General features: G+C 70.5%; 40 protein-coding genes and 6 pseudogenes. 23 read left to right on the top strand and 23 right to left on the bottom strand.

The window, feature by feature from the left end; translation table 11 throughout:
- Nucleotides 1-183, top strand: a pseudogene (locus GWK61_RS56045) (hypothetical protein); the annotation flags it as partial.
- A gap of 101 nt (nucleotides 184-284) precedes the next feature.
- Here the strand turns inward: GWK61_RS56045 and GWK61_RS05720 are convergent.
- From GWK61_RS05720 to GWK61_RS05710, 3 genes are read right to left on the bottom strand one after another with little or no spacing between them, the layout of a single operon-like run.
- Nucleotides 285-11225, bottom strand: a complete 10941-nt coding sequence (locus GWK61_RS05720; RefSeq protein ID WP_194905705.1) for a non-ribosomal peptide synthetase — start codon at nucleotides 11223-11225, stop codon at nucleotides 285-287.
- A 4-nt stretch (nucleotides 11226-11229) separates the two neighbouring features.
- Complete coding sequence (locus GWK61_RS05715) at nucleotides 11230-25737, bottom strand: non-ribosomal peptide synthetase (protein WP_194905703.1); 14508 nt, start codon at nucleotides 25735-25737, stop codon at nucleotides 11230-11232.
- Nucleotides 25722-37052: a non-ribosomal peptide synthetase gene (locus GWK61_RS05710; RefSeq protein WP_194905700.1), complete on the bottom strand. Its 11331-nt coding sequence runs from the start codon at nucleotides 37050-37052 to the stop codon at nucleotides 25722-25724. Before GWK61_RS05710 ends, GWK61_RS05715 begins: the two co-directional genes overlap by 16 nt.
- 538 nt (nucleotides 37053-37590) lie before the next feature.
- Here GWK61_RS05710 and hppD point away from each other — a divergent pair.
- Nucleotides 37591-38658, top strand: coding sequence for a 4-hydroxyphenylpyruvate dioxygenase (gene hppD / locus GWK61_RS05705; protein WP_194905699.1), 1068 nt, complete (start codon nucleotides 37591-37593; stop codon nucleotides 38656-38658).
- 111 nt (nucleotides 38659-38769) lie between these two features.
- Here hppD and GWK61_RS05700 read toward each other — a convergent pair whose 3' ends face one another.
- The 3 genes from GWK61_RS05700 to GWK61_RS05690 all read right to left on the bottom strand — a co-directional run bounded on the left by GWK61_RS05700 (nucleotide 38770) and on the right by GWK61_RS05690 (nucleotide 42581).
- The gene (locus GWK61_RS05700) at nucleotides 38770-40269 is read right to left on the bottom strand and encodes a tryptophan 7-halogenase (protein WP_194905697.1); all 1500 of its coding nucleotides are present in this window, start codon (nucleotides 40267-40269) and stop codon (nucleotides 38770-38772) included.
- Nucleotides 40270-40650: 381 nt separating this feature from the next.
- Nucleotides 40651-41922 carry a sensor histidine kinase gene (locus tag GWK61_RS05695; RefSeq protein ID WP_194905695.1) on the bottom strand — a complete coding sequence of 424 codons (1272 nt, stop codon included), beginning with the start codon at nucleotides 41920-41922 and terminating at the stop codon, nucleotides 40651-40653.
- Nucleotides 41919-42581, bottom strand: a complete 663-nt coding sequence (locus GWK61_RS05690) for a response regulator transcription factor (RefSeq protein ID WP_194905694.1) — start codon at nucleotides 42579-42581, stop codon at nucleotides 41919-41921. The genes GWK61_RS05695 and GWK61_RS05690 overlap by 4 nt, the downstream gene beginning before the upstream one ends.
- 384 nt (nucleotides 42582-42965) lie before the next feature.
- Here GWK61_RS05690 and GWK61_RS05685 point away from each other — a divergent pair, with 384 nt between their 5' ends.
- A complete protein-coding gene (locus GWK61_RS05685) occupies nucleotides 42966-44237 on the top strand; it encodes a cation:proton antiporter domain-containing protein (RefSeq protein ID WP_194905692.1) in 1272 nt (423 codons plus the stop codon).
- Between the two features lie 10 nt (nucleotides 44238-44247).
- The gene (locus tag GWK61_RS05680) at nucleotides 44248-44910 is read left to right on the top strand and encodes a hypothetical protein (protein WP_194905682.1); all 663 of its coding nucleotides are present in this window, start codon (nucleotides 44248-44250) and stop codon (nucleotides 44908-44910) included.
- On the opposite strand, the gene GWK61_RS05675 is transcribed toward GWK61_RS05680, so the two are convergent.
- From GWK61_RS05675 to GWK61_RS05665, 3 genes are all read right to left on the bottom strand, one after another.
- Nucleotides 44907-45464: a GNAT family N-acetyltransferase gene (locus GWK61_RS05675; RefSeq protein WP_194905679.1), complete on the bottom strand. Its 558-nt coding sequence runs from the start codon at nucleotides 45462-45464 to the stop codon at nucleotides 44907-44909. The genes GWK61_RS05680 and GWK61_RS05675 overlap by 4 nt on opposite strands.
- An 81-nt stretch (nucleotides 45465-45545) precedes the next feature.
- Nucleotides 45546-46265: a response regulator transcription factor gene (locus GWK61_RS59310; protein ID WP_194905677.1), complete on the bottom strand. Its 720-nt coding sequence runs from the start codon at nucleotides 46263-46265 to the stop codon at nucleotides 45546-45548.
- A gap of 148 nt (nucleotides 46266-46413) precedes the next feature.
- Nucleotides 46414-46773 (bottom strand): ester cyclase, encoded by a 360-nt coding sequence (locus GWK61_RS05665; RefSeq protein WP_194905715.1) that lies wholly within the window; start codon nucleotides 46771-46773, stop codon nucleotides 46414-46416.
- 418 nt (nucleotides 46774-47191) lie between these two features.
- Here GWK61_RS05665 and GWK61_RS05660 point away from each other — a divergent pair, with 418 nt between their 5' ends.
- Complete coding sequence (locus GWK61_RS05660; RefSeq protein WP_194905675.1) at nucleotides 47192-47608, top strand: YybH family protein; 417 nt, start codon at nucleotides 47192-47194, stop codon at nucleotides 47606-47608.
- A gap of 107 nt (nucleotides 47609-47715) precedes the next feature.
- Nucleotides 47716-49515, top strand: a complete 1800-nt coding sequence (locus GWK61_RS05655) for a cytochrome c biogenesis protein/redoxin (protein WP_323747418.1) — start codon at nucleotides 47716-47718, stop codon at nucleotides 49513-49515.
- Nucleotides 49516-50538: 1023 nt separating this feature from the next.
- On the opposite strand, the gene GWK61_RS05650 is transcribed toward GWK61_RS05655, so the two are convergent.
- On the bottom strand, nucleotides 50539-51522 hold the full coding sequence (locus GWK61_RS05650) for an Lrp/AsnC family transcriptional regulator (RefSeq protein ID WP_194905673.1): 984 nt from the start codon (nucleotides 51520-51522) through the stop codon (nucleotides 50539-50541).
- A gap of 132 nt (nucleotides 51523-51654) precedes the next feature.
- Between GWK61_RS05650 and GWK61_RS05645 the strand changes: the two genes are divergently transcribed.
- The 9 genes and pseudogenes from GWK61_RS05645 (at nucleotide 51655) to GWK61_RS05610 (ending at nucleotide 59721) form a co-directional block, all read left to right on the top strand.
- On the top strand, nucleotides 51655-53118 hold the full coding sequence (locus GWK61_RS05645) for a carboxylesterase/lipase family protein (protein WP_228561794.1): 1464 nt from the start codon (nucleotides 51655-51657) through the stop codon (nucleotides 53116-53118).
- Between the two features lie 262 nt (nucleotides 53119-53380).
- Nucleotides 53381-53866: an AMIN-like domain-containing (lipo)protein gene (locus GWK61_RS05640; RefSeq protein ID WP_194905672.1), complete on the top strand. Its 486-nt coding sequence runs from the start codon at nucleotides 53381-53383 to the stop codon at nucleotides 53864-53866.
- A gap of 132 nt (nucleotides 53867-53998) precedes the next feature.
- A pseudogene (locus tag GWK61_RS61505) lies at nucleotides 53999-54388 on the top strand (D-alanyl-D-alanine carboxypeptidase); the annotation flags it as partial.
- Between the two features lie 15 nt (nucleotides 54389-54403).
- Nucleotides 54404-54739, top strand: a pseudogene (locus GWK61_RS61500) (D-alanyl-D-alanine carboxypeptidase); the annotation flags it as partial.
- A 95-nt stretch (nucleotides 54740-54834) separates the two neighbouring features.
- Nucleotides 54835-55599 carry an NYN domain-containing protein gene (locus GWK61_RS05630; protein WP_194905668.1) on the top strand — a complete coding sequence of 255 codons (765 nt, stop codon included), beginning with the start codon at nucleotides 54835-54837 and terminating at the stop codon, nucleotides 55597-55599.
- A 101-nt stretch (nucleotides 55600-55700) separates the two neighbouring features.
- Entirely contained in the window at nucleotides 55701-56519 is an 819-nt protein-coding gene (locus GWK61_RS05625; protein ID WP_194905665.1) for a carboxymuconolactone decarboxylase family protein, read from the top strand.
- 174 nt (nucleotides 56520-56693) lie between these two features.
- The gene (locus tag GWK61_RS05620) at nucleotides 56694-57425 is read left to right on the top strand and encodes a TetR/AcrR family transcriptional regulator (protein ID WP_194905663.1); all 732 of its coding nucleotides are present in this window, start codon (nucleotides 56694-56696) and stop codon (nucleotides 57423-57425) included.
- Nucleotides 57422-59022: pseudogene (locus GWK61_RS05615) on the top strand (MFS transporter). The gene GWK61_RS05620 and the pseudogene GWK61_RS05615 overlap by 4 nt, the downstream one beginning before the upstream one ends.
- Nucleotides 59023-59091: 69 nt before the next feature.
- Complete coding sequence (locus GWK61_RS05610) at nucleotides 59092-59721, top strand: hypothetical protein (protein ID WP_194905662.1); 630 nt, start codon at nucleotides 59092-59094, stop codon at nucleotides 59719-59721.
- 121 nt (nucleotides 59722-59842) lie between these two features.
- Here GWK61_RS05610 and GWK61_RS05605 read toward each other — a convergent pair whose 3' ends face one another.
- Entirely contained in the window at nucleotides 59843-60178 is a 336-nt protein-coding gene (locus tag GWK61_RS05605) for an RNA polymerase-binding protein RbpA (RefSeq protein ID WP_194905660.1), read from the bottom strand.
- A 632-nt stretch (nucleotides 60179-60810) separates the two neighbouring features.
- Here GWK61_RS05605 and GWK61_RS05600 point away from each other — a divergent pair.
- Nucleotides 60811-63582 carry a pectate lyase-like domain-containing protein gene (locus tag GWK61_RS05600; protein WP_194905659.1) on the top strand — a complete coding sequence of 924 codons (2772 nt, stop codon included), beginning with the start codon at nucleotides 60811-60813 and terminating at the stop codon, nucleotides 63580-63582.
- Nucleotides 63583-63695: 113 nt separating this feature from the next.
- Here the strand turns inward: GWK61_RS05600 and GWK61_RS05595 are convergent, their stop codons facing one another.
- Together GWK61_RS05595 and GWK61_RS60590 are read right to left on the bottom strand one after the other, a co-directional pair.
- A complete protein-coding gene (locus GWK61_RS05595) occupies nucleotides 63696-64415 on the bottom strand; it encodes an ABC transporter permease (RefSeq protein WP_194905657.1) in 720 nt (239 codons plus the stop codon).
- Between the two features lie 48 nt (nucleotides 64416-64463).
- Nucleotides 64464-64757, bottom strand: a pseudogene (locus tag GWK61_RS60590) (ABC transporter ATP-binding protein); the annotation flags it as partial.
- A 41-nt stretch (nucleotides 64758-64798) separates the two neighbouring features.
- On the opposite strand from GWK61_RS60590, the pseudogene GWK61_RS05590 reads away from it, so the two are divergent.
- From GWK61_RS05590 to GWK61_RS05580, 3 genes and pseudogenes are all read left to right on the top strand, one after another.
- Nucleotides 64799-65458: pseudogene (locus tag GWK61_RS05590) on the top strand (sensor histidine kinase); the annotation flags it as partial.
- 31 nt (nucleotides 65459-65489) lie between these two features.
- Entirely contained in the window at nucleotides 65490-66092 is a 603-nt protein-coding gene (locus tag GWK61_RS05585; RefSeq protein ID WP_194905709.1) for a response regulator transcription factor, read from the top strand.
- Nucleotides 66093-66112: 20 nt separating this feature from the next.
- Nucleotides 66113-66901 carry a thioesterase family protein gene (locus GWK61_RS05580; protein WP_194905655.1) on the top strand — a complete coding sequence of 263 codons (789 nt, stop codon included), beginning with the start codon at nucleotides 66113-66115 and terminating at the stop codon, nucleotides 66899-66901.
- Between the two features lie 138 nt (nucleotides 66902-67039).
- Here the strand turns inward: GWK61_RS05580 and GWK61_RS05575 are convergent, their stop codons facing one another.
- Nucleotides 67040-67861 carry a class I SAM-dependent methyltransferase gene (locus tag GWK61_RS05575; protein ID WP_194905653.1) on the bottom strand — a complete coding sequence of 274 codons (822 nt, stop codon included), beginning with the start codon at nucleotides 67859-67861 and terminating at the stop codon, nucleotides 67040-67042.
- A 70-nt stretch (nucleotides 67862-67931) separates the two neighbouring features.
- Here GWK61_RS05575 and GWK61_RS05570 point away from each other — a divergent pair, with 70 nt between their 5' ends.
- Nucleotides 67932-68237 (top strand): GNAT family N-acetyltransferase, encoded by a 306-nt coding sequence (locus GWK61_RS05570; RefSeq protein WP_499699644.1) that lies wholly within the window; start codon nucleotides 67932-67934, stop codon nucleotides 68235-68237.
- A 31-nt stretch (nucleotides 68238-68268) separates the two neighbouring features.
- Here the strand turns inward: GWK61_RS05570 and GWK61_RS05565 are convergent, their stop codons facing one another.
- On the bottom strand, nucleotides 68269-69960 hold the full coding sequence (locus GWK61_RS05565) for a DEAD/DEAH box helicase (protein WP_194905651.1): 1692 nt from the start codon (nucleotides 69958-69960) through the stop codon (nucleotides 68269-68271).
- Nucleotides 69961-70329: 369 nt separating this feature from the next.
- Here GWK61_RS05565 and GWK61_RS05560 point away from each other — a divergent pair, with 369 nt between their 5' ends.
- Entirely contained in the window at nucleotides 70330-71454 is a 1125-nt protein-coding gene (locus GWK61_RS05560) for a GntR family transcriptional regulator (protein WP_194905649.1), read from the top strand.
- Between the two features lie 284 nt (nucleotides 71455-71738).
- Here the strand turns inward: GWK61_RS05560 and GWK61_RS05555 are convergent, their stop codons facing one another.
- From GWK61_RS05555 to GWK61_RS05530, 6 genes are all read right to left on the bottom strand, one after another.
- Nucleotides 71739-72791 carry a glycoside hydrolase family 76 protein gene (locus GWK61_RS05555; protein ID WP_194905647.1) on the bottom strand — a complete coding sequence of 351 codons (1053 nt, stop codon included), beginning with the start codon at nucleotides 72789-72791 and terminating at the stop codon, nucleotides 71739-71741.
- Between the two features lie 16 nt (nucleotides 72792-72807).
- The gene (locus GWK61_RS05550) at nucleotides 72808-74055 is read right to left on the bottom strand and encodes an ABC transporter substrate-binding protein (protein WP_438939752.1); all 1248 of its coding nucleotides are present in this window, start codon (nucleotides 74053-74055) and stop codon (nucleotides 72808-72810) included.
- Nucleotides 74056-74195: 140 nt separating this feature from the next.
- Entirely contained in the window at nucleotides 74196-75071 is an 876-nt protein-coding gene (locus GWK61_RS05545; protein WP_194905643.1) for a carbohydrate ABC transporter permease, read from the bottom strand.
- Nucleotides 75068-75898 carry a carbohydrate ABC transporter permease gene (locus tag GWK61_RS05540; RefSeq protein ID WP_369125553.1) on the bottom strand — a complete coding sequence of 277 codons (831 nt, stop codon included), beginning with the start codon at nucleotides 75896-75898 and terminating at the stop codon, nucleotides 75068-75070. Before GWK61_RS05540 ends, GWK61_RS05545 begins: the two co-directional genes overlap by 4 nt.
- Before the next feature lie 100 nt (nucleotides 75899-75998).
- Nucleotides 75999-77435, bottom strand: coding sequence for a glycoside hydrolase family 125 protein (locus GWK61_RS05535; protein WP_323747416.1), 1437 nt, complete (start codon nucleotides 77433-77435; stop codon nucleotides 75999-76001).
- Between the two features lie 350 nt (nucleotides 77436-77785).
- Nucleotides 77786-78988, bottom strand: coding sequence for a GntR family transcriptional regulator (locus GWK61_RS05530; RefSeq protein ID WP_194905638.1), 1203 nt, complete (start codon nucleotides 78986-78988; stop codon nucleotides 77786-77788).
- A gap of 205 nt (nucleotides 78989-79193) precedes the next feature.
- Here GWK61_RS05530 and GWK61_RS05525 point away from each other — a divergent pair, with 205 nt between their 5' ends.
- The gene (locus GWK61_RS05525) at nucleotides 79194-81083 is read left to right on the top strand and encodes a glycoside hydrolase family 76 protein (RefSeq protein WP_194905636.1); all 1890 of its coding nucleotides are present in this window, start codon (nucleotides 79194-79196) and stop codon (nucleotides 81081-81083) included.
- A 122-nt stretch (nucleotides 81084-81205) separates the two neighbouring features.
- Here GWK61_RS05525 and GWK61_RS05520 read toward each other — a convergent pair whose 3' ends face one another.
- On the bottom strand, nucleotides 81206-81772 hold the full coding sequence (locus GWK61_RS05520; RefSeq protein WP_194905635.1) for a TetR/AcrR family transcriptional regulator: 567 nt from the start codon (nucleotides 81770-81772) through the stop codon (nucleotides 81206-81208).
- A gap of 88 nt (nucleotides 81773-81860) precedes the next feature.
- Here GWK61_RS05520 and GWK61_RS05515 point away from each other — a divergent pair, with 88 nt between their 5' ends.
- Nucleotides 81861-82760 carry an SDR family oxidoreductase gene (locus tag GWK61_RS05515; RefSeq protein WP_194905633.1) on the top strand — a complete coding sequence of 300 codons (900 nt, stop codon included), beginning with the start codon at nucleotides 81861-81863 and terminating at the stop codon, nucleotides 82758-82760.
- A 127-nt stretch (nucleotides 82761-82887) separates the two neighbouring features.
- Here GWK61_RS05515 and GWK61_RS05510 read toward each other — a convergent pair whose 3' ends face one another.
- Entirely contained in the window at nucleotides 82888-84960 is a 2073-nt protein-coding gene (locus GWK61_RS05510; RefSeq protein ID WP_194905631.1) for a glycosyl hydrolase family 8, read from the bottom strand.
- Nucleotides 84961-84998 lie beyond the last annotated feature (38 nt).

The raw sequence follows: 84998 nt of genomic DNA, 5'->3' as shown, positions 1-84998 counted from the left end.
CTCCACGCGAGAAGCGGAACGGCCGCAGCCCCGGACCCGACACCCCCCGACGGTCCCGGCAGCACAGCCCCCGACAGCCCTCCGCTCAGCAGCGCTCTGGAGCTCGGTACGGCCCATTGCTGTCCGAACTGCGGACACGCCATCACCATCGTCAGTGTGCTCATCGCCCTCGACGACGAGTGATCCCACCGGGCCGGGCAGGCCGACGACGTCCTGCTCAGCGCCCTGATTCCATCGTCGGATCCTGAAGCGCGTCGACCGGCGGTGCGGACGCGTCGATGTCCTCATGCCCGAGGGACGTCGCCCGACCGCACCGCCGGTTCTCTCGTCGCCCTGCGGAGCAGCTCCACCAGCGTGGACGTCAGACGCCGCACCAGCGGCCGGTCGAAGACGTCCGGTGCGAACTGGGCCAGGGCTTCGATCCCGCCGGGGCCGCCGTCAACGGTCTGCTGTTCGTGCAGAACCAGTGACAGGCCGGGGGTCCGGCCGCCGGCCGCCGCACGGCCGAGCCGCTGCGCACGAACGGCTTGGAGGCCGGGCAGATCCCAGGGCAAGTCGAGGAAGCCCTCCAGGCTCAGCATCACCTGGAACGGCGGATTGCGGGTCGGGGTGAGCTCGTCCACCAGGAGGTGGAACGGCAGATCCTGGTTGAGGTTCGCGGCCAGGTTCGTGTCACGTACCCGGCGCATCAGTTCCGCGAAGGTCGGGTCGCCGTCCACCTTGGTGCGCAGCACCAGCATGTTGGCGAAGAGCCCGATGACATCGTGCACCGCCTCGTCGGAGCGGCCCGCCGACGCGGAGCCGATGGGGATGTCCCGCCCGGCTCCGACCTGTGCCAAAGCGGCCACCAAGGCCGTCTGGAGGACCACGAACAGCGTGCAGTGCGCGCTTCGGGCCAGGGAGAGCACGCCCTGATGGACCTGCGGGTCCACGGTGAACGTGAGCACCGAGTCCGGCCGGTCGGGATCGGGCCCCGCTTCGGCGCCGCGCAGGGCCAACGGCTCGGGAAGGTCGGCCAGCGCCCGGCTCCAGTAAGCCCACTGATGATGGAACAGAGTGCCGGGCTCGTCCCGCCGGTCGAGCAGATCGCGTTGCCAGAGCACGAAGTCGGCGTACTGCACCGGCAGCGGGGACCAGTCGGGAGCCTTCCCGCCGGACGAACGCGCCGCGTAGGCGGTGGACAGGTCGCGGCTCAACACTCCGACCGACCAGCCGTCCGAGACGATGTGGTGCACCGTGATCGCCAGGACCTGGTCGGCCGGTGCCAGCTGGAGCACGGCGACCCGCCAGGGCACCTCGGCGGACAGATCGAAGCCCCGGGCGAGCTCGTCGGCCAGGGCTTCGGCCAACTCCGGCTCGGTCACCGCCCGCACCGTCGGGACCGGGACCGCCCCGGCGGCGGCGGCGTCCAGCACCACCTGGTAGGCGCTCGTCCCGGCGCCGGCGAAAACGGTGCGCAGGGACTCGTGCCGCCCGGCCACATCGGCCACGGCCGACCGCAGGGCGGCCAGATCCAGGTCGCCGGTCAGTCGCACGGTCACGGGCACGCTGTCGCCCGCCCGCGACCCAGGCTGCTGATTCACCGTCCAGAGACGCCGCTGATCAGGCGTCAACGCGATCCGGTCCGGACGGTCCAGCGGCAGCAGTGCCGGCCGCGCCGCGCCGGACCCGTCCAGATGCCCGGCCAGGCCTGCCACCGTCGGGGAGAGGAACACGTCCCGGACCGCGACCTCCACGCCGAGCGCCGCGCGGATCCGCGCGACCAGCCGCATCGCCAGCAGCGATTCGCCGCCGAGGTGGAAGAAGTCGTCGTCGATCCCGACCCGGTCCAGGCCGAGCACGTCCGCGAACAGGCCGCACAGAACCTCCTCGCGCACGGAGCGCGGGTCACGGCTGACGGCGAGCGCGGCGAAGTCCGGGGCGGGCAGCGCTGCCCGATCCACCTTCCCATTCACCGTCAACGGCAACGCGGCCACCGGGACGAAGGCGGCCGGGACCAGATGATCGGGCACCTTGGCCGCGACGAACTCGCGCACCGCGGCGACATCGAGCACCGTGTCGTCGGCGGGGACGAGGTACGCGACGAGACGATTGTCCGACCCACCGTCCCGACGGGCCAGGACGAAGGCCTTGGCCACCCCCGGATGAGCGGCCAGGGCCGCTTCGATCTCGCCGGGCTCCACCCGGAACCCGCGGATCTTGACCTGATCGTCGCTGCGGCCGAGGAACACCAACTGCCCATCGACGTCCCAGCGCACCAGGTCTCCGGTCCGGTACATCCGGGCGCCCGGCTCGAAGGGGCACGCCACGAACCGCGACGCCGTCAGCGCGGGACGATGCCCATAGCCGCGCGCCAACTGCACTCCAGCCAGATACAACTCACCCGGCACCCCCGCCGGCACCAACCGCAACCGCTCATCGAGCACGAACACGCCCATGTTCGGGCTCGGCTGCCCGATCGGCATGCCGGACCCACGCACCGGTCGCTCGTCGAGCCGGTACACCACGCACCCGACCGTCGCCTCCGTGGGACCGTACTCGTTGACCACCGCCGCTGACCAGCGCTCGTGCGCACGCCGGGCCAGGTCGATCGGCAGCGCCTCGCCGCCGACCACCACGACCTCGGCTCCGGTCCCGACTTCGGCCTCGGCGAGGCCGTCGAGCATGGCTTCGAGCGCCGCCGGGGTGGTCTTCAGGATCCCGATCCGGGACGTGGACAGCCGGCCGGCGGACGCGGCCACGGCTTCGGCCCCCGACTCCGCCACCACCGTCACGCACCCGCCGCACACCAGCGGCACGAACAGCGCGGTGATCGTCAGATCGAACGCCGGCGAGGAGTACAGCAGCGAACCGCGTCCGGATCCCGGACCGTACTGCGCACCCGCCCACCGCAGATACTCCGCGAGAGCGCGGTGTTCGACCATGACGGCCTTGGGGACGCCGGTCGAGCCGGAGGTGTAAATCAGATACGCCAGATCCCCCGCATCCGCGGACGCTCGGGGGTCCCCGGTCGGCTGCGCGGCCAGGGCCTCGGCCACCGCCGCGTCGTCCAGGCTCATCACCCGCGCGCTGATCCCGGGCATCCGAGCGGCTCCCGCCGCGTCCGTGAGGACCAGCGACGCATCCGAGTCGTCGAGCATGAACCCGATCCGCTCAGCCGGATACTCCGGATTCACGGGCAGATACGCCCCGCCGGCCTTCAACACCCCCAACAGGGACACGACCAGCTCGGCGGAGCGCCCCAGCACCACCCCGACCACCGATTCCGCGCCCACCCCGTGTCCGCGCAGGAAGCCCGCCAGCTGATTCACCCGGGCGTTCAGCTCCGCGTAGGTGAGCTCAATGCCCTCACATACCACCGCCACCGCCTGCGGCGTCCGCGCGACCTGGGCCTCGAACAGGCCGACCACCGTCGAGGCACCGAGGTCCGCCGCACCCTGACCGACCTCGGTCAGCAGCCAGTCCCGCTCCCCCGGCAGCAGCAGGTTGACATTCGCGACGCGGAGGGAGGCGTCCGCGGCCACCTGTTCCAGTACCCTGATCAACCGCGCCACCAGGTTCTGCGCGGTCGACGGGTCGAAGAGGTCGGTGCTGAATTCCAGCAGACCATTGAGACCGCTGTCCGCACCGTCCTCGCTGTCCTCGCCATCGTCGCCGTCCGAGCGTTCCCACAGGTGGACGAACAGGTCGAACTTGGCGATCTTCAGCGCCAGCGGCTCGACGCTCAGATCCACCCCGGGCAGGCTCAGGCCCGCCTTCGGAGCGTTCTGGAGCACGAGACCCGCCTGGAACAGGGGGTGCCGGGACAGGGAGCGGGCCGGTTGCAGGACGTCCACGAGGTGTTCGAAGGGCAGGTCCTGGTTGGCGTAGGCGGCCAGGTCGGTCTCCCGCACGCGGGCGACGAGCTCGGCGAAGGTGGGATCACCGCTCAGATCGGTGCGCAGTACCAGGGTGTTGAGGAAGTAGCCGACCAAATCGTCCAGCGCGGAATCGGTGCGCCCGGCGATCGGTGTGCCCAGCGGGATGTCCTCGCCACCGCCCAGCCTCGACAACAGCAGCGCCAAGGCGGCCTGGACCACCATGAACAGCGTCGCGCCACACCCCCGCGCCACCTGCACCAGGTCCTGATGAAGCCGGGCACCGACCTCGAAGTGGACCATCGAGCCCTGATGCGTGACCTCCACCGGTCGTGGCCGGTCCACCGGTAGCTCCAACTGCTCCGGCAGATCCGCCAACGCTTCCTTCCAGTAGGCCAGCTGACGCTCGAACAGGCTCTCCCGGTCCGCGTGACGGTCGAGAAGACCACGCTGCCACAGCGTGAAGTCGGCATACTGCACCGGCAACGGCGGCCACTCCGGCGCCCGGCCGTCCAGCCGTGCGGTGTAGGCCGCGGACAGGTCCCGGGCCAGCACACCGACCGACCAGCCGTCGGCCGCGATGTGGTGCACCACGATCGCGAGCACGTGCTCCGTCGGCGACACACCCAGCAACGCCACCCGCCACGGCACCTCACGAGTCAGATCAAAGCCCTGATCGGTGATCCTCGACAGTTCCTCGGACAGCTGCGCCTGGCTCACCTCGCGTGCTGTCAGCCGCGGTACGGCACCCGGCATGTCGCAGTCCAGGACCGTCTGACATCCGATCCCGTCCAGGTCCGCGAAGACCGTGCGCAGCGCTTCGTGCCGCGCGGCGACGTCCCCGAGCGCCGCGTCCAGCGCGGCGGCGTTCACGTCGCCGTGCAACCGAAGGACACTGGAGATGTTGTAGGCCCCGCTCGGGCCCTCAAGCCGGTGCAGGAACCACATCCGCTGCTGGCCGAACGACAACGGCACGGTGCCGGGCCGCGCGGCCGGCAGCAGCCGCGGGCGGAGGACCCCGGTCGCGTCCTCGTCGAGCCGGGCGGCCAAGCCCGCCACGGTCGGGGCCTGGAACACGGTGCGGATCGGCACCTCCGTGCCGAGTACCGTGCGGATCCGTGCCACCAGCCGCATCGCGGTCAGCGAGTCCCCGCCGAGGGTGAAGAACCCGTCATCGATACCGACCCGCTCCAGACCGAGCACGTCCGCGAACAGGCCGCACAGGATCTCCTCGCGCGCCGTCCGCGGAGCACGGTCGGTCGCGAGCGCCCCGAAGTCCGGAGCAGGCAACGCGGCCCGATCCAGCTTGCCGTTCACCGTCAACGGCAAGGCGTCGAGAACCACCGCCGCAGCGGGCACCATGTAGTCCGGCAGCTTGTCGGCCGCGGACTTCAACACTGCCGCACCGTCCAGCACGGAATCGTCGGCGGGGACCAGATAGGCGACCAGACGCTTGTCCGATCCCTCGTCCTGGCGAGCCAGCACCACAGCTTGCGCCACACCAGGCTGATCGGCGATGACGGCCTCGATCTCGCCGGGCTCCACCCGGAAGCCACGGATCTTGACCTGATCGTCGCTACGGCCGAGAAAGTCCAGCTGGCCATTGGCGCCCCAGCGCACCAGGTCTCCGGTCCGATACATCCGGGCCCCGGGCTCGAACGGGCACGCCACAAACCGCGACGCCGTCAACCCGGCACGCCCGGCATACCCACGCGCCAACTGCACCCCGGCCAGATACAACTCACCCGGCACCCCCGCCGGCACCAACCGCAACCGCTCATCGAGCACGAACACCCGCACTCCAGGCAGCGGACCGCCGATCGACACGACCGGACCGTCCTGAACCGTGCAGCGCACGCCGGTCACGTCCACCGACGCCTCAGTCGGCCCGTACAAGTTGAACAGTTCCGTCCCCGGCAGCTGAGTAAGGAATCTGTCACGCACGCCCGCGCCCAATGCCTCACCACTGGCGAAGACCGCCCGCAATCCCGTACAGCGGCCCGCCGATGGAACGAACGCTTCCAGCATCGACGGCACGAAGTGCGCCACCGTCACCCGCGCGTCAACCACCAGCCCCGCCAGATACTCGGGGTCGCGATGACCGCCGGGCCGCGCCACCACCAACGCCGCACCCCGCGTCAACGGCCAGAAGAACTCCCACACCGACACGTCGAACCCGAACGGCGTCTTCTGCACCACCCGATCCACATCAGACAACGGATACAACCCCTGCATCCACGCCAACCGGTTCACCACACCGCCATGCGCCACCGCCACACCCTTCGGCACACCCGTCGAACCCGACGTATAGATCACATACATCGGATGCGACGGCAATAGGCGGCCGGACAGTTCGCCGGACAGCGGTACGCCGTTCGCCAACTCCTCGATCACCGCCGGGTCATCGACCACCACGCGCGCCAGCGGGCTGTCCGGCAGCAATGACGTGAACGCGCTCGTCGTCACCACACACACCGCGGCCGCATCCGTCAGCAGGAACCCGACCCGCTCCGGCGGATACTCCGGATCCACCGGCAAATACGCCCCACCCGCCTTCACCACAGCCAGCAACACCACCACCAGATCCAGCGAGCGCTCCATCACGACGCCGACGACCGACTCAAGCCCCACACCACGACCCCGCAGGAGAGCCGCCAACCGGTTCACCCGCGCGTCCAACTCCGTGTACGAGAGCTCAACACCCTCACACACCAACGCCACCGCGTCCGGCGTCCGCGCCACCTGCGCCTCGAACAGATCCACCACCGTCGCGAAGCCGGCCTCCGCAACCTCGGCACCACCCACGCCGGCCTCGGTCAGCAACCACTCCCGTTCCCCGGCCGACAGCACGTCGACATCGGCCACGCGGACAGAGGCATCCGCAGCCACCTGTTCCAGCACCCTGATCAACCGCGCGGCCAGACTCTGCGCGGTGGACCGGTCGAACAGGTCTGTACTGAACTCCAGCAGACCGTTGAGACCGCCGCCGTCCTCCTCCGATCGCTCCCACAGGTGCACGAACAGATCGAACTTGGCGACGTCCGACTCCAGGGGTTGCACGCTCAGCTCCAGCCCCGGCAGGCTCAGGCCCGCCTTCGGCGCGTTCTGGAGCACGAAACCCACCTGGAACAGCGGATGCCGGGACAGCGAGCGCACCGGCTGCAGGACGTCCACCAGGTATTCGAACGGCAGGTCCTGGTTGGCGTACGCGGCGAGGTCGGCTTCCCGGACCCGCTTCACGACCTCGGTGAACGTCGGATTCCCGCTCAGGTCGGAACGCAGTACCAGGGTATTGAGAAAACACCCGACCAGATCGTCCAGCGCGGCATCCGTACGCCCCGCGATCGGCGAGCCCAACGGAATGTCTTCACCGGCACCCAACCGCGACAACCACACCGCCAACCCGGCCTGGACCACCATGAACAACGTCGCCCCGGACGAGCGGGCGATCCCCGCCAACCCGCGCCGTGCCCGTCCGTCGACCTCGAAGTGCACCGTCGAGCCCTGATGCGTGACCTCCGCGGGCCGCGGACGGTCCGCGGGTAGCGCCAGCTGCTCCGGCAGGCCGGCCAAGGCGTGCTGCCAATGCGCCAGCTGACGGCCGAACACGCTCTCCGGATCCTGCCGGCCCGCCAAGAGCTCGTGCTGCCACTGGGAGAAGTCGGCGTACTGCACCGGCAGCGGCGACCAGTCGGGCGCGCGGTCGTGCAGGCGTGCGGCGTAGGCGGCGGAGAGGTCGCGGGCCAGGATGTTCATCGACCAGCCGTCCGACGCGATGTGATGCACCACGATCACCAGCACGTGCTCCGTCGGCGCCGTCCGCAGCAGCCCCACCCGCCACGGCACCTCGTGAGCCAGATCGAATGGCAGGCCCAGCTGTTCGGCGACCGTCCCGGGCAGGTCCGCCGCGCTCACCTCACGCGTCGTCGCCTGCGGCACGGCGCCTGGCGTGCCAGGGTCGAGAACCAGCTGCCTGGCGGCCCCGTCGGTCTCGGCGATGACGGTGCGCAGCGTCTCGTGGCGGACGGCCACATCGGTCACGGCCGCTTGCAGGGCGACGGTGTCCAGCTCCCCGGACAGCCGTACCGCCCAGGGGATGTTGTTGACCGCGCTGGGTCCCTCCAACCGGTGCAGGAACCACATGCGCTGCTGGCCGAAGGACAACGGCAGCGCCTCCGGGCGCCGGACGGCCGTCACGGCGGTGCGCGGTATCCCGGCCTCGTCCAGGCGACCGGCCAGCGCGACGACCGTCGGGGACTGGAACACGGTGCGGATCGGCACTTCCGTGCCGAGCACCGTGCGGATCCGAGCCACCAGCCGCATCGCGGTGAGGGAGTCCCCGCCGAGGGTGAAGAACCCGTCGTCGATGCCGACCCGCTCCAGACCGAGCACGTCCGCGAACAGCCCGCACAGGATCTCCTCGCGCGCAGTACGCGGAGCACGGTCGGTCGCGAGTGCGGCGAAGTCCGGAGCGGGCAACGCGGCCCGATCCAGCTTGCCGTTCACCGTCAACGGCAACGCGTCCAGCACGACGAACGCGGCCGGGACCATGTACTCCGGCAACCTGCCGACCGCGAACTCGCGCACTGCGGCGACATCGACGGCGGCATCGGTGTCGACGGCGACCGCAGTGTCGTCAGCAGAGACCAGATAGGCGACCAGGCGCTTGTCCGATCCCTCGTCCTGGCGGGCCAGCACCACGGCCTGGGCCACGCCCGGGTGAGCGGCCAGGACCGCCTCGATCTCGCCGGGCTCGACGCGGAACCCGCGGATCTTGACCTGATCGTCGCTGCGGCCGAGGAAGTCCAGCCGTCCTTCGGCGTCCCAGCGCACGACGTCCCCGGTCCGGTACATGCGCGTCCCCGGCTCGAACGGGCACGCCACGAACCGCGACGCCGTCAGCCCAGGCCGACGCCCATAGCCCCGCGCCAACTGCACCCCGGCCAGGTACAGCTCGCCCGGTATTCCCGGCGGCACCAACCGCAAGCGGTCGTCGAGCACGAACACCCGGACCCCGGGGAGCGGACCGCCGATCGAGACGACCGGGCCGTCCTGCAGGGTGCAGCGCGTCCCGGTCACGTCCACCGACGCCTCGGTCGGCCCGTACAGGTTGAACAACTGAGTATCAGGAAGCTGAGTGAGGAACCTGTCGCGCACCCCGGCGCCCAGCGCCTCGCCACTGGTGAACACCACCCGCAGCCCGCCGCATACCCCCGCCGACGGCACGAAGGCCTCCAGCATCGAGGGCACGAAGTGCGCCACCGTGATGCCCGCGTCAACCACCAGCCCCGCCAGATACTCAGGATCGCGATGACCGCCCGGCCGCGCCACCACCAACCCCGCGCCGCGCGTCAACGGCCAGAAGAACTCCCACACCGACACGTCAAAACCGAACGGAGTCTTCTGCACCACCCGATCCGCATCAGACAACGGATACAACCCCTGCATCCACGCCAGACGGTTCACCACACCGCCATGCGCCACCACCACACCCTTCGGCACACCCGTCGAACCCGACGTATAGATCACATACATCGGATGCGACGGCGACAGCCCCGCGTCGGGCACCGACGAGGGGTCCAAGCCCGCCAGCTCCTCGACCACCGCCGGATCGTCGACCACCACACACTCCACCGACTCCTCCGGCACCGACCCCACGAACTCGCTGGTCGTCACCACACACACCGGAGCCGCATCCGCCAGCAGGAACCCGACGCGCTCCGGCGGATACTCCGGATCCACCGGCAGATACGCCCCACCCGCCTTCAATACGGCCAGCAACACCACCACCAGATCCAGCGAGCGCTCCATCAGCACGCCGACGACCGACTCCAACCCCACACCACGGCTCCGCAACAAAACCGCCAGCCGGTTCACCCGCGCCGCCAGCTCCGCGTACGTGATCGCAGTACCCTCATAGACCAGTGCCACCGCATCCGGCGTCCGCGCCGCCTGCGCCTCGAACAGACCCACCACCGTCTCGGAGCCGGCCCCCGCGGCCTCAGCCCCGCCCACGCCGGCGTCGGCCAGCAACCACTCCCGCTCCCCCGGCAGCAAGACGTCCACGTCTCCCACCGACACCGAGGCGTCCCGCACGATTTGTGCCAGCACCCTGATCAGCCGCGCCGTCAGACCCTCCGCCGTGGCCCGGTCGAACAGATCAGGCTGGTACGTCAGCCGCAGCGCGCGCAGCGTGGCGAGGAGCGCCAGCGGGTAGTGCGTGGCGTCGCGGCCGGCCGTCCGGGTCAGGCGGAGGCCGCCTCCCAGCTCCGGCCCGGCGGACGCGGCGGAGCCGGGGGTTTCGGCCGGGAAGTTCTCGAAGACCATCAGGGTGTCGAACAGGTCGCGCGCGCCGACGAGGTGCTGGATCTCGGCCAGGCTCAGGTATTCGTGCGCCATCAGCGTCGTCTGTTCGTCCTGGAGGCGGACGAGCAGGTCCGACAGCGGCTCGGCGGGACTCCAGCGGGCCCGCACCGGAAGGGTGTTGATGAACAGGCCGACCATCGTCTCGATGCCCGGGATCTCCGGCGGCCGGCCGGCGGTCGTGCTGCCGAACACCACGTCGGTGCGGCCGGTCAGCGTGCCGACCAGGATCGCCCACGCCCCGCGCAGCAGGGTGCTGGCAGTCAGGCCGTGCTCGCGGCCGAAGGCCTGGAGCCCGGCGGTGAGCTCGGCGGGCAGCTCCACCCGGACCTCGTCCGGATCGACCGGAACGCGGTGGACGTCGGCCGGGGCGACCAACGTCGGCTCCACGCCCCGCAGCTGCTCCCGCCACACCGCCTTGGCGACGCCGTTGTCCTGGCGGGCCAGCCAGGCCAGGTAGTCGCGGTACGGCGGGGGCGGCGGCAGTCCGGCGTCGTCGCCGCCGCGCCGGTAGAGGTCGAGCAGCTCCTTGGCGAGGATCGAGGTGGACCAGCCGTCGGAGAGGATGTGGTGGAAGGTGAGGATCACCCGGGCCTGCCCGCCGCCGAGCCGGATCGCGGCCAGCCGCAGCAGCGGCGGGACGGCCAGATCGAACCGCCGCGACCATTCCTCGTGCTGCGCTTCCGACGCCAACCGGTCCCGCTCCGCCTCGGGTTCGGAGCTGAGATCGACCTCGCGCACCGGCAGCTCGACCTCGCGCGGGATCACCTGCACCGACTCGCCGGACTTGACGGTCCGGAAGCCGGCGCGCAGGTTCGGGTGCCGGCGCAGCAGCGTCCGGGCCGTGGCGCGCAGCGCGCCGAGGTCCACCTCCCCGGTGAGTTCGAAGACCAGCTGGGCCCGGTAGACGTCGATCGCCGACGCGTCGTCGAACAAGGCGTGGAACAGCATGCCGCGCTGCATCGGCGACAGCGGCCAGACATCGGACAGTCCAGGTCGGTTCACGGCCTTACGCTCCCCACTCGTCCTCAAGGTCGTCGATGTCCTCCTGGGTCAGCGCGACCAGGTCCGGGTCGGCCGACAAGCGGCTGGTCGGGCCGGGCGTGCCAGATGTGCCGGGCGTGCCGGCCGGGCCGGCCTGCCGGGCGCTGTCCGCGAGCATCCCGAGGAGGCGGAACCAGATGTCGGCCAGCCGCCGGGCGGCGGGCTCGGGGAGCAGCGCGGTGTCCCAGGCCCAGTAGGCGACCATCCAGGCGCGGTCCGGGGCGTCGTGCACGACGGCGTCGATCTGCAGGGGGTGCATCAGCATCGCGTCACCGCCCAGGTCGGTGTCATCGACATCGCCAGTGCCGCCTGTGCCGCCGGTGCTGCCACTGCTGTCGGCGTCGTCGGCCCCTTCCCGCGCGACCGCGGTCCAGGCCCGAGCCGCCGAGCCGCCCGCCGTGGTGGCGAACCGGCCCAGATAGTTGAAGCCGATCGGCGGTTCGGCCAGGTCGGCCAATGCCGCTCCGGTCTGCTCGTTGAGGTGGCGCAGCATGCCGTAGCCGATCCCCCGGTCCGGCACGTCCCGCAGTTGGGCCTGAACACGTCTCAGCGCCACTCCCAGACCCGGTCCGCCGGCCCAGATATCGGTCCAGTCGACCCGGCCGGGATCGAGGCGGATCGGATGGACGCTGGTGAACCAGCCGACCGTCCGGGACAGCTCGACGCCCGGCAGTGCCTCGGCCTCGCGGCCGTGCCGCTCCAGGTCGATGAGCACGGCTTCGCCGGTGGGTGCCGCGGTCCGGGGTCCGGCCTGGTCCGGTCGGCGCTCGTCCTGGACGGCGAGGACAGCCAGGACCAGGGTGGTCAACAACGCGTCGTTCATGTCGACGTGGAAGGCCGCCGGCACGCTCGTCAGCAGCGCGGCGGTGACCTCGCTGTCGAGGGTTGTGCGCAGTCCGCCCGCAGGGCCCTTCGGCGCCGTGCCCGGGACGCCGTGCAGCGGTGACACGCTTGGCGGCGCCAGGACGTCGAGCCAGGCCGGCAGCTGTGCGACGCGGGCCGGGTCGTGTGCGGCCTCGGACAACGCCACGGACCAACTGCGGAACGAGGTACCGACCGGTTCGAGGGCCGGCGGCCGCCCGGCCTCGGCGGCGGACCAGGCCGAGGCCAGGTCGTCGGCCAGGATCCGCCAGGACACCCCGTCCACCGCCAGGTGGTGGCCGACCAGCACCAGCCGCCCGAGCCGGTCCGGCCCGGTATCGAACCACACGGCCTGGACCATGATCCCGGCCTCGGGGGACAGCCGGTCGGCGGCCGCCTCGGACGTCTCGCGGAGCAGTGCGCTGATGGACTGCTCGTCCAGCCCCGCGGCGTCGATCCGAAGCAGCAGGTCCGCGGCGGACACCGCGCCGGGCGGCGGGACGCGGAGCGACCAGGCCGCGCCGCCGGTTCCGACGGACTCCATCCGCAGCGCGCCGTGCTGGTTCAGCAGCGTGTCGAGGATCAGCACCAGAACATCCGCGGTCAGCCCGGCGGGCGTCCACAGCACCGTCATCTGGTGCAGCGGCTCGATCGGGAGCCCGCGCTGCCGGAACATCCGCATGATCGGGGTCAGTGGGAGCGGGCCGTCGTCGGGGTCGTGGGAGCGGTTGGGCAGTGCGGGTACCCGGCCTGTGCCGGTCGGTGAATCAGTACCGGTCGGCGAATCCGTCTCGGTCAGGGCGGCCAGGGCGGCGACGGTCTTGTGCACGAACACGTCGCGTGCGGTGATCGCGATCCCGGCACTGTGCGCCCGGGCGACGAGTTGGAGGGACATGATGCTGTCGCCGCCGAGGTGGAAGAACCCGTCGTCGACGCCGACGTGCTCCAGGCCGAGCACGTCGGCGAACAGCCCGGACAGGATCTCCTCGCTCGCAGTGCGCGGGGCACGGTCGGTGGCGAGCGCCGAGAAGTCCGGAGCAGGCAGCGCGGCGCGATCCACCTTGCCGTTGGCCGTCACCGGCAACGCGTCCAGGACGATCACCGCAGCCGGCACCAGGTAGTCCGGCAACTTCCCGGCCAGATGTTCGCGCACCGCCGCACCGTCGAGCGCGCTGTCCTCGCTCGGCACGACGTAGGCGACGAGGCGTTTGTCCGTCGCGCCGTCCTGACGGGCCACGACCACGGCCTGCGCCACGCCGGGATGGCCGGACACCACGACCTCGACCTCGCCGGGCTCGACCCGGAAGCCGCGGATCTTCACCTGGTCGTCGACCCGGCCGACGAACATCAACCGGCCGTCCGCGTCCCACCGCACCACGTCGCCGGTCCGGTACATCCGCGCACCCGGCTCGAACGGACACGCCACGAACCGCGACGCCGTCAGCCCCGCCCGCTCCAGATAGCCGCGGGCCAGGCCGGTGCCGGCCACGTACAGTTCGCCCGGAACGTTCGGGGCGACCAGGCGCAACGCCTCGTCGAGCACGAACAGCCTTGCTCCGTTCCGCGGCCTGCCGACCGGCAGGACCGTGCCGAACCGCTCGTCCGGCCGCACGGTGAACGTGGTGGGGCATACGGTGACCTCGGTCGGTCCGTAGATGTTCCAGAACGTAGCGTCCGGGCAGGCGGCCCGGATCTGTGCCAGCGCCTCGACCGGCACCACGTCCCCGCCGCTGAGCACGTGGGACAGACCGCTGAAACACCCCGGGTCCTCCTCGGCCAGCACCCGCAGCAGACCGGCCGCGACGAACGCGGCGGTCAGTCCGGCTCCGGCGACCAGCGCGCGCATCCGGGCCGCGTCCGGCGTCCCGGGCGGCGCGATCACCAGCGTGCCGCCGACCAGCAGCGTGCCCCACAGCTCGAAGGTCGAGACGTCGAAGCCGAACGGTGTCTGGAACAGCATCCGCCCGGTCCCGACGGCGCCCCAGGAGGCGTCCCGGCCGACCCCGGCGACCGAGCTCTGGGTGATCACCACCCCCTTGGGCGTGCCGGTGGACCCGGAGGTGTACATCATGTACGCGGCGCATTCGGGCAGGAGCCGTCCGGACCGCTCACCGTCGGACAGCGGGCCGTCCGGGTGTGCCGCGAGGAGCGCGGCGGTGGCCGGATCGTCGAGCACGATGATCCCCGGTGCCCCCGCGGGCAGCTTCCCCACCGACTCGGAAGCCGTGATCGTCAGCACCGGGGCCGCGTCCCGCATCATGAACTCGACGCGCTCGGCGGGATAGCCGGTATCCACGGGCACGTACACGCCGCCCGCCTTGGCCACCGCCAGCAGGGTCACCACCAGATCCAGCGACCGCTCCAACGCCACCACGACGCGGTCCTCGACCCGCACACCCCGCTCAATCAGCAGCCGCGCCAACCGGTTCGCCCGCGCGTCGAACTCGGCATATGAGAGCTCGGCGCCCTCGAACACGAGCGCCACGGCATCCGGCGTCCGGGCGGCCTGGGCTTCGAAGGCCGCCGCGATCGTCGCCGGCTCAGGCGGCGCGTCTCCCGTACCGACCTCGGCGACCAGCCGTTCCCGCTCCTGCGGCGACAGCACGTCCACGTCCCGCACCCGCACCGACGCATCGGCGACGACCTGTTCCAGAACCCTGACGAACCGCGAGACCAGGCTCTGCACCGTCGAGGCGTCGAACAGGTCGGTGCTGAACACGAGCAGGCCGTCGAGCCCGGCGGCGCCCTCGGCGTCGTGGCGCTCCCACAGATGGATGGAGAGGTCGAACTTCGCGACGTCCAGTTCGAGCGGCTCGATACCGACGTCCAGGCCCGGCAGGTGGAGATCGGCGTCGGGGGCGTTCTGCAGCGCGAACGACACCTGGAACAGGGGATGGTGGGACAGCGAGCGGACCGGCTGCAGGACGTCCACGAGGTGTTCGAACGGCAGATCCTGGTTGGCGTACGCAGCGAGGTCGGTCTCCCGCACGCGGGCGACGAGTTCGGCGAAAGTGGGATCACCGCTCAGATCGGTCCGCAATACCAGGGTATTGAGGAAGTAACCGACCAGATCATCCAACGCGGCATCCGTACGCCCCGCGATCGGCGAACCCAACGGAATGTCCTCACCGGCACCCAGCCGCGACAACCACACCGCCAACCCGGCCTGGACCACCATGAACAGCGTCGCCCCACAGGAGCGGGCGATCTCGACCAGTCCTTGGTGCACCTGCTCGTCGATCCGGAACGTCAACAGCGAGCCCTGATGCGACTCCTCCGCCGGCCGCGGCCGATCGACCGGCAGCTCCAACTGCTCCGGCAGCCCTGCCAACGCCTCGGTCCAGTACGCCAGCTGACGGCCGAACAGACTCTCGGGATCGTCGCGGCGGTCGAGGAGACCGCGCTGCCACAGCGTGAAGTCCGCGTACTGCACCGGCAGCGGCGACCAGTCCGGAGCCCGGCCGGCTCCGCGTGCGGTGTACGCGGCGGACAGGTCCCGGGTCAGCACGCCGGCCGACCAGCCGTCGGAGGCGATGTGATGCATCACGATCGCCAACACGTGCTCCGTCGGCGACACCCGCAGCAACGCCACCCGCCAGGGCACCTCACGAGCCAGATCGAAGCCGCGGCCGGCGACCTCGGTCAGCGCCTCGGACAGCTGCTCTTCCGTCACCTCGTGCAGCGTCAACCCGGGCACGGCACCCGGCGCGCCGGGATCCAGGACGATCTGGCGGGCGATGCCGACGTCCTCGGCGAACACCGTGCGCAGCGACTCGTGCCGCCCGGCCACATCGCCCACCGCGGCACGGAAAGCGTCGATGTCCAACGCGCCGCGCAGCCGGACGACGAAGGGGATGTTGTTGACCGCGCTCAGGCCCTCCAACCGGTGCAGGAACCACATCCGCTGCTGGCCGAAGGACAACGGCAGCGCCCCGGGCCGGTGCTCGGCGGCCACGGGGATCACGGGGGTCCGCGGTGTCACAGAGTCCTGTGACCACGCGGCCAGCCCGGCCACGGTCGGGGTGTCGAACACCGCCGAGATCGGCACCTCGGTGCCGAGCACCGTGCGGATCCGAGCCACCAACCGCATCGCGGTCAGCGAGTCGCCGCCGAGGCGGAAGAACCCGTCGTCGACGCCGACCCGTTCCAGGCCGAGCACCTCGGCGAACAGACCGGACAGGATCTCCTCGCGCGCGGTACGCGGGGCCCGGTCGGTGGCGAGCGCGGCGAAGTCCGGGGCGGGCAGTGCGGCCCGGTCCACCTTTCCGTTGGTCGTCACCGGCAACACGTCCAGGACGATCACCGCGGTCGGCACCAGGTAATCCGGCAGCATTCCCGCCAGATGCACACGGACCTCCGCGCCGTCGAGCACGGTGTCCTGGCTCGGTACGACGTAGCCGATCAGGTGTTGGTCCGCCGCACCGTCCCGGCGGGCCGTGACCACCGCCTGCGCCACGCCGGGATGGCTCGACAAGGCGGCTTCGACCTCGCCGGGCTCGACGCGGAACCCACGGATCTTGACCTGGTCGTCGCTGCGGCCCAGGAACGCCAGTCGGCCGTCCACGCTCCAGCGCACCACGTCACCGGTCCGATACATGCGGGTCCCGGGCTCGAACGGGCACGCCACGAAGCGCTCCGCCGTCAGCCCCGGACGGTCCAGGTAGCCGCGGGCCAGGCCGGTGCCGGCCACGTACAGTTCTCCGGACACGTTCGGGGCCACCGGACGCAGAGCATCGTCGAGCACGAACACCCGGACGCCGTCACGCGGACCGCCGATCGGCATCACCCCGCCGCCCCACGATCCCGGGCCCGCCGTGAACGTCGTCGCGCACAAGGTCACTTCAGTCGGGCCGTACAGATTCCACAGCGCGACGTCGGGACACGCCGCCACCAACTGAGCGACCGTCTGCCCAGGCAGCACATCCCCGCCGGTCAGCACATGCGACAACCCCGAGAAACACCCCGCATCGGATTCCACGAGCACGCGCAACAACCCCGCCGCGGCATTAACAGTGTCCAGGCCCGCCTCGGCGATCAACTGCCGCAGCCGCACCGCGTCCAGCTCCCCCGGCGCAACGACGACCGCACCGCCGTTCAGCAGCGGACCCCACAGCTCGAACGTCGAGGGGTCGAAGCCGAACGGCGTATGGAACAACACCCGGCCCGACCCCATCGCGCCCCAGCACCCGTCCAGCGCCAGACCCACCACAGCGCCCTGCGACACCACCACGCCCTTCGGCGCACCGGTGGACCCGGACGTGTACATCACGTACGCGCCGCTTTCCGACGCGAGGGGTCCGGACCGCTCGGCGTCGGATACCGGACGATGCGGGCGCTCCGCGAGGTCGGCGACCGTCACCGGATCGTCGAGCAGAACGATCGACGTGGTTCCGACCGGCAGCTTCTCCACCAGATCGGACGACGTCACCGTCAACACCGGAGCCGCGTCCCGCATCATGAACCCGACCCGCTCAGCGGGATAGCCGGTGTCCACGGGCACGTATACGCCACCGGCCTTCGCCACCGCCAGCAGAGTCACCACCAGATCCAGCGACCGCTCCAACGCGACAACGACACGGTCCTCGACCCGCACACCCCGCTCGATCAGAAGCCGCGTCAACCGATTCGCCCGGGCGTCCAGCTCGGAGTAGGAGAGCTCATGGCCCTCGCACACGGCAGCGACCGCATCGGGCGTCCGGGCGGCCTGAGCCTCGAAGGCCCCTGCGATCGTCGTCGCCTCAACCGCCGCGCCACCGGCGCCGACCTCGGCGAACAACCACTCCCGCTCCCCCGGCAACAACACATCGACATCCCGCACGCGCACCGACGTATCACCGGCGACCTGCTCGAAGACCCCGACCAGACGCGTCGCCAAACCCTGCGCCGTCGCGCGGTCGAACAGGTCGTGGCTGAACTCCAGGAAGCCGTCGAGCCCGGCGGCACCCTCCGCGTCCGAGTGCTCCCAGAGCAGGACCGACAGGTCGAACTTCGCGACGTCCAGTTCGACGAGCTCGGCCCGGACGTCGAGGCCGGCGAACCGGACCGCGAAGTCGGGTGCCGCCTGGAGCGCGAATCCGACCTGGAACAGGGGGTGCCGGGACAGCGAGCGGGCCGGTTGCAGGATGTCTACGAGGTGCTCGAAGGGAAGGTCCTGGTGCGCGTAGGCAGCCAGGTCGGCCTCCCGCACGCGGGCGACGAGCTCGGCGAAGGTGGGATCACCGCTCAGGTCGGTACGCAGTACCAGGGTATTGAGGAAGTAGCCGACCAGATCATCCAACGCGGCATCCGTACGCCCCGCGATCGGCGAACCCAACGGAATGTCCTCACCGGCACCCAACTGCGACAACCACACCGCCACCGCCGACTGCACCACCATGAACAACGTCGCCCCACACCCGCGCGCGACGTCCACCAACCTCCGGTGCGCATCCGGGTCGATCTTGAACGGGATCAACGAACCCCGCCGGCTCGGCTTCGCCGGGCGCGGCCGGTCGGTCGGCAGCGCCAGCTCCTCCGGCACACCGGCCAGCGCGTTCTTCCAGTAGGCGGCTTGCCGACCGAACAGGCTTGCGGGATCATCCTGCCGTCCGAGCAGATCGTGCTGCCACAGCGTGAAGTCCGCGTACTGCACCGGCAGCGGCGACCAGTCCGGAGCCCGGCCGTGCAGGCGCGCGGCGTAGGCGGCCGACAGGTCCCGGATCAGCACATCGACCGACCAGCCGTCGGAGGCGATGTGATGCATCACGATCGCCAGCACGTGCTCCGTCGGCGACAACCGCAGCAGCCCCACCCGCCACGGCACCTCGCGGTCCAGATCAAAGCCCTGACCCGCCACGGCCCTGAGGGCCTCGGGCCGTTCGGCGTCGGTCACCTCACGCACCGTCAGGACCGGGACGGCGCCGGGCGCCCCGACGTCCAGGATCTCCTGCCGGGCGGTGCCGTCCACCTCGACGAACACCGTGCGCAGCGGCTCGTGGCGGCGTGCCACATCCGTCACCGCCGCCTGCAACGCGGCCACGTCCAAGGCGCCGCGCACCCGCAGGACCGAGGAGATGTTGTCGACCGCGCTCGAACCGATCAGCTGCCGCACGAACCACATCCGCTGCTGGCCGAACGACAGCGGCAGCACCTCCGGTCGCACCGCGGGCAGCAGCCGCGGGCGCGGCACCGCCGCCTCGTCCAGCCGCCCGGCCAGGCCCGCGACCGTCGGGAACTGGAACACCGCCCGGATCGGCAGCTCCACGCCCAGCGCGGCCCTGATCCGCGCGACCAGGCGCATCGCCCTGAGCGAATCCCCGCCCAGGGTGAAGAACCCGTCGTCGATCCCGACCCGCTCCAGGCAGAGCAGATCCGCGAACAGGCCGCACAGGATCTCCTCGGCCACGGTACGCGGGGCGCGGACGGCGGGGCCCGCGGCGAACTCCGGAGCGGGGAGCGCGGCGCGGTCCACCTTCCCGTTCACCGTCAGCGGCAGCGCGTCGAGCGTCAGCAGCACGGCCGGCACCATGTGGTCGGGCAGCCGCGCGGCGACGAAGTCGTGGACCGCGACCGGATCCAGCGCCGCGCCGGCGGCCGGGACGAGGTAGCCGACCAGGCGCTTGCTGTCGCCGCCCGGTTCGTCCGCGCGCGCCAGGACCACGGCCTGCGCGACGCCGGGGCAGGCCGCCAACACCGCCTCGATCTCCCCCGGCTCCACCCGGAAGCCGCGGATCTTCACCTGGTCGTCGACCCGGCCGACGAACACCAACCGACCGCCGGCGTCCCACCGCACCACATCGCCGGTCCGATACATGCGCGCACCCGGCATGAACGGACACGCCACGAACCGCGCCGACGTGAGGCCCGCCCGCTTCAGATAACCGCGCGCCAGACCGGCACCGGACACGTACAGTTCCCCGGGCACGTTCGCAGCGACCGGACGCAGCGCGTCGTCGAGCACGAACACCCGCACCCCGTCACGCGGGGAGCCGATGGGCACCGACGTCGAGGACTGGTGGTCGCGCCCGGCGCGCAGGGTGAAGGTCGTGGCGCACAGCGTCGTCTCGGTCGGACCGTACAGGTTCCACACGGCGACCTCGGGGCACGCCCGCTGAATCCGGGCCACCGCCTCGGGCAGCGCCGCCTCCCCGCCCATCAGCACATGGGAGAGCCCGGCGAAACAGCCCGGATCCTCCTCTGCCCACACCCGCAGCAGGCCCGTGGTCATATGCACGACGTCCACCCCGGCGCGCGCCACCAGCTCCCGCAGCCGGACCGGGTCCGGTTCGCCCGGCGGCGCCACCACGATGGTCCCGCCGGCCAGCAGTGTCCCCCACACCTCGAACGTCGAGGGATCGAACCCGAACGCCGTGTGCAGCAGCACCCGGCCCGAACCGATGCCGCCCCAGCAGGAGTCCAGCGCCAGGGCCGTCACAGCGCCCTGCGTCACCAGCACGCCCTTGGGCGTCCCGGTCGAGCCCGACGTGTACATCGCGTAGGCGCCGGACTCGGGGGCGAGCAGGCCGGCACGCTCGGCGTCGGCGATCGGCTGGTCGTCGAGGTCTGCCACCGCGCGGACGACCGCCGGATCGTCCATCGCCACGACAGCGCCGACACCGCCTACACCACCGACACCGGTCGGCAGCAGATCCGTGAGCGCGCTCGTCGTGAGCACGCCCACGGGCGCCGAGTCCTCCAGGGTGAAGGCGATCCGCTCGGCGGGATAGGCGACGTCCACCGGCACGTACACGCCGCCGGCCTTCGCCACCGCGAGCAGCGCCACCACCAGGTCGACCGACCGGGTCAGCGCCACCGCCACCCGATCGTCGACCCGCACGCCCCGCGCGATCAGGTACCGGGCCCAGCGATTCGCCGCCGCGTCCAGCTCGTCGTAGGTCAGTATTCTGTCTTCGTGTCCTGAGACGACGGCCTGCGCACCGGGCTGCTCGGCGGCCCGCGCCGCGAAAGCCTCCGGGATCGTCGCCGGCGCGACCGCCGCACCCCCGGTGCCGATCTGCGCGAGCAGCCGCTCCCGCTCGCCGGGCAGCAGCACGTCCACGTCGCCGACCCGCACTGCGGCATCGGCGGCGATCTGCGCCAGGACCCCGGTCAGCCGGGCGGTCAGATCCTCGACTGTGTGCCGGTCGAACAGATCGAGGCGGTACGCCACCAGCCCGTCCAGGCCAGAGGCGCCGTGGCCGTCGTCGGGACGCTCCTGCACCAGGACGGACATGTCGAACTTGGAGATCCCCAGATCGAAGTGTTCGAGCTCGGCGTGCACACCCGGCAGTTCGAAACCCGACTCGACCGCGTTCTGGAGGGCGAACGCCACCTGGAACAGGGGGTGCCGGGACAGGGAGCGGGCCGGTTGCAGGACGTCCACGAGGTGCTCGAAGGGCAGGTCCTGGTGCGCGTAGGCGGCCAGGTCGGCCTCCCGCACCCGCCCGACGAGCTCGGCGAAGGTGGGATCACCACTCAGGTCGGTACGCAGTACCAGGGTGTTGAGAAAGTAGCCGACCAGATCGTCCAACGCGGCATCCGTACGCCCCGCGATCGGCGTGCCCAGCGGGATGTCCTCGCCACCGCCCAGCCTCGACAGCACGAGCGCCAAGGCAGCCTGCACCACCATGAACAGCGTCGCGCCGCACCCGCGGGCGACGCTCACCAGGTCCTGATGGAGTCGCGCGTCGATCTCGAAGTGCACCGTCGAGCCCTGATGCGTGACTTCCGCGGGCCGCGGCCGGTCCACCGGAAGCTCCAGTTGCTCCGGCAACCCGGCCAGGGCGTTCTTCCAGAACGCCAGCTGGCGGCCGGCCACGCTCTCCGGATCCTGCTGACGGTCTGCCAACAGCTCGTGCTGCCAGAGCGTGAAGTCGGCGTACTGCACCGGCAGCGGCGACCAGTCGGGAGTGCGGCCATGGAGGCGTGCGGCGTACGCGACGGAAAGGTCCCGGGCCAGGACGTTCATCGACCAGCCGTCCGCCGCGATGTGGTGCACCACGATCGCCAGCACGTGCTCCGTCGGCGACACACCCAGCAACGCCACCCGCCACGGCACCTCGCGGGCCAGATCAAAGCCCTGACCCGTTGCTTCCGCCAGCGCCGTGGGCAATCCCGCCTCGTCGGTCCGGCGGACCGTCAGCCGCGGAACAGCGGCCGGCGCCTCGACGTTCCAGATCTCCTGGCGGGACGTGCCGTCGGCGGCGACGGTCTCCGCACTGTCCGCGATGACCGTGCGCAGGGCCTCATGCCGGCCGGCGACATCGGCCATCGCCGACTGCAGCACCGCCGCGTCCACCGGACCCCCGGTCAGCCGCGCCACCAACGGGATGTTGTCGACCGCAGTGGGACCGTCCAACCGGTGCATGAACCACATCCGCTGCTGACCGAACGACAGCGGCACCGCCGCCGGCCGGACGGCCGCCACCACCGAGGCACGCGTGTCGGCCGACTCGTCCAACCGTGCGGCCAGACCTGCGACCGTCGGAAACTGGAACACCGCCCGGATCGGCAGCTCCGTCCCCAGCACCGACCTGATGCGCGCGACCAGGCGGGTCGCGGTGAGCGAGTCCCCGCCGAGGGTGAAGAACCCGTCGTCGATGCCGACCTGCTCCAGGCCGAGCAGGTCCGCGAACAGACCGCACAGGATCTCCTCCCGCGCCGTACGCGGAGCCCGGCCCATGGCGAGCGCCGCAAAATCCGGGGCGGGCAGCGCGGCCCGGTCGACCTTCCCGTTCGACGTCAGCGGCAGGGCGTCGAGAACCACGACCGCGGCGGGCACCATGTAGTCCGGCAGCTTGTCGGCCACGGCTTTCAGCACCGCCGCGCCGTCCAGCACGGAGTCGTCGGCAGGGACCAGATATGCGACCAGACGCTTGTCCGACCCCTCGCCCCGCCGAGCCAGCACCACGGCTTGGGCCACCTCGGGTTGAGCGGCCAACACGGCCTCGATCTCCCCCGGCTCCACCCGGAAGCCGCGGATCTTCACCTGGTCGTCGACCCGGCCGACGAACACCAACCGTCCGTGCGCGTCCCACCGCACCACATCACCGGTCCGGTACATCCGCGCACCGGGGAGGAACGGACAGGCCACGAACCGCTCCGAGGTGAGCCCGGCACGATCCAGATAGCCGCGGGCCAGGCCGGACCCGGCGACGTACAACTCCCCCGGCACGTCCGGAGCCACCGGACGCAACGTCTCGTCAAGCACGAACACCCGCACCCCGTCGCGCGGCCCACCCAACGGCAGCACCGGCGGCAGCTCCGAACCCGGCTCCAGAACATGCGCCGTCGCGCACAGCGTCACCTCGGTCGGACCGTACAGATGACGCACCTCCACCGCGGGACACACCGCCCGCACCCGGGCCACCGCGTCCGAGGACACCACGTCGCCACCGGTCAGCACGTCGGACAACCCCGAGAAGCACCCGGGGTCCTCCTCTGCCAACACCCGCAACAAGCCCGCGGTCACATGGACCGCGTCCAGATCCGCCTCGGCGATCAAGGTCCGCAACCGCGCCGCGTCCACGTCGCCCGCAGGCGCCACGACCACCGTGCCGCCGTTCAACAACGGCACCCACAATTCGAACGACGAGGCGTCGAATCCGAACGGGGCGTGGAACAACACCCGGCGCGCGCCGATCTCACCCCAACATCCGTCACGTCCCAGGGCCGTCACAGCACCCTGCGACGCCAGCACACCCTTCGGCGTACCGGTGGACCCGGAGGTGTACATCACGTACGCACCGCAGTCGGGCGCGAGACGCCCACGGCGCTCGCCGTCGGTAACCGGGTCCGACCCGCCCCGACCAATCAGAGCGGCCGTCGCGGGATCGTCGAGCAGAACGATCCCCGTGGTTCCCACCGGCAGCTTCTCCGCGAGATCAACCGACGTCACCACCAGGATCGGGGCCGCGTCGCCGAGGATGAAAGCGATCCGCTCAGCCGGATAGCCGGTATCCACCGGCACAAACACCCCACCGGCCTTCGCCACCGCCAGCAGAGCCACCACCAGATCAAGCGACCGCGACAACGCCACCCCGACGCGGTCCTCAACCCGCACACCCTGCCCGAGCAGATACCGCGCCAACCGATTCGCGCGGGCGTCCAACTCCGCGAAACTGATCTCAACACCCTCATACACTGCCGCCACGCCGTCCGGCGTCCGCGCGACCTGAGCCTCGAACGCCGCCGCGATCGTCGCCGGCTCAGCGGCCGCACCCCCCACGCCGACCTCGCCGAGCAGCCACTCCCGCTCCCCCGGCAGGAACACGTCGAGATCCCGCACCGGCACCGACGCATCGGCGGCGATCTGCTCGAAGACCCGCACCAGACGCGCCGCCAAGCCCTGTGCCGTGGCGGGGGCGAACGCGTCGGGCCGGTAGGTCATGACCAGCAACAGTTCGTCCCCGGGGACGACGGCCAGGCTCAGCGGGTAGTGGCTGACGTTGTGCCCGCCCGCGATGGACACCGTCACCTCACCCATCCGGTGCGCGCCGTCCGGGTCGTCCGGGTAGTTCTCGAAGATCACCAGTGTGTCGAACTCGGCCCCCGGACCGCCGGCCCGCTTGATCTCGGGCAGGCCCAGGTGCTGATGGGAGATCAGCGCGGCCTGGCGGGCCTGCAACTCGGCGAGTACGTCGACGACCGGCCGCGCGGGCGAGAGGCGCACCCGGACCGGAACCGTGACGATGAACAGGCCGACCATGCGCTCGACGCCGGGCAGCTCCGCCGGACGCCCGGCCGCCGTCGCTCCGAACACCACGTCGTCGCGGGCCGCGAGCCGGCCCAGGAGCATCGCCCAGGCCCCCTGGACCACCGTGTTCACCGTGAGGCCGCAGGCCCGCGCCGTGTCCGTCAGCGCCGCGGTGACCTCGCGGCTCACGGCGACGCGGAGTTCGCGCGGCTCGGCCGACGGTGTCGGCCCGTCGGCCGCGGTGGCGTCGAGGCCGCTGCCCGGCCCGGCACCGGACGGTTCCCCGACCCCGGTGGCCGTGCGCGCGAAGAGGCTCGGCTCGTCCACCCCGGCCAGTTCCGCCCGCCACGCCGCGCGGGCCGCCTCCGTGTCCTGCTCACCGAGCCAGGCCACGTAGTCCCGGTACGGCACCACCGGCGGCAGCACCGCGGCGTCGCCGCCGGCCGCGTAGACCGCCGAGACCTCCTTGTGCAGCAAGGGCAGCGACCAGCCGTCCATCAGGAGGTGGTGGTTGGTCACCACCAGCCGGTGCTCGTCCGGGCCGAAACGCAGCAACAGCAACCGCAACAGCGGGGGAACCGCCAGGTCGAACCGGCGTTCTCGTTCCTCCGACGCCAGCCGTTCCGCCTTCGCCAGCGCTTCGGACTCAGAGAGCTGCGACAGGTCTACCTGTCGCCACGGTAGTGCGACCCGAGCGGCGACGACCTGCACCGGTTCGTCCCGCCCGGCCGGGCGACGGAAGCACGCGCGCAGGGCCGAGTGCCGGGCGACCACCGCTTCCCAGGCCGTTTTGAGTACCGCCGCGTCCAGTGGGCCCCGCATGGTCAGGCGCATCTGGACCACGTAGACGTCCGAGCCCTGGTCGTCGAGCCGGGAGTGGAACCACAGCCCCTGCTGCAACGGGGTCAGCGGCCAGACGTCCTCTACTCGCTGAGCCACTGCACCGCTCCGTCCTCGGGGTCCGCGTCGTCGAACATGTCCTCGATCTCGTCGATCTGCGCCTGGTCGAGCCGGACCAGCGACAGGTCCGACGGGATGTGGCCGCCGGCCCCCGGCCGAGCCGCGCGGGCGGCCAGGCCTCGCAGCATCTCCGCCCAGTCCTGGACCAGTTCCCGGACGTCCGCCTCGTCGAAGAGCTCTGACACCCAGGCCACCTGGAGGACCAGCTCCGGCCGGCCGTGGTCGGCGGCGTCCCGGACCACCCCGCCGGTCTCCAGCGCGTGGACGGCCCGCATCTCGGGGGGTGCGTCGCCACCCATCGCCCGCGGCCCGGCGAGCCGCCAGTCCGGCGGCGAGCCGTCGCCCGGGGAGCCGTTGCCTGGCGAGCCGCCGCCTGGCGCGTCGTCAGCCGACGCGTCGGCGAAGCGGCCCAGGTAGTTGAAGCCGATCTGCGCCGTCGGCAGCTCCGCCAGGACGGCGGCCGCCTGTTCGTCGAGGTACCGCAGCCGGCCGTAGTCCAGCTCGGCTCCCGGTATCGCACGCAGCTGTTCCTTGACCCGCATGACCAGCTGTCCGGCATCCTCATCGCCGGATCGCACCCGCGCCGGATCGGCGGACCCCGGGTCGAGGAGCACCGGGTGCATGCTGGTGAACCAGCCCACGGTCCGCGACAGGTCCATCCCGTCGGCGAACTCCCGCCGACCGTGGCCCTCGACGTCCACCAGGACGGGGCCGGGCCGCTCGCCGCGCCGGATCCGCCGCCGCGCCAGAGCCGCCGTCAGCCCGGCGAGCAGCACGTCGTCCACGCCGGCGTGGAACGCCGCGGGCACCGTCGTCAGCACCGCGGAGATCAGGTCCGGATCCACGGTCACGCTGATCCGGCGCAGGCCGGCATGGGTGTCCAGGTCGGTCGCGCGCCGCCGCCCGAGCGGCGGTTCGCCGGCGGCCGGCCGGAGCACGCGGCGCCAGGCGTCCAGCGCGGCGCGCCGGGCCGGCTCGTCCGGCTGCGCGGCCAACGCGAGCGCGTAGCGGCGGAACGACGTCGGCGCGGGGGCCAGGACCGGCGGCTCGGACGATTGGATCGCCTGCCAGGCCGTCACCAGATCCGCGAGCAGGATCCGCCAGGAGACCCCGTCGGTCACCAGGTGGTGGGCGACCAGGAGCAGCCGGCCGGGACGCCCCGTCCCCCGGTCGAACCACAGGGCCTGGAGCATGACTCCCGCCTGCGGATCGAGGCGGCCCGACGCCACCCGGGCCTGACGCTCGATGAGCTCGTCGAGCTCGTCCCCGGCCGATGCGGCCGCATCGACGCGGCGTACCCGGGTCTGCGCGGCCTTCGACGCGGGCTCGAGGATGTCGAGGCGCGGTGATCCGTCCTCTACCGCCCCCACCAGGCGCATCCGCAGTGCGCCGTGGTGGGCGACCAGTGCCTGGACCGCCCGGGTGAGCCGGTTAAGCTCCAGGTCGGCGGGCGCGGTCACGACCACCCACTGGGAGAAGCCTCCGCCGAGGACGCTCGGGCCGCCTCGCTCCCGGAGCGCGTGCATGATGGGAGTGAGCGGGAGCGGTCCGTGGTCGGCGTCGTGGACGCGAGCCGGTTGTGAGGCTGTCTGGTCGACCAAGACGGCGAGAGCGGCGACGGTCTTGTGGACGAACACGTCGAGCGCGGTGATCGCGATCCCGGCGCGGTGCGCCCGGGCGACCAGCTGGAGCGACATGATGCTGTCGCCACCCAGATGGAAGAACCCGTCGTCGACACCGACCTGCTCCAGGCCGAGCACCCGCGCGAACAGCTGCGAGAGGAGCTCTTCGGTCGTGGTGCGCGGGGCGCGGTCGGTGACGAGTGCGGCGAAGTCCGGGGCGGGCAGCGCGGCCCGGTCCACCTTCCCGTTCGCCGTCAACGGCAACGCGTCCAGGACCACGATCGCGGTCGGCACCAGGTAGTCCGGCAGCATTCCGGCCAGACGCTCGCGCACCGCCTCACCGTCGAGCGCAGTGTCCTGACCGTCGAGCGCAGTGTCCTGATCCGCGACGATGTAGCCGATCAGGCGCTTGTCCACGCCGCCGTCCTGGCGAGCCGTGACCACCGCCTGCGCCACGCCGGGATGACTCGACAAGGCCGCCTCGACCTCGCCGGGCTCGACGCGGAACCCACGGATCTTGAGCTGATCATCGCCGCGGCCGACAAAGACCAGCCTGCCGTCCGAATCCCAACGGACCAGGTCCCCGGTCCGGTACATCCGCTCGCCGGGAAGGAAAGGACACGCCACGAAGCGCTCAGCGGTGAGCCCTGAACGGTCCAGATATCCGCGGGCCAGACCGGTACCGGCGACATACAGCTCCCCAGACACGTTCGGAGCCACCGGACGCAGAGCATCGTCGAGCACGAACACCCGCACCCCGTCGCGCGGCCCGCCGATCGGCATCACAGCGTCGCCCCACGCCCCCGGGCCCGCCGTGAACGTCGTCGCACACAAGGTCACCTCCGTCGGGCCGTACAGATTCCAGAGCGCGACCTCGGGACACGCCGCCAGCAGCTGAGCCACCGTCTGCCCCGGCACCACATCCCCGCCGGTCAGCACATGCGACAACCCCGAGAAGCACCCCGCATCGGCCTCCACCAACACCCGCAGCAGTCCGGCCGCCGCGTTCACCACACTCAACCCCGACCCGCTGATCAACTCCCGCAGCCGCACCGCGTCCAGTTCCCCCGGCCCGGCCACCACCACCGCACCGCCGTTCAACAGCGGGCCCCACAGCTCAAAGGTCGAGGGATCGAAACCGAACGGCGTATGGAACAACACCCCGCCCGACGCCATCCCGCGCCAACAGCCGTCCAGCGCCAGACCCACCACAGCACCCTGCGACACCACCACGCCCTTCGGCACGCCGGTGGACCCCGAGGTGTACATCACGTAGGCGCCGGCTTCGGGCGCAAGGCGACCGTTGCGCTCGCTGTCCGCGATCGGACCCGCCGCGGCCGTCCCGAGATCATCGAGCACGACGACCCTCGTCGTTCCCACCGGCAGCTTCTCCGCGAGCTCGGCCGACGTCACCACAAGCGCCGGAGCCGCATCACCGAGAATGAAAGCGATTCGCTCGGCGGGATATCCGGTGTCCACCGGCACGTACACGCCACCGGCCTTCGCCACCGCCAGCAACGCCACCACCAGGTCGAGCGACCGCGCCAACGCCACGACCACGCGGTCCTCGACCCGCACACCCCGCTCGATCAGAAGCCGTCCGAGCCGATTCGCCCGGGCGTCCAGCTCGGCGTAGGAAAGCTCGACACCCTCGAACACCGCCGCGACCGCATCCGGCGTCCGGGCGACCTGCGCCTCGAAAGCGCCCGCGATCGTCGCCGCCTCAACCGCCGCGCCTCCGACCCCGGCCTCGGAGAGCAACCGCTCCCGCTCCGCAGGCAAGAACACATCGACGTCGCGCACCCGCAGCGACGTGTCACCGGCGACCTGCTCCAGAACCCTGACGAACCGCTCCGTCAGGCTCCGCACCGTCGACTCGTCGAACAGGTCGTGGCTGTACTCGAGGAAGCCGTCGAGTCCGGCGGCACCCTCCGCGCCGGGGCGCTGCCACAGGAAGAACGACAGGTCGAGTTTCGAGATCCCCAGGTCGAAGTGCTCCAGTTCGGCCCGCACACCCGGCAGGTCGACCTCGGTCTTGGCGGCGTTCTGCACCGCGAAACAGACCTGGAACAGAGCGTGGTAGGACCGCGAGCGGGTCGGTTGCAGGACGTCCACGAGGTGTTCGAAGGGCATGTCCTGGTGCTCGTAGGCGGCCAGAGCACCGGTGCGCACGCGCCGGAGGAGTTGGGCGAAGGTCGGGTTGCCGCTCAGGTCGGTCCGCAGTACCAGGGCGTTGAGGAACAAGCCGACCATGTCGTCCAGGGCTGAATCGGTACGCCCGGCGACCGGCGTACCCAGCGGGATGTCATCGCCGGCGCCGAGCCCCGACAACAGGATCGTCAGCGCGGCCTGCACCACCATGGACAACGTCGCACCGGATCCTCGCGCGACGTTCAGCAGTCCCTGATGGAGCCGCGCGTCGATCTCGAAGCGCACCATCGAACCCTGATGCGTGACCTCGGCGGGCCGCGGACGGTCCGTCGGCAGCTCCACCTGCTCCGGCAACCCGGCCAGAGTGCTCGTCCAGAACGCCAACTGACGGCCGGCCAGGCTCTCCGAATCCTGCTGATCGTCCGCCAACAGTCCGCGCTGCCATAGCGTGAAGTCGGTGTAGCGCACCGGCAGCGGCGACCAGCCCGGCTCGCTGCCGCGAAGACGCGCGGCATAGGCGACCGACAAGTCGCGGGCCAGCACGTCCGCCGACCATCCGTCGGTGGCGATGTGGTGCATGGCGATCGCCAGCACGTGCTCCGTCGGCGACAGGCCCAGCAACGCCACCCGCCACGGCACCTCGCCGGCCAGGTCGAAGCTCTGACACATCAGCTCGCTCAAGGCGTCCGACAGCTCCGGTTCGCGCACAGCACGCTCCACCAGGCGAGGCACCGCTCCCGGCGCGTCCTGGTCCAGGACCACTTGATGGGCGACCCCGGCGTCGTCGGCGATGATCGTGCGCAGGGCTTCGTGCCGACCGGCGACATCGGCTACCGCCGACTGCAACACCGTGGCGTCCACCGGTCCCCCGGTCAGCCGCACCACCAACGGAACGTTGTCGACGGCGCTGGGACCGTCCAGCCGGTGCAGGAACCACATCCGCTGCTGCCCGAACGACAACGGCACCGCCGCCGACCGGACGACCGGCAGCACCGGGGGACGCGTCTGCGCGGACTCGTCGAGCCATTCGGCCAGGCCGGCCACGGTCGGGGCTTCGAACACCGCGAAGATCGGCACCTCCGCGCCCAACGCGGCCCTGATGCGCGCGACCAGCCGGGTCGCCGACAGTGAGTCCCCACCGAGGGCGAAGAAGCCGTCGTCGATGCCGACCCGCTCCAAACCGAGCAGGTCCGCGAACAGGCCGCACAGGATCTCCTCCCGCGCCGTACGCGGCTCCCGTGTACCGGCCAGGCTCGCGAAGTCCGGGGCGGGCAGCGCGGCCCGGTCCACCTTCCCGTTCACCGTCAACGGCAACGCGTCGAGCACCAGCACCACCGCGGGCACCAGATAGTCCGGAAGCCGGCCGGCCGCGAACTCGCGCACCGCCACCGGATCGACCGATCCGTCTCCGGCCGGAACGACATACGCCACCAGGCGCTTGTCCGACGCCTCATCGCGATGCGCGACCACCACCGCCTGCGCGACGCCGGGGCACGTCGCCAACACCGCCTCGATCTCGCCGGGCTCGACCCGGAACCCCCGGATCTTCACCTGGTCGTCGACCCGGCCGAGGAAGGTCAACTGCCCGCCGGTACCCCAGCGCACCACGTCGCCGGTCCGATACATCCGCGCACCCGGGAGGAACGGACAGGCCACGAACCGCTCCGACGTGAGACCGGCACGATCCAGATAGCCGCGCCCGAGACCGCCGCCGGCCACATACAGCTCTCCCGGCACGTTCGGGGCCACCGGACGCAACGTTTCGTCGAGCACGAACACCCGCGCCCCGTCGCGCGGTCCGCCCAGCGGCAGCACCTGCGGTGTCTCCGACCCCGGCTCCAACGCGAGGGTCGTCGCGCACAACGTCACCTCGGTGGGGCCGTACAGATGACGCACCTCTGCCCCTGGGCATACGGCACGTACTCGGGCCACCGCCTCCGATGACACCACGTCGCCGCCGGTCAGCACATGCGACAGCCCCGCGAAGCAGTCCGGATCCTCTTGCGCCAGCACCCGCAGGAGGCCCGCGGTCACATGCACCGCGTCCAGGCGGGACCCGGGTATCAGGGTCCGCAATCGCGCCGCGTCCACGTCGCCGAGAGGCGCCACCACCACCGTGCCGCCGTTCAGCAGCGGCACCCACAACTCGAACGACGAGGCGTCAAAGGCAAAGGGCGCATGGAACAACACGCGGCCCGACCCGATCCCGCCCCAGCACCCGTCCAGGCCCAGGCCCGATACAGCACCCTGCGACGCCAACACGCCCTTCGGCGTACCGGTGGACCCGGAGGTGTACATCACGTACGCGCCGCATTCGGGCGTGAGAAGTCCGGACCGCTCAGTGTCGGACATCCGACGGTCGGGGCGCTCCGCGATGACGACAGCCGTTTCCGGGTCATCGAGCACGACGATTCCCGCCGTCCCCACCGGCAGCTTCTCCGCGAGCTCAGCCGTCGTCACCACCAGGACCGGAGCCGCGTCGCCGAGGATGAAAGCGATCCGCTCGGCCGGATAACCCGTGTCCACCGGCACGAACACCGCACCGGCCTTGGCCACCGCCAGCAACACCACCACCAGATCCAGCGACCGCGACAACGCCACCCCGACCCGGTCCTCGACCCGCACACGCCGCCCGAGCAGATACCGCGCCAACCGATTCGCCCGCGCGTCCAACTCCGCGAAGGTCAACTCAATACCCTCAAACGCCACTGCCACAGCGTCCGGGGTCCGCGCGACCTGGGCCTCGAATGCCGCCGCGATCGTCGCCGGCTCGGCTGTCTCGGCCGACTCGGCCGACTCGGCCGTCTCAGCCATCTCTGCCGTAGCGTCTCCGGTGCCGACCTCGGTGAGCAGCCAATCCCGCTCCCCCGGCAGCAAGACGTCGACGTCCCGCACGCGAACCGCCGCGTCCTCCGCCACCTGCTCGAAGACCCGCACCAGACGCGCCACCAAGTCCTGCGCCGTCTCAGGATCGAAGAGGTCTGCGCTGTAGATGAGGAATCCTGCCAGTCCCGCGGCGTCCTGGGCGGTGGGGTTCTCCCACAGGTCGAACACCAAGTCGAACTGTGCGGTACTCGCCGCGACGTGCAGGGGCGTCGTGCGGAGCCCGGGCAGCTTCCAGACCGTTCCATCAAGGCTCTCCTTCACGAGGAGGACCTGGAACAGCGGGTGGTAGGCCAGCGTCCGGGTCGGATTGAGCTCGTCGACCAGGTGCTCGAAGGGCAGATCCTGGTGTGCGAAGCCCGCCAGGTCGGTGTCACGCACCCGCCGCACCAACTCGGCGAACGTCGGGTTGCCGCTGACGTCGGTGCGCAGCACCAGGGTGTTCAGGAAGTGCCCCACCAGGTCGTCCAGCGCCGCGTCGGTGCGGCCGGCGACCGGCGAGCCCACGGGGATGTCCTCGCCGGCGCCGAGCCTGGACAGCATCAGCGCGAGCCCGGCCTGCAACACCATGAACAAGGTCGCGTGGCACTTGCGCGCCACCCTCAACAAGCCCTCGTGCACACCCGCGTCCACGCCGACACCGACCGATCCCACCCGATGGCTGGCCACGGCGGGACGTGAGCGGTCCGCCGGCAACACCAACTGGTCCGGCAAACCCGCCAACGCCTCGGACCAGAACCCCAACTGCCGGCCCCACACGCTCTCGGGATCCTCGCGGTCCCCCAGAACTTCCTGCTGCCACAACGCGAAATCCGCATACTGCACCGGCAACGGCACCCACCCGGGTTCAGTGCCTGCGCATCGCGCCGCGTACGCCGAGGACACATCGCGCGCCAACACATCCATCGACCAACCGTCGGTCGCGATGTGATGCACGACGATCGCCAGCACGCAGTCCTTCGGCGACAACCGCAGCACCACCACCCGCCACGGAACCACCAGTGTGATATCAAAAGCCTGACCCGCGACCTCGGCCAGGACCGACTCCAGGTCCGCCTCGGTCACCGGACGGACGATCAGCTGAGGGATCGCGGCCGGTGCCTCCGGGGCCAGAACGACCTGGCGGACGGCCCCGGCGTCGTCCGCGATGATGGTGCGCAGCGCTTCGTGCCGGCAGGACACGTCGGCGAGCGCCGCCTGCAGCGCGGCGAGGTCCAGGCTCCCCTCCAGCCGCACGACCGTGGACATGTTGTGCGACACCTCGGGCCGCTCCAGGCGGTTCCCGAACCACATCCGCCACTGGCCGAAGGACAACGGCAGCACCTCGGGCCGCGGCACGGCCGTCACGGCGGGGCGCGACCTGCCGGACTGGTCGAGCCATTCGGCCAGACCCGCGACGGTCGGGGCTTCGAACACCGCGTAGATCGGCACCTCCACGCCCAACACGGACCTGATGCGCGCGACCAGGCGGGTCGCGGTGAGCGAGTCTCCGCCGAGGGTGAAGAACCCGTCGTCGATGCCGACCCGTTCCAGGCCGAGCAGGTCCGCGAACAGGCCGCACAGGATCTCCTCCCGCGCCGTACGCGGGGCCCGGTCGGTGGCGAGCGCCGCGAAGTCCGGGGCCGGCAGCGCGGCCCGGTCGACCTTCCCGTTCGACGTCAGCGGCAGGGCGTCCAGGACCACGGCCGCGGCGGGGACCATGTAGTCCGGCAGCTTGGCGGCCGCGAACTCGAGCACCGCCGCGCCGTCCAGTCCGAGGCCGTCGATGCCCTCGGCGGGCACCAGATAGGCGATCAGGCGCTTGTCGTTGTCTCCGTCGGCGCGCGCCACGACGACGGCCTGCCCAACGCCGGGGCAGTCGGCCAGGACCGCCTCGATCTCGCCGGGCTCGACCCGGAACCCGCGGATCTTCACCTGGTCGTCGGCCCGGCCGACGAACACCAACCGACCGTCGGCGTCCCACCGGACCACATCGCCGGTCCGATACATCCGCGTGCCCGGGAGGAACGGGCACGCCACGAACCGCTGCGACGTCAGTCCCGGACGATCCGCATACCCGCGCGCCAGACCGGCACCGGCCACATACAGTTCCCCGGGCACGTTCGGAGCGACCGGACGCAGCGTGTCATCGAGCACGAACACCCGGGCGCCGTCACGCGGCCCGCCCAACGGCAGCACCTGCGGCGTCTCCGACCCCGACTCAAGCGCGAGGGTCGTCGCACACAACGTCACCTCGGTAGGCCCGTACAGATGACGCACCTCTGCGCCCGGACACGCGACACGTACTCGCGCCAACGCGTCCGGCGACACCACGTCGCCACCGGTGAGCACATGCGACAACCCCGCGAAGCAGTCCGGATCCTCCTGCGCCAGCACCCGCAACAAGCCGGCCGTCACGTGCACCGTGTCCAGGCGGGACCCGGGTATCAGGGTCCGCAATCGCGCCGCGTCCACGTCGCCGGCAGGCGCCACGACCACCGTGCCGCCGTTCAGCAGCGGTACCCACAGCTCGAACGACGAGGCGTCGAACCCGAACGGGGCGTGGAACAACACCCGGCCCGACCCGATCCCGCCCCAACACCCGTCACGACCCAGGGCCGCCACAGCACCCTGCGACGCCAGCACACCCTTCGGCGTGCCGGTAGAACCCGACGTGTACATCATGTACGCGCCGGATTCGGGCAGCACTCGCCCGCCCCGCTCGCCGTCCGCGACCGGGCCAGACCCGCCCCGACCGATCAGAGCGGCCGTCGCGGGATCGTCGAGCACGATGATCCCGGTGGTCCCCACCGGCAGGTTCTCCACCAGTTCGGAGGTGGTGACCGTCAGCACCGGAGCCGCGTCACCGAGGATGAAGGCGATCCGCTCGGCCGGATAGCCGGTATCGACCGGCACAAACACCCCACCGGCCTTAGCCACCGCCAGCAGAGCCACCACCAGATCCAACGACCGCGACAACGCAACGCCGACCCGGTCCTCAATCCGCACACCCCGCCCGGCCAGGAACCGTGCCAGCCGGTTCGCCCGCGCGTCCAGTTCCGAATACGTGACCTCGACACCCTCGCTCAGGAGCGCGACCGCATCGGGCGTGCGGGCCACCTGCGCCTCGAAAGCCGCAGCGATCGTGGTCGGCTCAGCCGCCGCGTCTCCCGTCCCGACTTCGGCGAGCAACCACTTCCGCTCGCCCGGCAGCAGCACGTCGACGTCCCGCGCCCGCACCGACGTGTCGGCGGCCACCTGCTCCAGGACCCTGACATACCTCGACACCAGGCTCTGCACCGTCGACTCGTCGAACAGGTCGCGGCTGTACAAGAGCTCGCCGTGTATGCCCGCCGCTTCGCCTTCAGCGGTCAGCCGCTCCTGGAGCTTGGTGTAGAGATCGAAGAGACCGAACAGGTGATCGCCCGCCCCGGATTCGGCGGTGACCGCCTCCGGCGTGTTGCGCAGCCCGGGCAGGTCCCAGGTCGAGGCCGTGGGCTCCGTCATCAGCAGCAGGACCTGGAAGAGCGGGTGATACGCCAATGTCCGGGCCGGACGGAGCTCATCGACCAGATGGTCGAAGGGCAGGTCCTGGTGCGCGAAGGCGGCGGCGTCGGCGTCCCGCACCCGCTCCACCAACTCGGCGAAGCCCGGGTCGCCGCTCACATCGGTGCGCAGCACCAGGGTGTTGCCGAAGTAGCCGACCAGGTCATCCAGGGCCTTGTCCCGGCGGCCCATAACCCGCGAGCCGAGCGGGACGTCCTCGCCGGCACCGAGTCTGGACAACGTCAGCGCAAACGCTGCCTGCAACACCGTGAACAAGGTCGCGTGGCACTTGCGCGCCACCCTCAGCAAACCATCGTGAAGACCGGCGCCCACGTCCACACCGACCGAGCCGACCCGGTAGCCGGCCACGGCGGGACGTGACCGGTCCACCGGCAACACCAACTGTTCCGGCAAACCCGCCAACGCCTCAGACCAGAAGCCCAGCTGCCGGCGCCACACGCTCTCGGCATCACCCCGGTCGCCCAGCACGTCCCGCTGCCACATCGCGAAATCCGCATACTGCACCGGCAACGGCCCCCACCCGGGCCCGGTCCCCGCGCACCGCGCGCCGTACGCCGACGACACATCGCGCGCCAACACATCCATCGACCAACCGTCAGCCGCGATGTGATGCACCACGATCGCCAGCACGTGCTCGGTCTGCGACAAACGCAGCACGACCACCCGCCATGGAACCACCAATGAGATATCAAAGGCCTGACCTGTGACCTCGGCCAGGACTCCGCTCAGCTCCGCCTCGCTCACGGCACGCACCGTGAGCTCCGGAACGGCGCCCGGCTCGCCGACGTCCAGGATCCGCTGGCGCGGAGTCCCGCCGGCCTCGGCAACGACGAGGGTGCGCAGCACCTCGTGCCGCGCCGCGACGTCGGCGACGGCCGCGCGCAGGGCGTCGAGCTCCAGCTCGCCGCCCGTCAACCGCACCGCCGAGGACATGGTGTAGGCCTCGTCCTGGCGCTCCAGGCGGTTCACGAACCACATCCGCTGCTGGCCGAACGAAAGCGGCACGGCCTCGGGCCGTGCCGTCGGCTGGATCGTGGGCACCGGAAGTTCCCGGTCCCGGGTCTGGGCGTCACGGTTGTCGCGATCAAGCATAAGAAGGCCTCACTGAATTCCGGGGACCACGGAACAGGACCATGTCCTCCCCGCCAGTCATGGCGAGTCGGCCGGCCCGCGGCACATCAGCCGACGGCCCGGCCGCGAGAAATCTCCACAGCGGTGTCAGCACAAAGTAGATTCCGATTCCGAGGACCGTCAAGAAATCGAGCCGAAAAGCCCTCCACAGGGTTTTCACTCACCGCTGACGAGCACCGATAACGCGAATGCACCCGGCTTCGGCCGGCACGCACAACCGTTCGGCAGGCACCCTGTCCCGCCGGCGAGACAGCCCGCCGCAGCTGGGTGTCGATCCTTTCCGTCCGGTCCAGCCCGGGTCCGGCCGGGGCTCGGCCGGCTTCCGCCCGGTCCGCGCGGGCCGCACCCCCACCGGAAATTCCGGGTACCGAGACAACATTTCGCGGGCATCGACAAGTGACAATGCCGACGCGTTCGCCGTACCCTTGCCCCGATCATTTACTTTCGCACTCGCGACCCGAAATCAAAGCGATTTCCAATCAGTCGGGGAGGGCTCTTTGTGAATACCTCAGAAACGTCGAGGGCAGCGCGGGAATCCATCGAGTACATCGAGATCTACGTCGAGAGCCTCGACGCCGCGGTCCAGTCCTGGACGGGGGGCTACGGCTTCTCCGTCGTGGGGACCCGCGGCTCGGCGGAGCTCGGCTTCCGCAGTGCCGCCCTGCGGCACGGCTCCATCACGCTGGTCCTGACCGAAGGACTGGCCCCGGAGCATCCGGCGTCGGCGTACGTCCTGGTCCACGGGGACGGCATCGCGGACATCGCCCTGGGCATGCCGCCCGGTTCGTTCGGCCCGCCTGGCTCGTTCGCACAGATTCCGGCGACCGCCGACGACGCGACGTGCATCCCGGCCTTCGGCGACGTCGTCCACACCCTGATCCGGCGCGACCCCGACCAGGCCCCCGGCCTGCCGCCGGGGTTCTCCCCCGCAGCCCCGCAGACCGACGCGGACGCGGCCGACGTCGAGCTCCTGGAACTCGACCACATCGCGGTCTGCCTGAACACCGACGAACTGGAGCCCGTGGTCGAGTACTACCAGCGGGCGCTGGGCTTCCGGGAGATCTTCGAGGAGCGCATCGTCATCGGCGCCCAGGTCATGGAGTCGAAGGTGGTGCAGAGCCGGAGCGGGGCGGTGACGCTGACGCTCCTGGCGCCGGGGCGGACCTCGCACCCCGGGCAGATCGACGACTTCCTCAAGGGCCACCAGGGCGCCGGGGTGCAGCACCTCGCCTTCTCCACCGCCGACGCGGTCCGCGCGGTCAAGGCCCTGACCGCGCGCGGCGTCACCTTCCTCACCTCGCCCGGCGCCTACTACGACCTGCTGGGCAACCGGATGCAGGTGTTCGGCCACACCGTGGACGACCTGCGGGCCACCAACCTGCTGGCCGACCAGGACCACGACGGCCAGCTGTTCCAGGTCTTCACCCGGTCCCGGCACCCGCGGCGCACCCTGTTCTTCGAGATCATCGAACGGCAGGGGGCGCGCACCTTCGGCAGTTCCAACATCAAGGCGCTCTACGAGGCGGTCGAGATGGAGCAGTCGCACGGGGAGACCCCTCGGCGCTGACCGACCTGCACAGCGACTGCACAGAAAGACCAGCGAGACAGACCGGCACAATCAGCCGACACAGACAGACCGCGTCGCGCCCGAGCTCGGGCGCGACGCGGTCCGCGTTTCTCAGACCTGCTCGGGGAACTCCCAGGACATGCCGTCCGCGGAAGGTACGAGACCGCCGGGGAACAGCGGGGTGTCCAGCTCGTGGACGTCCTCGCCCAGCTCTCCGAGGATCACCTGGTTCTGGACCTGTGTGCCCTCCTGCATCGCCTGCCGCACCACCGAGGACTTGAACAGCGGCACCATGCTCTCGTCCGGCTCGCCGGCGAGCTCCTCGACCGCGCCGGCGAACTCCGCGGACCGGGCCCGCAGCCGATCCGCGACCGCCTCCGCGTCGGTCAGCGCACTCTCCCCGGAGGCGACGCCGCCGACCAGCTCGACGAAGGCCTCCAGCTCGGAGTGGTTCTTCTTGGTGATCTTGCGGGCCTGCCAGAAGTACGAGTCCTCACTCACGTGCATGTCGTAGAACGAGGTCAGGAACTCGTAGAAGACCCCGTACTCGCGCCGGTACCGCGCCTCGAACTCGGTGAAGGCGGCTTCCTCCTTCACCGTCCCGGACAGCACGCTGTTGATGGAGCGCGCCGCCAGCAGGCCGCTGTAGGTGGCCAGGTGCACGCCCGAGGAGAAGACCGGGTCGACGAAGCACGCCGCGTCGCCGATGAGCACCATGCCGGGACGCCAGAAGACCGTGTTGTGGTACGAGTAGTCCTTGCGCACCCGGGTCCGGCTGTACTCACCGGTGGTGACCTGCGTGGCGTCGGCCAGGTGCTCCTTGATCAGCGGGCACTCCCCGATCAGGCCGGCCAGCGTGCTGGCCGGGTCGCCCTGGACCTTGGCGGCCAGTTCCTGCCGGACGACGGCGCCGACGCTGGTGAGCGTCGGGCTCAGCGGGATGTACCAGAACCACCCGCTGTCGAAGGCGACGCACAGGATGTTGCCCGAGTTGGGCTCGGGCATCCGCTTGCCGCCCTCGAAGTACCCGAACAGGGCGATGTTGCGGAAGAACTCCGAGTAGTTCCGGGTGCCGCCGACCGCGCGGTAGATCCGGCTGGTGTTGCCCGAGGCGTCCACCACGTACTTCGCGAGCACTTCGTGCTCGACACCGTCGGCGTCGGTGTAGCGGACGCCGCGCACGGCCTCGTCGTCCTCGATGACCGCCGAGACCGCGGACTGCTCCCGCACCACCGCACCGGCCCGGCGGGCGTTGTCGAGCAGGATCTGGTCGAACTTCATCCGCTCGACCTGGTAGGCGTAGGACGTCGGACCCGCCATCTTCGGCGAGACCGCGAACGCGAAAGTCCAGGGGTCCGGACTGGCCCCCCACTGGAACGTGCCACCCCGCTTGAGGGTGAATCCGGCTTTCGCCAACTCCTCGCTCGCGCCGATCAGCCGGCACACGCCGTGAATCGTCGACGGCAACAGCGATTCGCCGATCTGATAGCGCGGAAATGATTCTTTTTCCAGGATGAGAACCCGGTGCCCCCGCATCGCCACCACCGCGGCCAGGGTCGAACCGCCAGGTCCGCCACCCACGACGACCACGTCGAATTCCTCGGTGCCCATACATCACCTTCTCGCGACCTGAGCCATTGAAGTCATAGTGCTGGGATCTGTCCGCCGTGCTGGGATCTGTAGCGTTGAGCTGAGATCTATACCGCCGACTTGTCGCCGCACCATACTTCGCGGCCGCGGCGAAAAGCCATGAAAGGCCCTATCGGCGCGGCCCTCAGCGGACACTGTTCAGCGCGGTGGATTCCATCGTTCGCGCAGACAGCAGCGGGCGCGGACCTGTTTCGGGGGGCGGTGCGGCGGTGTCCCGCCGGCGAGACAGGGGTCTGATTCGCGCGGGCTGGATGCGGTTGCCGCCGCTGCCGACGCCACTGCCATCGCCACTGCCGGCACGGCACCGCACCGCACTGCGCTGCCGGCCAGTCGGCTACTCGGCTACTCGGCCGCCACGATCACCGGCGGAGGTTCCGAACCGGCGCGCGCCGCGGCCCGGGCCGGGACCGGGCGGAACCCGATCCGGACGTCGAGTCCGCCGTCCGGGCCGGGGCCGGCGCGGAGTTCGGCGCCGTGGGCGAGCGCGATCGCGGCGACGATGGACAGGCCCACGCCCAGGCCGTCCTGCTCGGAGTGGCCCCGGGTGGTGTCGAGCCGGTGGAAGGGCTCGAAGAGCGCGTCGATCTGGGTGGGTGCGATCTCCGGGCCGCTGTTCACCACCCGCAGCGCCGGCCGGCCGGCGTCCAGGCCGGTCCAGACCGTGATCCGGCCGTCGGGCACGTTGTAGCGGACGGCGTTGTCGACCAGGTTGCCGATCAGCCGCTCGATCAGCCCCGCGTCGCCCTCGGTGCGCGCCACGCCGAAGGAGGCCTCGATCCGGCAGCGCCGGGCGGCGGCCTCGTCCTCGAACGCGTCCACGCACTGCGCGGCGGCCTCGGCCAGGTCCAGCTCGACGCGGACGTCGAGGCCGCGCTGGCTGCGGGCCAGGGTCAGCAGCGCTTCGATGAGCCGTTCCAGGTGCTGGTTGCTCACCAACACGCGCTGACAGGTCCGGCGCAGGTCCGGGGTGGTCGCGTCGGGATCGGCCAGCGCGATCTCCAGCAGGCTGCGGCTGAGGGTCAGCGGGGTGCGCAGCTCGTGCGAGGCGTTGGCCACGAACCGGCGCTGGGCCTGGAAGGCGTCCTCCAGCCGTTCGAGCAGTCCGTCGAAGGTGTCGGCCAGGCCTTTGATCTCGTCCTGCGGGCCCTGCACGGCGAGCCGTCGATGCAGGCTGCGTTCCGAGATCGCCCGCGCGGTCAGCGCCATCGTCCGCAGCGGACGCAGTGCCCGCCGGGCCATCAGCCAGCCCAGGCCGACGGAGATGACCGTCATGCCGGCCAGCACCGCGCCCGAGGCCACCAGCAGCTTCCGCATGTCCACCGACTGCCGGGACGCCACGCCGATCGGGCCGGGCGCCGGTACCGACGTCGGCACCAGCAGTGGCGTCGGCAGTGGCAGCGACCCGGGAACGCCCGACGGCATGGTCGGCATGCCCAGCGGCAACGCGGACGGAACCGACGGCGCGGGCGGCGCGACGGTGAGCAGGTTCAACGGCCGCGCCACCAGGTAGAGGATGAAGAGCAGCAGCGTGCCGCTCACCACGAACAGCGAGCCGTAGAGCAGCGCCAGCCGCAGCTGGAGCGTCCACCGCGGCCGCCCGCGGAAGCCGGTCATTCCCCGACCAGCCGATAGCCCGCCTGGGGAACCGTCTCGATGAGCGGTGGATCGCCGAGCTTGCGGCGCAGCCGGCTGATGGTGACCTTGACCGTGTTCGTGAACGGGTCGGCCGCCGCGTCCCAGGCGCGTTCCAGCAGTTCCTCCCCGGACACGGCCCGGCCCTGCGCCGACAGCAGCAGTTCGAGCACCGCGAGCTCCTTGGGGCTCAGCGGCAGCCGCTGCCCGGCCCGGAACACGACCTGCCGCCCGGGATCCAGGGTGAGGTTCCCGTGCGCCAGCGTCGGCGGCAGCGCGGGCTGGTTGCGCCGCAGCAGCGCCCGGATGCGGGCCACCAGCTCGGCGAACGCGAAGGGCTTGGGCAGGTAGTCGTCCGCACCGCAGGCCAGCCCGTCGACCCGGTCCTCGACCGTCGCGGCGGCGGTCAGCATCAGCACCCGGGCCGGATGCCCCTGCGCCACCAGGGCCCGGCACACGTCGTCCCCGTGCAGGCCCGGCAGGTTGCGATCGAGCACGATGACGTCGTACCGGGCGCTCGCGGCGATCTCCAGGGCGCTGGGACCGTCCAGGGCCACGTCGACGGCCAGCCCTTCCCGGCGCAGGCCGGCCGCCACGGTCTCGGCAAGCTCGCGGTGGTCTTCGACCACCAGGATCCTCATGGCTCTGCGATCCCCTTCCGCGTCGGCGGGCGGTTCCCCGACGACCCGGCCGACCGCTGGGATACCCCGCCGGTTTTATCAGTGTAATGTCTTACCACCGCCCGCGCAGTGCTGGGAATCCCGGACACGCCGGGGCCGGCGTTCCGCCGAATCGATCAGTCGGTCGTTTTCCGCGACCGGTCCGCGGACGTGCGCATTCCCCCCGACCTCGGCGTCTGCCTGGGGAATTTCTTATCGCGAATCCCGCCACCGGGCCGCCCGCCGACCACGTCGGCTGTCGCCTCTCGCAGAACCCTGATGCAACAATGAGCCGCCTTTCTTCCGTCCTGCGCCGATCCCTGCCTCCTCCGCGGGCCGGCGATGCCCGGAAAGGACGACTTCATCATGACCAGCCACCAGATCACGCTCCTGTTCCTCGACCTCGCCCTCATCCTGGTACTGGCCCGGGCCGCCGGCGCCGTGGCCCGCCGCGTGCGCCAGCCCGCCGTCATCGGCGAGATCCTGGTCGGCATCCTGCTCGGTCCGACCCTGTTCGGCTCCACCCTCGACCGCTGGCTCTTCCCCACCGCGCTGCGGCCGCCGCTGAGCGCGCTGGCCGACCTGGGCATCGCCCTGTTCATGTTCATCATCGGGCTCGAACTCGACCACTCGCTGCTGCGCGGCATGCGTACCACCGCCGCCGGCATCGCGGCGGGGGCGATGGTCGTCCCCTTCGCCCTGGCCATACCGCTCGCGCTCTGGATGTCCCGCAGCCAGCCGCCGGAGCACCGGGCCGGATTCGTGCTCTTCCTGGCCACCGCGATGTCGATCACGGCCTTCCCGGTCCTGGCCCGCATCCTCGCCGACCGCGGCATCATCCGCACCGCGCTGGGCGGCGTCGCCCTGGCCGGCGCGGCCATCTGCGACCTCGTGGCGTGGACCCTGCTGGCGGTGTCGATCGCCATCGCCACGCCGCACGGCACGGCACCGTGGAAGATCGCGCTGGTGCCGCCGTTCGTCGCCGTGGCGTTCCTGGTAGGACGCCGGACGCCGCGCACCCCGGCGACACCCGACGCCCCGACACCCGAGGTACCGACATCCGGCGCGCCACGACCCGCGGCGGCGAGGCCGGGCCTGGCCCTCGTCATGGCGGCGGTCCTCGGCTCGGCCGCCTTCCTGGAATGGACGGGCCTCAACTTCATCTTCGGCGCGTTCCTGATCGGCACGATCGTGCCGCGGGAACACACCGCCCCCATCCGCGCGGCCATCGAGCAGATCAGCGTCATGCTGCTGATGCCCGCCTTCTTCATCATCGCCGGCCTGGCCGTCGACCTGTCGCACCTGGGCATCAGCGGCGTCGCGACCCTCCTGCTGATCATGGCGGTCGCGGTCGGCGGCAAGTTCGCCGGAACCCTCGCCACCGCACGCCTCCTGGGCATCAGCGGCCGCCAGTCCGCCGCGCTGGGGGCGCTGATGAACACCCGCGGCCTCACCGAGCTGATCGTGCTCACCACCGGCGTGCAACTGGGCATCCTGGACCACCGGACCTATTCGATGATGGTGGTCATGGCCCTGCTCACGACGATCATGACCGGGCCGCTCCTGGACTGGCTGCGTCCCCTCCACAACCTCACCGCGGACGTCGACACCGCGTCGGCCGTCGGTGGTCGCGCCTAGTGTCCTGTCCATGGACGCGAACACGAGTTGGGCTCGGTTGGATGCGACGCTTCAGGAGCGCGGCCTGGCGGGGCTCGTCCGATACGCCGAACCCACCGACGTCGAAGATCAGGGAGCTGATCTAGGGCGCTGCCCGAGCGAGGAAGAAGCGCGGGCGCTGCTGCCCGAGTCGTACCGGCGGTTCGTCGCGGCGTACCGGTGTCCGGCCATCGAGCCGTGGGGTCTGGTGGACGCCGAGGACGAGGACACGGAGGACGACGACGCAGAGGACGAGGACCCGAACGAGCGGATCGGCGACGCCGTGAGCTTCTTCGAGTTCCTGCCGTACCACCGGATGCGCCGGGCGACGGGCACGATGGGGCATCCGGGACGGCTGTGGGTGGACGTGCGGGCGGAGCGCGAACGCGGCGAGTACCGCTGGGAGTTCGTCATGTTCGCCGCGTTCGACGCCGCCGAGGGATGCGGCTGGGCGTTCTGGCCGGGCGCCGACGAATCGGACGGGACCGACGAGCCCCAGGTGTGGTACGTCGAGGACAGCTTGCCCGAGCACCAGGTCGGCACGTTCGCCGAATGGCTGGAGGGGATGGTCGCCAAGACGTTGACGGGCTTGGCGAGCATCGGCCTGGTGGACTCGGGCCTGGTGGACTCGGGCTTGGTGGACTCCGCAGACTAGTCGGAGGTCGGCCGCCACTCCCGCCTGAGCAGCCCGTAGACCCACGAGTCGGAGACCACGCCGTTGACGATGCAGTCCTCCCGCAACGTCCCCTCGCGCACGAAGCCGAGCTTCTCCAGCACGCGGGCAGATCCCACGTTGCGCGTGTCGGTCTCGGACTGGACGCGATTCAGGTCCAGCGTGTCGAACGCCCACTCCAGGAGAGAGCGCCCGGCTTCGGTCGCGTAGCCGTGGCCCCACGCAGCATCGTCGAAGCAGTAGCCCAGCGAGGCGCTGCGGAAGTCCGGGTTCCAGCCGGCCAGGGTGCACCAGCCGATGAACGTCCCGTCGGAGACACGATCCACGGCCAGCCGCGCCCCGGAGGCCTCCTTCTCCATCTCCCGACACCGGGCGATGAACTGCTCGGCACGCGCACGCTCGGTCCACGGCGGGCTGTCCCAGTAGCACAGCACGTAGGCGTTGCTCTGCAGCGCGAAGAGGTCGTCCGCATCCGTGTCTTCGAAGGCACGCAGTCGAAGGCGAGCGGTCTGCAACGAGGGGGTGGGCAGCGACATGCTGGAACCTTCCCATGATCGGCAACCGATCAATCAGACATCCGTTGCCGGCCACTCGCAACGAGTTTTCTCTACCCCCGCTCAGGCAGTCGCCAGCTCCACCGCCGCCCGGGTCCCCGGAACGAAGCGGTAGCCGGTGCCGAACTCGGTGAGCAGGTGCACCGGGTGCTGCGGGTCGGCTTCGAGCTTGCGGCGCAGTCGCGCCATGTGGAAGCGCAGGTGGCCGGTGTCGCCGGCCGTTTGGCCCCAGACCTCGCGCAGCAGGCGGGCGATGCTGACGAGCTGGTTCGGGTGCCGCAGGAGCGGTTCGAGGACTGCCCATTCGGTGCGCGTGAGGCGAACGCCGACGCCGTCGCGGGTCACGGTGCGCGCCGCGAGGTCCACCGTGCTTGGCCCGATGACAAACCGGACGGCGGCCGAGGCGGCTGCTTCGCCTGCGAACTCGCGGCGTCGCAGCACCGCACGCACGCGCGCGATGAGCTCCTCCATAGAGAACGGCTTGTTGACGAAGTCATCCGCTCCCGCGTCGAGCACGCGTACCTTCTCCGCCTGCTCGGTACGCCCGGAGAGCACCACGATCGGCACCTCGGTCCAGCCGCGCAGGCCGAGGATGACATCGGCGCCGTCCATATCGGGCAGGCCCAGGTCCAGGAGCACGAGATCGGGCCGGTGCCGCGCCACGGACGCGAGCGCGTCCACACCGCGGCCGGCCGTCTCGACCTCGTACGAGCGGGCCTTCAGGTTGATGCGGAGAGCTCGCAGGAGCTGCGGCTCGTCGTCCACGACAAGGATTTTCGTCACTGGCGCCGTTGCCTTTCGGTGGCGGGACTACGTGGTACCAGTGAACGTCCGGTGTATGAGGACGCTGCGTGCCACTCGCGCGACGCAAACACGGTCGGCACCAACGCAAACACCCCGCCTGCGAGATGCGCCGGAGGTCCGGATGCCCTCAGTTCCCGCAGACGCTCTTCACCGCGGCCGAATCCGTCGCGCCGGCGTCGCCAGCCGGTCGGCCGGGCGGAATACGCCAAGCCGCCCTGCCCGTCGGCGCGACCACGCTGCCACCCGGCAACGTCATCTGCCCGGTGAAGGTCCCGGTGACCCGGGTGACCACGGTGATCCAGTCGCCGGCGCCGAACTGCACCGGGTACGGGTCGTTCGCCACGTGGACGTCCGGGAAGATGCCGAAGAACCGCTGCATCGCCTCGGCGTGCGCGGCACGGCCGTACAGCGGGGCATGGTTGCCCTGGACGTAAGCGCGAAGGCGGCGGCGGAGGCGGCGCGACCGCCATCCAGACCTGCCCGGTATCCAACAACTGCGTCCTGACCGGAGACCCGGCCAACGATCCCCGCCTGCTCGTCGCCTCCGGCGGCGGTGGAGGCTTCCCCGAACCTCTGAACAGCGGCGGCGGAAACGGAAACGGCTCCGGCGGCGTCGCCGGACAGGACGGCGCCCAAGGCGGCGACTTCGGCATCGGCGGGGGCGGCGGCGGGGCCGGGTCGTCCTACGCCTCGCCGACGCTGGTCACCGAGGCAGACGCCGTCCCCGACACGACCGGCAGCCCGACCCTCACCTTCTCCTACACCCTGCCCGAGGCAGCCGCGGCGGCGCCCGCAGCCAGGCGCGCGCGGTAGAGGGCCGCCGATGCTCTGCCTGGCCGGGCAGGTAATGTCGGCTTCATGTGGACCCGGTTCGGGACCGACCCCACTTGAGAAGCGAGTCAGCCATGAACACCCAGGACACCGCCGACACCCGCATCGTCGACCCGGCCCGCCTCCCCTTCGTGTACCAGGACGCGCTCAACGCCGGGGACGCCGACGCCGTCGTCGCACTGTTCCACCAGGACGCGACGATGCACACCTTCAGCGGCAAAGTCCTCACCGGCCACGAGGCGCTGCACGCCGAGGCGGCCCAGTCGATCGCGGCAAAGGCGCGCCTGACCAACACGCTCAAGTCCACCCTGATCGGCGGCGACACGGCCCTGATCAGCGTCGACTGGGTCCTCGAAGCGACGTTGCCGGACGGCACCGGGATCTCGCCGACCGGAACGACGACGGCCGTCGCCCGCCAGTCCGCCGACGGGTCGTGGCGGTTCGCCATCCTCAACTGCGAAGGGGCCGCCGGATCTCCCGGTTGGTCGTAGTCCGACCGCCGGCACACCCCGCTGCCCGGCGGCGCCATTTCCTTACAGATCGGTGACGGAGCCCGCGTCGTCAGCAGACCATCAGTCTTCCGATGCAGGATGAAGACGTGATCACTCTGGTACTGATCGGGCTGGTGGGCGGACTCATCACCGGCATCTCGCCGTGCGTTCTGCCGATGCTGCCGGTGCTGTTCTTCACCGGCGGGGCCGCAGGCGCCGGCGACCGCCCGGGAGCGCCGGAGCCGGCAGGACTGTCAGACCTGTCAGACCTGTCAGACCCGTCGCGGCGCCGCACCAGCCGACGTCCGTACCTCATCGTGGCCGGGCTGGTCCTGAGCTTCAGCGTCTTCACGCTGCTCGGGACGCTGGTGGTGAGCGCCTTGCCGGTGCCGAAGGACATCATCCGGTGGGCCGGCCTGGTCGTGCTGGTGCTGCTCGGCATCGCCATGATGTTCCCGCGCGTGGAGGACCTGCTGGAGCGGCCCTTCAACCGCATCCCGCAGCGCCGGGTCGCCGACGAGCACGGCGGCTTCGTTCTCGGGCTGGCGCTCGGCACCGTCTACGTGCCCTGCGCCGGTCCCGTGCTCGCGGCCATCACCGTCGCCGGCGCCTCGGGGCGGATCGGGGTCGGGACGGTGGCGCTCACTGTCGCGTTCGCCGTCGGCACCGCGCTGCCGTTGCTGGCGTTCGCCCTGGCCGGTCGGCGGGTGGCCGAACGGGTGCGGGCGTTCCGCAGCCGGCAGCGCGGAGTGCGGATCACGGCCGGCGTCGTCGTCATCGCGCTGGCCGTGGCGCTCACGTTCAACGTCACCGACGCCCTGCAGCGCGCCGTCCCGGACTACACCTCGAACCTGAACGCCGCGCTCGACAAGTCAGGGGCCTCACACGCCCTCGCGCCGGCGTCGCCCAAGGCGCTCGCGAACTGCGTGCAGGCGCAGATGACCACGTTGGGCGACTGCGGCCGGGCTCCGGCGATCTCCGGCATCCAGCAGTGGTACAACACCCCGGCGGGCGCCGCGCTCACCCCGGCCTCGTTGAGCGGCAAGGTCGTGCTCGTCGACTTCTGGGCCTACTCCTGCATCAACTGCCAGCGCGCCATCAAGCACGTGCAGGCCTGGTACAGCGACTACGCCGCCGACGGCCTGGTGGTGATCGGCGTGCAGACCCCCGAGTACACCTTCGAGGCCGACCCCGGCGACGTCGCGGCCGGCGCGAAGCGCCTGGGGATCACGTATCCGGTCGCGCTCGACAGCAAGTACACGACCTGGAACAGCTTCGGCAACGACTCCTGGCCCGCCGACTACCTCATCGACTCCACCGGCGAGGTCCGTTTCGCCTCGGCCGGCGAGGGCGCCTATTCGAACACTGAGTCGCTCATCCGCCAACTCCTCACCGCGGCGCACCCCGGCAGCCCCGCCCTCGCCCTCCTACGCGGCAGCGCAGGGCGGCACCCAGTTCGCGATGCCCCCGCTCGCCAAGCCGCCGGCGGAGACCACCCTGTTCTGGGCCTTCAACCAGGCCACCGACGTCGCCAACGGCCACGGCCTCCCCGACGGCTCCTGGGACTGGGTCCACGCCACCCGCTACCGCCCCCTGACCTCCGACGACCCGGGCTGGAGCACCCGCGACAAGGACGGCACCACGGTCTTCCAGATCAACTCGGTCGGCATGGACCAGCCCTCGGCCATAGCCTTCGGCAACGCCGTGACCCTGAACCGCACGGTGGACAAGGGCACCATCAAGATCCTGAGCCGCCAAGTCAGCGAATACGGCGAGGACGTGGTGTTCACGGTGAAGGACAAGTCCGGCACCCTGCACCAGGGCACGGCGACCACCCTGTACCCGACCTGGGAGGCGAACGCCCCCGGCGAGGTGACGGCGCTGGTGTGGGACGCTTCCTGAGCTGAGCTGACTGCCTTCCGCAGGCCCGGCGCGCTTCGGTGCGGCGGGCCTGCGGGCTTTTGGCGGCGGGGGCACGGGCGGCCAGCGATCAGCAGCCGCCAGACCAAGCGGGTGCGCAGTGACTCGGACCGGCGCGCGGTCGTGTTCGCGAAAACCGGCGGCCGCCAGTGCAACCCATGCTGCTCAACCTAACTGACCCCGCGCTCGAAGACTCACCGCCGCGTGTGCGCACCGAGTGGACCCCGTCCACACCACAGGCGGGGTTTGTCCCGGTTCCCTCGTCGCTGTCGGCGGGCTCTGCCAATCAGATCGGCCAGGCGGTGTCAAGTCGCACGCAGCCCGGCCACAGCAGCAGCGGTCCGACTTGATACCGCCTGGCCGAGCCAATGCCGCGTAGTTAAGGATTCTGAGGCCTTGTCAACTAGGACAATTTGACCCTCAACGCTGTTCGATATGCCCTGATTGCTGTAGTTCGATGGCTGCGAGGTGTCGTATCCAAGGCTCCGCCTGGTCAAATTGAGCACAGTTGACAGCAGGCCAGAATCCTTAACTACGCGGCATTGCTGGCCGAGCTGATTCCGTTCACGGCGACGACAGCGATGAGGGAACCGGGACGAAGGCGACCAACACTCAGACCGGCGGCGGCGCGCGGGGTTGGTCATCCCTCCGAGCAGAGGCCGCTCGCCGCGCAGGCGCCTGCTCTTGATTTTTGGTGCCCACCACACGTGGCCGGCAGCCGCCCGCACCACGTGTGCGCAGTGACTCGGACCGGCGCGGGTCTTGTCCATCCAAACCGGCGGCCGCCAGCGCGACACTCGGGGCACAACCGAACTGCGTCCCCAGCGAGGCCATCCAACCATGCGCGAAGCCGTAAAAAGCTCTTAAAAACCACAAACAAACCGCACCCACCACACCCACCCGACACCAGCCACCAGCCACCCGCACCCGCACCGACACATAAAGCAGGGAGCGCCGAAAAAGCCGGGGACATCTCGGTCGCGCGAAGCCGACGGAGAAGTTCGTTCCGTTCACCTGTCCTGATCGGAAGTACGGATCCGGCCGGTCCGTTTGACCGAGCTGAGGATGGGCGTCACCTCCATAGCGCGCACGTCGTCGAGCGCTCCGACGGTCTCGGTCAGGAGCGCGTAGAGCCCGTTGAGGTCTTCGGCCGCGACGGCCACCAGCAGGTTGGTGGCCCCTGTCGTCGCGGCGGTGAAGCGCACCTGCGGGTGCCGACTGAGGGTGCTGCCGATCAGCTCCGTGCTGCCCGGGCCGGTCGCGATCCACAGCAGCGCCTCACTCACGATGCCGAGCAGGCTGAGGTCGACTTCGCAGGCCAGGCGCACCATGTGGGCTGACACCAGGGTGTCCAGGCGGCGGCGTACCGTCGATGCGGAAGTACCCAGTGCGGTGGCCAGTTCGCTGTAGCCGACGCGTCCGTCGAGCGCCAGCCGGTCGATGAGAGCTTCGTCGAGCGGTTGGATCTCGGGCGCGTCGGTCGGGGTGTGAGCGTGCGAAGCCATGGCGTCGAACTGCTCGGCCGGCAGCAGGCCGGCACTCCAGGTGAAGCCGGCGGGGAACACCTTCAACAGGTCGTAGGCCTCCCACGAAAGCACGTCGGCGGTGGCCGGCAGATCCCGCAGCAGCAGCGAGTTGCGCGCCTCGGGACCGTCGAGAAACAGCACGCTGCTGATCTCGTTGCCGCCGCCGAGGACGTCGACCCATATCGTGTCCGGCCGGCGCGCCAGGCCTGCGGCGATCGCCTTGATGCGGCTGGGGCGGCAGCGGATCCGCAGGGCCATCGGGATGATCCGGGGGAAGCGCGCGGGATTGCGGACGGCCGTGGGGCGCAGCGTGCCGTCGTGCAGCAGCGGCGCGGCTCGGCGCACGATCGTGCGCTCGGAGAGGTCCAGGACCTCGGCGACGGTGCGCCACGACGCCCGCGGCGCGGCCATCAGGACCGCGGCGATCCGGCGATCCGTCTCATCCAGCGTGCGTATCGACTGTCTCATAATCACCAGTATTGGATCTGTGGTGTCTTAAATCTCGCAGACTAGCATCATATCTCGCCGGTTTTATGCGTCTGGCGATACACCAGACGCATACCAGCAGTGACCAGGAAACCGACACAGAAGGTGAGACGGATGACCATGACGAACCGCCCGATCGTCGACACCGAGTCCGGCAGCGTCCAAGGCGTCGCCGAGGACGGGGTCGCCGCGTTCCGCGGCATCCCCTACGCGGCCTCGCCGGTCGGGGACCTGCGGTTCGCGGCCCCGCGGCGGCACCCGAAGTGGTCGGGCCCGCGCGACGCCTCGCGCCCCGGCCCGTCCGTTCCGCAGGCCGCCTCCCGGCTCGAAGCGGTCATGGGACCGCGCGCCCGGGACTGGGACGAGGACGGCTCGCTCACCGTCAACGTCTGGACGCCGCGCCTCCTCCCCGACGGCGGCTCGGCCGCACGTGCTCTGCCGGTGCTGGTGTGGTTCCACGGCGGCGGTTTCTCCAGCGGATCCGGCGGCTGGGACTGGTACGACGGCCGGAACCTGGCCGCCTCCGGCGAGGTCGTCGTGGTCACCGCCAACTACCGCATCGGCCCGCTGGGCTACCTCCACCTGCCGGAGCTCGGGGTGGACAACCTCGGCGTGCAGGACCAGGGCGCGGTCCTCGCCTGGGTCGAGCGCAACATCGCCGGGTTCGGCGGAGACCCTGAGGCGGTCACGGTCGGCGGCCAGTCGGCCGGCGCCTTCTCGGCGCTGCACCTCGCGGTGTCGCCGGTCACGGGCCCGCTGGTCAAGCGGGTCGTCACCCAGAGCGGCCCGTTCGGGCTCGCACCACAGGACCCTGCCGAGGCGACGGAGCACACGCGGCGCTTCATCGAGATCCTGGGCCTGAGTGGCAGCCTCGACCTGCTCGCCGGGCTGCGCGCGGTCCCGGCCGACCGTCTGCTGACTACCTACGGACAGCTCGCCGGCGAGCTCTCCCGGCCGGGCAACGTCGCGCCGCCGATGTTCCCGGTTCTCGGCGGCGCCGGGATTCCGGTGCGGTGGGAGGAGGCACTGGCCGCCGGCCGGTTGGCCGGGAAGGAGCTTCTGACCGGGACCACCAGGAACGAGATGAGCTCGTTCTTCGCCTTCGACCCGCGGATCCAGGCGATGGACGCCGACCAGGCGCGCGTGTTGGTGGCCGGGCAGGTCGAGCACGGCGCCGACCGATACGACCGCGCTGCGGCCGGACGCCCGAACGCGCGGCCCGCCGACGTGCTCACCGAGGTCGAGACCGGGATCATGTTCCGCGACGGCACCCTGGCCGTCGCCGACCACCAGGCCGCGGCCGGCCACGCCACCTACGTCTACGAGTTCGACTACGTCCCGGCCGGCGATCCCGCGCACATCGGCGCCGCACATTGTGCCGAGCTCCCCTTCTTCTTCAACACCGTCGACGCCTATCCCGACGCCCCGATGCTCGGTACGCCGACCGCCGAGGTGCGCCGACTCGCCGCGGAGTTCTCCGGCGCGGCGGCCGGCTTCGTCGCCACCGGGCGTCCCGCCGACGAGACGTGGCAGGCGTATGACGCCGCGGATCCAGCGACGATCCGGCACTTCGCCTGAGAGGGCCGGCGCCACGCCGTGTAACCGGATCCGTGGCGGAAATACGACGTTCCGACGATGCAACGCAATACCGCGAACAAGGTGTTGAGGTCAGGCCCCTGGAAGCCCCCTGTCACCCCGTCGACCTGCGACGGGCGGGTTGGACACCCATCGCGCGCACAGCCGTTCGCGCCTTACAGTGGTGCCGCCGGTGGTCTACACCGGTTGACGGAAAAATGGGGGCGCGCGGTTCTCGCGCGCGCAGTGCGGAAGGGACTTCACCATGCTGTCGAAGTACGGGGTAACGGGGCGCGGCGGCCGGCAGGCGGCCGTCGTGGCGGGCGCGATCGGGCTGAGCCTGGCGGCGGCGCTGCCGGCGAACGCGGCCACGCACACCGCCGACGCGGGATCCCACTTGCTGGGATTCAGCGTGCAGAGCTATTCGACCTATGACCGTGTCATCCTCAACGTGAGCAGCGTCCCGGGCTACACCGTGACCGCCACCGACGTGCTGACCCGGGACAGCTCGGGCAAGGACGTCACCCTGCCCAACTCCAACACCTACCTCAACGTCGAGCTGAACCCCTCGGACATCAGCGGCTTCTCCGGCCCGACCCAGATCACCACCGGTGACCCCGAGGTGGCCGCCGTGGCGGAGCTGAGCTCCTTCGAGGGATACACCCAGGTGGGCATCGGCCTGGACCACGCGTCCAGCTACACGGTCACCGTGCTCGACTCGACCCACCTGGCGATCGACGTCGCCCACTAGCGGCTCATCCGCCGCATCGCACTGTGGCTTCGCCCCGGGGATCGGTTTCCCGGGGCGAAGCCGTTCTCGGGGAGCCGCTGACAGGTCCTGCCGGAATATCAACACGCTCACAACGCATGGGGGAACCGGCGTATGTCATCCAGCTCCAACAATTCCACCGGCCACCGCAAGGCCAAGGCCGGCCGCGCGACGGCTCGCCGGGCCGCCGTCCTCGCGGTGGCGGTGCCCGTCGCCACCGCCGTGCTGATCGGCCAGGGCACGGCGTTCGCCGCCGCGAAGCCGGTCGGCACCGCCACCGCGCACCGCGCCCCGGACTCCGCCGACGATCAGATCGCGAAGAACCTCGACGCCCGGATCCAGGACCCGCGCCTGGCCGGCAGCACGCTGAGCGGCGTCGTCGTGGACGCCGGGTCGGGGCAGGAGGTCTGGGGCCGCAACGCCGCGACGACGCTGATGCCCGTGTCCACCATGAAGCTCGCCACCACCACCGCGGCGCTGACCGTGCTCGGTCCGGACCACCGGTTCACCACCGAGGAGACCATCTCGAAGATCCTCCAGGTGGACGGCGACCCGGCCTACAGCTGGCTCCTCAAGCCCATCGTGGACGGCCTGCCGGTGGCCGGCGAGGCGGGCAGCACGCTGGGCCCGGAGTGGGACCGCTTCACCACGCCCGAGTCGAAGTGCGCGGTCGGCAAGGTCATGGCCAAGACCGGCACGCTGACCGGTGCCATCGCGCTGAGCGGCTTCACCAAGGCCGAGGACGGCCGCTGGAAGGTCTTCTCGTTCGTGGAGAACAACGCGACCACCGCCAACAGCGACGTCAAGCACACCTTCGACGGCCTCGCGGCGACGGTCAACGGCTGCTGGGCGTAGGCGGCACGCGCGTGTCGCGGTCCGCCGGGCCGCGACACGCGCAGCAGGTGCGACGTTGACAGCTATCGTAGACAGCGTCGAAGGGAGCAGAACCCGTGGTCACAGAGAACCCGGTCAAGCTTGCGGTGCTGATCGACGCCGACAACGCCCAGCCCGGCAACGCGGAGACGCTGCTCGCCGAGATCGCCAAATACGGGACGGCGCACGTCAAGCGCGCCTACGGCGACTGGACCGGCACCAGCCTCAAGGGCTGGAAAGAGCACCTGCTGGCGCTGAGCATCCAGCCGATCCAGCAGTTCGCCTACACCTCCGGCAAGAACGCCACCGACGCCGCGATGGTCATCGACGCGATGGACCTGCTGTATTCGGGGCGCTTCGACGGGTTCTGCATCGTGTCCTCGGACAGCGACTTCACCCGTCTGGCCGCCAGGATCCGGGAGTCCGGGCTGATCGTCTACGGCTTCGGGGAGCGCAAGACGCCGAAGCCGTTCGTCGCGGCGTGCGACAAGTTCATCTACACCGAGAACCTCGCCTTCACCGACGAGGTCGTCCCGGAGACCGCGGCGAAGCCGACCACCCGGACCGAGGTGTCGAAGCTGCGCGGCGACGCGAAGCTGGTGACCCTGCTGCGCAACGCGGTGGAGGCGGCCAGCGACGAGGACGGCTGGGCCGGCCTGTCGAGCGTGGGCCAGATCCTGACGAACCAGCAGCCGGACTTCGACTCCCGCACCTACGGCTTCCCCAAGCTCAGCAACCTGGTGATCGCGACCGGCCTGTTCGACGTCGACCGCCGGAGCGCCGGCGAAGGCACGTCGGCCCAGATCCGGGTTCGCGACAAGCGCTACGAGTCGCGCGCGTAGGGGCGTAGGGGGTATCTCAGGCCCCGCCGAGTCCTGGCCTAGCCTCTAGTCAGCCGGACGAGACGATCTGTCTCGTCCGACCGGCGAGAAGGAGCAGAACCATGACCGGCACCGCACCTCAGCCCGACGCCCGCTACGACCGCGGCCTGGCCCTGCTCACGCAGGTCGGCGGGGAGAACACGCCCCGGGTGCTGGCCGGCATGGCCGACATCGCGCCCGATCTGGCGCGGCTGACCGTCGAGTTCTACTCCGACATCTACTCCCGGCCCGGGCTGACGCTGCCGCAGCGGCAGATCCTCAACATCGCCGCGCTCACCGCGCTGGGCACGGCCGCCCCGCAGCTGCGGCTCCACATCGACGGCGCGCTCAACGTCGGGGTCACGCCGACCGAGATCGTCGAGGTGATCATGCACATGACCGTCTACGCCGGGTTCCCGGCCGCGCTCAACGGGCTCGGCGTCGCGAAAGCCGCCTTCGCGGACCGGACCGACCTGGACTGGTCCCCGGTCCCGGCCCCGATCGACGCGCAGGAGACCCCCGAGCAGCGCTACGCGCGGGGCCTGGCCGCGCTCCAGGCCGTCGACGGGCAGGCCGGCGAGCGGGTGCTGGCGGCGCTGGCCCCGGTCTCGCCGGACTTCGCGCGGCTGCTGGTCGAGTTCTCCTTCGCCGACATCTACTCCCGGCCGGGCCTGGACCTGAAGACCCGCGAGCTGGCCACGGTCGCCGCCTGCACGGCGCTGGGCACCGCCGCCGCGCAGCTGCGCGTGCACCTCCACGGCCTGCTCAACGTCGGCGGCACCCGGGAGGAGGCGGTCGAGGTGATCATGCAGATGTCCGGGTACGCCGGGTTCCCAGCCGCGCTCAACGGCATCGCGGCGGCGCGCGAGGTGTTCGCCGAGCGGGACGCGGCCGGCGAGTAGCCGCCTGTCGGAACCACCCCCCCATCGAGCCCGGGGTGGCCACTGTCACAGTGGCCACCCCGGGCTTCGGGTTTGCGAAACGGAGTAGTTTCGATACGATGTAGTTCCGAGACGACATCGTTCCGATACAGATTCGTTCAGCAACTCCTACCGCAGTGAGTGGGGTGAGCACCGATGACCCAGACCACCACCAGTACCGGCACCAGTACCGGCACCAGCACCAGCACGAGTACCGGCACCGCCGAGACCACACAGGCCGGCCACGCCCCCGGGCGCAAGCGCGACTCCTCCCGGGACGACGCCCTGTGCCAGGCCGCGCTGGAGCTGCTGGCCGACGTCGGCTACGACCGCCTGACGATCGACGCCGTCGCCGCGCGCGCCGGAGCCGGCAAGGCGACGTGCTACCGCCGCTGGGCCGGCAAGGCCGAGCTCGTCGTCGACGCGATCGGCCGGATGAAGGCGGCGCCCGAGCTGCCCGACACCGGCACGCTGCGCGGCGACCTGGTCGCGCTGACCTGCCACTTCCACGACCCCGAGGACACCTTCCGGACCGCGGTCCAGGCCGGGCTCGTCTCGGGCCTGGTCCGCGACGCGAAGCTGCGCGAGGTGTTCGCCGAGCAGTTCATCGCCCCGCGCAAGGCGGTGTTCCGCACGGTCTTCGAGCGGGCGATCGAGCGCGGCGAGATCGCGCCGGTCCCGAACTACGAACTGATCTCGGACATCGTCCCGTCCATGGCCTTCCACCGGATGATCATGACCGGCCGGACGCCCGACGCGACGTTGATCCAGACAATCCTGGACCAGATCGTGCTCCCCCTGGTCACCGCCCCGATCCAGGGCGATGCCCGGCGACAGACCCAGAGCCCCACCGAAAGTCCCACGAAGACAAGGACCCTCTCGTCATGACCGAGTCGACAGCACAGCCCTTGGATCGGGCACAGCCCTTGGATCAGACACAGCCCTTGGATCAGACACAGATCCTCGACCCGAGGCGGTGGCGGGCCCTGGCCTTCATCGCCCTGGCCCAGCTGATGGTCGTCCTGGACGGCACCATCGTGAACATCGCCCTTCCGTCCGCACAGCGCGACCTGGGCATATCCGACGCCAACCGGCAGTGGGTGGTCACCGCCTACGCCCTGGCCTTCGGCGGTCTGCTGCTGTTCGGCGGACGCATCGCCGACCGCTGGGGACGCCGCCGCGCCTTCCTCATCGGCCTGATCGGCTTCGCCGGCGCCTCCGCGCTGGGCGGCGCCGCCGTCAACACCGCCATGCTGCTCGGCGCCCGCGCCTTGCAGGGCGCCTTCGGCGCGATCCTGGCCCCGGCGGCGCTGTCGCTGCTGACCGTCACGTTCACACAGCCGAAGGAGCGCGCCAAGGCCTTCGGCATCTACGGCGCCATCTCCGGCGGCGGCGCGGCCGTCGGCCTGCTGCTCGGCGGTCTGCTCACCGAATACGCGAACTGGCGCTGGACGCTGTACGTCAACGTCCTGTTCGCCGTGGTCGCGGTGGCCGGCGCGGTCTTCGAGATCAAGGAGCCCGAGGGCACCCGCAACCACAACCGCCTGGACGTCCTGGGCATCGTGCTGGCCGGGGCCGGCCTGGCCTCGCTGGTCTACGGCTTCAACAAGGCCGAGACCGACGGCTGGAGCTCGACCACCACGCTCGGCTTCATCATCGGCTCGGTGGTGCTGCTCGCGGCGTTCGTCTTCTCCCAGACGCGCGTGGCCGCCCCGCTGCTGCCGCTGCGCGTCATCACCGACCGCAACCGCGGCGGCGCGTACCTGACCATCGGCATCGCCGTGGTCGCGATGTTCGGCGCGTTCCTGTTCCTCACCTACTACCTGCAGGTCGTGCTGGGCTACAGCCCGCTCAAGAGCGGCCTGGCGTTCCTGCCGATGGTCGTGGGCATGATGGCCGGCGCGACGCAGGTCGCCGTCCGGTTGCTGCCGAAGGTCCCGACCAAGTTCCTGATGGTGCCCGGCGCCGTGATCGCCGCCCTGGCGATGCTGATCCTGACCCAGATCTCGGTCGGCGGCTCCTACACCACGCACGTCCTGCCCGCGCTGCTGATGCTCGGCTTCGGCATGGGCCTGGTGTTCATGCCGGCCATGAACCTGGCGACCCACGGCGTCCGGCCGCAGGACGCCGGCGTCGCCTCGGCGATGGTCAGCACGTCCCACAGGTCGGCGGCGCGATCGGCACCTCGCTGCTGAGCACGATCGCCAACAGCGCCACCGCGAACTACGCCAAGAGCCACGCCGCGGGCGTCCACTCCGCGGCGGGCGGGGCGCAGCTGAAGCTCTCCGCCATGGTCCACGGCTTCTCCGTCGCCTACTGGATCGCGGCCGGCCTGCTGACCGTCGCCGCGATCTCGGCGGGCGTGCTGGTCAACGCCCGGCCGCAGCAGCACGGCGGCCGGCCCGAGGGCGGCTCCGGCACCGGCGACACCGGTGCGGGGCACGCCGACACGATCGAGGACGCGGTCCCGGTCTTCGCACACTGACACCCGCACAGCACGAACTGCCCGGCCGCGGCACCACCCCCGCCGCGGCCGGCAGTGGGGGAGATCGACATGCACACGACGTTGCAGGCTCCTACTCATTCCAAGACCACCGGACCGACCGCGGCCATCCTCGACGCGGCCCGCGAACTCGGCACCGCGCCGCACCGTGTGAAGCGGTTGCGCTCGCGCATGCTGACGGTGCTCGTGGCCTGCTCTGCCGGCCTGGGCGCCTGGATCGTCTACCTGGCGATCTCCATGCCGACCGGCTACCGCTCGAAAGCGTGGTCCGCCGCGTGGGTCGGCTTCGACATCCTGCTGCTGCTCGCCCTGACCGGGACGATGGTGGCGGCCATGCTCGGACGGCAGATCGTCATCATGCTGGCGGTGTTCACGGCGACGCTGCTGCTGTGCGACGCGTGGTTCGACATAGTGCTGGACTGGGGCACGTCCGACGTGTGGGGCAGCCTGGCCTCGGCGGCGTTCGTCGAGGTGCCGCTCGCGCTGTTCCTGCTGGCCCGGGCGCGCAGGCTGGTCCGGCTCTTCGTTTCGCGGCGCTGGCACGAGCTCGGGCTTCCGGGCGAGCCTCCGGCGCTGTACCGGATCCCGTTGTTCTTCTCGGGGGAGACGGCCGTGGCGTCGGCCACGGCGGCTCCGACGTCAGGATCGGTATCCGGACCGGAAGCGACGATCTGCGAATAAGTTCTCAGTCGGAGCACCAGAATCAGCCCCCTGACCAGGATCGGTCAGGGGGCTGTGCACGTCTCGGATCGTGTCTCGGGTCTCGTCTCGGGCGCCTGCCACGGCACCCGCCGGGCTCAGCTCACGAACCCCCGCGGAGCTTCGACAAAGCCTCGGCCAACAGGATCTCCGCGTCGGCGTCGGTGCGCCGCTCGCGGACGTACTCCAGGTGACTCTTGAAGGGGGCCGCCAGCGCGGCGCTCGGCGGGTTCTCGGGGTCCGGGCCGGCGGGCTGACCGCAGGCCTGGCACTCCCAGGTCTCCGGTACCGTCGCCGTGACCGCGAAGACCGGGCGCGTCACGTGGCCGCTGGCGCACCAGAAAGTCACGGTGACCTGCTCGACCGTGTTGCCGCGTTCGGACTCACCCATCGGTCCCGCGCCGATCCTGCTGCCACGGATGCCGCTGCTTCGAGCCATCGTCTGGAGCCTCCTGTGGGGTGACGGCCGGCCCCTGACCGAGTGGTCGAGCCGTACCGACATCACGACAGTACGCCGTCGCGGCGGCCACTCTGATCACGAAAAGGGAGCAATACGCCCCGGAGGGCCGGTGACCCGGGGTCGGGACCGGTCGATCGCGGCCGCTCAGCGGGGTGGTTTGTCAGGGTTCACGAGAGTCGCGCCTCACTCGTCGGGAGCCGTGCCGATACTCACGATCTCGCTGGAATTCGCAGTGAGTTCGCAGTGAGTTCGCTGAGACACGCGTGTTGCTTCGGGTCGCGGCACGCTCCCACGCCATCTCCCGCAGGTGCCTCGGCGCTGATCGCAGCATGACGCAGTGTCATGCGTTGCTCAAGGTCTCCTCAACGGGTGTGGCTCCGGTGTGGACGACATCTTGACGAGCCCCCGGAACACGAGTTCAATCACGTCGTGAAATAAGGGCTTGCTCACGGTGTGAAACAAGTCTGTCATCGGGTGCGGCCGGTGATGCCCAGCGCTCCTGCGCGTGGGTGCCGTGTGCCGGCCCGTCTCTCCCTCAAGCCACGTGGCGATCTCAGCCTGCTCCACCCCCTGAAGGACAAACCAGTACAAGGCGGGAGAAGATGAGACACTTGCGCATCACGCGACTGTTCGCGCGCGGCCCTGCGAACCGGCATCGGGCCGGCGGGGCGAGTCGGACCGGCGGTGCCGGACGCGCGGCCCTCGGCCTGGCGATGATCTCAGCGCTGGCGTTGACGGGCGCGCCGTCCGTCGCGCACGCGGTGGGCAGCGGCCCCTTCGGCGGGACGGCTGCCGCGGTTCCCGGCACGGTTCAGGCCGAGAACTACGACACCGGCGGCCAAGGCGTGGCCTACAACATCGCCAGCACCAACGGATCGGCCAACAGCTACCGCACCGACGGCGTCGACCTCGAAGCGACCACGGACACCGGCGGCGGATACGACGTCGGCTGGACCGCGGCCGGCCAGTGGTTCGACTACACCGTGAAGGCCGCCTCGGCCGGGACCTACACGGTGAGCCTCAGACTCGCCTCGCCGAACGGCGTGACCGGCGGCCTGCACATCGCCAACGCCGCCGGGACGAACCTGTCGGGCGCGGTGAACGTGCCGGCCACCGGCGGCTGGCAGACCTGGACCACCGTGACGACCAGCGTCACGCTCCCGGCCGGGCAGCAGACGCTGACCGTGTACCAGGACAACGGCGGCTGGAACCTCAACAGCTTCTCCTTCGCCGGCACAGCGAGCGGTGAAGGCCCCTACGGCGGGACTCCCGCAGCGCTGCCCGGCACGCTCCAGGCCGAGAACTACGACACCGGCGGCCAGGGCGTGGCCTACAGCGTCGCCGGCACCAACGGATCGGCCAACAGCTACCGCACCGACGGCGTCGACCTCGAAGCGACCACGGACACCGGCGGCGGATACGACGTCGGCTGGACCGCGAGCGGACAGTGGTTCAAGTACACGGTCAACGTCGCATCCGCGGGCACGTACTCGGTCGGGTTGCGACTGGCCGCGCCGAACGCCGTGACCGACGGCCTGCACATCGCCGACAGCGCGGGCACGAACCTCTCCGGGAACATCGACGTCCCGGCGACCGGCGGCTGGCAGAACTGGACCACCGTGTCGGCGAGCGTCACGCTGCCGGCCGGCCGGCAGACCCTGACGATCTTCCAGGACAACGGCGGCTGGAACATCAACGACCTGACGGTCGCGGCCGGCGGCTGCGGGACCAGCTGCGGCGGCACGCCGGACTTCGGGCCGAACGTGTTCGTCTTCGACCCGTCGATGTCGTCCTCGACGATCCAGAACCAGATCAACTCGGTCTTCAACTCGCAGCAGAGCAGCGAGATGGGCACCGGCCGCTACGCCCTGCTGTTCAAGCCGGGCACGTACAACGTGGACGTGCCGGTCGGCTTCTACACCCAGGTGCTCGGCCTCGGGCAGTCCCCGACGCAGACCACCATCAACGGCGGCGGGGTGCACGCGGACGCGAACTGGAACGGCGGCAACGCGACCATCAACTTCTGGCGCGACGCCGAGAACCTGACCGACAGTCCGTCCTCCGGCGACACCGTGTGGGCGACCTCGCAGGCCACTCCCCTGCGCCGGATGAACATCAACGGCAACCTGGAGCTGTCGCTCAACGGCTACTCCTCCGGCGGCTTCGTCGGCGACTCGGTCGTCACCGGTCAGGTGAACTCCGGCAGCCAGCAGCAGTACATGTCCCGGAACGACCAGTTCGGCAGCTGGAGCGGCGCGAACTGGAACATGGTGTTCACCGGTTCGACCGGCGTGCCGGGCACCAGCTTCCCGAGCCCGCCGGACACCTCGGTCGGGACCACGCCCACGATCTCGGAGAAGCCGTACCTGTACGTCGACGGCTCCGGGAACTACAACGTGTTCGTGCCGGGCAACCAGGCCAACCGGTCGGGCACGAGCTGGAGCAACGGCAACACCCCCGGCAGCTCGCTGCCGATCAGCTCCTTCTACATCGCGAAGCCCGGCGACAGCGTGGCGACGATCAACTCCGCGCTCGCCTCGGGCAAGAACCTGCTGTTCACGCCGGGCATCTACCAGGTCAACGGCACCATCAACGTGACCCGGCCGGACACCGTCGTGCTCGGACTGGGCCTGGCCACGCTGGTGTCGAACGGCGGCAACACGATCCTGTCCACCTCGGACGTCGACGGCGTCCACATCGGCGGGCTCATGTTCGACGCCGGCACCACGAACTCCCAGGTGCTGGTGCAGATCGGGCCGTCCGGTTCGAGCGCGGGCCACGCGAGCGACCCGACCGTGCTGTCCGACGTGTTCGCCCGCATCGGCGGCGCGACGGTCGGCCGGGCGACGCAGACCGTGGTGGTCAACAGCTCCAACGTGATCGGCGACGACCTGTGGTTGTGGCGCGCCGACCACGGCAACGGCGGAACCGTCGGCTGGAACACCAACACCGCCGCCAACGGTCTGGTGGTCAACGGCGCCAACGTCTCCATGTACGGCTTGGCCGTCGAGCACTACCAGGCGGTCCAGACGCAGTGGAACGGCAGCGGCGGGCGGGACTACTTCTACCAGAGCGAGATGCCGTACGACGTGCCGAATCAGGGCTCGTGGTCGGACAACGGGGCCCGCGGGTACCCCTCGTTCGACGTGTCCGGCTCGGCCACCGGATTCCAGGGCTACGGCCTCGGTGTCTACTGCTTCTTCAGCACGAACAACAGCATCGTGTCGGACAACGCCTTCACCTCGGAGGCCTCCGGCGCCGGCTGGCACGACCTGGTGACGGTCTCGATCACCAACGCCGGATCGATCGCGAACGTGATCAACGGCGTCGGCGGTCCGACCCCGAGCAACACGTCGGCGGTGGATGTGACCAGCTATCCGTGATGCCGGCTGAATGACAGCTGAATCTGCTTGATCGTGGCGGGTTCGCGAGCCTGACGGCTCGCGGGCCCGCTACTGCGCGAGGACATCACAGATGGCCGTGTCGAGCTGGCTGGCTACCGGCGCGGCTCCCACTTGAACATGCGGCCGGCCAGCGCGACGGCGACGACCACCCAGGCGAGCGTCGGCGCGAACAGGATCAGCGAGTCGCGCACCGCGACGCCGCCGTTCCAGGCGCTGAGGACCAGTTCGGTCGCTGAGCCGCCGGGGAGCAGGCGCTTGAGCAGCGCGAGCTTGTGGGTGCCGGTGGCGCCGACCCAGCCGGCCACGGACAGGACGCCGATCATCACCGGCATCGTCGTGACCTGCGCGTGCTCGGGCGAGTTCGTACGTCCTGCGGTGGCCAGGCCCAGGCCGAGCATCATGGCCACGGCGGCGAGGACCGCCGCGACCAGCAGGACGACGTCGCTCGGCCGGCCGGCCACCACGGCCAGCACCGCAAGGATCGCCGCGACCTGGATGAGCGCGATGACGACGATCGGGAGCAGCAGGCCGGACAGGATGCTGCCGTCGCCGGTCGCCGTGGACCGCAGGCGCTTCAGGAAGAGGTTCTGGCGGCGCGCGGCCAGGGTGGTGACCGTGGTGGTGTAGAGCCCGATCGTGACGACGAAGAACATCACCATCGCCGCGATGTAGCCGAGGCTCGCGATGCGCTGGAAGGTCTTGTGCAGGCCGACGAACATCGCGCCGAACGCGATCGGCAGGACGAGGCTGGTCACCAGAACCAGACGGTTCCGGAAGATCTGGATCAGCTCGCCGCGGGCGATCGGAAGCATGGGGAGGTCCTGTTCTGAAGGGGCTGAGAAAGTAGGGAAAGCGGTGCGCTAACCGGCATGGCTCATGGCGCGGAACACGTCGTCGAGCCGGGTTGGCCCGGCCTGTAGGTCTCGCAGTTCCATCGCGTTCGCCGCAGCCCAGTCGAGCAGGGTGTGGAGATCCTTCTGCAGGCCGAACGTCTCGATGAGGAACGTGCCGTTGGGCTCGCGCTTCGCCGGCAGTGGCAGTGGCGATGGCAGCGGCGACGCCGGGGCGAGGTCCGGGAGACCGAAGCTGATGGTGGCTGGAAGCGTCCGTGTCAGCTCCGAGACCGTGCCCTCCCGGTGCAGTCGGCCCTGGTGTGCTCCAGTACCTCGTCATCCCGACGGCCGTGGTGGTCGTGGTGACCGGCCTGATGTTCGCCAGCCAGCGGATCTACGACCTGATCGCAGAGCTCGAACAGTCCCGGGAGCGCGAGGCGGAGCTGGCCGTGGTCCGGGAGCGCATGCGGTTCGCCAGCGATCTGCACGACATCCAGGGCCACACGCTGCACGTGGTGAAGCTCAAGATCGCGCTGGCCGAGAAGCTGCTGGACAGCGATCCCGAGCGCGTCCGCGAGGAACTGCTGGAGATGCACACACTGGTCGGCGACACCATCGCCCAGACCAAGGAACTCGCCTACGCGCAGCGGCGGCTCAACCTCTCCAGCGAGTTGGAGAACGCGAAGAACCTCTTCGAGGCGGCGGGGATCCACGTGCGCGTCGAGCGCGAAGCCGAGGTGGACACGCGGGCCAGCGAGCTGCTGGGCCAGGTCCTGCGCGAGACGACGACCAACATCCTGCGGCACGCTCAAGCCAGCCGCGTGCAGATCACGCTGGCGCGGTCAAGCATCGCCATCGCGAACGACGGCGCGCCGGACACGCCGCTGCCGGAACTCGGCGGGCTCTCCATCCTGGGGCAACGACTGGCCGACAACGGTGGCGAGCTGACGGTGGAACAGAAGGACGGGCGCTTCCTGACGGCGGCAGCGTTCCCCGGCTTCGTTTCCGGGAGCGCGTCGTGAGCGCGTCATGACAGCACAGGAGGACGCAGCGATGACCACCGTGGTGCTCGCCGACGACGAGGTACTTCTTCGCAAGGCGCTGGCTTCTTTGCTGCCGCTCGAAGGCGAGATCACCGTGCTCGCCGAAGCGCAGGACGGCGAGTCGGCGGTGCGGGCCACGTTGGAGCACCGGCCCGACGTGCTCGTCATCGACCTGGAGATGCCCAATGTGGACGGGCTGGAGGCGGTCGCCGAGATCCGTCGCGTGCGGCCGGAGCAGGTGATCCTCATGCTGACCCGGCACGCGCGGCCCGGGGTGTTGCGCAAGGCCCTGAAGCTCGGCGTGCAGGGCTTCGTCAGCAAGTCGGCGGAACCCGCGCACATCACGTCGGTCATCAAGACGCTGCACGAAGGCCGGCGCTGGATCGACCCGGACGTCTCGGCGCTGGCCGTCGTCGACGACTGCCCGCTCACCGACCGCGAGATCGACGTCCTGCGGGCGACGCGGGAGGGGTTCTCGGTCGCGGACATCGCCGCGCGGCTGCATCTGGCCGAGGGGACGGTGCGGAACTACCTGTCGAACGCCATGCAGAAGACCCAGACGCGGACGCGGCATGAGGCGGCACGGTACGCCCGGGAGCACGACTGGCTGTAGGGCCCGGGAGACTATGGCTCATGAACATCGGCAGCTACTACGAACCGGCCGGCGAGCACTGCTACAAGCCGACGTCGCACGCGGGCGGCGCGTGGGATCCCGCGGAGCAGCACTTCAGCCCGCTCGGTGGGCTCATCGTCCACGCCATCGACGAGTACGTGGCCGGGCGGCCGGGCGAGAAGCTGGTGCTGTCCCGGATCAGCTTCGACATCCTCGGGCGGCTCGCTCTCGACGAGTGCGAGATCCGAGTGGAGACGCTGCGGCCGGGGCGCACGATCGAGTTGGTCGAAGCGGTCATGGTGATCGGCGGTCGGGCGGTGGTTCGGGCACGGGCTTGGCTGCTGAGTTCGGGCGACACTTCGGCGGTGGCCGGGAGCGGGGGCGGCGGCGTCCTCACACCGCCGGAGAAGCTGGCTTCGTGGCCGATGACGGACGTGTGGCCCGGCGGCTACATCGCTTCGCTGGACGTCCGTCCGGTGGCGCCTCCCACGCCGGGTCGCACCACCGCGTGGATCAGCACCGATCTCGACCTCGTCGCGGGACAGACCGTGAGCCCGCTCGCGGCGTTCGTCGCACTGGTCGACACAGCGAACGGCATCGCGGTGTGGCGGCCGCCGACGGAGTGGATGTTTCCCAACGTCGATCTGACGATCCACTTGCATCGCCAGCCCGAGGGGCGGTGGACCGGGCTGGACACGACGGTGACGTTCGGGCCGACGGGTCAAGGCGTCACGTCGACCGTGCTGCATGACGCCTCGGGGCCTGTTGGGCACGCTGAACAGATCCTCACTGTCCGGCCTCTGGCTTAGCGACGGACGTCGCGGGGCCGTCGCAGGTCCGCGATGCGCTCCTGGTCGGTCGTGCCGCCCCAGGTCCCGTACTCCTCGCCGAGGTGGCGCCGGCGGCGCTCTGTTCACGCTAAAGCGGGTGATCGGGCATGGCTTCCGTCAGATGACGTCCGGTCGTCCGGCGCGGCGCGCGGTGTAGACGATGGTCAGGCGGGGATCGTCGACATGGCCGCCGAGCTCGTCGATGATCGAGCCCAGGCGTGTCAGGAACTGCTCCCGGTCCGACGGCGCGAGCTCGGCGATGTTCGGGAACGTCGACCACTGGTCCCGCGCGGTCTGCGGGGTCAGGGTCTGCTGCCATTCGATGATCTCGACGGACACGTCGCCGAAGAAGCCGCCGGCGGTCAGCTGCCTGCGCCACCGATCGGTGTCCAGCGCCTGCGAGCGGCTGTCGCGGTAGCCCGTCTCGCCGGGCAGCAGGTCGTGGTAGACCGCATCGAGCCGGTCGCGGAAGAGCGTCGGGCGCCGGGCGTCGCCGAACTCGTTCCACCACGCCGCCAACCAGCCGCCCGGACGGACGAGCCGCCCGATCCGCTCGGTCGAGGTGACCGGATCGACCCAGTGCAACGCGGTCGCGGCAACGGCCAGGTCGAACTCGCCGGACAGATCGGCGGTCTCGAAGTCGGAGACGCAGACTTCCAGCCGATCGCAGCCATGCTCGCCGACCAGAAGCGCCGCGAGCCTTTCACCCGGCTCGACCGCGACCACCCGCGCACCAGCCGCCAACAACACCCCGGTCGCCAGCCCCGAGCCGGCCCCGATCTCCAGGACCCGCGACCCCGGCCCCAACCCGCAGCGCTCAGCGAGCAGGTCGAAGACCGCGGCGGGGTAGGGCGGGCGGCCGCGTTGGTACACGTCCGCATTGGCGTTGAAGGACATCCGGCGGGCGGCGCGCACTGTATCGGCTTGATCCTGGTTCACCCCGGCACTCTGCCAGAGGGGACTCGCCAGGTGGCGGGATTAATCGGCGCTCCAGCGCGACGAGTTGCTGGTGCTGGTGGCCACAGACGGCTGGCAGATACTCGGCGTCGTGGCGCTGGCCGTGATCCCGTACTTCGAGCGGCCGGGATCGTGGGGTCGAGTTGTTGCGCTCGTTGTGGACTCCCAAGCGCGCGGCCTAGGCGTCGGGCGCCGCCTGCTCGCCGTCGCTGAGCAGGCGGCGTGGGACCGGGGCTGCGTCTGCATGGAGATCACCAGCGCCCGCCGACGCACCGCCGCCCACGCCTTCTACCGGTCGGCCGGATACGCCGACCGGTGTGGGGAATCAGCCCGCTTTCTCAAGGAGCTGATTCCATAGACTGCGGCGATCGGCCGCTCAGCAAACCCACTCAGCGATCCCGGTCCAGTCGGATGTTGAGCCTGCGGCCCTTGATGGTCGCGCCACGCAGGGCCCTGATCACGTCCTCCGCAGCGTCCGTCGGGACTTCGACCAACGAGAAGCGGTCGGCGATCTCGATCGCGCCGATGTCACGTCCACTCAGCCCCGACTCGCCGGCGATGGCTCCTACCAGGTCCTGGGGGCGGATGCCGGAGCCTCGGCCGGCGCCGACGAACAGGCGCGTCGTGCCCGCACCGGGGCCGGCGCCGGGGCGGCCGGTCTCGCGGCGCTTGCGGGGCCCGCGGTCCTGCCCGGGCTCGCGCTGCGACCGGTCCCGGTCGGGGATCCTGGCGTCCGGGATGTCCTCCTCGTCGTACGCCGTGCCGCCGGCCTCGTGGACCAGCTTCACCGCGGCCAGCGCCACGTCGAACAGGTCGTACTCCTCCGCCAGGCTCTCCACCACGACCCGGAAGCGGTCGAGGTCGGCGCCCTCGATCAGGCTCTCCTCCAGGGAGGCGCGGGTCAGCTCCAGGCGGCGGGTCCGCAGGTCGGCGACGGTGGGGACCTTCTCCAGCGGGATCTTGCGGCGGGTCGCGCGCTCGATCGCCTTGAGCATGCGGTGCTCGCGCGGCTCGGCCAGGGTGATGGCGACGCCTTCGCGGCCGGCGCGGCCGACCCGGCCGATGCGGTGCACGTAGGACTCGGGCGCTGAGGGGACGTCGTAGTTCACCACGTGCGTCAGGTGCTCGACGTCCAGGCCGCGGGCCGCGACGTCGGTGGCGACCAGCAGTTCGGCGGTGCCCGAGCGCAGCCGTCCCATCACCCGGTCGCGCTGCTCCTGGCTCAGGCCGCCGTGCAGGGCCTCGGCACGGTAGCCGCGGCCGTTGAGCGTCTCGGAGAGCTGGTCGACCTGCTCGCGGGTGCGGCAGAAGACGATCGCGGCCTCCGGGGCCTCCACGTCCAGCACCCGGCCGAGCGCGGCGGCCTTCTGGGCCCGCGTCACCATGTACGCGCCCTCCCGCACCCGCGGCGCCTCGCCGGGCGGCGGCTCCTCGCGCTCGATGCGCACCCGGACCGGGTCGCTGAGGTGGCGGCGGGCCAGGGCGTCGATGCGGCTCGGCATCGTCGCGGAGAACAGCACGGTCTGCCGCTCGGCGGGGGCGTTCTCCAGGATCGAGTCGATGTCCTCGGAGAAGCCCATGTCCAGCATCTCGTCGGCCTCGTCCAGGACCACGGTCTGCAGGGCGTCGAGCCGGAGCGTGCCGCGCGCGATGTGGTCCAGGGCCCGGCCCGGGGTCGCGACCACCACGTCGACGCCGCGTCCGAGGGCGCGCAGCTGGTGGCCGATCGGCTGGCCGCCGTAGACCGGAAGGACGCGGACGCCCAGTTCGGCGCCGTAGCGGTGCACCGCCTCCGACACCTGCATGGCCAGCTCGCGGGTCGGCACCAGGACCAGGGCGGCCGGGTCCGTCCCGCGGCCGCCGCGCGGGATGCGCTGGATGATCGGCAGCGCGAACGCGGCGGTCTTGCCGGTGCCGGTGGCGGCCTGGCCCAGCAGGTCACGGCCGGCGAGCAGGTTCGGGATGGCCTCGGCCTGGATCGGCGTGGGCTCCTCGTAGCCGAGCTCTGACAAGGCCCGGAGGATCTCCGGTTCCAGGTCGAGGTCGGCGAAACCGAGCTGGTCGGCGGTGGCTTGTGCCATGGCGGGGCCCTTCGTCCGGGAGCGTGCGGACACGACGCCCCCACGCTCCCAGTATCGCCCGCATCGACGCGCCTCGCTGGTCGGGGGCTTGGCCGGAGGACGCCGGCGGCTGTGCTATCGGCGGGGCCGCAGCTCGGTGGTGCCAGGTCGCGGAGGGCGTCAGCGGCCTGACGGTCGGTCGGCCGGTAGTCGCGCTGACGATCGTCGACAGCGACTGGTGCGCAGGGGTGGCCGGCACCGCCGCCGACCTCGCGGCCCTACTCGCGGGGGCTGCGGCACACCGAATACGTTTCCTCCCGCACCTGGACTCCCCGGCCCACCCTGATGATATATTAAACATGTCTAATCGTCTCCGCGAGAGGCCCACCGGTGCCCGACAAGCTGCTCTACGAGCACGTCCACTCCGAGCTCAAGAGCCGCATCGCCGATGGGCGGTATCCCGTGGGCGAGCGGTTGCCGAGCCCGGCTGAGCTGTGCGAGGAGTTCTCGGTCAGCACGATCACGCTGAAGCGGGCGCTCGACATGCTCGCCGGGGACGGGTACGTGGTGCGGCGGCCGCGGCACGGGACCGTGGTGGTGAGCGCGGAACCGGAGCCGGGCGGGTCGGCGGCCGGTGGGGCCAGTGCTGGTGCCGGCGGTCTGCCGTTGTTCGGTGCCGTACTGACCAGCTTCGACGACACCTTCGGCAGCGGGATCCTGACCTCGATGATCGGCCAGACCTCGGGGCGCGCGAACCTGGCCGTCAAGATGTCCTTCGGCGACGCCGACGCCGAGGAGGCGCTGATCGGCGAACTGCTCGCGGCCGGGGTCTCCGGGCTGGCGTTCCAGCCGAGTTCGTCGGAGTCGGTGCCGCCGGCCCTGCTCGGGCTGCTGGCGCGGCGGTTCCCGGTGGTGATCATCGACCGCTCGTACGACGGGATCCCGGTCTCGGCGGTCTGCTCCGACAACGTGGCCGGTGGCCGCGCGGCCACCGAGCACCTCCTGGACCTCGGGCACACCCGGATCGGCCTGGTGACCAGCGCCAGCCGGGTCTCGACGGTGCAGGACCGGCGCAACGGCTACGTGCGCGCGCACGCCGCGCGCGGGGTGCCGCACGACGACGCCGACGAGTTCCACGCCGTCGACTCGGTGACCCCGGGTGCCACCACCAGCCCCGAGGAGGACATGGCCCGGCTGACGGAGTTCGTGCGGAGCCGCCCGGGGATCACGGCCTACCTCGCCTCCGAGCACCACATCGCGCTGCTGCTGCGCAAGGCCTGCCAGGCGGTCGGCCGCGCGGTCCCCGACGACGTGTCCATCATCTGCTTCGACCAGGCCGACGCACTGCTGGACGACTCGATGTTCGTCTTCACGCACATCGCGCAGGCGCAGCACCTGATGGGCACGCGCGTAATCGAGGAGCTGTTCGCGCAGCTGGACGATCCCGGCGCGGTGACCAAGCACGCGCTGCCGACCCGGCTGGTGCCCGGCGCCTCGACGGCTGCCAGACACTGATCACTGATCAACACCGTAGGCAGCGAAGCACTCGGCTAAAGGGCACGACATTGGTCGACAAGCACTGGGTGCCGACCGAAGGCTGCGAAGCACCCGACCGCCAGCCGCGGGACACCGAACCGAATACGCGGGACGCCGACCAAAGCCGACGCCCCGCGTACCCCCCGCCCGGGCTTCGCGCGCTTCCCCGCGTCTCCCCGCGCCGCCCGAGCCCTCCGTCCCGCACCGGCAGGCGGATCGCCGATGCGGGCCCGAAGCCGTAAGCCCCAGCCCCAGATTCAGCCTCAGCCGGCCACCCTGCGGCAGACCTCGGTCCCGATGATCGCGCTGAGCTGCGCCGAGTACGGCACGTGCGCGTCGGCCGCCGGCGGGGTCCGCCAATCCGTTCCGGCCAGTAGCGCGTCGCCGTCGAGTGCGCGCGTCCACAGCACCTGGCCGGCGCCGAGGATCAGCTCTCGGATGTCCGTCGCCGAGGGGTCGGCCTGGACCAGGAGACCGGCGTAGCGGTACATGATCCCCTTGAACAGGCCCTCGTCGCCGCCGGTGCCGTCGTCGAGCAGGACGCCGTCCGCGCTCAGTTCGCGGAATGCCGTGCGAGCCGTGACCAGCGCTCGGTCCAGCAGCGTCGAGTCGCCGGAGACCGCCGCCAGTTCCACGCAGGCCCCGATGTACAGGCCCTGGTTGTAGGTGAAGCGCCACTGCGTGTCGACCCGGCCGTCGTTCTCCCGGTTGACGCCGTCCTCGATGAAGCCGTCGGTTCCCCGCAGGGTCTTGTCCAGCCAGTCGAGCGACCTGCGGGCCCAGTCCTGGTACTCGGTGTCCCAGGTGGCCCGGTGCAGGCGGGCACCGAGGATCACGAACGTCCCGTTGGACGGCGTGTTCTTGTACCAGAGCTGTTGCTTGCGCCAGGCGATGCCGCCGCCGCACTCGTCGTTCCAGCCCTCGTCGCGCACGTGGTGCCAGATCTTGACCGCCTCGTCGAGGTACCGCCGCTCCGAGGTGGCCTCGTGCAGGCGCAGCAGCGCGATGCCGAACCAGAGCATGTCGTCGAAGTAGTCGTTGAACAGCGAGCCCCGGTTGCGGGCCAGGATGTTGTCGCGCACGGCGACGGCGGCGTCGCGCCAGCGGGGGTCGCCGGTCCGCTCGAAGGCGTCGAGGCGCGCCTCCAGAGCGTGCGCGAGCCACCAGTAGTTGAAGGTGTCGTCGTCTCCGGGCCGCAGCGGGTGCCAGTTGTGGAGCAACTGGTCGCCGTCGGCGCCGAAGTAGGTGTCCAGGCTTGCTTGGATGCGGTCCGCGCGCTGCCCCCACAGCGCGGCGGACACGATGGTTTCGCTCATACCGGTGCTTGAGTCCTCATACGCCCTTGGCGAGGAGCTGGTCGCCCTGGCTCGCCGCGTTCTTCAACGCGGAAGCGGCGTCCGTCTTCCCCGACATCCAGTTCTGCAGTTGCGGTTCCAGCGCCTTGCCCTCGACGTCGCTGTAGCCGGGCACGTTCGGCCGCACCACGGCGAAGCCCTCGGTCTGCACGAACGCCGGCCAGTGCCCGCTGCCGAAGTACGGGTCCTGACTCGCCTTCACCGACCCCGGCAGCCAGCTGCCGATCTTGGCGAACGCCACGCCGTTGGCCGGGACCGTGGTCCACCACTTCACGAACTCCCACGCCGCGTCCCGGTGCTTGGCCTGCGCCGGGATCACCAGGCCGAAGCCGCCGGTGATGGCGCCCCTGCCGCCGAGGCCGGCCGGCGGCGGGACCACGCCGTACTCGAAGCCGCTGATCTTGTCGTACTGCGGCATGTTCCAGGGGCCGTCGTACTTCATGGCGATCTGGCCGGTGCCGAAGCCGTCGACGCCCTGGGCGAAGCCGAGTTCGTACACCTTCTTGTTGTGCAGCAGATCGTCCCAGAACGACAGCACGGCCTGGCCGGCCGGGCTGTTGAACGCTGTGGACTTCTTGTCCGCGGACAGCATCTGGCCGCCGGCCTGCAGGATCCAGACGTTGAACAGGCCGGGGTCGTCCAACGCGAAGCCGGCCACCTTGAGCTTGCCGCCGTCGCGCCGGGTCAGCACCTGGGCCGCGGTGGCCAGCTCCTCCCACGTGGTCGGCGGCTTGATGCCGGCCTTGTCGAGCATCGTCTTGTTGTAGACCAGGGAGCGGTTGTCGACGAGCATCGGCAGGCCGTACTGCTTGCCGCCGACGGTCATCTCGCCGTAGGGCGCCGGGAAGAAGTCGGCCGTGTCGACCTTGTCCCGGGCGATCAGGTCGTCGACCGCGGACAGCGCGCCCTTCGGCGCGTACAGCGAGGTCTGGTAGCGGTCCCAGAGCACGACGTCCGGGATGTTGGTGCCCGAGGCGATCGCGGTCAGCAGCTTGGTCTCGACGATGTCCTGCGCCTGGTAGGTCACATGCACCGCGGTCTGGCTGTTGTTGAAGGCCGCCAGCTGCGTGTTGATCTGCTTCACCTGGTCGCCGTTGAACGACCCCCACATGGTGATGTTCTTGACGCCGCCCCCGCCGGAGCCGGAGCCGGACTTGGACGAGCCGCAGGCCGCGAGCAGCGGCGCCGCGGCCAGGCCGAGCGCTCCGGCGACGCCGCCGCGCAGCAGACCGCGGCGGGAGACTGCACTGGATGAAAAGGCCGGGCTGGACGACACGGCCGGGCCGGACGAAGGCAGGGCTGGATCATGCTGGTTCATCACGGTTCTCCTGGGTGAGGTGAGGGAGGACGTGCCGACGTGCCGTACTACTTGCCGCCGGTGGTCGCCAAGTTGTCGACCATCCAGCGCTGCGCGAACATGAAGATCACCAGGACCGGCAGGCTGGCCACGACGGTGCCCGCCATCAGCGGCCCGGTCTGCGAGCTGTAGTTGGTGACCAGCCCGGACAGCCCGACCTGGATGGTCATCTTGTCCGGGGAGTTCAGGACGATCAGCGGCCACATGAAGGCGTTCCAGCCGGCCTGGAACGTGAGGATGCCGAGCACGGACAGCGCGGCGCGGGCCAGCGGGACGTAGATCTTGAAGTAGATGCCGAACTCCGTGGCGCCGTCGATGCGCGCGGCGGCGGCCAGGTCGTCCGGCAGCGACTCGAAGACCTGCTTCATGAAGAACACCGCGAAGGCGCCGATCGCGCCGGGCAGGATGACGGCCCAGTAGCTGTCGAGGAATCCGCTCCCGCCGTTGCCGAGGACGTCGTTGCCGCCGGCCAGCGGGAAGTACCTGAGGATGAGGAACTGCGGGACCATCGTGACGGTGCCGGGGATCATCATCGAGGCCACGTAGGCGGAGAAGATGATCCGCTTGCCGCGCAGGTGGAGCTTGGCCAGCGTGTAGCCGGCCAGGGAGCCGAAGAACAGGTTGGTGACGACGCCGACCACCGCGATCAGCAGCGAGTTCAGCGCGTACCGGAGCATCGGCACGGTGTGGAACACGCTGGTGTAGTTGCCGAACGTCCAGTGCTTGGGGATCAGGCCGAAGCCGCTGGCGACGATGTCGCCGGCCGGCTTCAGGGACGTGGACAGGGTCCACAGCAGCGGCAGGACGGTGGAGACGGCGACCACGGTCGCGGCGATCCACCACAGCGCGGTGCCGAGCTTCCGACGTGTCAGAGTGTTGTTCACTGGTCGCCCGCCTTGTTCACCAGCCGCGCGTTCACCAGCGAGACCGCCAGGATGATCGCGAACAGCACGAAGGAGATCGCGGAGGCGTAGCCCATCTTCAGGGCGCCGAAGCCGCGGTCGTAGATGTAGTAGACGAGGGTCACCGTGGAGTTGCCGGGACCGCCCTTGGTCAGCACGTAGGCCTGGTCGAAGACCTGGAACGCGCTGATGATCAGCAGCGTGGTGACCAGCATCGTGGTCTTGGTCAGGGCCGGGAGTGTCACGTACCGGAAGACCTGCCAGCTGTTGGCGCCCTCGGTGCGCGCGCTCTCCATCAGCTCTTTGGGGATGTTCTGCAGGCCGGCCAGATAGATGACCATGTTGGTGCCGAAACCGGCCCACACCGACATCAGCACGATCGCCGGCATCGCCCAGTTGGAGTCGTAGAGCCAGGCCGGGCCGTTCACCCCGAACTCGCCGAGGATCACGTTGATCAGGCCGTGCTGCGGGTTCAGCATCCAGTACCAGATCGAGGCGGTGGCCACGGTCGAGGAGATCACCGGGATGTAGAACATGACGCGGAAGTACTTCGCCGCGCGGACTTTGCGGTTCAGCAGCAGCGCCGTCCCCAGCGCGACCACGATGCCGAGCGGGACGTACATCAGGGTGTAGAGGACCGTGTTCTCCAGCGCCTTGGTGAAGAACGGGTCGTGGACCAGGTCGGTGTAGTTCTTGAAGCCGACCCAGTTCATGGTGCTGATGACGTCGTAGTCGGTGAAGCTGAGCACCGCCGCCATGACCACCGGCAGCAGGACGAAGAGCACGAACAGCAGGACCGGCAGGGTCATGAACAGCGTGGCGGCGCGGCGCTCGGAGCGGCGGGTGTCGCGGACGCGCCCGCGGTGCGGCGAGGAGGCGTCGGCCGCGGCGGCGGATATCGCCTCGATGTCAGCGGCCATCGCTGACTCCTTCCGACGGGAGGTGGCTGGCGGGGGCGCCGACGGAGACGCTGGCGGAGACGCGGTCGGCGGGGGCGGTGCCGACCGTGACGTAGCTGACCGGGATGGTGCCGATCGGGATGTCGCCGACCGGGGCGTAGCCGCAGTAGTCCAGGACGAGCTCGGTGAACATGGCCTCGGCCCAGGAGAACCACTCCCGGGTCCAGGTCCCCGGGTCGTCCGCGTGGAACGACTCGTGGACGCGGGTGGTGCCGGCGTCGGTGGCCAGCAGGGTGGCGATGGCCGCGCGCTGTTCGGCGCGGTCGCCGCTGGTGAGCGCGGCGACGGCGATCGCGATCGGCCAGACGTGGCCGGGCGGGGTGTGCGGGCTGCCGACCCCGGAGGCGGCGCGGCCGGCGACGAACGTCGGGTTGCGCTCGCTGAGGACGAAGGCGCGGGTCGCGAGGTAGGTCGGGTCGTCGGCGTGGCAGTAGCCGAGCAGCGGGAGCGCGAGCAGGCTCGGGACGTTGGCGTCGTCGGCCTCCAGGACGCCGCCGAGGCCGTCGACCTCGTAGGCCCAGCGCGGTCCGGTGACCGGGTCGTCGATGACGGCGTGCTCGGCGATGCCGGTCTGCAGGCACTCGCGCAGCCCGTCGGCGCGGGCCAGCAGCTCCGCGCGCCGGTCGTCGGGCAGCGCCGAGCCCGGTTTGTGGGTCAGGATCTCCGCCAGCTGGCCGAGCACGACGACGGCGAACATGTTGCCCGGGACGTTGTAGCCGAAGCGGGTGGCGTCGTCGCTGGGGCGGAAGCCGCTCCAGGTGAGGCCGGTGACGGCCGTCTTCGGGCCGAGGCCGTCGCGGACCAGGGTGTCGGAGGCCGGCGCGTCGAAGCGCTGGAAGCGGTAGGGGGAGGCGGCCTCGTGGTCGAGCTCGGTCTCCCAGGTGGTCAGGACCGCTTCGGCGGCGGTCCAGAACGCGTCGTCGAGGAAGTCGTCGCGGCCGTAGGCGCGCCAGGTCAGGTGCGCGAGCCACAGCGGGTAGCACAGCGAGTCGACCTCGTACTTGCGCTCCCAGACCCAGGGGTTGGCGGCGGTGTCGTCGGCACTGTGGCCGGCGCCGTCGGGCCGCGCGTTGAAGGCGTTCGCGTACGGGTCCACGGCGACGTAGGCGAGCTGCCGCCGCAGCACGCCGATGACGAACGACTGGGCCAGCGGCAGCACCTCGCGCAGCCGGAGGAAGGGCAGCACCTGCGCCGCGGAGTCCCGCAGCCACATCGCCGGAATGTCGCCGGTGAGCAGGAAGACCGTGCCGTCGTCCAGGTACCGCGCCGTCCGCTCGCGCACCTCGGTGAGGAACCGGGTGACGATCACCGCGGCCCCCGGGTCGCCGCCGACGGCCTCGGTCACCCGCCGCTGGAGGTCCTGCAATCCGGCCTCGCCGTACTCCACGATCACACCTAACTGAATATATTCAATCTACTGGATGTGTCGGGAGGATAGACCCGGGCGTGGCGCGAGCGCAACGGGTAACGCGCAGGCAATCCGGAACGGATCGCGCGCGGGCGGGGAGGGGGAAATGTCAGGGTTCGACGATGGTGAGGAGGCGGGCGCGGACTGGCGCGGTTTAGCCGGCTCGGTAGGCGCGCAGGAGCTCAACCGCGCGGCGAGCATCGCCGCCAGAGGCCGCCAGCTGCTCAGACAGGCGCGAGAAGGTTAGGGCTCGACGATGCTAAAGGGGACGAGCGCGCGGCGGCCACCGCCGCCAGGAGCCACCAGCTGCTCGGACGGGCGCGAGAAGGCTAGGGCTCGACGACGGTAAAGGGGACGAGCGCGCGGACCGGTGTGGTTTCGCCGGCCAGCTGCGCGCGCAGCAGTTCCACCGCGCGGCGGCCCATCTCGGCCTGGTCTTGGCGGACGTGTAGGAAGCGCGGCGGGGCGAAGGGGTCGACCGGGGAATCGAAGCAGGCGATCTCGGGCAGGGCTGCTTGATCGCCGGTCGCGCGCCGATCGGTGTTCTGCTCGGCGACGGCCAGGGCGATCACCCGCGCGAGGTTGTACTCGCTGGCGACGAAGGCGGTCACCTGGGGGGCGGCGTCCAGGAAGCGGCGGACCTCGGCCACGTCGTGGCGGATGTTCTCGGTGGTGAGGGCGCCTGGCAGGGTGCTGACGAGGTCGGTCAGGCGGTGGGCGTCGGGGCCGAGTTTGTGGGTGGCCAGGGCGCGGCGGAAGCCGTCGAGGCGCTGCTCGATGGTGGAGGTGTGGGAGGGGGCCGGGGAGGCGAAGCAGATCTCGGTGTGGCCGCGGCGGATCAGGGCTTCGGTCAGCGCCTGGGCGGCGGCGACGCCGTCGGTGTGGACCGTGCTGGCGGCGATGCCGTCGAGGGAGCGGTCGACCAGGACCAGGGGGAATCCGTCGAGGACCAGGCGGAGGAGGCTGGCGTTGTGGAACTCGCCGTGGACGGGGAAGACCAGGAGGCCGTCGACGGTTCCGGCGGCGCGCAGCCGTTCGATGGCCAGTTCCTCCTCGCGCTGGCTGCCTCGGGTACGGCGCAGGACGAGGTCGATCCCCGCTTCGGAGCACGCCTGCTCCACGGAGGTGAGCAGGTCCAGGCCGTAGGACTCGGAGAAGTCCGGGAGCAGGAAGGCGATGGCCTGGTCGAGGTCGCCGTCGGGCTTGCGGTTGCGGCTGCGACCACGGCTGCGTGACGCGGCGTCGGCGGCCGGGGCGGGCTCGTCCTCGGCGCGTTCGGCCAGGTCGCGGCTGGTGACGCCGTCGAGCGCCGGCGGCGCCGGGACGACGAACGACCCCTTGCCGCGCAGCCGCTCCACGATCCCGGCCTGCCGCAGGACTTCGAGCGCGCTCTTGGCGGTGACGCGGCTGACGCCGAACGCCGCAGCCAGCTCGGTCTCGGACGGGACCCGCCCGCCGGGCACCAACTCGCCTGCTCTGAGCTCGTCGAGGAGGTGGTCGACGATCGTCTCGTAGAGCAGCGGCCGCGTCATTCCAGTCACCCTATCTTCACCGGTCGTCACAGCTGACGTCGGCAGATGATCCAGGTTGACGCATGTTGACATATCTCAAGTCGAGAGTACCGTCGCGCTGACCGAGTCCCCGACCCGAACCCTCGACCGAAGGACTGCATCGGCCATGCGAAGACTCTGTTCAAGAATCCGTTCAAGACTCCGTTCAAGAATCCGCGCGGCGGCCGTGACCGGCCTGGTCGCCGCCCTGGCCGGCACCGGCCTGGCCGTCGCGGCCCCCGCCCCGGCGCACGCCACCACCTCCTCGGACGCGAGCGCCGCGATGTCCGCGTTCGTCTCGGCGTTCTGGGACCCGACCGCGAAGTACTTCTTCTGCAACAGCGACCACCAGGTCCACTCCCAGCACGCCTACGGCCCCGACGGCGGCCTGTACTCGGACTTCTGGTGGGAGGCGCAGAACTGGGAGACCGTCATGGACGCCTACCAGGCGACCGGCGATCCCACCTACCGGCAGATGATCGACGACGTCTACACCGGCTTCACGGCCTTCTACCCGACCTTCAGCACCAACTTCAACGACGACCTGGGCTGGTGGGCCCTCGCCTCGGCGCGCGCCTACGGCATCACCGGCGAGACCCAGTACCTCACCACCGCCGAGAACCTGTTCAACTCGGTCTACGCCTACCAGGACACCACCTACGGCGGCGGCATCTGGTGGCAGCGCAACCTGCAGAACCAGAAGAACATCGCCTCCAGCGCCCCGGCCGCCGAGGCCGCGGCGATGATCTACAAGGACACCGGCAACACGACCTACCTCACCGACGCCCAGGGCCTGTACTCCTGGATGAAGTCGACGTTGCAGTCCAACGGCCACGTCTACGACCACGTCGACGGCAGCGGTGTGGCCAAGTGGGACTTCACGTACAACTTCGGGGCCTATATCGGTGCGGCCGACGCGCTGTACACGGCGACCAGCAACTCGACGTACCTGACGGACGCGAACGCCGCAGGCTCGTGGGCCACGACGTACCTGACCAACGCCGGGACGCTGGACTACGAGGGCGTCGACGACGCCGGCGGCTTCAAGACCGTCCTGATCCGCAACCTCGCGCACCTGGCCGGCGCGCACGGACAGACGCAGTACCTGCCGTTCCTGCAGATGAACGTCAATCAGGGCTGGAACCAGCACCGCTCCTCGGACAGCCTGGTCGGCCCGGACTGGTCGCAGCCGACCGGGAGCGCGTACCTGCAATCGCTGACGGCCGGCGCGATGGCCGGCGCGGCCGCGGTGGTCACGCCGGACGGGACGTCGGGCCCGCAGCCCGGCTTCGCCACGTACCAGGCGACGAACGCGCGCACCACGAACATCAGCTCCGAGAGCACCAACTCCGGCTTCAGCGGCCGCGGCTACCTGGCCGGCTGGAACGCTGACGGACAGTCGGTGTCCTTCGAGGTGCAGGCCCCGGCCGCGGGTGCCTACGAGATGGCGCTGCGCTACGCCGGAGGCGCCGGGAACGCCACCCGGAAGATCTCGGTCAACGGCTCGGTGGTGGCCGGTAACCAGCAGTTCCCCGGCACCGGCGGGTGGTCGAGCTGGTCGACCGTGACGCTGAACGGCGTCGCGCTGAACCAGGGGTACAACGAGGTCACCATCGCGTACTCCTCGGCGGCGGGCAGCTCGAACTACCTCAACCTCGACTCGATGCGCCTGAGCTACCAGCTCCAGGCCGAGAACGGGGTGCTGCACGGCGGCATCGGGCTGGAGTCCTCCAACGCCGGCTACACCGGCACCGGCTACCTGGCCGGCTGGAACGCCGACGGGCAGTGGGTGGACCTGAGCCCGAACGTCAGCCGCAGCGGGACGTACACGGTGACGTTCCGGTACGCGGCAGCCGCCGGGAACGCGTCGCGGTACATCTACGCCGACGGCACCGACGTGACGGACAACCTGGCGTTCCCGGGGACGGCGTCGTGGTCGACGTGGAACACGGTGACGCTGAGCGGCGTGCACTTGAACGCCGGGAGCAACACCTTGTCGGTGATCTACGACTCGACGAAGGGCAGCAGCAACTACCTGAACCTCGACGAGGTGACGGTGCAGTACACCGGCGGTTGAGATCACCCGCTCACGGCCGGGCGCTCCGCCGGAGCCGCCGCCACTGTGTCACCGGGTCACCGTGTCACCGACGTCGGTGACACGGTGCGTGCTCAGCCGATCTCGGCCAAGCTCAGCCGATCTCAGCGTCCCGCTTCTACAAGCTTCTCCAAAGCGACGAAGCACCCCTCCATGGTCGCCGGCATATCGCCGGTCTCGCTGCGCACCCACTTCGCGAACGCCGAGCGGAACACCGCGATCCCCGCGTCCGCCGCCAGGCGCGCGTCGGGATCGGTGACGCCGCGCGCCCGCAGGCCCTCGGCCAGCGCCGTGGCGATCTTCGCCATCTTGGCCCCCTCGCGCTCCTGGAGTTCCGGGTGGGCGTCGATGATGCCCTGCCGGAGCTGGGACCGGTCGTGGCGCTCGTCGAAGAAGCCCGTGACCGCGGCGAGGGCTTCGTGGATCGCGCTCAGCGGGGTGGCGTCCGGCGGGGCGGCGGCCAGGGCCTCGACCATCGCGGCCTGGAGGATCTCGCCGCCCTGGAAGAGCACCTCGCGCTTGTCGCTGAAGTGGCGGAAGAACGTGCGCTCGGTCAGGCCGGCGCGCTCGGCGATCTCCGCGACCGTCGTCTGGTCGTAGCCCTGCTCGATGAACAGGTCCATGGCGGCTTGTTCGAGACGTCCTCGAGGGTTCGACGGCCAGCGGCTCATGACCCCATGGTAGTTGATGACAGAGACTGACATCAGTGTTAGCGTGAGTGATGTCAGTCGCTGTCATCACGGCCTGGGAGGCCAACTCATGCGTGTCTTCGTCACCGGCGCGTCCGGACACATCGGTTCCGCCGTCGTCCCCGAACTGCTCGAAGCCGGACACCAGGTCGTCGGCCTGGCCCGCAACGACGCCGCCGCCGAGCGGGTGGCCGCGCGCGGCGCCGAGGTGCACCGCGGCGACGTCTTCGACCCGGACTCCTACCTCGACGCCCTCGACGCCGCCGACGGCGTCATCCACCTCGCCTACGACCACTCCTTCACCGACATGGCGGCCGCCGCGGCCGAGGATCTGCGCGTCACCAAGGCCATCGGCGAGCGCCTGGCCGGCACCGGCAAGTCCCTGGTCGCCACCTCCGGCACGCTGATGCTGGCCCGGCGCGCCCCCGGCGTGCTCGGCCTGGAGGAGCACACCTCGGAGGCCGGCCCGCGCGTCGACACCGAGAACGCGGTCGTCGCCCTGGCCGAGCGCGGCGTCCGCTCCTCGGTGGTGCGCCTGGCCCCGCTGGTCCACAGCGATCTGGACCACCACGGCTTCAGCCCGGTCCTGATCCGCGTCGCGCGCGAGAAGGGCTTCGCGGCCTACGTCGGCGACGGCGCCAACCGCTGGCCGGCCCTCAACACCCGGGACGCGGCCCGGATCTACCGGCTGGCGGTGGAGTCGGCGCCCGGCGGCACCCGGCTGCACGGCGTGGAGAACGAGGGATACGCCTTCCGCCTGATCGCCGAGACCATCGCCGAGCGCCTCGGCGTCCCGGCCGCCTCGATCGCCGCCGAAGACGCCGCCGCGCACTTCGGCTTCCTCGGCTTCGCCGTCGGGGCGGACAATCCGACCTCGAACGCCTTCACCCGCAAGACGCTCGGCTGGGAGCCGGAGCACATAGGTCTGATCGAGGACCTGAAGCAGGACCACTACTTCGTGGAGCAGTAGGAGTTCTAAGCGCAGGAGAGCAGCTGCGGGAACGCAGCAGCAGCAAAACAGGCACCGGCCCCGACGCCTCCCTCAAAGCGTCGGGGCCGGTGCCCTTCCCTCTTTCCGAAATGCTCCAGGAGCTGGTCTAGGAGGTCGTCACCGCGGTGTCGTCGAGGACGGAGTTGGTGGTCCCGCCGCTGGTGTCCGTCTCACTGCCGACGAACTTCAGCGTGACGGTCTGGCCCGCGTACGCCGACAGGTCGGCGGTCTGCTGCGAGTAGCCGGAGTTCGCGTTCAGGTTGGAGAACGAGCCGACGGTGGCCAGGACGGTCCCCGAGGAGTTCAACACCTGCACGGTGAACGTGTCCGGCTTCGCCGTCGTCGTGTTCTCCGTGGTGTCGATGTGCAGCCAGTAGGTCAGCGTCGCCGAGCAGCCGGCCGGAATCGTCACGCTCTGCGCGGCGGTGTCGGTGTCCTTGCTGCCGTTGCCGTTGAACCATGCGATCCACGAACCCGAGTGGGACGGTTCAGCCGACGTCGCCTTGGTGATCGGCGTGAACCCGAGCGTGGAGGTCTGGGTCCACGTCGTGGCACCGGACTCGAAGCCGGGGTTCGCCAGCAGCTGCGCCGGAGTGCAGCCGCCACCGCCGGCCGTGGTGACGGTCAGCGAGTACGAGGCCGTGTGCGACCCCGAAGAGGCGGTCCCGGTCACGGTGATCGCGTACGTCCCCGCCGGGGTCGACGACGACGTCGCGATGGTCAGCGTCGAGGACGCCCCGGAGGTCACCGAGGCCGGGTTGAAGCTCGCGGTCGCCCCGGTCGGCAGGCCAGAGGCGGACAGCGCCACGGACTCCGCAGACCCGGAGGTCACCGCGGTGCTCACCGACACGGTCGCCGAAGAGCCCTGACTCACCGACCCGGACGCCGGCGAGGCCGAGACCGAGAAGTCGTTGGTCGGCGGCGGGGTCGACGCCGAGGCCGGGCTCCAGTAGTCGCCGGCCATCACGATCATGACCAGCGTCTTGATGGTCTCGCCGTAGTAGCCGTCGCCGTACGGGTTGGTCTGTAGGAAGTTCCAGATCGTGTCGGTCCACGCCTGGTCCCCGGCGGCCATCGCGGACGGGCCGATCGAGTCCCCGGCCTCCTCGGCGACGTCCGAGGTGCTGTGGGCGGTGCAGTTCAGGTTCAGGTGCGGGTAGACGTTCCCCGGGTTGGAACCGGAGACCTTCTTGGCGCACGCCGACCACTTCTGCGCCTCGCCGAGCTCGAACTGCGCCACCGAGGAGCCGTTCAGCAGCGCGTCGGTGCCCATGTGCCACGGCACGCGGATCGAGTTGTAGCCGACGATGTTGTCCGGCTGGTTCTCCTGGTAGTTCGCCGGGGCCGGCTTCGGGCTGCCGCCGTCCGCGCCGACCACGAAGTCCGACAGCAGGCCGTAGGACGAGGAGTAGTTGCTCACCAGCGAGGTGTCGACGGCCTCGGTCCGCGCGATGACCTTGTTCCAGTCGTGCGAGGTGTCGTACGCCGCGTAGGCCCGGAGGTGGTCGATCATGTGGTCCGAGGGCCGGGTGTCGGTGTTCGGGCCGTCGTCCTCGCACTTGAGGTGGCCGTCCGGCGCCACGTTGTGGTTGTAGAAGTTGTTCAGCCACGTCATGGCGTCGCCGGTGTAGCCGCCCCACTGCTTGTCGGCCAGGATCAGGCCGTAGCCGACGTCGAGGTCGCCGTCGGTCGCGCCGTCGGGGGTCCCGCCGCTGTAGTACTTGCAGGTCTTCCCGTCGAGCTGCCACTGCATCATGCCGTACTGGTCCTCGTGGTCCTTGACCAGCTGCCACAGGCCGTTGAACTCGGTCTGCGCGTTGGCGTCGTACCCGGCCATCAGCGGCACGATGTTCATGCCGTAGCCCTGGCCCTCGGAGACCGGGCCGTTGTTGGTGGCGTCGCCGTCGCCCTTGGTGGACACGTAGTACTCGTTGCTGGCGCAGCCGTGGACGAGGAAGTTGGACTTCCAGGAGTCGTACTGCTTCTCCACGGCGGAGTCGCGCGTGGCCTGGGAGGCCGACGGCATGACGCCGACCTTGTAGGTCTGGTGCTGGGGGAAGGAGAAGTTCGGTCCGGCGGCCTGGACCGGGACGGTGTGCGCGACGGCGAGCGCCACGCACCCCGCCAGGGTACTGATTCCGGTCGCGAGGCTGAGCACACGCTGGGAGCGGCGCTTCACAGGCTCGTTCCTTTCTGCGGGTGGGGTGTGGGGTGTGG

The sequence above is a fragment of the Catenulispora rubra genome (assembly GCF_015356825.1).
In the GTDB taxonomy this organism is placed as follows: Bacteria; Actinomycetota; Actinomycetes; order Streptomycetales; family Catenulisporaceae; genus Catenulispora; species Catenulispora rubra.
This window is presented reverse-complemented; position numbering and strand designations above follow the sequence as displayed.

Coding starts and splice junctions, on each gene's coding strand:
- GWK61_RS05710 (WP_194905700.1), bottom strand. CDS start 37,052: ATGCTTGATCGCGACAACCGTGACGCCCAGACCCGGGACCGGGAACTT.
- GWK61_RS05700 (WP_194905697.1), bottom strand. CDS start 40,269: ATGGGCACCGAGGAATTCGACGTGGTCGTCGTGGGTGGCGGACCTGGC.
- GWK61_RS05695 (WP_194905695.1), bottom strand. CDS start 41,922: ATGACCGGCTTCCGCGGGCGGCCGCGGTGGACGCTCCAGCTGCGGCTG.
- GWK61_RS05690 (WP_194905694.1), bottom strand. CDS start 42,581: ATGAGGATCCTGGTGGTCGAAGACCACCGCGAGCTTGCCGAGACCGTG.
- GWK61_RS05685 (WP_194905692.1), top strand. CDS start 42,966: ATGACCAGCCACCAGATCACGCTCCTGTTCCTCGACCTCGCCCTCATC.
- GWK61_RS05680 (WP_194905682.1), top strand. CDS start 44,248: ATGGACGCGAACACGAGTTGGGCTCGGTTGGATGCGACGCTTCAGGAG.
- GWK61_RS05675 (WP_194905679.1), bottom strand. CDS start 45,464: ATGTCGCTGCCCACCCCCTCGTTGCAGACCGCTCGCCTTCGACTGCGT.
- GWK61_RS05660 (WP_194905675.1), top strand. CDS start 47,192: ATGAACACCCAGGACACCGCCGACACCCGCATCGTCGACCCGGCCCGC.
- GWK61_RS05650 (WP_194905673.1), bottom strand. CDS start 51,522: ATGAGACAGTCGATACGCACGCTGGATGAGACGGATCGCCGGATCGCC.
- GWK61_RS05645 (WP_228561794.1), top strand. CDS start 51,655: ATGACCATGACGAACCGCCCGATCGTCGACACCGAGTCCGGCAGCGTC.
- GWK61_RS05640 (WP_194905672.1), top strand. CDS start 53,381: ATGCTGTCGAAGTACGGGGTAACGGGGCGCGGCGGCCGGCAGGCGGCC.
- GWK61_RS05625 (WP_194905665.1), top strand. CDS start 55,701: ATGACCGGCACCGCACCTCAGCCCGACGCCCGCTACGACCGCGGCCTG.
- GWK61_RS05620 (WP_194905663.1), top strand. CDS start 56,694: ATGACCCAGACCACCACCAGTACCGGCACCAGTACCGGCACCAGCACC.
- GWK61_RS05610 (WP_194905662.1), top strand. CDS start 59,092: ATGCACACGACGTTGCAGGCTCCTACTCATTCCAAGACCACCGGACCG.
- GWK61_RS05605 (WP_194905660.1), bottom strand. CDS start 60,178: ATGGCTCGAAGCAGCGGCATCCGTGGCAGCAGGATCGGCGCGGGACCG.
- GWK61_RS05595 (WP_194905657.1), bottom strand. CDS start 64,415: ATGCTTCCGATCGCCCGCGGCGAGCTGATCCAGATCTTCCGGAACCGT.
- GWK61_RS05585 (WP_194905709.1), top strand. CDS start 65,490: ATGACCACCGTGGTGCTCGCCGACGACGAGGTACTTCTTCGCAAGGCG.
- GWK61_RS05580 (WP_194905655.1), top strand. CDS start 66,113: ATGAACATCGGCAGCTACTACGAACCGGCCGGCGAGCACTGCTACAAG.
- GWK61_RS05565 (WP_194905651.1), bottom strand. CDS start 69,960: ATGGCACAAGCCACCGCCGACCAGCTCGGTTTCGCCGACCTCGACCTG.
- GWK61_RS05555 (WP_194905647.1), bottom strand. CDS start 72,791: ATGAGCGAAACCATCGTGTCCGCCGCGCTGTGGGGGCAGCGCGCGGAC.
- GWK61_RS05540 (WP_369125553.1), bottom strand. CDS start 75,898: ATGACCCTGCCGGTCCTGCTGTTCGTGCTCTTCGTCCTGCTGCCGGTG.
- GWK61_RS05530 (WP_194905638.1), bottom strand. CDS start 78,988: ATGACGCGGCCGCTGCTCTACGAGACGATCGTCGACCACCTCCTCGAC.
- GWK61_RS05520 (WP_194905635.1), bottom strand. CDS start 81,772: ATGAGCCGCTGGCCGTCGAACCCTCGAGGACGTCTCGAACAAGCCGCC.
- GWK61_RS05515 (WP_194905633.1), top strand. CDS start 81,861: ATGCGTGTCTTCGTCACCGGCGCGTCCGGACACATCGGTTCCGCCGTC.